Source organism: Chitinophaga sp. CF418, assembly GCF_900142925.1.
Lineage (GTDB): Bacteria > Bacteroidota > Bacteroidia > Chitinophagales > Chitinophagaceae > Chitinophaga.
The window spans coordinates 1-115,343 of the sequence record NZ_FRCN01000014.1 but is presented as its reverse complement, the minus strand read 5'-3'; the positions used below and the strand labels follow the sequence as shown (position 1 = coordinate 115,343).

At 44.3% G+C, this 115,343-nt stretch carries 88 protein-coding genes and 1 tRNA gene (1 of these 89 running past the window's edge); 36 read left to right on the top strand and 53 right to left on the bottom strand.

Going from position 1 to position 115,343, the window contains the following annotated elements; translation table 11 throughout:
• On the bottom strand, positions 1-631 hold the 5' portion of the coding sequence (locus F3I09_RS26840) for a hypothetical protein (protein ID WP_149698141.1). The gene continues 314 nt to the left of window position 1, outside the view; 631 of the gene's 945 nt are visible here — the first part of the coding sequence; its start codon is at positions 629-631; its stop codon lies beyond the left edge, outside the window.
• A 172-nt stretch (positions 632-803) separates the two neighbouring features.
• Between F3I09_RS26840 and F3I09_RS26835 the strand changes: the two genes are divergently transcribed.
• From F3I09_RS26835 to F3I09_RS26810, 6 genes are all read left to right on the top strand, one after another.
• Positions 804-1,484 (top strand): porin family protein, encoded by a 681-nt coding sequence (locus F3I09_RS26835; RefSeq protein ID WP_149698140.1) that lies wholly within the window; start codon positions 804-806, stop codon positions 1,482-1,484.
• A gap of 13 nt (positions 1,485-1,497) precedes the next feature.
• Complete coding sequence (locus F3I09_RS26830; RefSeq protein ID WP_149698139.1) at positions 1,498-3,162, top strand: NAD+ synthase; 1,665 nt, start codon at positions 1,498-1,500, stop codon at positions 3,160-3,162.
• Between the two features lie 120 nt (positions 3,163-3,282).
• Positions 3,283-4,557: a serine--tRNA ligase gene (gene serS / locus F3I09_RS26825; protein WP_149698138.1), complete on the top strand. Its 1,275-nt coding sequence runs from the start codon at positions 3,283-3,285 to the stop codon at positions 4,555-4,557.
• 73 nt (positions 4,558-4,630) lie between these two features.
• Entirely contained in the window at positions 4,631-5,176 is a 546-nt protein-coding gene (locus tag F3I09_RS26820) for a GNAT family N-acetyltransferase (RefSeq protein ID WP_149698137.1), read from the top strand.
• The gene (locus F3I09_RS26815; protein WP_149698136.1) at positions 5,173-6,258 is read left to right on the top strand and encodes a ThiF family adenylyltransferase; all 1,086 of its coding nucleotides are present in this window, start codon (positions 5,173-5,175) and stop codon (positions 6,256-6,258) included. Before F3I09_RS26820 ends, F3I09_RS26815 begins: the two co-directional genes overlap by 4 nt.
• 8 nt (positions 6,259-6,266) lie before the next feature.
• Positions 6,267-7,010, top strand: a complete 744-nt coding sequence (locus F3I09_RS26810; RefSeq protein WP_149698135.1) for a sulfite exporter TauE/SafE family protein — start codon at positions 6,267-6,269, stop codon at positions 7,008-7,010.
• Here F3I09_RS26810 and F3I09_RS26805 read toward each other — a convergent pair.
• The 3 genes from F3I09_RS26805 to F3I09_RS26795 all read right to left on the bottom strand — a co-directional run bounded on the left by F3I09_RS26805 (position 6,966) and on the right by F3I09_RS26795 (position 11,227).
• Positions 6,966-8,147 carry a PepSY domain-containing protein gene (locus F3I09_RS26805; protein WP_149698134.1) on the bottom strand — a complete coding sequence of 394 codons (1,182 nt, stop codon included), beginning with the start codon at positions 8,145-8,147 and terminating at the stop codon, positions 6,966-6,968. The two genes, F3I09_RS26810 and F3I09_RS26805, sit on opposite strands and share 45 nt — an antisense overlap.
• A gap of 2 nt (positions 8,148-8,149) precedes the next feature.
• Positions 8,150-10,627, bottom strand: coding sequence for a TonB-dependent siderophore receptor (locus F3I09_RS26800; RefSeq protein WP_149698133.1), 2,478 nt, complete (start codon positions 10,625-10,627; stop codon positions 8,150-8,152).
• 231 nt (positions 10,628-10,858) lie between these two features.
• A complete protein-coding gene (locus F3I09_RS26795; protein ID WP_149698132.1) occupies positions 10,859-11,227 on the bottom strand; it encodes a hypothetical protein in 369 nt (122 codons plus the stop codon).
• Between the two features lie 76 nt (positions 11,228-11,303).
• Between F3I09_RS26795 and F3I09_RS26790 the strand changes: the two genes are divergently transcribed.
• Positions 11,304-11,534, top strand: a complete 231-nt coding sequence (locus F3I09_RS26790) for a MoaD/ThiS family protein (protein ID WP_089828829.1) — start codon at positions 11,304-11,306, stop codon at positions 11,532-11,534.
• A gap of 2 nt (positions 11,535-11,536) precedes the next feature.
• Here F3I09_RS26790 and F3I09_RS26785 read toward each other — a convergent pair whose 3' ends face one another.
• Positions 11,537-11,920: a hypothetical protein gene (locus F3I09_RS26785; protein ID WP_149698131.1), complete on the bottom strand. Its 384-nt coding sequence runs from the start codon at positions 11,918-11,920 to the stop codon at positions 11,537-11,539.
• Positions 11,921-12,278: 358 nt separating this feature from the next.
• Here F3I09_RS26785 and F3I09_RS26780 point away from each other — a divergent pair, with 358 nt between their 5' ends.
• On the top strand, positions 12,279-12,695 hold the full coding sequence (locus F3I09_RS26780) for a molybdenum cofactor biosynthesis protein MoaE (RefSeq protein WP_149698130.1): 417 nt from the start codon (positions 12,279-12,281) through the stop codon (positions 12,693-12,695).
• Positions 12,696-12,764: 69 nt separating this feature from the next.
• On the opposite strand, the gene F3I09_RS26775 is transcribed toward F3I09_RS26780, so the two are convergent.
• Both F3I09_RS26775 and moaC read right to left on the bottom strand, forming a co-directional pair.
• Positions 12,765-13,349, bottom strand: coding sequence for a molybdenum cofactor guanylyltransferase (locus F3I09_RS26775; protein ID WP_149698129.1), 585 nt, complete (start codon positions 13,347-13,349; stop codon positions 12,765-12,767).
• Between the two features lie 10 nt (positions 13,350-13,359).
• On the bottom strand, positions 13,360-13,842 hold the full coding sequence (gene moaC / locus F3I09_RS26770; RefSeq protein ID WP_149698128.1) for a cyclic pyranopterin monophosphate synthase MoaC: 483 nt from the start codon (positions 13,840-13,842) through the stop codon (positions 13,360-13,362).
• Positions 13,843-13,885: 43 nt separating this feature from the next.
• Here moaC and F3I09_RS26765 point away from each other — a divergent pair, with 43 nt between their 5' ends.
• From F3I09_RS26765 to F3I09_RS26755, 3 genes are all read left to right on the top strand, one after another.
• Positions 13,886-15,091 carry a molybdopterin molybdotransferase MoeA gene (locus F3I09_RS26765; RefSeq protein ID WP_149698127.1) on the top strand — a complete coding sequence of 402 codons (1,206 nt, stop codon included), beginning with the start codon at positions 13,886-13,888 and terminating at the stop codon, positions 15,089-15,091.
• 370 nt (positions 15,092-15,461) lie between these two features.
• On the top strand, positions 15,462-16,901 hold the full coding sequence (locus tag F3I09_RS26760) for a DUF1800 family protein (protein ID WP_223233396.1): 1,440 nt from the start codon (positions 15,462-15,464) through the stop codon (positions 16,899-16,901).
• 25 nt (positions 16,902-16,926) lie between these two features.
• Entirely contained in the window at positions 16,927-18,135 is a 1,209-nt protein-coding gene (locus F3I09_RS26755; protein WP_149698126.1) for a DUF1501 domain-containing protein, read from the top strand.
• On the opposite strand, the gene F3I09_RS26750 is transcribed toward F3I09_RS26755, so the two are convergent.
• The 3 genes from F3I09_RS26750 to F3I09_RS26740 form a co-directional block, all read right to left on the bottom strand.
• Positions 18,132-18,629, bottom strand: coding sequence for a hypothetical protein (locus tag F3I09_RS26750; protein ID WP_149698125.1), 498 nt, complete (start codon positions 18,627-18,629; stop codon positions 18,132-18,134). The genes F3I09_RS26755 and F3I09_RS26750 overlap by 4 nt on opposite strands.
• A gap of 126 nt (positions 18,630-18,755) precedes the next feature.
• A complete protein-coding gene (locus F3I09_RS26745) occupies positions 18,756-20,801 on the bottom strand; it encodes an OPT family oligopeptide transporter (protein WP_149698124.1) in 2,046 nt (681 codons plus the stop codon).
• Positions 20,802-21,251: 450 nt separating this feature from the next.
• A complete protein-coding gene (locus F3I09_RS26740) occupies positions 21,252-22,961 on the bottom strand; it encodes a peptide MFS transporter (RefSeq protein WP_149698123.1) in 1,710 nt (569 codons plus the stop codon).
• A 207-nt stretch (positions 22,962-23,168) separates the two neighbouring features.
• On the opposite strand from F3I09_RS26740, the gene purD reads away from it, so the two are divergent.
• The 7 genes from purD to F3I09_RS26705 all read left to right on the top strand — a co-directional run bounded on the left by purD (position 23,169) and on the right by F3I09_RS26705 (position 31,508).
• The gene (gene purD, locus F3I09_RS26735) at positions 23,169-24,446 is read left to right on the top strand and encodes a phosphoribosylamine--glycine ligase (RefSeq protein ID WP_149698122.1); all 1,278 of its coding nucleotides are present in this window, start codon (positions 23,169-23,171) and stop codon (positions 24,444-24,446) included.
• A 364-nt stretch (positions 24,447-24,810) separates the two neighbouring features.
• Positions 24,811-25,833, top strand: coding sequence for a rod shape-determining protein (locus F3I09_RS26730; RefSeq protein WP_012787871.1), 1,023 nt, complete (start codon positions 24,811-24,813; stop codon positions 25,831-25,833).
• Between the two features lie 66 nt (positions 25,834-25,899).
• On the top strand, positions 25,900-26,787 hold the full coding sequence (gene mreC / locus F3I09_RS26725) for a rod shape-determining protein MreC (protein WP_188133971.1): 888 nt from the start codon (positions 25,900-25,902) through the stop codon (positions 26,785-26,787).
• Positions 26,784-27,293: a rod shape-determining protein MreD gene (locus F3I09_RS26720; RefSeq protein WP_149698120.1), complete on the top strand. Its 510-nt coding sequence runs from the start codon at positions 26,784-26,786 to the stop codon at positions 27,291-27,293. Before mreC ends, F3I09_RS26720 begins: the two co-directional genes overlap by 4 nt.
• A 199-nt stretch (positions 27,294-27,492) precedes the next feature.
• Positions 27,493-29,448, top strand: a complete 1,956-nt coding sequence (mrdA, locus tag F3I09_RS26715) for a penicillin-binding protein 2 (protein ID WP_149698119.1) — start codon at positions 27,493-27,495, stop codon at positions 29,446-29,448.
• Between the two features lie 6 nt (positions 29,449-29,454).
• Positions 29,455-30,744 (top strand): rod shape-determining protein RodA, encoded by a 1,290-nt coding sequence (gene rodA / locus F3I09_RS26710; protein ID WP_149698118.1) that lies wholly within the window; start codon positions 29,455-29,457, stop codon positions 30,742-30,744.
• A 17-nt stretch (positions 30,745-30,761) separates the two neighbouring features.
• Positions 30,762-31,508 (top strand): MBL fold metallo-hydrolase, encoded by a 747-nt coding sequence (locus tag F3I09_RS26705; RefSeq protein WP_223233395.1) that lies wholly within the window; start codon positions 30,762-30,764, stop codon positions 31,506-31,508.
• A gap of 69 nt (positions 31,509-31,577) precedes the next feature.
• Here the strand turns inward: F3I09_RS26705 and F3I09_RS26700 are convergent, their stop codons facing one another.
• From F3I09_RS26700 to F3I09_RS26665, 8 genes are all read right to left on the bottom strand, one after another.
• Entirely contained in the window at positions 31,578-32,057 is a 480-nt protein-coding gene (locus F3I09_RS26700) for a hypothetical protein (RefSeq protein WP_149698117.1), read from the bottom strand.
• Position 32,058: 1 nt separating this feature from the next.
• On the bottom strand, positions 32,059-32,982 hold the full coding sequence (locus tag F3I09_RS26695; RefSeq protein ID WP_149698116.1) for a hypothetical protein: 924 nt from the start codon (positions 32,980-32,982) through the stop codon (positions 32,059-32,061).
• A gap of 102 nt (positions 32,983-33,084) precedes the next feature.
• The gene (locus F3I09_RS26690) at positions 33,085-33,636 is read right to left on the bottom strand and encodes an RNA polymerase sigma factor (RefSeq protein ID WP_149698115.1); all 552 of its coding nucleotides are present in this window, start codon (positions 33,634-33,636) and stop codon (positions 33,085-33,087) included.
• 78 nt (positions 33,637-33,714) lie between these two features.
• Positions 33,715-34,677, bottom strand: a complete 963-nt coding sequence (locus tag F3I09_RS26685) for a transketolase family protein (RefSeq protein ID WP_149698114.1) — start codon at positions 34,675-34,677, stop codon at positions 33,715-33,717.
• A gap of 53 nt (positions 34,678-34,730) precedes the next feature.
• Complete coding sequence (galE, locus tag F3I09_RS26680) at positions 34,731-35,759, bottom strand: UDP-glucose 4-epimerase GalE (protein WP_149698113.1); 1,029 nt, start codon at positions 35,757-35,759, stop codon at positions 34,731-34,733.
• A gap of 156 nt (positions 35,760-35,915) precedes the next feature.
• Positions 35,916-36,785 carry a glucose-1-phosphate thymidylyltransferase RfbA gene (rfbA, locus tag F3I09_RS26675; protein WP_149698112.1) on the bottom strand — a complete coding sequence of 290 codons (870 nt, stop codon included), beginning with the start codon at positions 36,783-36,785 and terminating at the stop codon, positions 35,916-35,918.
• A 187-nt stretch (positions 36,786-36,972) separates the two neighbouring features.
• Entirely contained in the window at positions 36,973-37,977 is a 1,005-nt protein-coding gene (locus F3I09_RS26670; RefSeq protein WP_149698111.1) for an inorganic phosphate transporter, read from the bottom strand.
• A 51-nt stretch (positions 37,978-38,028) separates the two neighbouring features.
• Positions 38,029-38,682, bottom strand: coding sequence for a DUF47 domain-containing protein (locus tag F3I09_RS26665; protein ID WP_149698110.1), 654 nt, complete (start codon positions 38,680-38,682; stop codon positions 38,029-38,031).
• A gap of 247 nt (positions 38,683-38,929) precedes the next feature.
• On the opposite strand from F3I09_RS26665, the gene F3I09_RS26660 reads away from it, so the two are divergent.
• The 5 genes from F3I09_RS26660 to F3I09_RS26640 all read left to right on the top strand — a co-directional run bounded on the left by F3I09_RS26660 (position 38,930) and on the right by F3I09_RS26640 (position 46,152).
• The gene (locus F3I09_RS26660) at positions 38,930-39,766 is read left to right on the top strand and encodes a UDP-2,3-diacylglucosamine diphosphatase (protein WP_149698109.1); all 837 of its coding nucleotides are present in this window, start codon (positions 38,930-38,932) and stop codon (positions 39,764-39,766) included.
• A gap of 228 nt (positions 39,767-39,994) precedes the next feature.
• Entirely contained in the window at positions 39,995-40,315 is a 321-nt protein-coding gene (locus tag F3I09_RS26655) for a hypothetical protein (RefSeq protein ID WP_149698108.1), read from the top strand.
• A gap of 200 nt (positions 40,316-40,515) precedes the next feature.
• Positions 40,516-43,305 carry a TonB-dependent receptor gene (locus tag F3I09_RS26650; protein ID WP_149698107.1) on the top strand — a complete coding sequence of 930 codons (2,790 nt, stop codon included), beginning with the start codon at positions 40,516-40,518 and terminating at the stop codon, positions 43,303-43,305.
• Between the two features lie 82 nt (positions 43,306-43,387).
• Positions 43,388-44,863 (top strand): T9SS C-terminal target domain-containing protein, encoded by a 1,476-nt coding sequence (locus F3I09_RS26645; protein WP_188133970.1) that lies wholly within the window; start codon positions 43,388-43,390, stop codon positions 44,861-44,863.
• Between the two features lie 191 nt (positions 44,864-45,054).
• Entirely contained in the window at positions 45,055-46,152 is a 1,098-nt protein-coding gene (locus F3I09_RS26640) for a M57 family metalloprotease (RefSeq protein ID WP_149698105.1), read from the top strand.
• A gap of 51 nt (positions 46,153-46,203) precedes the next feature.
• Here the strand turns inward: F3I09_RS26640 and ppsA are convergent, their stop codons facing one another.
• Positions 46,204-48,639 (bottom strand): phosphoenolpyruvate synthase, encoded by a 2,436-nt coding sequence (gene ppsA / locus F3I09_RS26635; protein ID WP_149698104.1) that lies wholly within the window; start codon positions 48,637-48,639, stop codon positions 46,204-46,206.
• Positions 48,640-48,817: 178 nt separating this feature from the next.
• Between ppsA and F3I09_RS26630 the strand changes: the two genes are divergently transcribed.
• Entirely contained in the window at positions 48,818-49,342 is a 525-nt protein-coding gene (locus F3I09_RS26630; protein WP_149698103.1) for an Lrp/AsnC family transcriptional regulator, read from the top strand.
• Between the two features lie 468 nt (positions 49,343-49,810).
• The gene (locus F3I09_RS26625) at positions 49,811-53,047 is read left to right on the top strand and encodes a carboxypeptidase regulatory-like domain-containing protein (RefSeq protein WP_149698308.1); all 3,237 of its coding nucleotides are present in this window, start codon (positions 49,811-49,813) and stop codon (positions 53,045-53,047) included.
• A 341-nt stretch (positions 53,048-53,388) separates the two neighbouring features.
• Here the strand turns inward: F3I09_RS26625 and F3I09_RS26620 are convergent, their stop codons facing one another.
• From F3I09_RS26620 to F3I09_RS26605, 4 genes are all read right to left on the bottom strand, one after another.
• Positions 53,389-53,796, bottom strand: coding sequence for a hypothetical protein (locus F3I09_RS26620; RefSeq protein ID WP_149698102.1), 408 nt, complete (start codon positions 53,794-53,796; stop codon positions 53,389-53,391).
• Positions 53,797-53,875: 79 nt separating this feature from the next.
• The gene (locus F3I09_RS26615; protein ID WP_149698101.1) at positions 53,876-54,187 is read right to left on the bottom strand and encodes a YHS domain-containing protein; all 312 of its coding nucleotides are present in this window, start codon (positions 54,185-54,187) and stop codon (positions 53,876-53,878) included.
• A 21-nt stretch (positions 54,188-54,208) separates the two neighbouring features.
• Positions 54,209-54,442 (bottom strand): hypothetical protein, encoded by a 234-nt coding sequence (locus tag F3I09_RS26610; RefSeq protein WP_149698100.1) that lies wholly within the window; start codon positions 54,440-54,442, stop codon positions 54,209-54,211.
• A gap of 174 nt (positions 54,443-54,616) precedes the next feature.
• On the bottom strand, positions 54,617-56,677 hold the full coding sequence (locus F3I09_RS26605) for a M13 family metallopeptidase (protein WP_149698099.1): 2,061 nt from the start codon (positions 56,675-56,677) through the stop codon (positions 54,617-54,619).
• Positions 56,678-56,819: 142 nt separating this feature from the next.
• Between F3I09_RS26605 and F3I09_RS26600 the strand changes: the two genes are divergently transcribed.
• The gene (locus F3I09_RS26600; protein WP_149698098.1) at positions 56,820-57,350 is read left to right on the top strand and encodes a hypothetical protein; all 531 of its coding nucleotides are present in this window, start codon (positions 56,820-56,822) and stop codon (positions 57,348-57,350) included.
• Between the two features lie 37 nt (positions 57,351-57,387).
• Positions 57,388-58,647 carry a replication-associated recombination protein A gene (locus tag F3I09_RS26595; RefSeq protein ID WP_149698097.1) on the top strand — a complete coding sequence of 420 codons (1,260 nt, stop codon included), beginning with the start codon at positions 57,388-57,390 and terminating at the stop codon, positions 58,645-58,647.
• Here the strand turns inward: F3I09_RS26595 and pbpC are convergent.
• The 3 genes from pbpC to F3I09_RS26580 all read right to left on the bottom strand — a co-directional run bounded on the left by pbpC (position 58,644) and on the right by F3I09_RS26580 (position 68,301).
• Complete coding sequence (gene pbpC, locus F3I09_RS26590) at positions 58,644-61,025, bottom strand: penicillin-binding protein 1C (protein ID WP_149698095.1); 2,382 nt, start codon at positions 61,023-61,025, stop codon at positions 58,644-58,646. The two genes, F3I09_RS26595 and pbpC, sit on opposite strands and share 4 nt — an antisense overlap.
• A 127-nt stretch (positions 61,026-61,152) precedes the next feature.
• The gene (locus F3I09_RS26585) at positions 61,153-66,657 is read right to left on the bottom strand and encodes an alpha-2-macroglobulin (protein ID WP_223233394.1); all 5,505 of its coding nucleotides are present in this window, start codon (positions 66,655-66,657) and stop codon (positions 61,153-61,155) included.
• A gap of 147 nt (positions 66,658-66,804) precedes the next feature.
• Positions 66,805-68,301 carry an ATP-binding cassette domain-containing protein gene (locus F3I09_RS26580; RefSeq protein WP_149698093.1) on the bottom strand — a complete coding sequence of 499 codons (1,497 nt, stop codon included), beginning with the start codon at positions 68,299-68,301 and terminating at the stop codon, positions 66,805-66,807.
• Between the two features lie 401 nt (positions 68,302-68,702).
• Here F3I09_RS26580 and F3I09_RS26575 point away from each other — a divergent pair, with 401 nt between their 5' ends.
• Positions 68,703-69,158, top strand: coding sequence for a GNAT family N-acetyltransferase (locus F3I09_RS26575; protein WP_149698092.1), 456 nt, complete (start codon positions 68,703-68,705; stop codon positions 69,156-69,158).
• On the opposite strand, the gene F3I09_RS26570 is transcribed toward F3I09_RS26575, so the two are convergent.
• The 5 genes from F3I09_RS26570 to F3I09_RS26550 all read right to left on the bottom strand — a co-directional run bounded on the left by F3I09_RS26570 (position 69,155) and on the right by F3I09_RS26550 (position 76,607).
• On the bottom strand, positions 69,155-70,036 hold the full coding sequence (locus tag F3I09_RS26570; RefSeq protein ID WP_149698091.1) for a DUF6048 family protein: 882 nt from the start codon (positions 70,034-70,036) through the stop codon (positions 69,155-69,157). The two genes, F3I09_RS26575 and F3I09_RS26570, sit on opposite strands and share 4 nt — an antisense overlap.
• Complete coding sequence (locus tag F3I09_RS26565) at positions 70,002-70,478, bottom strand: DUF6452 family protein (RefSeq protein WP_149698090.1); 477 nt, start codon at positions 70,476-70,478, stop codon at positions 70,002-70,004. The genes F3I09_RS26570 and F3I09_RS26565 overlap by 35 nt, the downstream gene beginning before the upstream one ends.
• Before the next feature lie 204 nt (positions 70,479-70,682).
• A complete protein-coding gene (gene uvrA, locus F3I09_RS26560) occupies positions 70,683-73,559 on the bottom strand; it encodes an excinuclease ABC subunit UvrA (protein WP_149698089.1) in 2,877 nt (958 codons plus the stop codon).
• A gap of 597 nt (positions 73,560-74,156) precedes the next feature.
• Positions 74,157-75,419, bottom strand: coding sequence for a beta-ketoacyl-ACP synthase II (gene fabF / locus F3I09_RS26555; RefSeq protein WP_149698088.1), 1,263 nt, complete (start codon positions 75,417-75,419; stop codon positions 74,157-74,159).
• 111 nt (positions 75,420-75,530) lie between these two features.
• Positions 75,531-76,607: a fatty acid desaturase gene (locus F3I09_RS26550; protein ID WP_149698087.1), complete on the bottom strand. Its 1,077-nt coding sequence runs from the start codon at positions 76,605-76,607 to the stop codon at positions 75,531-75,533.
• Positions 76,608-76,741: 134 nt separating this feature from the next.
• Here F3I09_RS26550 and F3I09_RS26545 point away from each other — a divergent pair.
• Positions 76,742-76,830: transfer RNA gene (locus F3I09_RS26545), tRNA-Ser, on the top strand.
• A gap of 86 nt (positions 76,831-76,916) precedes the next feature.
• Here the strand turns inward: F3I09_RS26545 and F3I09_RS26540 are convergent.
• From F3I09_RS26540 to F3I09_RS26480, 13 genes are all read right to left on the bottom strand, one after another.
• Positions 76,917-77,741, bottom strand: a complete 825-nt coding sequence (locus F3I09_RS26540) for a DJ-1/PfpI/YhbO family deglycase/protease (RefSeq protein WP_149698086.1) — start codon at positions 77,739-77,741, stop codon at positions 76,917-76,919.
• Positions 77,742-77,788: 47 nt separating this feature from the next.
• Complete coding sequence (locus F3I09_RS26535; protein WP_149698085.1) at positions 77,789-79,111, bottom strand: antibiotic biosynthesis monooxygenase; 1,323 nt, start codon at positions 79,109-79,111, stop codon at positions 77,789-77,791.
• A 241-nt stretch (positions 79,112-79,352) separates the two neighbouring features.
• Entirely contained in the window at positions 79,353-80,165 is an 813-nt protein-coding gene (locus F3I09_RS26530) for an alpha/beta fold hydrolase (protein WP_149698084.1), read from the bottom strand.
• 51 nt (positions 80,166-80,216) lie between these two features.
• Positions 80,217-82,445 (bottom strand): FAD-dependent oxidoreductase, encoded by a 2,229-nt coding sequence (locus F3I09_RS26525; RefSeq protein ID WP_188133969.1) that lies wholly within the window; start codon positions 82,443-82,445, stop codon positions 80,217-80,219.
• A gap of 36 nt (positions 82,446-82,481) precedes the next feature.
• Positions 82,482-83,051 (bottom strand): carboxymuconolactone decarboxylase family protein, encoded by a 570-nt coding sequence (locus F3I09_RS26520; protein WP_149698083.1) that lies wholly within the window; start codon positions 83,049-83,051, stop codon positions 82,482-82,484.
• Between the two features lie 17 nt (positions 83,052-83,068).
• Positions 83,069-83,638, bottom strand: a complete 570-nt coding sequence (locus F3I09_RS26515; RefSeq protein WP_149698082.1) for a cupin domain-containing protein — start codon at positions 83,636-83,638, stop codon at positions 83,069-83,071.
• 4 nt (positions 83,639-83,642) lie between these two features.
• Positions 83,643-83,849 carry a 2TM domain-containing protein gene (locus F3I09_RS26510; RefSeq protein WP_090105735.1) on the bottom strand — a complete coding sequence of 69 codons (207 nt, stop codon included), beginning with the start codon at positions 83,847-83,849 and terminating at the stop codon, positions 83,643-83,645.
• 254 nt (positions 83,850-84,103) lie between these two features.
• Entirely contained in the window at positions 84,104-84,673 is a 570-nt protein-coding gene (locus F3I09_RS26505) for a Crp/Fnr family transcriptional regulator (RefSeq protein ID WP_149698081.1), read from the bottom strand.
• 235 nt (positions 84,674-84,908) lie between these two features.
• Entirely contained in the window at positions 84,909-86,876 is a 1,968-nt protein-coding gene (locus tag F3I09_RS26500) for a sigma-54 dependent transcriptional regulator (RefSeq protein ID WP_149698080.1), read from the bottom strand.
• A gap of 19 nt (positions 86,877-86,895) precedes the next feature.
• Positions 86,896-88,938, bottom strand: a complete 2,043-nt coding sequence (locus tag F3I09_RS26495; RefSeq protein WP_188133968.1) for a histidine kinase dimerization/phosphoacceptor domain -containing protein — start codon at positions 88,936-88,938, stop codon at positions 86,896-86,898.
• A 919-nt stretch (positions 88,939-89,857) separates the two neighbouring features.
• Positions 89,858-90,517 carry a nucleotidyl transferase AbiEii/AbiGii toxin family protein gene (locus tag F3I09_RS26490; RefSeq protein ID WP_149698078.1) on the bottom strand — a complete coding sequence of 220 codons (660 nt, stop codon included), beginning with the start codon at positions 90,515-90,517 and terminating at the stop codon, positions 89,858-89,860.
• Entirely contained in the window at positions 90,507-90,986 is a 480-nt protein-coding gene (locus F3I09_RS26485) for a plasmid maintenance system antidote protein (RefSeq protein ID WP_149698077.1), read from the bottom strand. The genes F3I09_RS26490 and F3I09_RS26485 overlap by 11 nt, the downstream gene beginning before the upstream one ends.
• A gap of 460 nt (positions 90,987-91,446) precedes the next feature.
• A complete protein-coding gene (locus tag F3I09_RS26480) occupies positions 91,447-92,139 on the bottom strand; it encodes a hypothetical protein (protein ID WP_223233393.1) in 693 nt (230 codons plus the stop codon).
• Positions 92,140-92,636: 497 nt separating this feature from the next.
• Here F3I09_RS26480 and F3I09_RS26475 point away from each other — a divergent pair, with 497 nt between their 5' ends.
• Both F3I09_RS26475 and F3I09_RS26470 read left to right on the top strand, forming a co-directional pair.
• A complete protein-coding gene (locus F3I09_RS26475) occupies positions 92,637-93,227 on the top strand; it encodes a hypothetical protein (protein WP_149698075.1) in 591 nt (196 codons plus the stop codon).
• A 163-nt stretch (positions 93,228-93,390) separates the two neighbouring features.
• Positions 93,391-95,406: a M13 family metallopeptidase gene (locus tag F3I09_RS26470; RefSeq protein ID WP_149698074.1), complete on the top strand. Its 2,016-nt coding sequence runs from the start codon at positions 93,391-93,393 to the stop codon at positions 95,404-95,406.
• Positions 95,407-95,540: 134 nt separating this feature from the next.
• On the opposite strand, the gene F3I09_RS26465 is transcribed toward F3I09_RS26470, so the two are convergent.
• The 5 genes from F3I09_RS26465 to F3I09_RS26445 all read right to left on the bottom strand — a co-directional run bounded on the left by F3I09_RS26465 (position 95,541) and on the right by F3I09_RS26445 (position 99,665).
• Positions 95,541-96,278: an SDR family oxidoreductase gene (locus tag F3I09_RS26465; RefSeq protein ID WP_149698073.1), complete on the bottom strand. Its 738-nt coding sequence runs from the start codon at positions 96,276-96,278 to the stop codon at positions 95,541-95,543.
• A gap of 68 nt (positions 96,279-96,346) precedes the next feature.
• Entirely contained in the window at positions 96,347-97,228 is an 882-nt protein-coding gene (locus F3I09_RS26460) for an AraC family transcriptional regulator (RefSeq protein WP_149698072.1), read from the bottom strand.
• Between the two features lie 213 nt (positions 97,229-97,441).
• A complete protein-coding gene (locus tag F3I09_RS26455) occupies positions 97,442-98,416 on the bottom strand; it encodes an MBL fold metallo-hydrolase (RefSeq protein ID WP_149698071.1) in 975 nt (324 codons plus the stop codon).
• 87 nt (positions 98,417-98,503) lie between these two features.
• Positions 98,504-99,070: a Crp/Fnr family transcriptional regulator gene (locus F3I09_RS26450; RefSeq protein WP_149698070.1), complete on the bottom strand. Its 567-nt coding sequence runs from the start codon at positions 99,068-99,070 to the stop codon at positions 98,504-98,506.
• A 94-nt stretch (positions 99,071-99,164) separates the two neighbouring features.
• The gene (locus F3I09_RS26445; RefSeq protein WP_149698069.1) at positions 99,165-99,665 is read right to left on the bottom strand and encodes a hypothetical protein; all 501 of its coding nucleotides are present in this window, start codon (positions 99,663-99,665) and stop codon (positions 99,165-99,167) included.
• A gap of 184 nt (positions 99,666-99,849) precedes the next feature.
• On the opposite strand from F3I09_RS26445, the gene F3I09_RS26440 reads away from it, so the two are divergent.
• The gene (locus F3I09_RS26440; RefSeq protein WP_149698068.1) at positions 99,850-100,539 is read left to right on the top strand and encodes a DUF2461 domain-containing protein; all 690 of its coding nucleotides are present in this window, start codon (positions 99,850-99,852) and stop codon (positions 100,537-100,539) included.
• 60 nt (positions 100,540-100,599) lie between these two features.
• On the opposite strand, the gene F3I09_RS26435 is transcribed toward F3I09_RS26440, so the two are convergent.
• The 3 genes from F3I09_RS26435 to F3I09_RS26425 form a co-directional block, all read right to left on the bottom strand.
• Positions 100,600-101,637 (bottom strand): DUF6340 family protein, encoded by a 1,038-nt coding sequence (locus F3I09_RS26435; protein ID WP_149698067.1) that lies wholly within the window; start codon positions 101,635-101,637, stop codon positions 100,600-100,602.
• Positions 101,638-101,919: 282 nt separating this feature from the next.
• Positions 101,920-103,071: a FecR family protein gene (locus F3I09_RS26430; RefSeq protein ID WP_149698066.1), complete on the bottom strand. Its 1,152-nt coding sequence runs from the start codon at positions 103,069-103,071 to the stop codon at positions 101,920-101,922.
• Positions 103,072-103,116: 45 nt separating this feature from the next.
• A complete protein-coding gene (locus F3I09_RS26425; protein ID WP_149698065.1) occupies positions 103,117-103,671 on the bottom strand; it encodes an RNA polymerase sigma factor in 555 nt (184 codons plus the stop codon).
• A gap of 765 nt (positions 103,672-104,436) precedes the next feature.
• Here F3I09_RS26425 and F3I09_RS26420 point away from each other — a divergent pair.
• The 4 genes from F3I09_RS26420 (at position 104,437) to F3I09_RS26405 (ending at position 114,928) form a co-directional block, all read left to right on the top strand.
• On the top strand, positions 104,437-107,784 hold the full coding sequence (locus tag F3I09_RS26420) for a SusC/RagA family TonB-linked outer membrane protein (RefSeq protein ID WP_149698064.1): 3,348 nt from the start codon (positions 104,437-104,439) through the stop codon (positions 107,782-107,784).
• A 25-nt stretch (positions 107,785-107,809) separates the two neighbouring features.
• Positions 107,810-109,324, top strand: coding sequence for a RagB/SusD family nutrient uptake outer membrane protein (locus F3I09_RS26415; RefSeq protein WP_149698063.1), 1,515 nt, complete (start codon positions 107,810-107,812; stop codon positions 109,322-109,324).
• A gap of 179 nt (positions 109,325-109,503) precedes the next feature.
• Positions 109,504-112,146: a glycoside hydrolase family 2 protein gene (locus F3I09_RS26410; RefSeq protein WP_149698062.1), complete on the top strand. Its 2,643-nt coding sequence runs from the start codon at positions 109,504-109,506 to the stop codon at positions 112,144-112,146.
• Between the two features lie 133 nt (positions 112,147-112,279).
• Positions 112,280-114,928 (top strand): S9 family peptidase, encoded by a 2,649-nt coding sequence (locus tag F3I09_RS26405; RefSeq protein WP_149698061.1) that lies wholly within the window; start codon positions 112,280-112,282, stop codon positions 114,926-114,928.
• A gap of 144 nt (positions 114,929-115,072) precedes the next feature.
• On the opposite strand, the gene F3I09_RS26400 is transcribed toward F3I09_RS26405, so the two are convergent.
• Positions 115,073-115,343, bottom strand: a 271-nt coding sequence (locus F3I09_RS26400; RefSeq protein WP_149698060.1) for a transposase domain-containing protein, incomplete at its 5' end; no start/stop codon positions are given.

The window sequence follows — 115,343 nt, the reverse complement described above, 5'->3', positions numbered from 1 at the left end:
CGGTTTCCGGTAATACCTGCTCCAGGAAGTATTGTTGTTTACCTGCGCTTACCAGTTGATTGATCAGCTGTTCGCCTGCCTCCGCACCCGGGTATGCCTGTTGCGCCAGTACCTGGATACAGTTGGTAGTAATATATTCAGGAGAGAATTTGCGGACCATATACATAGGGTAGTCAGGCAGCATAGGATATATCGGGAAATCTTTGCCCAGGTACATATCCAGTCCTATACCCAGCACAGAATCAACAGTCACAGCACCGTAATTACTGATCACAGAGCTGAAAGCGACTATTTTCTGTGGAAGTGGAAATGTAGGAATGTAGTATTTGATATAGCGGAAACTCTGTGCCAGGTCTTTTTCCAATGCATCCAGCTTAGGGAAATGCGCATTGATGGAATCCTGTAACACCCGGAAATCGTTATTACCCACAAGCATACGAGTCTGCAGCAATATCATTTTGCTGGTGTCGGCATAAGGTCCGAAATTCATGATATGCTCGATATAGGCAGGCAGGAAGTTAGGGTACGCTTTTGCCAGCTGTTGGAGTCCCGGCTGAATATTATTGGTATCCAGCTTATACAATGCCTGGTCAAAACGCTCAATTTGTACGTTCACAGCAATATGGCTCACATCTGGCACGTTTTTGTGCTTACAGGCAGAGACACAACATATAAGGATAAGTGCGGACAATAGGCCCTGAGCGTTACCTGCTAATTTATTAATGTAATTTCGCATACTTAATATCTAACTACTAATAGGTAAAAATATTATATAGCTTGTATTAAAAAAAAGGTAAAATTATATGAGGAAGGGAATATTCATCATGTTTTTGTTATTAAATGCAGCCGCATTGAAGGCTCAGCGCAACTTTATGCAGGAAAACAGGGTGCGCCTGGGTTTTAAACTGGACCCCACAGTTTTCTGGCTGCAACCCCAGGAATCAGGTGTTGACCGTAATGCATCCCGCGCCGGTGTCAGCTTTGGCATTATGGCAGACTTTCTGCTGGACGAAGCAGGGCGTTATGCCATCGCTTCCGGTTTACAGGTCTCGACCACAGGGAGTACATTGAAATATGAAGCCAATAAGGGGCTGGAAGAGTATAAACAGATCCCGGCAGAATATAAACTGAAAATCACTTATGTAGAGGTCCCGTTTGCACTGAAACTAAAGACGGACGCAGACAATGGGCTGGGCCTCTGGGGACAGTTTGGTACCTATCTCAGTTTCCCGGTACGCGGCAGGGCTGATATTGTCAGCCTGCAGGCTAATGACGACAAAGTGAACGTATTACGCACTATTACACCCATCAATATGGGCATGATGATCGGCGCCGGTGTTGAATATCCATTGGGCGACAGGCTGACCGCTATGGCGGGTCTCAGCTACCGGAACGGGTTCATTGATGTAACCCGCAACGGAAAATGGGAGGATGGAAAGGTAAATATGAATAGCTTTGCATTAAATCTGGGATTATTCTTTTAAAAGACGTTTGTAGATGAAAATTATACTAGCTCAACAGAACTATCATATCGGCAATTTCGAATTAAATACACAGAAGATCCTGGAAGGAATTAAAGCAGCCGAAGCGCAGGGCGCTGACCTGGTAGTATTCTCTGAGCTTTGTGTGTGTGGTTATCCACCCAGGGACTTCCTGGAGTTTGAAGATTTTATACAGCAATCCTATGCTGCTATTGACAAGATCAAAGCCCATACTGCTAATATCGCAGTGCTGGTAGGTGGTCCCTGCCGCAACCCACAGCCGGAAGGAAAGGACCTCTTTAATGCCGCCTGGTTCCTGCACGAAGGCGAAGTGAAACAGATCATTCACAAAACATTACTGCCTACTTACGATGTATTTGATGAGTACCGCTACTTTGAGCCCAGCTACGCCTGGAATGTAGTGCCTTTCAAAGGCAAAAAGCTGGCGGTGACCATCTGCGAAGATATCTGGAACCTGGGAGATAATCCCTTGTACAGGGTCTGCCCGATGGATCAGCTGATAGACCAGCAGCCGGATGTTATGATCAACCTGTCAGCCTCTCCGTTTGACTACGATCATGCACAGAACCGTAAGGAAATCATCCGTGCCAACGTACGTAAGTATGGTATCCCCATGTACTATTGCAATGCCGTTGGTTCTCAGACGGAAATCATCTTTGACGGTGGTTCAATCATCTTTGATGCACAGGGTAACATCGCAAAGGAGCTGCCTTATTTCGAAGAGGCGATGGACGGTTATGACCTGGATATTCTGTTGCAATCCAAACAGCCACTGGTAAACATGGAGTATGCCCCGGTAGTGGAGCTATTGCCTGAATATAACATTGATCGCATTTACCAGGCTATCATACTGGGTATAAAGGATTATTTCCAGAAAATGGGCTTTAAAAAGGCCATCCTTGGTTCTTCCGGTGGTATTGATAGCGCAGTGACACTGGCATTGGCGGTAGAGGCGCTCGGAAAGGAAAATGTAAGAGCGATTCTGATGCCATCTCCCTATTCCACAGATCACTCTGTGGATGATGCAGTAGCGTTATCAAAGAACCTGGATAATCCTTACGATATCATCCGCATCAACGATATTTACGAGAGCTTCCTGGAAACCCTCAATCCATATTTTGAAGGCAGGCCTTTTAATGTGGCGGAAGAAAATACCCAATCCCGCATCAGGGGGAACCTGCTGATGGGATTAGCGAATAAATTCGGGTATATATTGCTGAACACTTCCAATAAGAGTGAATTATCTACCGGTTATGGTACACTCTACGGCGATATGGCCGGCGGACTGGCAGTACTGGGAGATGTATATAAAATGCAGGTCTATGCCCTGGCGCGGTATATCAACCGTGAAAAAGAGATCATCCCGGTAAATATCATCGATAAAGCGCCATCTGCTGAGCTGCGACCTAACCAGAAAGACAGTGACAGCCTGCCTGACTATGCCACCCTGGACAGAATATTGTACCAGTATATTGAACGCCGGCAGAGCCCTAAAGAGATTATTGCCCGGGGATTTGATGCGGCATTGGTGGCCCGTACACTCAAAATGGTGAATACCAATGAGTACAAGAGGAACCAGTTTTGCCCTATTATTCGCGTCTCATCCAAAGCCTTCGGCGTAGGAAGAAGGGTGCCGATCGTAGGAAAATACCTTTCATAATAGCATTTACGAATCAGGAATTGTGAATTAAGAATGGGACGGGGAGCGCCTTATTCCCTAATTCTTAATTCACAATTCCTGATTGACTGTTATATTTGCTGAAATTTAATAAATCTTAAAATGTTACAAGTTCCGTTCATTCGTCAAAACAAAGACCTGGTGCTGGAACGGCTCACTTTGAAAAATTTCAAAGAGCTGGAACTGGTTGATCAGGTGCTGGAGCTGGACGACAAGCGCAAGAAATTAACCCTTGAGTATGATGAGACAAAGGCCAAAGCAAATTCGCTGTCAAAAGAGATAGGTAAGCTGATGGCCCAGGGACAGAAAGATGAAGCGGAATCACGTAAATCGGAAGTAACATCTCTGAATGAAAAGCTGCATCCCATCAATGAACAGCTGGCAGCCGCTGAAAAGCTTTTACACGATACACTTGTAAAACTGCCTAACCTGCCATCTCCGCTGGTACCTCCGGGTAAAACACCTGAGGATAACGTGGAAGTGCGCAAAGGTGGAGAGATCCCCGCATTATACGAAGGGGCAGTGCCTCACTGGGATCTGGCAAAGAAATATGACCTGATCGATTTTGAACTGGGAAATAAGATCTCCGGTGCGGGTTTCCCCGTGTATAAGAACCGTGGAGCACGTTTACAGCGCGCTATGATCCAGTATTTCCTGAACTATAATACCAGCAAAGGGTATACGGAATTCCAGGTGCCACACCTGGTAAATGAGGCTTCCGGTTATGGTACCGGACAGCTGCCGGATAAGGAAGGCCAGATGTATTTTGTAGGTGAAGATGAGTTATACCTCATCCCCACTGCAGAAGTACCGCTGACCAACTTATTCAGGGATGAGATCCTGAAAGACAGCGAGCTACCTGTAAAACTGACTGGTTATACGCCTTGTTTCCGTCGTGAGGCTGGTTCTTATGGTAAGGACGTACGTGGTTTGAACCGCCTGCACCAATTCGATAAAGTAGAGATAGTACAGGTAGTACATCCGGAAAAGTCTTATGAAGTGCTGGACGAAATGGTTGCACATGTCGAAGAATTAGTGAAAGCCCTGGAGCTGCCATACCGCATCCTGCGCTTATGTGGTGGTGATATGGGTTTCGGTTCTGCATTGACCTACGATTTTGAGGTGTATAGCACCGCACAGCAAAGATGGCTGGAAGTGAGCTCAGTATCCAACTTTGAAGCCTTCCAGGCAAACCGCGCCAAGATCCGTTTTAAAGACGGTGGTGGTAAACCACAGCTGGTACATACGCTGAACGGAAGCTCCCTGGCCTTACCACGTATCCTGGCCTGCATACTGGAGAATAACCAGACCGCTGAGGGCATCAATATCCCGAAAGTGCTGCAGCCTTATTTTGGTGGAGACAAGATCGCACTATAAATAAAGAAATATTGAAATAATAGAAAAGCGTTGCATATGTTGCAGCGCTTTTTTTTGTAGTTACATTTGTAGTATGCAGCACTTTCTACCCAATGGCCAGGTATTATTGGTGCGCCCGGCCCATCTGGAAGACGCTACGGCACTGCTGGCCCTTTTCCGGCAGCTGACCGTGGAAACAGATTTTCTCCTCATGACGAGGCAGGAGGCCGCGGAACTGACCGTCGTGGACGAGCGGGCATTTATCAGCTCTCTCAGTAATGAGGCCAGACACCTTCATCTGCTGGCGGTGGTGGAAAACCGCCTCACAGGCTCTATCACCATCAAACAGTCCGAATTAAAGAAAGAAGCTCACCTGGGCCAGCTGGGAATCGCCGTCCTGCATGAGTACTGGAATATGGGCATCGGCCGCCGTCTGATGACCGCCGCCATGCGTTGGGCAGAGCAGCATAATGAGCTGGAAACCATTCAGCTTAACGTATTTGCAAATAATGAAAGAGCTATCCAGTTGTATCGTAACTTTGGTTTCCTGGAATATGGACGTTTGCTTCAGGGATTTAGGCAAACGGATGGTACATACGGTGATTCAATATTAATGTCTAAAAGGATAAAGAACGGATGATGCAACGATATGACAGACATCTGAAACTGGAAGGCTTCGGTCCCGCAAAACAACAACTGCTCAACAACGCAGCAGTGCTCGTAATAGGTGCAGGTGGATTAGGAGTGCCCGTATTGCAATATCTCACTGCAATGGGGATTGGAAAGATCGGTATCGTGGAACACGATGATATTTCTCTCACAAACCTGCAAAGACAGGTCCTTTATAATACAAATGAAGTAGGCAGCCCGAAATTGAAGGCAGCTGTACAACGCCTGCACCAACTCAATCCGGAAGTACAATTTGCCATGTATGATACCTGGATCATGCCTGACAATGCACTTGATATTATCAGACCTTATGATGTAGTGGTGGACTGTACAGATAACTTCGGTACCCGCTACCTGGTCAATGATGCCTGTGTAATACTCAACAAACCTTTTGTATATGGCGCTATCCATAAATACGAAGGACAGGTCAGCGTATTCAATTACAAGGGGAGTGCTACTTACCGCTGTCTGTTCCCGGAACAGCCGGAGCCAGGTACTATGCTGAACTGCAGTGATATTGGCGTGCTGGGTATCCTACCCGGGATCATCGGTTCTTACCAGGCCAACGAAACAGTGAAGATCATTACCGGTATTGGCGAACCACTCAGCAATCAACTACTGACCATCGATACACTCTATAACATACATCATACTTTCCAGATCAAACCTGTTCCCGGTAATCATAACATTACCACTCTGCAGGAAAGCTACGAGCAGCCCTGCGATACTGGTGGTGTGAAAAGCCTGTCGGTACATCAGTTACAGGATTGGCTGGAAACAGGGAAGCCTTTACAGCTGATAGATGTAAGAGAGACTGACGAGTGGGAAATATGCCATATTCCACAAGCCATGCATGTGCCGATGCGAATGGTAGGAAGTATTGTACCCAAACTAAGAAAAGATCAGCCGATAGCTTTACTATGTCATCATGGAATGCGTAGCCTGATGGTGGCGCAACAGCTGGATGCAGCAGGTTTCCCTGTGGTCTACAATATAGAAGGAGGCATCCATGCCTGGGCCGCCGAAATTGACGTGGAAATGAATACTTATTAAACTGGCTTATGTCTATTGAACTTTGCATATTGTTCTTTACAATAGCCCTATTGTATGCTTCTGCCGGCTTTGGTGGTGGGTCCAGCTATCTGGCTTTAATGGCATTGTGGAGTGTTGATTTCCAACTAATGAAATCTACGGCATTGCTCTGTAATGTGGTCGTGGTCATAGGTGGTGTTTATCATTTTTATCGTGCGGGCCAGTTGCCACTGAAGAGGGCTTTGCAGCTAAGTGTGATCAGCGTGCCATTTGCCTTTCTGGGTAGTTACCTGCCATTAAAACAACATACTTTTTTCCTGCTGCTGGGAATAGCTTTGACGGTAGCAGCTTTGTTGATGTGTTATAAACTGTTCCTGGAAAAAGAATATGTTCCGGATCCTAATGCACAGAAGACCTACAAATACGGTATTATTGGCGCTGCTATCGGGTTATTGTCAGGTATGACAGGAATTGGTGGAGGTATTTATTTGTCGCCGGTATTACGCCTGGGGCGTTATGATACGGCGAAGAAAATAGCGGGGATCTGCAGTGTATTTATACTTGTAAATTCTATTGGTGGGTTATTAGGACAGGCCAGCAAAGGAGAAATAGTATTTGATCTTCGCTTTGCCGGCCCGCTTTTATTGTCTGTTATTGTAGGAGGTCAGATAGGCGCCCGTTTGAGTGCGGCAGTACTGAAACCTCGGATAGTGGAAGGCGCTACCGCCTTACTGATATTGTACGCTGGTGTCCGGATGCTTATCCAGGGTTAATTCCTGCGGTTTTGTCGCTTTTACCTTTACCTCTTTTTTCTTTTTCTTCTTCCTGCCCATCCATATCAGGAACCCGGATATGGGTAGTGTAGTTGCTACCAGCGCAGCAATCAGTGCCAGTATCTGGGTTGGCCATCCATAAAGGGTACCTCTGTGCAACGGATATACCCATCTTCTGGCAATGGTACCATTACTTTCATTGTCATACAGGCGCTCCTTTACCAGTTCTCCGGTGCCGGCCTGGAAATAAAGGAAATCGCTCACATTGCCATGTCTGGCCCTGTTTTCTTTGGACGTTGTAATAGACGTGCTGTCATTTTCCGCAAGGCGGATAGTGACCGTGCCCTCGTATGACAGCCGTTCATTGGTTGTGTTTACGATCTTTTCCAGGTAGGCAATACCTGTATTCTTTACCGCAGGGCTTTCAGGAGTTACTATTTTCTGTTGTTTGGTGTTCCCGTCGAAAGCAATATATAGCAGATTGTTCATCCACTTATAACTCCATATAAGTCCTGTAAGGGCAGTGATCAGTAATATGATGTGCACATAGAATCCGAATACAGCATGCAGGTCCCAGTTAAGTCTTTTGAAAGACGCGTTCCATTTTACACTTAAACGCTGTTTACGAGCGTTCCTTTTCGGCCACCATAGTATCAGCCCCGTCAGGATCAGGATAGTGAAGATGGAACATGAAATACCGGTGATGAACTTGCCGGTTTCGCCCATGCACAGGTAGCGGTGTAACTGCAGCACGACGGAAAAGAACCGTTTATTGCCCGGAACAGATTCAATGATCTTGCCAGTATAGGGATTGACAGCCACATACAGCTGGTTCTTAAGGACCTTATTCCCTTTTCCCTTCCGTAAAAGATAGACAACGCTGCGATCAGCCTCAGGTTCTAACATGATATTGCCGACCTTGTATTTCGGATTTTCCCTTTGTACATAAGCTGTCAGGTTGTCCAGTGGTTGTCTGGAAGTGTTTGCGGGCACTTCTACATAAAAAAAAGAAGACCGGAACGTATGTTCCAGTTCTTCTTCAAATACGAGCAGGCTGCCTGTCCCCGCCACTACGAGGACCACAATGCCGGAAGCTATGCCCAGCCAGAGATGTAACCAGCCAAATATTTTTTTCATGATCAGAATGTATATGAGATTGTTGCCTGCCAGCTCCTCGGCGCGCCGGGGAAGAGGCGAATATAGTCATATCCGCCAACCCAGTAGGTTTTATTTGTAACGTTATTGAAATTCACCTGCAACCGTACTTTATTCACCTGGTAGTAAGCGGCCGCATTCACAAGTACGTAACCGGGCAAGGTCTGTTTGGTGTTTAGTGACACGTTCCTTTCTGTTACGAAGTTAGCGCCTGCACCTACACCTAAGCCTTTTACCGGACCGGAAGGGATAGTGTATTTGGTCCAGATATTACCCTGGTGTTTGGGCGCGTTTGGTTTTTGTCTGCCTACCAGTGCAGAGTCAGATTTACCTGACTTGCTGATGGTAGCGTCGTTGAAAGCATATGCCAGCGTCAGGTCCCAGTTGTCAGTGATACGTCCTGTTACATCCAGTTCTACACCTTTGGAGGTTTCTTCACCGATCTGTATCATCTTGTCAGGATTACCTGGTTCATTTGCATTATACAGTGTATTGGTCTGTACGATATGGTATACCGCTGCATTTGCAGTCACATTGCCATTGAGCCATTCTGTTTTCAGGCCACCTTCCCAGAGTTGGCTGGTGATAGGATCGAATGGTCCGCCGGAGAGCGGATTGGTCTGAACAGCAGCATCCTGAGGATTGTAACCTTTGGTGTACATACCGTATACATTGATATTGCGGTTGATGCTGTATACTACACCCAGTCTTGGCAGAAAAGTATGTTGCGTTACTTTTTTCACACTATCTGTCCTGTAATTAGGCTTGTCGGTATATGATTCGTAACGACCGCCAAGTAACAATTTCAGATTTCCGATGCTGATCTGGTCCTGCAGGTAAATGCCGCTGATGCTGCTGAAAGACGGCAATACAGCGCTGTTCTGCACAACGTAAGTGTATTTGGAAGGATCCTCCAGCTTGTTATCATTTTTAGTGATATCAAAAGAAGATACATTCGGTTTGGGTATGCTGATCACCTTTCCATCAGGAGTGGTGTAGTTGTAGAATACATAGTTAGCTGCTTTTGCAGGATTGTATGCTGCAGCGCCGCCGGCTTTCAGCTGGTAATTGCTCGCCGTTAACTGAGATGCGCCGGGAGGTAGTTTGGAAGTAGCGTAATCATAACCGCCCACCAGTTTGTGCGAGATCTTACCGGTTTCCACACTATAAGTCAGGTAAGCAGAAGCATTATCGCTGGAAGGGTTCTTTTTGCGTATGAATGACTGACGGGCTACCAGGTTAGGAATGGGAGTACCGGAAGAATCCACAGCATAGGCATTGGCGCTTCGGTGTTCCAGCAGGTCTTCTGTATAACCAGTGCGCAGGTAAGCCAGGTTAAAGGCCAGACGGCTGGAGAACTGATGATTCAGAGACGCTGTTACAGTGTATGTTTCCTCATTCAGATAGTCGTTGGTAGCGCTGAGTGAGCGGGAGATCGGTGTTGAATACAGATCGCCGTTGTACAATACTGATTGTCCGCGGTCAAGACGGCTGTTGGATTTGTTATATACCGCATCAAAGTTGATACGTGTTTTTTCTGTTGGCAGGAAAGACACAGACGGTGCAATCACCAGGTTCTTGTCGAACTGCAGGTCTCGGAAGGACTCTGTATTTTCATACCCGATGTTCAGGCGATACAGGATGGTCTTCTCATCGTTCAGCGGACCGGTAAAGTCTGCCAAAACGCGGTTGTTATTGAAGCTACCCATGGTGAAGCTGAGTGATTTACGGGCTTCTTCCAATGGCTTTTTGGTTACACGGTTGATGGTACCGCCCGGAGATGCATTACCAAACAATGCAGAGGCAGGGCCTTTGATCACTTCTACTCTTTCCAGATAGTTGACCATTGGCTGTTTCCAGAAACCGGTGAAGGTACGCAGGCCATTCAGCAGCTGTGTGGTACTGCCACCATTGATACGGAAACCACGGATAGTGATATCATCATAAAAAGTAAACTGGTTCACACCACTGAAGTTCTTCACTACGTCTCCCATTCTTACGGATGCCTGATCCTGCATCAGTTCTTTGGTAACGTAAGAGATAGACTGGGGTACGTCTTTCAGCGGAGTTGCTGTTTTGGTACCAATAAAAGAAGCGGTGTTCTTATATCCTTTTTCAGTTCTTCCGGTGATTTCTACGGTTTGCAGTTGTGAAGAAGCTGGCACTAAAGTAACATCCAGTCTGTTCCCTTTTACTTTCTGTTGTAAAGGTTCAAAACCGGTATGTGTAAAGCGGATGGTATATTCTACGCCTTCCGGCAGGTTTGAAAAGATATAATGTCCGTTTTCGTCAGTGAAAGCCGTCTGGCTTTTGTTGAGCAGGACACTCACTTTGGGTAATGGAACGTTGTTAATATCTCTGACTGTGCCCTCTATGTTCACTTTAGTTTGTGCGTTGGCAGATATGCACAGGAACAGGTATAGGAAAATGCTGATTTGTAGCTTCTGTAAATAGCCGAACATTGACTGACTGATTTTTCCACAAAGAACGATCAGTAATGTCCGCTTACTTAATCGAATCGGGAAAAAGATTTACCTAAAGCGGAAAAACCCGCCAATAATGCATTGTATGTCAGGAATATGTCATATTTTATCATCTATCGCAAAAGATAGTGTCTACCCTGAACTTTTCAAGTGTAGAAATGAGATATTCCGCTCTCCCTGTTTGAAATTAATTGCCGGATAAGTGTATGATTAACAGCTGCTTGAAGGATTGTCGAAAGCATTGCTGTCATCCTCATCACGTTCTGTCAGACATTTGAAATCTTTCTCAACGAGAATATTTAACACAGAACCGTCTGCATTAGGAATTTCGGCGGAGAAGCCCACCTGTTCGGTATCGGTCCATTCCTGCACCTGTTCTTTCGGGAACGAAAGATGTATTGCGGATGATTCTAATTTAATAAAAGGTGCATTGCTGCCGGCTTTAGCCTTAATACAGAAATGAAGGTTACCTGCGCCGATGGTAGTGCTTTCTTCCACTTTTCCATCAGCCTTCAGTACTTCTATGTCTTTTTTATCCAGCCTGTAGCGGATGCTGTTACCCCTGATCCTGATTTTCATCTTATGTTTATTTGATATGTCTCCTGTTTAAAATTACTACATTATCGTAGCTTTATCCAAATTTCATACACGGGATATGCGCATTTTACTATTCGGCATCGCGAAAGATATAGCAGGAGCGCCTGTTATTACGGCAGAGGGGATTACATCAGTAGCAGCACTCAGGACCTGGTTGTATACAAAATATCCGTCACTGGAACAGTTACGTTCCCTGATGATAGCGGTAAATAAAGTGTATGCTAATGATGAGGATGTATTACAACCAGGAGATGAAATTGCGGTGATCCCACCGGTGAGTGGTGGGTGAGATCATTTGTTTAATGAAGTGATCATTTTTTTTATTCGTTGTATCCGGGCGTCCATGAGCTGTTTGTTCAATAGATTAATATCCTTATTGGTTGCAAGTGGATATTTTTTTAAGGCGTCAATTTTTCTTATAATTTTTCTCTCTTCTCTCATATTTTTAATATTCCCGTATCGTTCTACAAAATATGTTCTTATTTCGTTTGCAACATTGGATAGATACACAGAAATGGATGGAGCTGTCATTATCAAGTAAGGTTTTAACCAGTAAGTGTCCGGAATTTCCCTGGCAATTACCAGCATCAATGTGCCGCTTCCTGCACCAACGATATTAGCATAGGTCTGAGTACCATGTTTTGATCTGGTATCTTGATCTGTTAACTGATTCAATGGATGATAACTTTAATGTTAATAGGATAGAGAAAAAAGCGCACGATTGTCCTTCGGGGAAGCATTTACAGCTTTTTGCCCTTCCAGCTCTTATAATGTTTCGGATTAGCCAGGAAGTCTTTGATCACCAGATCGACCCAGGCTTCCCACAGTTTCATTTCTTTGTGAGATCTGACAATAAACTTGAAAAGCGGAATGATTGGAGATAGTATGCTTGCTATGCACGCAATCAATATAATTCTCTCTACTATGGGATACATGACAAACAAAGTTTTAATGCACCAATATTATATCATTTCCATTGATCTATAAAAAATATTTTCCTTCAAAGTAATTAAATTCGCTTATTGATATTACGATGAACAAACTAATAAAAATAGACAGCAATGTAACTGTTCAGCAAGCGCTCGACTTCGTGGAAGGGCCTGACTGTGGAGGTGTTGTAGTGTTCTCCGGAAATGTAAGGAACATCACCAAAGAAAAAAAAGTGACCAGACTTTTTTTCGAATGTTATGAGCCGATGGCATTACTCGAAATGGAAAAGATAGCAGATTATACCATTGAAAAAATGGGTGTAAAAAGGATTGCGATCTTACACATTGTTGGTGAAAAACAACCGGGAGAAGTAGTGGTTGTTATTGCTGTTGCAGCACCACATCGCGCAGCTGCGTTTGATGCATGTGAATATGCAATTGATACATTAAAGGAAACAGTACCTATCTGGAAAAAGGAATACTTTGAAGATGGCGAAGTATGGGTTGCGGCACACCCGTAAAAATATCTGATCACGAATCATGAATGATACAACGACTTTTCTGTTTTAATTCCTGATTCGTGATCCTGGTTAATGTTTGATCTGCTCTTCCGCTTCTTTCATTTCTTCCGGCGTATTTGCATTAAACTGTTCTGCTGAAAACGGGTTTTCTATCTGCAAAATATCCGACTGCAGCAATGTCTTACGCGGACAATTCTTTCCTTCATCAAAATTATGCTGCAGCTTTTTTAAGCCGGAAGGTTCCCATATTGCAATCAATGGTTCTGGTAAATGATTGACAGGGCTGATCAGTGATGTAGCATCTTTCAATACCTGTCTTTGCGATACGAGATAATGAAGGCTCTGTTCACTGATGAGTGGAAGATCTACTGCCAGCACCAGCCATGCTGCATCCGGAAATGCGGCATGCGCACTGAGCAATCCTACAGAAGGTCCATTACCCTCGATGCTATCAAAGATCATGGGTACATCATCACTCAGTGCAGGTCTTTGTTCTTCCCTGCAGGAAAGATATACATCGGGTGTAATCTTATGTACTAACTGATAAAGATATTGCCACTGCGGCATGCCGTGATAGGCAATCAGGCTTTTATCCTGTTGCATGCGTGTACTGCGGCCGCCGCAGAGTATGAGTCCTTTTAATGGCGCTGTCATCGTACTGTTTTTAAAAATCCCTTTTGCCACCTGTTTTACTCAGCAGACGTGTCTGCCTGATCACCATCTCATGTGTAAATGCCTTACACATATCATAGATGGTCAGCGCAGCGACACTGGCTCCTGTGAGTGCTTCCATTTCTACTCCTGTTTTGCCGGTGGTTTTAATTGTGCAACGCACTACAGCCTCTTCACCTTCCAGTTCTATTTCCACCTGGCAACCATCCAGGAGTAAGGTATGACAAAGAGGTATCAGATCCGGCGTTTTTTTCGCAGCCATGATGCCAGCCAGTATAGCGGTCTGGAATACCGCACCCTTCGCGGTATGAAGATCTTTACCGCTGAATTGCTGCCTTACTATCTCCGGTAGAAATACCCTGCTTTCTGCTACTGCCACGCGCGTCGTTTCTGTCTTCCCGCTTACGTCCACCATTACCGGTTGATCAGCTGGATTAAGGTGTGAAAATCCCTGTTTAGTTGAATCATTGCTCATAATGGAATAAATTTACAACTAAAGCCACCAAACAACCAAAAGAATGCTGATAGATGTAAGCACCGCGTATGCCGCTGTAATGGATACCGTTCGGGATTTTGGAACAGAGCAACTGCCCTTTACCGCTGTTACCGGCCGTATTCTGCGGGAGCCGGTATTGTCTGATAGGGATTTTCCTCCATATGACCGGGTAATGATGGATGGCATTGCTATAGACTATGAGAGCTTTGCAAAGGGACAGACTGTCTTTGGTGTGGAAGATATGCAGGCTGCAGGTATGCCCCGTAAGCAATTATCCAATACAGCTAATTGTATAGAAGTAATGACAGGCGCTATAATGCCTGAACTGACAGATACCGTGATACAGTATGAACACCTGACTGCCACAGAGCATGAGGGCTTCAAACGTTTTACCATCAATACTGATGTTGCAAAGGGGCAACATATCCACCGGCAGGGCTCGGACGCTGCTGCCGGCCAGTTAGTGATCCCCACAGGCACCCTGTTAACTGCTGCTGAAGTTGGTGTACTGGCTTCTGTGGGTAAGGCACTGGTCAATGTAAGCCGTTTGCCCAGGGTTGCCATTATCGCTACCGGCGATGAATTGGTGCCGGTTACAGAAACACCGGAAATGCACCAGGTCAGGATCTCCAATTCCTACAGCCTCGCAGCAGCTTTAACGGAACTTGGTATTAATGCTGAATGTTATCACGTGTATGACAATGAAACTGCTATCAGGCATTTATTTGAGTCTCTGAAGGATGCAGATGCCTGGATCTGTACGGGCGCAGTATCCGCTGGAAAATTTGATCACCTGCCGCATGTCCTGGAACAAATGGGAATGCAGCAGATCTTCCATAAAATACAGCAGCGGCCAGGTAAACCCTTCCTGTTTGGTCAGTTTGAGAAGGGCCCTGTAGTATTTGCCCTGCCCGGTAATCCGGTGTCAGGCTTCATGTGTTGCTACCGCTATGTACTGCCCTGGCTACGTGCCTGTCTGCAATATACAGCTCCGCCTGTTCCTTATGCAGTATTGGGTACCGACATAAATTTCGCTGCACCGCTGACCTATTTCATGCCTGTTCGCCTGCATCCTACTGCTGACGGACAATTGGTCGCTCTGCCGCCTCCCTACCACGGCTCCGGCGATCTGGCTGCATTGCTGCAGGCGGATGGTTTCCTGGAATTACCTCCGGAAAAAAGTGTATTCGAAAAAGGTAGCAGCTATCCGGTTTGGAAATTCAGGTGAGTATCCGATGCGTTAGAACCATATCCCGGTCGTGTAATGGTGTAAATCGTGGCCACGTCGTGTTTATACCCCCGGGACAAACCTGGGAACGGGTATATATCCGCTGCATTGAGCCCCGTCAGCGTTATGTTGTAGCGCCGGGTGGTACCCCCGGGGCACCATAATACCGGGAATATGATTCCGGGAAACCATATTGGTGACCGCGTTGTCATCCCGCGTTTGTAATTGTATGTTCATATTCGGGCATTTGTGGTTGTGTGTATAATCATATACTACTTATCCCCCTCTTAACAATTTCGTCACATTAAATCTTGCATCCGTCATTAAACTTTCTCCATTCACCGATGTCAAACCCGAAATCTCATCCTATATGGCAGCTGTTCCCGAGAATCTACAAATGCAACATCTTGCGTGGAGGGCCGGTTTCGGCGCTTCACTTCCCGTTATCGAAGACTGGACCCACAAAAAACGGCGGCAGGTGATCAGCAAGATCCTGACCGGTCCTGATAAAGATATCCAGACCCCCTTGAAAGTGATGGACGAAACGGACCTCCCTGAGCGGACAAAAGAAATGTCGGCGGAGGAAAAGAAAGAACTGGCTAAAATGAACAGACAGGGGATTAAAGACCTTAACCTCTCTTGGTTATACGAAATGGTGCAAACGCAACACCCATTGCGTGAGAAGATGGCGCTGTTCTGGCACGGACATTTCGCATGCCGTACACAGAATGTTTTATTTAGTCAGCAGCTGTTGCAGGTGATACGCGAGAACGCATTGGGTAATTTTGGCACCCTGCTGACGGCAGTTTCCAGGACACCTGCCATGTTACAGTTCCTGAATAACCAGCAGAATTATAAAGCGCATCCAAATGAGAACTTCGCCCGTGAAGTGATGGAACTGTTCACCATGGGACGCGGACATTACACCGAAACAGATATAAAAGAAGCTGCCAGAGCTTTTACCGGTTGGGCATATGATAATGAAGGCAACTTTGTATTCAGGGAAAAACGGCATGATAACGGAGAGAAAACAGTACTCGGTAAAAGCGGAAATTTCACTGGTGATGATATCCTGAAAATATTACTGGAACATAAGGAAACAGCAAAGTACATCACTGCTAAAGTATACCGTTATTTCGTAGACGAAACGCCTGATGAAGCAAGAATAAACTCCCTGGCAGAAAAGTTTTATTCATCTGATTATGATATCGGTGCACTGATGCAACATATCTTCAATGCAGACTGGTTCTATGATCAACAGGTCATTGGTAAACGTATAAAATCACCGGTGGAACTGTTAGTAGGTTTACGTAGGACCGTGCCTGTTAATTTTGAAAGAGAAGAAGTGATGTTGTCGTTCCAGCAGGTATTGGGACAAGTGCTTTTTTATCCGCCAAATGTTGCCGGCTGGCCCGGTGGACGCAACTGGATAGATAGCTCCAGCCTGATGTACCGCATGCAGTTACCGAAGATGATATTGTATGAAAAGGAGTTCAACATCACACCAAAAGAGATCACTCCTGAAATGGGCATGGGCAACTATAAGGCAACCATGGAGTTGAATGAATCTGTGAAAAGGCAATACGCCAGGAAGATCAGGGGAGTGATCAACTGGGATCTTTTCTTAAAAGATTATGAGAAAGTACCGAGGGAAAAACTCGCAGATACTATCACCGGTTCTCTTTTACTGGCCAATAAAAATGTGAACAAGCAGCTGCTGGAAAATTATGCAGATGTTTCTTCCCGTGAAAATTATATCAAAACAGTTGCAATAGCAGTAATGAGCACACCCGAGTATCAGTTGTGCTAATGTATCCACTTAAAAAATTAAGTTTATGCTGATCTTAAACAGACGACGTTTCTTACAGGTAGGATCATTAGCTTCGGCTTCACTGATGATGCCGAAATTCCTGAAAGCATTGGAAAAAGATAACCTGGTGCCCGCCGGCAATAAAGTATTGGTTGTAATACAGCTCTCCGGAGGTAATGATGGGTTGAATACAGTGATACCTTATAGGAATGATATTTATTACCGCATGCGTCCTACGCTGGGTATCGGGCGTGCGAATGCCTTATCTCTCACTGATGAGATGGGGTTACATCCTGCATTGAAAGGCTTAAAGAGCCTCTATGATGAAGGATCGTTGGCTATATTGAATAGTGTTGGTTATCCCAACCCCGACAGATCACATTTCCGCTCTATGGATATTTGGCAGTCTGCCAGTTCCTCTTCTGAGAACTGGACAGATGGCTGGATAGGAAGGTTCCTCGATGCTCAATGTAAAGGCTGTGATAAACCGGTACAGGCGCTGGAAATTGACGATACCCTGAGCCTGGCTATGAAAGGTGATCTGCAGAAAGGATTGGCCGTTAAAGATCCTGATAAGCTGCAGGCAGCTGCTAATGACAGGATGTTCAGGGAATTGCTGCAAAAGGAAAAGAAGACAGTGGAAGATGATCACCAGCCTGTGGATTACCTGTATAAAACCATGAGTGCAACCGTTTCATCTGCGTCCTATATCAAAGAGCAATTCAAAGCATATAAGACAAAAGAGATCTTTCCCTCAACAGAACTGGGAAAGAACATGCAGACCATTGCAAGGCTCATCATGTCTGATATCACTACAAAAGTATACTACGTATCCCATGGCGCATTTGATACGCATGTCAATCAACTGGCGGCGCAGCAGACGCAGTTGGAGCGGCTGGATGAAGCCATTACCGCATTAACGAAAGAGCTGAAGAATAATAACCGTTTCCAGGATGTGGTAATTGTCACATTCTCTGAATTCGGTCGCCGTGTAGAACAGAATGCGGGCGGAGGTACTGACCATGGTACGGCCAATAACATGTTCATGATAAGCGGAGGACTGAAACAGCAGGGGCTATTGAATGAAGCTCCCGATCTGGAACATCTGAATGAAGGAGACCTGCAACACAAAGTAGATTTCAAGAGCGTATATGCCACATTGTTAAAGAAGTGGCTGGAGGCTGATGATGCCGCGATCCTTAAAAAGCAGTATGATCACCTGTCGTTTGTCTAATTACTTGTGACGATAGCTCTTACAAATCCGAAGCTGGCATTTCTGGGAGATAAGGTACCAGTGGTATCAATGAGTGTGCCTGTAAATGAACCTTCGATCAGGCTGTCCTTCACATTGGTAATTGAAAAGGTGAATGTGCCGAAACGTTGATTGGCTATCTGGGAAATGTTAGCCTCCGGGTAGTATACAGATATCGAGTTGCCATCCTGTGAGTAAAAGGTGCCTTTTGTCAGGCCATCTGTACTTCCGAGCAATGTGATATTAACTTGTTCATCACTGATCCCCTTGGCTGTGATCGTTAGTTTGTCAATATCATTGTTCGGGTCTGTATCAGTAAGATCTGCCACAGAAATAACCGCAGAAGGATTTTCGGCAATCACTATCAAACTATCAAGATCAAAGGAAATGAATTTGCGAGCTACTTCGTTCTGCTCATCTTTTTTGCAGGAACAGAAGATCAGTACCGCACAAAGAATGGTGAAGGTTATGCGCATAACAACAGGGGTTTTTGTTATAACGCAATAATAAGCAGTTAATTGCAAACAGGAATAAGGAAAAACAAGGATCAGGAATTAATGCGAAGCTTTGGCATTGAACTCCTGATCCCTGTTTTTTTAGAATTAATTCTTATTCGCTATCCTGTACAGCACCCAACCCATCAGGGCGAACATGGCTGTACCCAGGATGAAATAGCCACCGTGGCCAAATATGCCAGCCAGTGAATGTTCCATATTTACAGCAGCTAGTGCAGTGGATGTACTGTCAAAACCAGCCAGTATCGCAATGATCACACCAGCTACAGCGCCGCCTGCCACCAGACCGGTAGCAAACAGGTTACCTTTACCCAGCTCTTCTTCCTCAGCAGACAGATGTACATTCTGTTTCTTACGCTTCTGATCTACCAGTCCACGGATAGCACCACCAACAAAGATTGGGAGGGTGGTAGACAGTGGCAGGTAAGCACCTACTGCAAAAGACAGGGATTTGATACCGCAGAGCTCCATGGTGATAGCCAGGAAAACACCTGCCAGTACAAATTGCCAGTCAAGATTGTAAGACAGGATACCTTTAGCCAGCGTAGCCATCAGGGTACCCTGTGGTGCAGGATAATAGATACTGCCTATTGCATGGTCAGTTACACCATTAGCGATCATGGCTGCAGTAGGCTTATCCAGGAACTTCACAGTCAGACCGATCACAATAGAAGAAACGATCGCACCAATGAAGAGGGATAACTGCTGATACATTGGCGTAGCACCCACGATATAACCAGATTTCAGGTCCTGTGAAGTACCACCGGCATTCGCTGCTGCGATACAGATCATACCACCTACTACCAGGGCCATCGGCTCGTACACTTTACCGCTCCAGCCTACCGCAATAAATACCAGACAGGTACCCATCAGGGTGGCAATGGTCATACCGGAAATAGGGTTGTTGGAAGATCCGATCAGGCCCACGATACGGCTGGACACCGTTACGAAGAAGGCGCCGAAGATAACCACCAGCAGGCCTACCAGCAGCTTTTTACCGATGGAGTCACCGGGTAACTGTGGCAGGAACGCCATCAGGACGATCAGGGCAATGCTACCAAACAATACGATCTTGATATTGAGATCCCTTTCAGTACGTGGTACGCTGCCATTAGCATCTCCACTCACATCGTCTTTCTTCAGGGAACCAATGCTGCCTTTAAAAGAGGATATGATAGTAGGAATAGTTTTAATGAGTGTGATGAAACCACCTGCTGCCACTGCGCCGGCACCTATCTGACGTACATAGGCAACGTAAACTGCAGCGGAGAAATCGCCGAAGGTATGCGTGGCAGGATTCCAGTCTCCCTTACCTCCAGGTGTGCTGATATTGGCCAGGTAACCCAGTTTCACCAACTGAGCGGCAATAGCGTCAGGAGGTACCAGGAATGACAGCAATGGTATTAACACCAGCCATGATAAGACACCACCTGCTACCAGTACCCCAGCAATGCGAGGACCAATGATATAGCCCACACCCATATACTCAGGAGTGATATCTGCACTTACACGGGCAGATGAGAAATATTTATTATACTGATGGGTCATGTAAGAGGGTGTCTCCGCGATGACATGCAGTACCTTCTGCAGAAAAGCATAAGCAACGGCAAAACCAAGTCCATAGAAGGCGGTCTTAGCGAAATCGCCCCCTTTCTCACCAGCTATCAACACGTCGCCACAGGCAGTACCCTCAGGATAAGGCAGGGTTTCATGCTCCTTTACGATCAGTGACCGGCGTAGCGGGATCATCATCAGCGTACCCAGAATACCTCCGAATATAGCCAGGGTCAGAATGGTCAGATAATTGAAGTACTGTGCACCACCGCCGTCTGAAAGGAAGAGAAAACCCGGTAGGGTGAATACTACTCCGGCGGCAATGGACTCGCCGGCTGATCCGGTGGTCTGAATGATGTTGTTTTCGAGAATAGTGGTTTTAAAGAATTTCCGGCCGAGGGTAATAGCAATTACCGCAATAGGGATAGAGGCGGAAACGGTCAAGCCTGCTCTTAACGCCAGGTATACGGTGGCGGCTCCAAAAATAATCCCGAATATACAGCCCAGTACAATGGACTTCAGTGTAAACTCCTTCATATGCACCTCGGGTGCAACGAAAGGCTTGAATTTATCTGCCATAAATAGGTTTGATAAGTATAGATTTTTGTTGATTAAGAGGCAATATAAGAGAAAAATCCCTTTTAGAATCAGGACTTAGCATATTTACACAGGCGGCAGCCTGTTTTACAGCCTGTTTATAGTCTTCCGTTGCAATTCGTAAATGTTATTGATAATCATTTGTTTATAACTTATAAATTCAATTTAGATGCAAGATGGTAGGATCTTTCCTCGGTACTTCCATATCGCTTCACCGTCATTTCCATATCATTTTACCGTCATCTCTATATCGAACCGATATACATATGAGCCTAAAGTGATGATGAAATGACGGTATGGCGATATAGAGATATAGAGATCAAATCAAACCCTTATTGATGTTGAGTCCTACGGGCTTGCCTTTTTAGGCAATAAAAAACGGTGCAACCGTAGAGGCTGCACCGTTTTGCAATAAACTAATAAGAAAAATGCTTAATAAGACCCCGTTTTCTCCTTCACAACCCGGGCTATCCACTTGCTGAGTATCAGCATAACCACGCCAGCGATGCCGGCAGAGATCACAAGGATCAGGAAGTAGCTCGTCTTATTGGTGAAGTTGTCCCAGAAGGTAGCCATCAGGCCGGCTACTTTACCGGCAATGGCGTTCACCAGGTACCAGCCACCCATCATAAGGGCTGTTACACGGGGAGGAGACAGTTTAGATACCATGGATAAGCCGATCGGGCTCACCAGTATTTCACCAACCGTGAATACTGCATAGGTGCCAAAGAGCCAGGCCATGGAGCTTTTATCTATATATACATTTGTCATGGAGGCTGCAATCACCATCAGCAGGGATGAACCCGCCGCCAGGAAGATGCCGATGGCAACCTTCACCGGGGTGTTAGGTTCCTTACCGCGTTTAGCCAGCCAGCCGAATATTCCTATTACAAGGAGACTGAAGGCCACGATAAAGAATGGGTTGATAGACTGGAAGATCTCAGTGGAGATGAGTCTTAACTTGTTGCCCTCTTTAGGCCATTTTTCCTTTGGCAGGTTCTGGAAGTAGGGGTCAGCGCCCTGTACTTCGATCGTATTGCCATTGGCATCCTTGATAGCGCGGAAGTGCTCATCTATCTGGGTTACCTTATGAGGTTCGGTGGTCACGGTCTGCAGCATACCGAAAGGCTGAGCTGCGTTTTCCATGGCCGGAGACATCTGGCGGTCAGTATACTGGTCAGCCCAGATAGTAAGACCGGTACTGTTCTGGTTATAGATGACCCAGAATATGATAGCCACTGCAAAAAAGGCCAGCAGGGCGCCCAGACCGCGTTTATCTTCTTTCTGCTTTGAAGTGGTAAACAGGCGGATGTAGAAGATAATGATAGGCACGCAGGCAAACAGGAAGGCATCGTTGGATTGAGTACCGAACAGCGTGTGTCCCAGTAAGCTGGGGCTGCTGATAAAATAACCGATCGCAGCAGCGAGAATAGCCGGTAGTAATGCGCTGCCCAGAATCTTGGCGGTGGACATTTCGTCCGGAGAGGCTGGTTTCCGCACATCTCCTTCAGCGATCGTCTTCAGGTTGGAAGCGAAAATAGCCAGGCCTACCAGCATGCCTATACCCGCAGCGGCGAAGGCATGTCCCCAGCCGTAGTGGTTACGGAGGTAGGCGGCCACGAAGTTGCAGATGAAGGCGCCGATGTTCACGCCCATGTAAAAGATGTTGTAGGCCACGTCTTTTTTGGCCTTGAGGTCTTCCCGGTTGTAAATATTACCGAGGATGGTACCGATATTGGGTTTGAAAAAACCGTTACCGATAATGATCAGGCCAAGGCCTGCATACATGGCCAGGTCACCGGGGAATGCAAGGGAAAAATATCCGGCTGCCAGGAGGAAGCCCCCCAGTATCACCGCCCTTCGGTAACCCAGATAGCGGTCGGCCAGCAGGCCGCCGATGAAAGGAGATAAGTAAACTAATGCGATGTAAGAACCGACGAGGTCCGCTGCTTTGGTGGTGTCAAACCCTTTACCGCCGTTGGAAGATGGATCGACAAGGTAAAGGAAGAAAATGCCGATCATCAGGTAATAGCCGAAACGTTCCCACATTTCCGTAAAGAAGAGTACGTACAATCCTTTGTGGTGCCCCTTGCCCCTCGGGGCGGGCGTGATTACAGGCTGCTCAACAGCAGTTTGAGTCATAATAGATCTGTTTAGTTTGTTGTTTGTTTATGGTGTTAGTCAGTCCTTCGAATCCAGCAAGATAAATAAATTCAGCTTTTTATCGGGTAAAATGGTGTTTTTGGTCAAATTTTGGCCTTTCTTTGCAAAAAATTTGGAAGAACGGGCTGATTGGAAGGTGAATGTAAAATTTCTCAGGAGCGAAAAGCAGCGAATTTATTTTTTCATATGAAGATATTACTATTAGGAAGTGGTGGCAGGGAACACGCCCTGGCATGGAAAATGGCACAAAGCACTTATTGTGAACAGTTGTTTATTGCCCCGGGAAATGCCGGTACGGCCCAATATGGCCAGAACCTGGACATCGCTGTGTCGGATTTTGAAAAAATAAAGACCTTTTGTATTGAGAATGCTATCTCCCTGTTAGTACCGGGCTCGGAAGAGCCGCTGGTAAAAGGTATTTACGATTACTTTCAGCAGGATGCCGCTTTACAGCATATCCCGGTGATGGGTCCATCTGCCCTGGGCGCCCAGCTGGAAGGCAGTAAAGCATTTGCGAAGCAGTTTATGCTGCGCCATGATATCCCCACTGCTGCTTACCGCGAGTTCAGTGAGGAGAATTATGAAGAAGGCGTGGCTTATCTGCGTGCGCATTCCCTGCCGATAGTACTCAAGGCCGACGGACTGGCAGCAGGTAAGGGAGTGGTGATCCTGAACGATCATGAAGAAGCAGTGGCAGAGTTTTCACAGATGATCAAAGAAGCGAAGTTTGGCGATGCAAGCAGAAAAGTAGTAGTAGAGCAATTCCTGACGGGGATCGAATTGTCAGTATTTGTACTGACAGACGGACATTCCTACAAGATTCTGCCTACTGCAAAGGATTATAAACGGATTGGAGAAGGAGACACCGGCCTGAATACAGGCGGTATGGGCGCTGTTTCCCCTGTTCCATTTGCCGGCAAGGCTTTTATGGATGTGGTGGAAGAACGCATCATCCGCCCTACAGTAGCGGGACTTGAAAAAGAGCAGATTGCCTACAACGGGTTTATCTTCTTCGGATTGATCAATGTAGACGGGGAACCGTTTGTCATAGAGTACAACTGCCGTATGGGAGATCCCGAAACCGAGGTGGTGATGCCGAGATTACAGAACGATCTGCTGGAACTTTTCAAGGCCGTACAGGAAGGACAGCTTTCTGCACAGACAATTTATGAGGATGCCCGTGTGGCAACCACTGTTATGCTGGTGGCAAAAGGCTACCCTGAAGCATACGAAAAAGGAAAGGTAATCAGCAACATACCGGCGCCTACGCAGGATCAGTTGGTGTTTCAGGCAGGAACGAAGGCCGTTGGAGAGAATATCCTCACTAACGGAGGCCGTGTACTGACTATAACTTCCCTGGCAGCTGATCTGGGCATTGCGTTGACCCACAGCCGGCAGACTGCTGAAATTATTGATTTTGAAGGCAAATATTACAGGAGGGATATTGGTTTCGAGTTCGTGTAGCAGATGTTCATTTGCGCCTTTCACGCCTTGCCGGCGCGAAAAGTGTAGTCTGGACCAGTGTCCCGTTTAAGTATCGGGAAGGGTCGGAGGGACGACCAGAGAGAGCATAACTCATTCATAAAGAGCACACAATTAACACAGACCATTTTTCGTTTAAGCGTTTTCGAGAGTCATTACTATGCCGGCCGTGTACCTTGCCATTAAATGTTGCAACTTATTAACCGGCTCATCAGATACAACAGATACAATAAAGAAGATTTTTTAATATTTAGTTGTATTATTGAGAAAACAAACAATTTTTAGATTGTATATTCGTTGGAATTATTCATTTTTGCACACAATAATATTTTGACCATATTAAGCAATGGGGTTCTTTAATTTTTTAACACAGGAAATAGCGATTGACTTAGGTACAGCTAACACGCTGATCATACACAACGACCAGGTGGTGGTGGATGAACCTTCCATTGTAGCTATAGAGCGCGCAAGCGGTAAAATCGTGGCAGTAGGAAAGAAGGCCATGATGATGCATGAGAAGACACACGAATACCTGCGTACGATCCGCCCCCTGAAAGATGGTGTGATCGCCGACTTTAACGCAGCTGAGGGAATGCTTCGCGAGATGATCAAACTGGTGTATCCCAAAAAGCCCTTATTCTCCCCTAGCTGGCGTATGGTTATCTGCATACCCTCCAGCATCACAGAAGTAGAAAAACGCGCCGTACGCGACTCTGCTGAACAGGCAGGCGCTAAGGAAGTGTTCCTCATACATGAGCCTATGGCAGCTGCCTTAGGTATCGGCATTGACGTGGAAGAACCAGTAGGTAACATGATCATCGATATTGGGGGCGGTACCACTGGTATCTCCGTGATCGCCCTGGCTGGTATCGTTTGTGACCAGAGTATCCGTATCGCCGGTGATGAATTCACTGCCGACATCATGGAGGCTCTGCGCCGCTATCATAGCCTGTTGATCGGTGAAAGGACCGCTGAACAGATCAAGATTCAGATCGGCTCCGCATTGAAAGAACTGGATAATCCACCAGATGATGTAGCTGTGAATGGCCGTGACCTGGTAACAGGTATTCCTAAACAGATCATGGTATCCTACCAGGAAGTAGCAGAAGCCCTGGATAAATCCATCTTCAAGATCGAAGAGGCTATCCTGAAAGCACTGGAAACTACGCCGCCGGAACTGGCTGCAGATATTTACCGCAGGGGACTGTACCTGACCGGTGGTGGTGCGCTGCTCCGTGGACTGGATAAACGTCTTACTCAGAAAATCAAGTTGCCTGTACACGTTGCGGACGATCCGTTACGCGCCGTGGTAAGAGGTACCGGAATAGCACTGAAACACGTAGGTAAATATCCGTTCCTAATGCAATAATATCAGGAAATGTACAAGGCAGCCACTTAACTGCCTTGTACACTTTCTACTAAGAAAATATATCCTGTGCGTAATCTCATCATTTTCTTTAGGCGCTATTTTAATTTTTTTCTGTTTCTGCTGCTGGAAGTGATTTGCATTGTGCTGGTATTCCAGAACAACGATCTTCAGAAATCAGCCTACCTCAACTCCGCCAATAGTCTCAGCGCCAGGTTATACGAACGTTACAACAATGTGGAGTATTACTTTCACCTGAAGGCTACCAATGATAGCCTGGTGAAAGAAAATGCCCACCTCCATAATATGTTGCGCACCAGCTTTGACAGCGTTTCTGTTAACAACATCGTTAAAGTAGATACCATCCGCCATTACAGCACCGACACCACCCGTAAAGTGATCGGCACTGAAGTTCGCCGCTACCTCTACAAGGAAGCCAAAGTGGTAAACAACAGTATCAGTAATCCCATTAACTATATTACTATCAGACGGGGCCGCACAGACGGTATCAAACCCAATATGGGTGTTGTGGGGCCCAGTGGTTTAGTCGGCGTGGTACGTAGCGTTAACGATAACTATGCTGTAGTGCTTTCCCTGCTGTCAAAGGGCCGCAACTTCGGTTTCAGTGCCCGCCTGAGCTACAGCAAGGAAATGGGAACTGTACGCTGGTACGGTGGAGATGCCGGATATGCAGTGATGGAAGATGTACCTAAAAGTGTGAGGCTGATCAAAGGAGACACCGTAGTAACAAGCGGTTACTCTGCATTATTTCCGGAAAATATCCCTATTGGCTACGTGGAATCATATTCCCTGGCAGATAAATCCAGCACCGCCTATACCATCAGGATCAAACTGGCTACCAACTTTTATAATCTTCAGTATGTCTACGTCATAGACAACCTGCTGAAAGAAGAACAACAATCTTTGGAAGACTCAACCTACAGGCTTATTAAATGAGTATACTGTTAAGAAATATTATCCGTTTCGTGCTCTTACTACTTCTACAGGTATTTGTACTGCAGAAGATCCTGTTACACCAGCTGGTAGGTCTTAACCTGTACATGTTGTTCGTATTGTTGCTGCCATTTAATATGCCACGCCCTGCGCTGATGCTGCTGGCGCTGTTAATGGGCCTTAGTCTGGATATGTTCATGAACACCATGGGTATGCACGCTGCCGCCTGCGTATTCATCGCTTACCTTCGCCCGTTCATCATCAACGTACTGTCTCCGCAGGGTGGTTTTGAAACAACCCAGAAAACACCTTCCATGACCAGCATGGGAGTTTCCCAATTCCTGACCTATATCGCAATCCTGGTATTCCTGCACAATCTGGTGTATTTCCCGCTGGAAGTATTCAGCTTTGCGAGTTTCTTCTATCTGCTTTTGAAAATCCTTTTATCAACAGCGGCCAGTATCGTACTGATCGTGTTGTACGAGTTACTGTTCTTTTCCAGAAAGTAGACAGGGAATTAGTCCAGAGACCATATTTTTTAGATGATTATGTTTTGTTAAAATAAAGAACGACAACAGATAGCACAGGACGTAATATCTAACTTTAGAAAAAATTGAAAGTCATATTATAAAGCAACAGGTCGCTTGCTTCATCTTTCTGCCAGGATGGCGGGGGAGGCCGTGAAGTGGCCACATTATTTCAGCGTAAATGTCTGTCTATAATCAGCCCAGGAAAAGAGTAATACAGTTTATCATCCTTGGAATGGTAATATTGATTATTACCAGGTTGTTCTTTTTGCAGGTAGTGGAAAAGAAATATTCCAAGCTGGCGGATGCCAACGCGGTGCTCCGCAAAGTGGTGTACCCCAGCCGTGGTATTATCTTTGACCGCAAGGGCAGGAGTATCCTCAGCAACGATGCTATGTATGACCTCGTGGTAACACCGATCAATGTGAAGAACATTGATACGGCTTACATGTGTGAGATCCTCCAGATCGATAAGGAAGAATTCAGAAGACGTATCACAGGGGCTATTATTAAGAATGGCAGCCGTCGTGTATCTGTATTTGCTTCCCTGCTGCCGCCCGAAATGTTCGGTCGCCTGCAGGAAAGTATGTATATGTTCCAGCCGGGTTTCGAGCTGGTACAACGCCAGATCCGCTCCTACCCCTTCAATGCTGCTGCCAACATCCTCGGTTATATCGGAGAGGTATCTCCCCAGATGTTACAGAAGCCTGCCTACAGCGCTTATAACCAGGGGGACTACCTGGGTATGACCGGCCTGGAAAGAACATATGAAAGTGTGCTGATGGGCCAGCGTGGTATACAATATCTCGTAAAAGATAATCTGAACCGCCCGCAGGGCCCTTATGAAAAAGGCGAGTTCGATACTGCGGCTATTGCCGGTAAGAACCTCCGTCTGGCGCTTGACGTTGATCTCCAGGTACTGGGTGAACACCTGATGCGTAACAAGATCGGTAGTATCGTAGCCATCGATCCCCGCACAGGAGGTATTCTGACCATGGTGAGCGCTCCTACCTTCGACCCGAACCTGTTGACAGGCTCCTACCGTGCCCGTAACTTCAGCAGATTGTTCTCAGATACGACAAAACCATTGTTTAACCGTGCTATACAGGCAGGTTATCCACCGGGATCGTCGATGAAACCACTGACAGCCCTGATTGCGTTGGACGAAGGTGTGATTACACCCAGTTTTGGCTTCCCTTGCTTCGGCGCTTACACCTACTGTGGCCGTGCTATTGCTTGTACGCACCACAATGCGGGGCACGCAGCCAATCTGCGACTGGCTATTGCCAACTCCTGTAACGCCTACTTCGTACACCTGTACCGTATGGAGGTGGATGCCGCCAAATGGGGAGGTGTGAAGAAAGGGCACCAGAAATGGCATGACTATATTTCTTCTTTCGGCCTTGGGCACAGACTTGGAGTGGATATCCCGGGTGAATCTCCCGGTAAGGCAATTGATACAGCCGGTATGAATAAACTGTACCGCGGTCAATGGAACTCCTGTTCAGAACTGTACGTGGGTATGGGCCAGGGCCAGGTAGTAGCAACTCCGATGCAGATGGCGAACGCTATGTGTATTATCGCCAATAAAGGTTATTACTATCTGCCGCATTTCGTGGATAAGATCGATAATGACGATACTGAACTGCTGACAAAATTCAGAGAGAAACATACTGTGGCGCACGTATCCGACTCTTCCTATATGCCGGTAATATATGGTATGGAGGATGTGGTGGAAAGAGGTACCGGTGTATCCGCAAAAATAGAAGGTGAGATCGTGTGTGGTAAAACAGGTACGGCTGAGAATAACGCCATCGTGAACGGAAAGCTGGCAAAACTGAAGAACCACTCTGTATTCGTGGCATTCGCCCCCAGGGATAATCCGAAGATCGCAATTGCAGTGATCGTAGAGAACGCTGGTTTCGGTAGTACTTATGCAGCGCCTATCGCCAGTCTGATCATGGAGAAATACCTGCATGATACAATTTCTGTGAAGCGTAAGCCACAGATGAAAACATTGCTGGAATACAATACACTGGACCCTGTAGTAAGGGAAAAATCCAAGCTTGACTCATTGAATGGAGCCAGCGCTAAAATGACATCAGACGAGATACTTAAACTTTATTTCCGGGATTAATCAGTTATGAACCGTCGGCAGCAAATAAAATTGACAGAAGGTATTGACTGGCCTATCATGGGCCTTTACATGGGGATCGTATTTGTGGGGTTGTTATCTATCTTCGCGGCTGAGTACAGAGAGGGAGATAACATCTGGAATGATATCATCCACCTGAATAAAAACTATTCCCGCCAGCTGATGTGGCTGGGCGTGTCGGCCGTATTGGCTACCATCATCTGGCTGACAGACAGTAAGTTCTTCACCGCTACGGCCAACCTGCTGTATGCCGGTGGTTTACTCCTGTTGTTGCTGGTATTGGGCATCGGTAAGGATGTGAAAGGGTCACAATCCTGGCTGGTGTTGGGTGGTTTCCAGTTTCAGCCGGCGGAGCTGACAAAGCTCTGTACCAACCTGGCCCTGGCCAAGTATCTCTCCTCCATCGAAACGGATTTTACCAAACTGCGTTCCAGGCTGATAGCCGTCTCTCTGGCGCTGATACCTTGTGTTATTATCATCCTGCAGTCAGAAACAGGACTGGCGCTGGTATATTTCTCCTTCTTCCTGGTGATGTACAGGGAAGGCCTGCCAGGCGTACTGCTGGTGATCGCCTTCTCCGGGATCGTGCTGGTATTGTCAGCCCTGCTGGTAGATAAAAACATCCTCTTCATCATATTCTCAGTCATCACGGTACTGGTGATCTATTTCAGTCGCCGGGAAATAAAACGTAACCGTTCCAGGCTGGCCCTGATACTGGGTATCTGGGCATTCTGTTCTGTGTTTGTGATGTTTGTAGTGCCTTTTGCTTTCACCAAAGTGCTGAAAGACTACCAGGTACGCCGTATTGAGGTAATGCTGGGCAAGGAGAACGATCCGAAGGCAACTTACAATACCCGTCAGAGTATGATTGCCATCGGTTCCGGTGGTTTCATAGGGAAAGGGTATCTGAAGGGCACCCAGACCCGTTACGATTTCGTGCCTGAACAAAGCACTGACTTTATCTTCTGTACCATAGGTGAAGATTTTGGCTTCTTTGGTTCTGTTATATTTATAGGTCTTTATGTGGCCCTGCTCTTACGGATCATTTTTGTGGCGGAGCGACAGCGATCGACATTCAGCCGTGTGTATGCCTATGGGGTGGCCAGCATTGTCTTTTTCCACATGGCCATTAATATATCCATGACCATCGGTCTGGCGCCGGTGATCGGGATCCCGCTGCCACTGGTTAGTTATGGAGGTTCGTCCCTGATGACATTCACTATGTTAATTTTTATCATGCTACGATTGGATGCTGACAGGCAGATGGTATTACGATAGTTACATATCTTTGGGGAATGGCACGTATTATACCATTATCAGAAGGGGCTTTTACAGTAGACGGAACAAAGAAGTTTATTCCTTATAATCCGGAGACAGATTCAATGCAGCAGCGCTCCGGCGGCTCGCTGCTGGTAGAGATCCAACCATTTTTAGTGATCACAGATCAGGATTATATCCTGCTGGACGCTGGCCTGGGCTATCGTAATTCCGATGGCATTTTGCAGATACACCAGCACCTGATCGACAACGGCGTTAATCCGATGGACATCACCAAAGTGCTGATGAGCCATTTACATAAAGATCATTCCGGCGGTATCTCTATCGTAGATCCTGTCACCGGCGAGCGTAGCCTGAGTTTTCCACAAGCCACCTATTATGTGAACAGGCATGAAATGGATTACGCTTTAGAGCACGACGGGAAATCCTATCATGCAGAAGATGTCCGCATCCTGAAGGAAAAAGACAATGTCATTTTCACAGAGGGGGATGGCACTATTGATGACTACATTACTTATGAAGTGACCGGGGGACATTGCCCATATCATCAGGTCTTCCTGATAGATACCGGCGACGATAAAATATTTTTCGGAGGAGACGAAGCCCCCCAGGTTTCATATATGAAACGTCGTTTTGCAGCAAAGTATGATTATGATGGAAAGCGGAGTATGGAACTACGTGAGCAGTTTAAACAGCGTAGCGCCCTTGAAGGATGGACTTTCCTGTTTTATCATGATACGAAGCTGCCCTTTGGGAAACTCTGAGCCGTGCAGTACCTGTATCCGCCTGTGGAGCACGAACCGGTGCTCCTTTTTTATTTTTATCGTCTGATATTATTGTCTGAATCTTCTTGCTCCCGGGCCTCCCAGATTTCTGGCTTGTCTGTCTTTCATGGTCCGGATCAGTTGGTTACGGAATTCCCGTTCTGATCTGAATACCACCCCTGCTTTTGCCGCTGGCAATACTTTTTGAAATTCCTGGCTGTAATGCGTTTTGATGTCCAGCATACGGCGTTCATATCCCAATTCTTTATCATCAGCAGGCTGGATATCTGTTTGGGGAACTTTGTTCCGCTTGCGGCGTTCCGCAATGAGAATCTCAACTTCCTTGGTATATTGATTATATAGCGGCCAGAATTTCTGTGCTTCGTCGGGGGTGAGGTCCAGTTTTTGGGATAGGTACGCTATTTCCGCTGCACGGATGCGATCCCTGATCTCAGCGTCGCTACCTTGACCTTGTTGTGCCTGACTAGCAGGAGGGCGGCAAAACAATGAGAGTGTGATTAATATAACTAATGTGTAAAGTTTTTTCATCTCAGTTGTCTGTTAGGCTTTCGTTTAACAAACCGGTGTTATCTAAATAATGTTGTATGGCTTCTGCTGGTAATTCTTCTACTTCCGAAATAGCGTTACCTTCTTCTATTAAAGGCGTATAATTGGTTAATTCTTCCTTATCAAAAGCGTCCGAATGGGACTGCAGGTATTCCATGATCTCCTGATCGCTGACATTAGCCAGGGTACTTTCTATTGCATTGGTATTGTGGCGGTTACCTCTGATAAAGAACAGGGTACTTACGCTTACCAGTGCTACCAGGCAGGCGGCCACAGCCCATCCCATGTACTTGCGGACATTCATTCTACGGACAACCGGGTTATGAACAGGCGCTGATACATCAGCAATGCCAGCCATTACGCTGGTGCTCAGCTGGTCAAAATAACCGGTTGGCACCGATAAAGGCATCGTTTTGGGTATACCGGCCAGTAACGGTGATATGGCGGCCAGTTCTTCCTGTATGGCTGTTGTAGATGCGGCCGCCGCAGCACCTTCTGTTTCAGCTATGCGGGCCATTATTACCGCGTCCAGTTGGTCAAAATAACCGGCAGGCGCAGACATGGGGAATGCTTTTGGCATTCCTGCCAGGATGGAAGATACTTCTTCTGCGTCTGGCAGCGTCTGCTGCTCAGTAGTGATGTTTTGGATGATCTGTTGTGACAGGTGCTCAAAATAGCCCGGAGGAACAGATAAAGGGACAGACTTCGGTACGCCGGCCAGCAGTGGAGAGAGCATTTCCAGCTCTTCCTGTACTTCGGCAGTACGTACCTTCTGCAGGATCAGACCCGGCAGCTGTTCAAAGTAACCAGCCGGAACGCCTCCGTGGGAGGGCTTCAGCGTAGTCCATTGAGCATCAGGGATGATTTCCCGCAGTTCGTTCGCAATATCGTTGTCTCTGGATATCATACAGATTTTAGACAGTAGAAGATAGCAATAGTTTAAACAGGTCGTAGTTTCGTCTCCAAAAAAATGCAATTCACCTCATAAAAGTACGAAGATGTCGCATTTTCAGCTATTACGGATGAACTCTTCAATCTTTTTTACGGCGTGATGGTAGGAGGCTTTGAGTGCGCCTTCGGAGGTATCAAGCACACGGCTCATTTCTTCATAGGGCATCTCATCATAGTACCTCAGATTAAATACAATTCTTTGTTTTTCAGGCAGTGCCAGAATAGCCCTTTGCAGTTTCCACTCAAGTTTGTTGGGATCGAATTGAGCGTCTGCTTTCAGGGTATTGCTAAGACCTGTTTCTACGTCTGACAGTGATATTGAATTGTTTTTCTTTTGCTTTTCCAGGAAAGTGAGGCACTCATTGGTGGCTATCTTATATAACCAGGTGTATAACTGGGCATCTTCACGGAATCCTTCCAGGTTCTTCCAGACCTTTACAAACACATTCTGCAATACATCATTGGCGTCATCGTGGTCCAGCACCAGCCTTCTGATATGCCAGTAAAGCCGTTCCTGGTATTTCTGGATGATACAAGTAAAACCCTTCTCCTTAGTAGCAGGATCCCTGTACGTTGCCAATAGTGTCTTATCATCCTGATGTATGCTCATTCTTAGGTTAAATGGTTTTACATAAAAAAAACCACCTGTAAGATGGTTTTTTTTATGTAAGGTTTAATCCGGTACAGATTATTTCTTCTTTCTTGCTATTGCTTTTTCAGCAGCAGCAACGATATGATCTGTATCCAGGCCATATTTTTTCAACAGATCCAGTGGTTTACCACTTTCACCGAAAGTATCGTTGGTACCTACATATTCGATAGGAATTGGATTGTGGCGGGCCGCTACCTGTGCAATACTATCGCCCAGACCTCCCAGTACGTTATGCTCTTCAGCGGTTACAGCGCAACCGGTTTTAGAGATAGAACGGACTACAGCTTCTTCATCCAGCGGTTTGATAGTGTGAATATTGATGATCTCAACACTGTAACCTCTTTCTTCCAGGATCTTACCTGCTTCGACAGATAACCATACCATGTGGCCACAAGCGAACAGGGTGATATCTGTTCCTTCATGCAGCACCTGTGCTTTACCTACTTCAAATTTCTGATCTTCAGGAGTGAAGTTAGGCCATTTCGGACGGCCAAAACGGAGATACACTGGTCCTTCGTAGTCGGCTACGGCAATAGTAGCAGCTTTAGTCTGGTTGAAATCGCATGGAACGATCACGGTCATGCCCGGGAGCATTTTCATCATCCCGATATCTTCCAGGATCTGGTGGGTAGCACCATCTTCACCAAGTGTTAAACCGGCGTGAGATGCGCAGATCTTTACATTCTTGTTGGAATAGGCAACAGACTGACGGATCTGGTCGTATACACGGCCTGTAGAAAAGTTAGCAAATGTAGTTGTATAAGGGATCTTACCACCGATGGTCATACCGGCAGCTATGCCTATCATATTTGCTTCAGCAATACCTACCTGTACGAAGCGGTCTGGAAACTCCTTAATAAAGGCATTCAGTTTCATCGAACCCAACAGGTCAGCAGTCAGTGCTACTACATTCGGATTTTTACGCCCAGCTTCCAATATACCTTCTCCAAAGCCTGCGCGTGTCTCTTTCTCATTTAACGGTTTAATATCTTTTACCATAGCCTTATATTAAGAATTGTGTCGTAAATGTAAGAAATAAACTTTTTAATTTTTTAATTGCTAAGAACCCTGTCTCTTAAAGCAACTTCCCACTGCCAGGCAGTACGCATCATATCTTCTATACCAATATTCGGTTCCCAGCCCAGTAACTGTTTGGCTTTATTATTATTGGCATAGATAGCGATCACATCGCCCGGGCGGCGGGGGCCCAGTTCATAGTTCAGTTTTACACCGGAGATCTTTTCAAAGGCCTTGATAGCTTCCAGCACGGTTACGCCGTTGCCGGTACCCAGGTTGAAGATTTCACAGTTGTCTGTATTCTTTTGGTCCAGCAGGTACTGCAGGGCCCTTGTATGAGCATTGGCAATATCCATTACATGGATATAATCGCGGATGCAGGAGCCATCGCGGGTATCGTAGTCGTGACCAAATACTGTCAGCTTAGGGATCTTGCCGATAGCTGTCTGGGTAATAACCGGTACGAGGTTGTCCGGACGGCCCAGTGGCAGTTCTCCGATCAGTGCAGACGGGTGGGCACCTACGGGGTTAAAGTAGCGCAGCAGGATAGATTGGGTATCATTCACTCTGCTGTAGTCCTGGATCATCTGTTCGCCCATTTGTTTGGTGCGGGCGTACGGAGATTGTGCTTCTCCCAGTGGAGTGGCCTCTACTACGGGCAGCTCTTTGGTATTGCCATATACGGAGCAGGAAGAGGAGAATACCAGGTTAGGGATATTGAACTCTTTCACACACTTCAGTACATTTACCAGGGAAGAAAGGTTATTATGGAAATAAAATAACGGATCAGCTACGGATTCAGGAACTGTTTTGAGCGCTGCAAAGTGGATCACACCTACGATATCACGGTTTTCGTGGAATACAGCATGTGTATCTTCCAGGTTGCAGAGGTCTACCTTATAGTTACGGATCTTTTTGCCTGTGATCTTTTCGATACCGTCAAGCAGTTGTGTGCTGCTGCGGATGTTGCTGTCTACTGAAACTACGTCAAAGCCATTGTTAATCAGATCTACGATAGTGTGCGCGCCAATATAACCACAACCACCGGTAACAAGAACCTTCATATGTGTTTATTTTTTTTAAATGTTTTAGGATTAATTACAATCAGATGTGCAAAGAACCTGGAATTAAGGAGCCGGGATCTAAGCCCGTAAACGCTGATTTTGATAATTGAGTTACGAATGTACGGTTCCTAATCCTTAATTCTTAATTTTCATTGTTCAGATTTTATGTTCAATGATCTTTTCCAGGTATTGTCCATAGCCGCTTTTCAGCAATGGCCGGGTAAGTGTCTGCAATTGTTCCAGGGAAATAAAGCCCTGTTTATAAGCAATTTCCTCTATGCAGGCAATCTTAATACCCTGGCGTTGCTCGATGACCTGTACAAACTGTGAGGCCTGCATCAGGGAGTCAAAGGTGCCGGTGTCCAGCCAGGCCGTACCACGGGGCAGGATAGACACTTTCAGTTTGCCACGGCGCAGGTATTCCCTGTTCACATCGGTGATCTCGTATTCCCCGCGTGGGCTGGGCTTCAGATCTGCTGCTATTTTAATCACATCATTATCATAGAAGTATAATCCGGGTACTGCATAACTGCTTTTGGGCTGTTGTGGCTTTTCCTCGATGGACACCGCCTGCATCTTCTCATCAAACTCCACCACCCCATAGCGTTCCGGATCAGATACCTGGTAGGCGTACACGATGCCTCCATCGGGTTTCACGTTGTTGGCCAGCTGTGTACCCAGGCCGGCGCCGTAGAAGATATTATCACCCAGTACCAATGCTACATTATCATCTCCAATAAAGTCACGGCCTATTACAAACGCCTGCGCCAGACCATTGGGAAGCGGTTGTTCCGCGTAGGTCAGCTTCAAACCAAGTTGCTCACCGTTACCGAATAATCTTTTGAAAGCGGGCAGGTCATGTGGTGTAGAAATGATCAGGATCTCTCTTATACCAGCCAGCATCAGTGTGGAAAGTGGGTAATAAATCATTGGTTTATCATAAACCGGCATGATTTGTTTGCTGATGGCATAGGTAATGGGGTGTAAACGAGTCCCGGAACCTCCGGCCAGTATAATACCTTTCATAGCATTTGTTATAAGAATGAATAATAAAAAATAGGTTCTTCAAAAGCCCTACAAAAATAGGGGGCTCTGTGATAAAAAAAAGGAAAAACTCAAAAAGCGGATGTAGTAAAAGAGAAAGCCCTCCGGTCATTCCATTAGTAATGGGCGACGCCGGAGGGCTTATTATAATAAGTAGTGATACCTTCTATCAGAAGAAAAGATTGACTACAAGGTACACAGCAGCAGCCAGTAATGCACTGATAGGAATGGTCAATATCCAGGCCCAGAGCAGGCTTACTGTTACCCCCCAGCGTACGGCGGAGAGACGTTTCGTAGCTCCCACCCCGATAATAGAACCGGTAATGGTGTGGGTGGTACTCACAGGAATACCCAGTGTTTCTGTGAGATAAAGTGTTATCGCACCCGCAGTTTCCGCAGCCACACCTTCCAGCGGTGTTACCTTGGTGATACGGGACCCCATGGTTTTAACGATCTTCCAGCCACCGCTCATGGTACCGAGGGCTATGGCAACGAAGCAGGATAATGGCACCCAGTTCGGAACCTGGGTAACATCGTCAATAGTACCGTGGGCTACCAGTGCGGCAGCGATGATACCCATTACTTTCTGGGCATCGTTACCACCGTGAGCAAGGCTCAGTGCACCTGAAGATACCAGCTGTAAACGCTTGAACCAGTTTTCCGCCCTGAATGGATTTGCCTTACGGCAGACGTTCATAATAATAATGGTGATCACAAAAGCCACAATCATCCCGATGAAAGGAGCGAGGGCAATGAAGTAGATAATCGGCATTACCTTGGCATAGTTGATCACATCAAAAGATCCATGGGCAGCTGCTATGGCAGCACCTATAAAACCACCAATAAGGGTATGTGAAGAACTGGAAGGTATACCATACCACCAGGTCAGCAGGTTCCAGGAAATGGCCGCTATCAGGCCGCAAAGGATCACTTTCAGGGTAATGAACTGTTCAAAAACCGATTTAGCGATCGTGTTACCTACCTTGAACTCTCCGTAAACATATTTGGAAATAAAGAAAGCTGCAAAGTTAAATACCGCAGCCCACAGTACTGCCTGAAATGGAGTCAGCACCTTGGTGGATACGATGGTAGCTATAGAGTTAGCCGCATCATGAAAGCCGTTAATATAATCAAAGATGAACGCCAGTATAATGATGGAGACAAGTAAGGTCATTAGAAAGTAGTTTGCATTAAATAGGCAGGCTGGAGATGCATAATCTATTGATTATGCATATTTTATGATGATGGACTCTATCACGTTGGCACAATCTTCGCATTTATCTGTGGCGATTTCCAGGGCCTGGTACAGTTCACGCATTTTCAGCAGTTCACCTGCATTGTTGGCTTCTTTCTCGAACAGATCTGCGATAGCCATGTCATAGATGTCATCCGCATGGTTCTCCAGGCTATTGATCCTTACACAGGCATCCGTGATGTTACGCATGTTGGACATGGTACGCAGTTCAGGGATTGCTTTGTGCAATTCCAGGGTACCCTGGTAGATCAGGTCAGCCAGTTTACGAACACTTTCGTTGATTTCCATTACTTTATACAGGTCCAGTCTTTTTGCGGAGCCATGTATATAATCAGCCACGTCGTCCAGTGTAGCCGCCAGGTGGTGGATGTCTTCACGGTCAAATGGAGTAATGAAGTTCTGGCCCAGTTCCACAAAGATGCGATGAGTAAAATCGTCATTCTTGTGCTCCAATCGCTCAATCAGATGGGTTTTGTCCTTACGTACTGACATGTCTGTAGCGGAAACCAGTTCAACCAACACCTTTCCCATTTCTACCAGGTTGGCAGACACATCCTCGAATAATGAATAAAAAACCCTGTCTTTTGGTATAAATAACTTTACAAAAGAATTGAAGCCTCCCATACTCTTTGTTTGAAATTTGGCGCAAATTTAGCTTTCCGCGGGCAATACCTCCAAGAAAAAATTATCCTTAATGATTCCTTAACACTGGATTAATATAAAAGTAATATAGCAATTTTTTCTTTGTATTGTGAAAAAAGGCTGCTTGTGATGAGGTCGTCCCTACACCTGTAGCCGTTTTCAGCGGACTAAACTATTTTTCACCAAACCTAACAACTGCCCGGTTTTTTCGGTTCAATCCTCATTAAAAATGTCTGATAAGCGCCCTCTTGATATTGTTGTGATATCTGATGTACATCTCGGAATTTACGGTTGTCACGCCAAGGAATTGGTACAATACCTGGATAGTATTGATCCTAAGATATTGGTACTGAACGGGGATATCATTGATATCTGGCAGTTTAGCAAACGCTATTTCCCGAAAGCACACACAAAAGTGATCCGCAGGATACTGAAAATGACTGGCAAGGGAACTGAGGTCTACTACCTGACAGGTAACCACGATGAAGCCCTGCGCAAATTTGCCGGTTTCGGACTGGGCAACCTGGTTATTGACAATAAACTGATCCTGGAGGTGGATGGGAAAAGGCACTGGTTCTTCCATGGCGATGTTTACGACGTGACCATGAAGAACTCAAAGTGGCTGGCCAAACTGGGAGGAAAGGGCTATGACCTGTTGATAATCATCAATAGGTTGGTTAATAATGTTTTAGAGCGAATGGGGAAAGAGAAAATGAGCTTTTCCAAGAAAGTGAAACATGGTGTGAAACAGGCAGTTAAGTTTATTTCCGATTTTGAGCAGGTAGTAGCTGAAATAGCGATCGATAAAGAATTCGATGTGGTGTGTTGTGGGCATATCCACCAGCCTATCATCAAAGAAATGCAACATAACGGTAAATCCGTCACTTATCTTAATTCCGGAGACTGGGTGGAAAGCCTTACCTCTCTGGAGTATACCAATGGACAATGGACACTTTACCAATACCCCGTATCCAAAACACGTGTTGTATTACCGGAAGAGGAGGAAGATGCTTCAGGCATGCCCTGGGGAGATATTTCCAAGGTGATCAGCTTCCCACAACAATAGCTCATATATAAATCGTTGTTATTTAACATTTATTTATGATATGATAACAACTGCTTAATATTCACTTAATACTGAGCTATTAAGTTTGTGATATTATATATTCAGTGATCCGACTGGTAATGCTAACATAAATAGAAGATGAAAATATTGAAGTTACATCCGCTAATGACAGTTTCGCTGTTACAAATGCAGTTTCAGCGACTGCTTTCGTGTAACATAGCAGTTTACATGCGTAATTCACCGGCCAATGCATTTGACACATTGGGAGAAGCCGGCTTCCCTGAAGAGATGCTGATTGAATTTCCTATCGATGAAACTTTAAGCCTGAGAGAGTTTGAAGAAGAACTGGAAGACAAGTTCAATTTTACACTGGAGCTTTGTAATAAGGATAATAAGCCGTTTACAAATAAAAGCATACATCTGTTCCAGTTAATCGCTTCGTTGTCAGATGGAAGAATACATAATAATGAATACAACGCGCAGCTTGATATCACGCTTGAAAGATTATTGAACAATAATCGTCAGGGACCGCAGCAGATTGCCTGTTAGTCCGGAAGCGTTAGCATTACCGCCCCTAACTTATTTATTATTACTATCCTGTGAGCCTTAACTATCCTGATCATGTTAACTATTTTTTAATCATTCCTTAACAATTAACATTCTGGTAACCTTCCTGTAACACTTCGGTAACACACCCACGATACTTTTGCGCCAGTAATTTCTATCAACTCACAGAATCAGCTTATATCGTGAAACATTCTTTTGTGTCTGCACTGTTGTGTGTATGCCTTCTTTTGAGCTCCTTCCTTTCCGCGTTTGCTGTAGTAGATAATGGGAAAGTAACAGGTAAAGTAACTGACCAGAAAACAGGTGAAGCCCTGATAGGCGTTACCGTTATTGTACAGGGTACATCGACAGGTGCGGTTACTGACGTAGAGGGCCGTTATACCTTAAATCTCGCTCCCGGTACCTACACCCTGGAGTTTAAATACATGGGTTACCAGACCAAAGCAGTAAGCGAAGTGGTGGTAGGTCCCGGCGCTCCCACACAGTTGCCTGTGATCATGGATGAACCTAAATCAAAGGATCTGAAGGAAGTAGTGATCAGAGGTTCTTTCAAACAGGAAACCATTAATGCGTTGTATGTTGCGCAGAAGAATAACGTAGCTGTATCCAGCGGTATCTCTGCAGAACAGATCAAAGCTTCTCCTGATAAAAATACAGGCGAAGTATTAAAACGTGTGAGCGGCGCAAGTATTCAGGATAATAAATTCGTAGTAGTGCGTGGTTTAACTGATCGTTATAACAACGCTACTATGAACAACGTACTGCTGCCAAGTACAGAACCTGACAGAAAATCTTTCTCTTTCGATATCATCCCTTCCGGCTTGATCGATAACATGGTGATCAACAAAACCGCTACACCTGATAAACCAGGCGACTTTGCGGGTGGTTTGATCCAGGTAAGTACAAAAGATTTTCCAGAGGAGAAATTTGTGACTGCTTCAGTTGGTATGTCTGTGAATACACTGTCTACATTTAAAGATGCGAAGACAGGTATGAGAGGTTCTGGTGATTACTGGACATTTGGTAACAGTGAAAGAAAATTGCCTTCAGGGGTTCCTGCTACTGCTGAAGATTTTAATAATGTATCAGGAAAAGCGCAGGATGATCTGAACAGGTCCTTTAAGAACAACTGGAAAATAAACAAGACTACCGTTGCTCCTGGTACCAGTTTACAGTTGACAGCTGGTAATACAAAATATTATGGTGAGCGTAAATTTGGTTATGTATTCTCTCTCACACATAGCCATAGTGAACGTAATGAGTTTGCAGAGCGTAATGATTATGATATAGACAATCATGTTTATAAACGTCATAACATTGATACGAGCAATAAATACTCAAGTGCCTTAGGTGCTGTGGCAAACTTTGCATACAGCTACAAGAATAGCAAGATCTCTTTCAAGAATATTTATAACCGTATTCTTGATAATAATACTGTACTGCGGCAGGTGGCTACCGATCCTAATCCGCCTTTCCACTATCTGTCACAGTCATACCTGCTGAACCTGGTGCAGCGTTATATCCTTTCTTCTACTTTACAGGGTGAACATGGATTGGGCAATAACAGAAGAATAGAATGGATGGTGAACTATTCCAACACCAACCGCCAGGAACCAGACATCCGTATTTCCAACTATACAGATAGTCATGCTATCATCAATCAGCCGGTAAATGGTGGCTCTTCCCGAGGCTTCTTCAAAGTGAACGACGATATCTTTAATGCTGGAGCTTCATACCAGTTCCCATTAGTAAAGGATAACAAAGATCATTCCCTGAAGATAGGTGGATTTGAACAGTACAGAAAGCGTTTCTCCAGCTACAGACCATTATCATATCAATCCGCATCTGGATTCCCATATGATAAACTGACTGCCAGTCCTTATGAATTGTTTTCAAATGAGAACCTGGGTAGCAATGGTATTTATCTGTTAGATAATACTTCACCTTCCGGTATCTATGATGCTTCGTCCAATCTGACAGCCGGATACTTCATGTTTGATAATTTCATTACGAAGAAGCTGAGAGTAATATGGGGACTTCGTTATGAGTCTTACAGACAACAACTGAAGCCGAAAACCACTGTAGGTTCAGGATCTTATACTACAGATACTACTTACAGCAGCTTCCTGCCATCTGCTAACTTCGTATATGCACTGACTGATAAGTCAAATCTGAGGTTGTCATATTCCAACACTGTTGCAAGACCGGAATTCCGAGAAATAGCATCTTTCAGTTTCTTCGATTTCCAGAATACTGCTGCTGTTTTTGGTAATCCAAGATTGAAGCAGACACGTATCAGCAACATCGACCTGCGTTATGAGTTATATCCCGGAGCAGGAGAGACTTTTGCAGTGGCTGTGTTCTATAAGAAATTCAAGAATCCAATTTCTGAGTCCTGGTATAGTCTTGACAACAACGACCGTACTTACATCAACCTGGATGATGCAAACACTTTTGGTGCAGAACTGGAAGTTCGTAAGAACCTGGAGTTTGCCATAGGGAACTGGGGAAAGAATTCATATGTTTTCGCAAACGGAGCATATATCCATTCTTCCATCAAGAATCCTAACCAGACAGTGCGTAACATCAATGGTGAAACAAGACGTATGCCTGGTCAGTCTCCTTACCTGATCAACGCCGGCTTGCAGATCAACAATCCTAATAATGATATGGGTGTAACCATCCTGTACAACAGGATTGGCCCAAGGATCAACATTGTGGGAGATGACAGCAGCAACAAGCTGGATATCTTTGAAAATTCAAGGAACCTGCTCGACCTGCAACTTAGCAAACGGCTGTTTAAAAAGAACGCAGAAATAAAACTGAATATCTCTGATATTTTAAACAACCCATACGTGTTGTACCAGAACAAGGACAACAAGAAGAGCTATTCAAAGGGGACAGATTATGTGTTCTACACATACAAATACGGGACAAACTTCTCATTGAGTTTCTCTTATACATTCCATTAATAAGTTGATCATTTCATAACATACAGCTAATATTCCTATAACATTTAATCTATTTTTTTGGTAAAAATTAATTTCTAATTCTATGAGAAAAATGAACACATCGGTTTTGCTTATGGCTGCTGCGTTGGCTACAACTTTCGTAGCTTGTAAGGACGATGATAAAGTAGACCCAACACCGGAGAAACCGAAATCAACCGTTGAATTAAAAGGTAAAATTTCTGCGAACAGAACTCTTTCAAAAGATACTATCTACCTGATGAAGGAATATGTGTATGTTGTAAACAACTCTACACTGACTATCGAGCCAGGTACAACCATTCTCGGTGGAACTGTAACTACAACTACCGGTGGTACGCTGATCATCACTGCTGGTTCTAAGCTGATCGCTAAAGGTACTGCAGATGCTCCGATCGTATTTACTTCTTCTAAAGCTCCTGGTGCACGTAAGAAAGGTGACTGGGGTGGTATCATCCTGTTAGGTAAAGCAAGCACAAACAGAGGTGCTGATAAAAGAAACGTAGAAGGTTTACAGGAAGTTGATGCAACTGTTAGCCTGACTTATGGTAACCCTACCGGTGCTACTCAGGGTGATGACAATGACAACTCTGGTACTCTCCAGTATGTTAGGGTTGAATTTGGTGGTATCGCACTGTCCAGCACTCCGGATAGCGAAGTAAACGGTGTTACTTTCTACGCTGTTGGTGCTGGTACTACAGTTGATCACGTACAGGTTAGCTACTCTGGCGACGATGCTTTCGAGTGGTTCGGTGGTAATGTAAACTGTAAATACCTGGTTGCTTACGGCACACTGGATGATAACTTCGATATGGATAGCGGTTTCAAAGGTAAACTGCAGTTCTGCGTGGCTTTACAGGATCCAGCTGTTTCTGATGTAGTAAGTCTGTCAAATGGTCTGGAAGTTGATAACCTGAATGGTGCAAACGGTAGCACTCCTTTCACTCACCCAATCATTTCTAACCTGACTATCGTTGGTCCTGGTGCTGCTACTGGCAACGGAGATTATTTCTACGCTGGTGCAAGATGGAGAAGAGGTTCTACTTTCACTGTAGCTAACTCCGTATTCTCTGGTAATCCGGTTGCTATTGATGTTGAGAGTAAAATTGCTCAGGACTCTCTGTCTGCTGGTAACTCTAAAATTACCAACTCTGTATTCCAGGTTGGCGGCGTAAGCCCTATATCCAGCGCCCGTGGTGCAGGTGCTACTGCTATCGGACCTGTATACTTCGATGCTGATACCAAAGATGCAAGCTACCTGAATGGTGCTGCTATTCTGAACCTGATCGTGACTGTAGCTAGCAAGAACGATACTCTGAAAGGTCTGGCTGATGTATTTGCTAAAGTTCCATCTGCTGCATCATTCAAAGCTACCAACACTGAGTTCGCGCTGAAAACTGCAAAAACTGCCGTATTCACTGCAGACTTCGATGCTTTCTTTGATAAAGTTAACTACGTTGGTGCGGTAGATCCTGCTAATCCATGGACTAAACAATCCTGGATCAACTGGACTCCAAACGAAACAGTATACGTAAAAGAGTAATCTTTTTATATAACTGCTTATCAGGAGGGATAGACCTTGGGTCTGTCCCTTTTTTTTGTTATATCCTCCTTGCTTTCACTTTTTACCTGATGCCCTTAACGATTTCTTAATATTCACTTTAATAGAGAAACTCTAACTTGATCCATTGATATACCCTAATTATTTGTTAACATTTTTAATTGAGCCCTCAAATGAAAATCACTTCCTCGCTACTCATAGTAGCGCTCTTACTTTCATTTTGTTTTGTTGCCTGTAAGAAAAACGACATCTCTCAGACCGCGACGCCAAAAGAAGACCAGGAACGTATTGATGAAAAGTACCTTGCAAAGATTGCAAAGCTTGGACTTGATATATCTTCCGTAAAATGCTATGATTCTATCTTTGTCGTAGAAGGCGATATTGCATTTTCAAAAAAGTTTCTGGACACCTTCTCCGCTCCTGTTGTAAGCCCTAACGACCGTCATGCTTACACCGACCAGTTGTTATCTATAAATAATATCAGGATATATACATCACAGCCATGGTGGTCTAATAGTACTTACTATTCTGCTTTGAACAGGGCATTGTATGAATGGAATTCGGCAGGTTCCAATCTTAACTTTCATATGCTGTTCCAAACGGATCAGGGATATGACTGGAACCTTATTTTTACAACGCTCCCTTCAGGTATGCTGGCATGGGCTGATTTTCCCGGACTACCGAATATGAATGGTGTGCCAGGTTATAATATACTTGTCGACCAGAATTATATCAATTCATTGAATCTCTCCAGTAACCAGATCAGCTGGATATTGACACATGAAATAGGGCATATGTTGGGATTGCGTCATAGCGACTGGGACCTCTATGGTGAGCCTAACAGCGAGAATGGTTATTATTTCGGGGCAAATTATTTCTCTAACATCGCGGTACAGGATCCTAATTCTGTTATGAGGAAAATCTTCTCTGCCAGCATTGATGGTAATACCCTATTGAGCGCTTATGACAGGTTAGCGGTAAATACATTGTATCCGCTTAATTCCTGTAATCTGCAGACATTCATCAACCGTCCTTCTGTAGTTTCTTCGGGAGAAGCTTCCGGAACACTGTATCCTTCATACAGAGGGCCTCTTAATTTTATAGAATGGCAGATCACAAATAGTGCGACCGGTTATAACTATACTTCAACTGATTCTGATATAGAATTCCAGGTGCCCAGCCTGGCCCCTGGCACTTATGTGTTCAGGACGAGGATCACCACATCTAACTGTATAAGCAGTTGGGCAAGCAAGACAATTACTATTCAATAGGCGCAGTAACAGCGGGTACCATCACGGTACCCGCTGTCCTGCTTATATAGACTATACGTAAGGGATTTGCGCTTGTTCTTTCATTACTTCCGCTTCATGGATAGCTTTTACTGTTTTGAGCAGTGCATCAGGCGTCACTGAAATGCTGTCAATGCCTTGCTCCACGAGGAACTTTGTAAAGTCCGGGAAGTCAGACGGCCCCTGGCCGCAGATGCCCACTTTAACCTGGTGCTTTTTGGCTGCTGTAATCAGCATGCTGATCATCCTTAATACTGCAGGATTACGTTCATTGTACAAGCCCGCGATCAGAGCGGAATCACGATCCAGTCCCAGTGTGAGCTGTGTGAGATCGTTGGAACCTATGGAGAAACCATCTATATGTGCAGCAAATTCTTCGGCCATCATAATGTTGGAGGGTATTTCTGCCATGAGATATACTTCCAGTCCATTCCGGCCTCTTTCTATGCCATATTGCTTCATAGTATCCAGCACCAGCAGCAGTTCATCCACAGTTCTGCAGAAGGGGATCATCACCACAACATTCTTCAGCCCCATTTCTTCTCTCACTTTTTTGATAGCCTTACATTCCAATTCAAAGGCTGCCTTGTATTTCTCAGAGTAGTACCGTGATGCACCGCGCCAGCCGATCATCGGGTTCTCTTCTTTCGGCTCAAAATATTTTCCGCCTAAAAGATTATAGTATTCATTGCTCTTGAAATCAGAGAAGCGCACAATGACCTTACCCGGATGGAAAGCAGCAGCAATCTTTGCGATACCGTAGGCGAGTTTCTGTACGAAGTAGGATTCCTCATCTTCATAACCTCTGATCAGTTGCATGATATCCGCAGTCAGGGTCGGATCATTCAATGACCGGTGATGCAGCAATGCGAGAGGATGGACTTTTATATAATTGTTGATGATGAATTCTTCCCTGGCCAGCCCCACGCCCTTGTTAGGCAGGTGTGAAAACTGAAAGGCCATAGCGGGTGACGCCACATTCAGCATTAGTGCTGTTTTAATCTCAGGCAGTTCCCGCAGGTCGAAGGAGTTTTCTTTGAAAGGTATCAGGCCCTCATAGATAATGCCTTCATCTCCTTCAGCACAGCTGATGGTAATATCCTGTCCGGTGGAGAGTAGTTCTGTTGCATTACCACAGCCAACGATGGCGGGGATGCCCATCTCCCTGGCTACAATGGCTGCATGACAGGTTCTGCCGCCTTTGTTGGTGACAATAGCTGCCGCCATTTTCATAATAGGCTCCCAGTCAGGGTCAGTCATGTCTGTTACCAGTACGTCGCCAGCCTTGAATTCAGTTCCTTCGGTGACGCGTTTATCAAGGGAAAACAGGATGTTGACTTTTCCTGAGGCGATCTTATCTCCTACCGCTATCCCTTTCAGGAGTGGCGTAGCGCCGCCTTCAATGGTATATGAAGTAATGGTGTTATGCTCCTTTTGGGAATGGATGGTTTCGGGACGGGCCTGCACAATGAACAATTCATTGCTCAATCCATCCGTGGCCCACTCGATATCCATCGGGCACCATTTACCTTTTAATTGTGAATAATAGTCTTCTATCTTGCATACCCATTCCGCCAGTTGCATAATTTGCTTATCTCTCAGGCAAAACCGTTGCTGATTGCCTTTTTCAACGTTTATCACTTTCGTGCGCTGGTCGTTACTTTCTCCATAGATCATCATCTTATCTTTGATGCCCAGGCGTTTTTCAATGATAGGTGAGTACTTACCATTGATTGCGGGTTTGAATACGATGAACTCATCGGGGGACACTGCTCCCTGAACGACCATTTCTCCCAGGCCGAATGCACCATTGATCACCACAACGTCTTTAAACCCGGATTCCGTATCCAGGGAGAAGGCTACGCCTGCGGCGCCAAGGTCGGAGCGTACCATCTTCTGCACACAGACAGAGAGACCGATACTGAAATGATCATATCCAAAGTTCTGACGGTAACTGATGGCCCTGTCAGTGAAGAGAGAGGCAAAGCAGTTACGTACGGCATCTATAAGAGCGGCAGGACCGCGTACATTCAGATAGGTTTCCTGCTGGCCGGCAAAGGAGGCGTCCGGCAAGTCTTCGGTAGTGGCAGATGAGCGCACAGCTACGTCAGTGATATCCTGGCCGTATTCTCTCGACAGCTCCATATAAGCGCTGATGATCTCAGTACTGAGTTCATGGGGAAATTTGGTGTTGCTGATGGCCTGCCTGATACGTTGACCAGCCCGGCGTAATGTAACCAGTGAATCGAAATCGATGCCTTCGATCTGTTCGCGGATGTATTCTTCCAAACCACTCTGGCGTAAAAACTGATAGTACGCAGTTGTAGTAATAGCAAATCCGGAGGGAATATTAATACCTGCCCTGGAAAGGTTAGCAATCATTTCCCCCAGTGAGGCGCATTTCCCGCCTACGATAGGGATATCCTCCAGGCCTAATGCCTGTAGAGGAATTACAATTCTTGTTTCCATTAATGAGATAAATTTTGGTGTATGATAGTTGGCGCTTTAGGATAAAGGTCATGATTATTGTATACAGAAATGCAGATACCAGCTAAAGCCGAAAACAAATCTACAATGGGTTGTGGTTCATGATTTTTTTTCTGAGGTAGTGTCTTTATTCTACGTATTTTTAGTAAAATATTCCCCAATGCATTTCACGTTAGATGAAACCGACCTACACATACTGGATCTGTTACAGGAAGATGCACGTCTCACCAACAAAGAAATAGCGGCCAAGCTGGGAAAATCAGTAACCTCCATTTTCGAAAGAATAAAGCGGCTGGAATGTGAAGGATATATAAAAGGATATGTAGCCATCCTGGATAGGAAGAGGATGGGAAAACATGTGACAGCCTTTGCTAATATTACACTAAAGGAACATGGGCATGATATCTTCCTGCTGTTTGAAGCAAAAGTGAACGCTTTCCCGGAAGTAATGGAATGTTATAAGATCAACGGACCTTATGATTATCTACTGAAAGTAATGGTGGCAGATCTGGAAGAATACGAATTGTTCATTACAAACAAACTTTCACGGCTGGAAGCCGTTAGCAGGATCAACAGTCTTTTTGTAATAGCAGAACCCAAACACGAAACGGCCCTGTCGCTGAGTACAGGGCAGATCATCAAAACAACAAAGCCTGGGAAAAAAGATGAGGGAGCTAACAGTTGAGAATATGACACAATACAGGAATCAGGCTTTAAGAATTGATATCATATGCCCGGAATCCGGTATGTAAGACGGTGGGGCTGAAAGAAATGTTACATTATGAAAAACTTAACATACTTAATAGCGAAAGTTAATATTAGGGTAACAATCCCTTAACACACGCTGTTTATTTTTGAAATAATGCGAACAAACTGGAAACCTATATAGCGAAATACCCTTTTTTGTTTCTGCATGCTGATAAGCTTGTATGGATAAAACATTGTCTGCTTCGTAACTCATGCTCCTGTATCTATGCCTGGAAACGAGTAGAAAAAGAACAAGCCCAACAGAAATTATTGCTCACATAGTTCAATGACTTAATCCATAAGTCATTGAATATGATACGTGCGTCCGTGTGTTAACATTAATTTAATATTGTGTTAACATATGCGTAATGTACCAGGGATAGGTTTGCGTCAAAATTCAAAAGACGTGAATAAGAAATTCTATTCATTATTGCTATTTGTAGGTATCCTTGTACTGTCTGCAGCCGGCTTAAAAGCACAGATCACTACTTCCCAGCTGACTGGGAAGGTTGTCAGCAGTAAAGGTGAGGCGTTGCCAGGTGTAACAGTGCTGGCAGTAAACACATCAACCGGTACGCGTTACGGAGCACAAACCAACGCGGATGGCCGTTACCTGATCAACAACGTAAATCCAGGTGGCCCTTATGTAATAACAGTTTCCTTCATTGGTTATAAAAAAGAAGAAAGACCTGACATTAACCTGTCATTAGGTAGCAGTACTTTCAACTTCCAGCTTACAGATGCCTCTACTGCCCTGAGCGAAGTGGTGGTAAAAGGCAATACTACCGGCAAATCCGGTGGGGCCTTTAAAATAGGCCAGAACCAGTTAAAAACCCTTCCTTCCATTAACCGTAGCTTCCAGGACTTTACGCGTGCTACTCCACAGAGTAACAACAACTCCTTCCTGGGTACTAACTACCGTTACAATAACGTAACACTGGATGGTGCTATCAATAACGATGCGATCGGCTTCAGCCCTTCTCTCGGCGGACAGAGCAACAGCTCCGGCCAGCCTGGTAGCAGTACCCGTTCCAACCCGGTATCTCTGGATGCGATCCAGGATATCCAGGTTTACCTGGCTCCTTACGATGTGAAGATCGGTAACTTCCTGGGTGGTAGTATCAACGCGGTAACCCGTAGCGGTACCAACGAGTTCCATGGTTCTGTATACGGTTTCGGCCGTAACGCTGGTATGATTGGTAAGAACAATGCCGGTGACGGTTCTAAACTGCCATCCGACTTCCATGATTACCAGACTGGTGTGAGATTAGGTTTCCCTATTATCAAGGATAAATTATTCTTCTTCACCAACGAAGAAATAGCACGCCGCCGTGACCCGGTTATCCTTGGCGCTGGTTCTGCAGATATGCCACTGATCACCGTACAGGAAGCAGATCAGATCCGTCAGCACATGCTGAGCCTGGATGTGACCAAGTCCGGTAAATACGATCCGGGAACTTATGGCAACACATCTATTTATGCCAATTCCAATAAATTCTTCAACCGTCTGGACTGGAATATCAATGATAAACACCAGTTGTCAATTCGTAACAATACCATCACTTCAAAGGCCACCAACCTGGAGCGCGACCAGCAGAACTTCCGTTTCAGCGGTATCGACTACAAACAGGTGAACAACCAGTCCTCTACTGTTGCTGAACTGAAAAGCCGTTTTACCAATACTGTTTCAAACAGTTTGATCATCGGTTATTCCAATATCCACGACTATCGTAACCCGACTTCAGATCCTTCACTGCCACAGATCCAGATCAAATCCAGAGGCGGTACCATATTCCTGGGTACAGACCGTGAAGCGTCTATCTTTGATATGAAACAGAAGACCTTTGAATTCACCGATAACGTGAACATCTTCAAAGGCAAACACAATATCACTATCGGTACACACAATGAGCTGTATAATATCACTTATGGTTTCGTGAACTCCTGGAATGGTCGTGTAGATTACGATAGCATTAATGCCTTCCTGGCTGATGCTCCGAGCCGCGTACGTGCTAACTTTAATTATACAGACAATTCCCGTGATTATATCATGGCGAATCCTCCTGCTAAGTTCAAGATCGGTATGTACAGCCTGTATGCTCAGGATGAGATCCAGCTGACTGACCGTTTCAAACTGACTCCTGGTATCCGTTTCGATTATACCAGCCTGCCTAACAGACAGGCCCTGAGCGATAAAACTACAAACGCTCCGGTAGATCCTAACTTTGGTACTACCTATAGCTACACGCAGCCAAGAAATATCAACAATAAATATCTGAATAACATCCAGATCTCCCCACGTCTGGGCTTTAACTTCGACATCAATGGAGATCAGAGCCTGGTACTGCGTGGAGGAACTGGTCTGTTCACCGGTCGTATTCCGTTCGCATGGTTAGGTTATGCATACTATAACAACGGTACTACCTATGGTGCATATGACAAACGTTTCAATCCCGCCGCGCCTCCGGCAGCAAATAGCAATCCTGTGAAAGTATCTGACCAGGGTGCAGCACAGTTTGTAGCTGCGCAGGGTGTTAACGTACATGACGCAACTGGTGCTACTCAGGTGGACCTGATCGACAACAACTTCAAAATGCCGCAGATGTGGAGAAGCAGCCTGGCGCTGGATTACTCTACAGAAAACAGATGGAGGTTCACAGTTGAAGGTATCTATACCAAAACTATCTATGATCTGAAATTCCAGCAGATCAACCTGGTGGATAATCCTACTTACAATATTTACGATACTGATAAGAAACAGCCAATCTACAGCGGTAGCAAAATCAACTCTAAGTTTACCAACGCTTACCTGCTGTCAAACACACACAAAGGTTACCGTTATGCTGTAACCGGTCAGGCAAGCAAAGCATTTGATTTCGGTATGAACTTCTCAGTAGCGTATACTTATGGCCAGTCTAAAGACATTACCAACGGTATCCGTAACTCAATGGAGTCTAACTGGCAGCTGAACCAGGCGCTGAATCCAAACGATCCGCAGCTGGCTTACTCCAACTTCGACATCCGTCACCGTATCGTAGCTACTGCTAACTATAAACTGGATTGGGAACATAAAGGCCGTTTTATTTCTAACTTCTCCCTGTTCTTCAATACATCTTCCGGTTTACCGTTCTCTTATGGTTTCGTGAATGCTACCATCCAGGGTACTCCACAACAGGTTAGCTTAGTATATATCCCGAAAGATCAGGCTGAAGCACGTAAGTTCTTCGCTCCTGAAAACCAGGCGATGGCTGATGCGTTCTTCTCTTACGTAGAAAATGATAAATACCTGAGCACCCGTAAAGGACAGTTCACAGAGCGTAACGGTGGCCGTACTCCATGGAATACACAGGCTGACTTCCGTTTCACTCAGGACTTCAACTTCAAGGCAGGTAAGACCACTCATACCCTGACCCTGACTTACGATATCATCAACCTGACCAACCTGTTGAACAAGGATTGGGGAGTTCAATACTTCTCTCCAAATACATTCAACTCTACCGCAAGCGTAGGTCTGTCCAGCAAGACTGCAGGTTCTCCTTCCGCTTATCCGGTATACACCTGGTCTAATCCTGGTACTCCTTACTCCAGAGACTTCTTCTCGAGCAGGCACCAGATGCAGCTGGGCTTAAGATATAGCTTCTAAGAAATTAGGAATTAATAATTGGGACAGGGATAATGCAGCGATGCGTTATCCCTGTTTTGTTTTTGGGGGGATGGGAGGTGTTGAATTATGGGAGATTAAAACGTCCCGGATTCCCCCATTAAAATGAGGAATACGAACACGTGACCGCCTATTTGGGGCAGCATGCCAGTTAATCCCTGATTTGTTAATACGCTGATAATGTACCCGTAACACTCTCGTAATACTCGGGGGGTAACTTTATAATATAATTTGAACGTAAGCGTAGATTTTCATAAGCTGTTTTAATCGACGGTCCCGGGAATTATCCCGGGACTTTTTTTATCGTATTGCTTATGAGTGACTTACTTGTTGATGAGGATGAATTTGCGGCTGATCTGCTCTTTATTAATGCCGATTAACCAGTCATCTATGCGAATGCTGGTATCGCTCAGTTTTTCCACCTGGAGATATTGGGAAATGGAATCTTTACCGGTAACGATCAGTTTTACTTTATTGCCGGAAGGAATAACTTTATAAGTACCAGTGAAATGGTAACTCCTGGCATCAAAAACAAACTGGCCGTTGGCTCCAAAAACATAAAAAGCGGAATCTCCGGAAGAGATATTCTGCCAAACGGTGTCTGGTAGTGATAACTGTTGGGACAGTTGCCAGGCGCCGGTGACATCTACCGCAGGCGTGGGTTCCACGTCATTTTTCTCACAGCTGCAAAATAACATGAGTAGCAGCAAGCTGGTTAATAGTGATCTCATGCATAGGAGTTTGTAATTAGAACGCAAAAAACAGTACTAAGTTACATTGGGTAAGAGATAAAAAAGGGCTGGCGGTCGATTACAGTCCCAGCTTACCTGCGTACTTGTCCGGATTCTTATCAAATACACGTTTGCAGGTTGGGGAACAGAAATGAACTGTATCATTCTGATATACGCTCCATTCTTTATACATGGTATCATAAGGCATACCACATACAGGGTCCGGAAGTTTGCCGGCAATAGCCGCATTCTGGGCTGGTTCCTGTTCCGCAGGTTGGGTAGCGGCAGCACCACTGTCATTAGCTGGCTTTGTACCGGAATTACCGCAGGCAGTCATTAATGCCACCAGCAGGAGTGTATAGGAGATATTCAGTAGTTGTCTCATCGTCATAATAGGTTGCGTTTAAAGGAATCAGGCAACAGTTTTGTTGTCATTATTAATACGCATTACCAATATGCGAAAGTATATTTTCAGTGTAAAGGCCAGTACTAAACTTCCCGCCAGGCTCAGGGCAATAATGGCTCCTGTAGTGGTGGTCAGCAGGTAGGCGCCCAGTTTGGGTAAATATGGGAGAAGCATCACCACTAAGGTGAGGACCAATATATTGCGGATCTCTGTGCGATATTGTTTCAAAATGCCGGTCATTGTTACTGTTTTAATCCGGTGAATAATAAGCAAAATTAAGACATAATGAATAGAATGTATTGTATAAATCCCGGAGATTGATGATTGGTTTGCGGTAAAAGCAGTGATTTTACTTAAAATAATAAAGGGGGCCCGGTTTTACGCGAGCCCCCTTATTATTTCAAGTAAAATAGCTTACCAGATCACAACACGTTTATCGTCGGTCAGGCACATTTTGCTACCGGGAGCGCAACCCCAGGCATCAGCAAAAGCTTTCATGTGAGGCAAAGGTCCGTTGATACGATCTCTGGCAGGAGAATGCGGATCTGTCTGTATCTGGTTACGCAGGGCAGCTTCAGTGGTATTAGCATGCCATACCTGCGCCCAACCCAGGAAGAAACGCTGTTTCCAATTAAACCCGTCGATCAGGGCTGGCTCAGGTTTACCTTTCAGGGATTTTTCCAGCGCGCTGTAAGCCAGTGTCAGACCGCCCAGGTCAGCAATGTTTTCACCGATGGTCAGTGCTCCATTGATAAAGAAGCCTTTCTGCACCTCAATGCTGCTGAAATAGTTGATATAGCGTTTGGCCAAGGCCATGAAGTTCTTACGGTCGGCATCTGTCCACCAATTCTTCAGGTTACCATCTGCATCGTACTGGGAACCCTGATCGTCAAAGCCATGGGTGAACTCGTGACCGATCACCGCAATAATACCCCCGTAGTTGATGGCATCATCAGCATCTGCATTGAAGAATGGCGGCTGAAGGATACCAGCTGGAAATACCACTTCGTTGTTCAGCGGGTTGTAATATGCGTTCACCGTCTGAGGTGTCATACCCCATTCAGCTTTGTCCACTGGTTTACCGATCTTATCGAGCGCCTCTTTATGTCCGTAATGAGCGGCAGAAACGAGGTTCTCAACCAGGGAGCCTGGTTTAATATCAATGGTGGAATAATCTTTCCATTTATCAGGATAACCGATCTTATAAGTGAAGGACGCCAGTTTTTTATGCGCCATCTCTTTGGTGGTAGCGCTCATCCAGGTCAGGCTGTCGATACGCTGTCCGTATACGGCGCGTACGTTCTCGATCATTTCAGATACCTTCTGTTTGGAGCTTTCAGGGAAATATTTCTTGGCAAATACTTTTCCCAGCGGCATACCCATGATACCGTCGGTAGCGCGGATAGCGCGTTCCAGGCGGAGGCGCTGTTGTTTGGCGCCACGCATTACAGTAGCAAAGAAGTGGAAATTCTCGTCGTCTATCGGTTTTGACAGATAGCTGGCAAAATGAGATAATACCTGCCAGCGCATCCAGGTTTTGAGTGTTTCAGGAGAGGTGCCCTTTAACAGCATGGATACATATGTCAGATACTTTTTGTTCTGGAGGATCATAGTATCGGTCTTGATACCCTGTGTACCTGTAAATACATCCCAGTCAAAGTCCGGGGCCAGTTTCTTTAATTCGCTGTAATGTGCTTTATTGTAGGTTGCCACAGGGTCGCGCAGTTCCACGTTGCTGAGCTGGAGCTTCGCTACTTTGGTTTCGAAATCCAGGATGGTCTTACCTGGGTCCGCATCCTTAAAACCTGCCTGTGAGAATTGCTTGTTGATGTGGCTTACAAACTCATTACGCACCTCTGCTGTGCTGGAGTCAGGCCTTTCATAATAGCTTCTTTCACCAAGACTCAAGCCATCCTGTACCTGGTACACGGCATTCATCTTACTGTTACGGCCATCTGCATCAACACCAAAGTTCACGACGCTGGGAATACCGATCATTTCCAGTTCGCCGGATACTTTTGCAAAATCTGTAAGGTTCTTGATACCGTTAATCTTATCGAGGTAAGGCTGCAGGGGCGTTATACCCAGTTTTTCGATAGTGGCAGTATCGAGGAATGAGCGGTAAAAGTCGGAGATCTGCTGCTCTTCCGTTCCCTTTTTCAGATCTTTTTGCTCTGCCAGGGCAAGAATGATGCCTTTCAACCGTACTTCTTTATTTTCCTTATCTAGTACATTGAAGGCGCCCCAACGGCTTTCAGTTGAAGGAATAGGATTGTTTTTTTTCCAGCTGCCATTTACAAACTGGTCAAAATCATCGCAAGGCTTTGCGGTTGAATCAATTGAACGTACTTCGAAAGCGGGGACTTTGGTTGTGTCTGGTCCTGCCTGTGTCTGTTTGGTGGTGTTGTTGTTACAGGCCGCCATAAGGGATACAGCTGCCAGCAATGGAAGATGTAAAGCGTATGTGCTCTTCATATGTAAACAGGTTTAGTAACTCAATATAACTAAAACATCCCATGCAGACGCATCGCTTTTTTATAGACGGCAGCAGGTCAGGTAGTATACTGGGTGGTTTGCCGGTTGTTTAGTAGGTTTGTAATCTGTAAAAATGGAATACATGACTTTTAGATTTAAATTGTTTAAGGCACTGACAGGGATTAACTTGTTCATCACAGGATTCTTTCTGCTGCTGAATTTCACATCCATGCTGATGGGGGCATTCGGCCAGGGATTGGTCTCCATTGTTATGTTCGGCGGGGTTTTTATTCATGCCATCCTCTCGGCATACCTGCAAAGGAGCCTCCAGGAACCCGGTTTTACACTAAAAGAAAACACACCCGGCGGTATCCGTATCATGGGTGGTTACTCAATATTGGTAGGAGCTTTTATGCTGATCGGCGCCATTGCTATTTTTGCCTATAAGGACCTGTACATAAAAGAAATGAGCAGCCAGATGAATGATGAACAGCTTCACCAGCTGGAATCCATGAAGGGACTAATGGATAAAATAATAACCGGGATGCAGATCTTCCTCTTCCTGTATGGCAGCACAATCATAGTGAATGCTTTGTTATCCTTGTCCTTCCTGCAACAATGGAAGAAAAAGCAGGAAGACGACAAACATATTGATCTTGATCTGGATGCATGATGTCTGAGGCATCCCAAACACTTAATATTACTGTATAATGGAACCATTAGCCGAGCGAATAAGACCGGAGACACTGGATGAGCTGGTGGGACAGGAACACCTGACCGGCAAGGACAGTATATTACGTACTGCCCTGCGGCAGGGAAAGATCCCTTCAATGATCCTGTGGGGGCCTCCGGGCGTAGGTAAGACCACCATTGCCAATATTATTGCACATACACTGGATGTACCCTTTTATACACTCAGTGCTATTTCTGCTGGTGTAAAAGAAGTACGTGAAGTGATCGAGGTAGCCCGTAAACAGGGCTATGCCGTGCTATTCATTGATGAAATACACCGGTTCAATAAATCGCAACAGGATGCCCTGCTGGGGGCTGTTGAAAAAGGTATCATTACACTGATAGGCGCCACTACAGAGAATCCTTCCTTCGAGGTCAATTCCGCATTGTTGTCCCGCAGCCAGGTATATGTACTCAAGCCACTTAGTGAAGCCGAGTTGTTACAGCTGCTGCATCAGGCTATGAAACAGGATGAATGGCTGGGCAGTAAACAAATAGAACTGAAGGAAACCACTGCCTTGTTTAATATCTCTGGTGGGGATGCCCGTAAGCTGCTTAACCTGTTTGAACTGGTGGTAAATACCCTGCAAAATGAAATGCCCATCGTAATTACCGATCAGAAGGTGATGGACATTGCGCAGCAGCGCGTAGCGATCTATGATAAGACAGGTGAACAACACTATGACATCATCTCTGCATTTATCAAATCTGTTCGTGGAAGCGATCCCAATGCAGCTGTATACTACCTGGCGAGAATGATAGAAGGTGGTGAGGATGTGAAATTCATTGCCCGCCGCCTGGTGATACTGGCATCTGAGGATATTGGCAACGCCAATCCCAATGCTTTGCTGCTGGCTACCAGCTGCTTTCAGGCGGTAGCCATGATCGGTTATCCGGAAGCAAGGATTATCCTTTCCCAATGTACTACTTATCTGGCCTCGTCTGCGAAGAGCAATGCCGCGTATATGGCCATTAATAATGCAATGTCTGTCGTGTCACAGACCGGCGACTTGCCAGTGCCAATGAATATACGTAATGCGCCTACCAAGATGATGAAGGACATGGGATATCATAAAGGATATGAATATTCTCATGACTATGAGAACAATTTTTCTCCGCAGGAATACCTGCCGGACAGGATCAAAGGCATGAAGCTCTATGACCCCGGCAAGAATGCGAGGGAGGATGAAATGAGAAAACACCTGCGCAGCTTATGGAAGGAGAAGTACGGTTACTAATCTTCGTTCTTCTTCTCCAATGTCTCAAATGATACATGGATCTGTTCTCCCTGCTCATCAACCAGTGTGATGGTATGTTTACCCGCAGCGGGATGCAGTGCTAACTGATGGAATTCCTGTGTGGTACCAATGTAATTGTTATCCAGGTGCCAGTAGATCTTCTCCGTTGCATTACGGTGTGTTGCCGTAAATACGGCCTCTCCCGGCGTACCATCTATTTCTACAGGTACATAAATACGTGCGTTCGGTCTTGGATAAATCAGCTCCATAGGCGCCTTGTCGGCATTGAGTGTGGCCAGGCATTCCGCTTTATATGGTGGGAGTGGCAGGTAATTATGTTTCGAGCGATAGTAAAATTCCATAGCTGGCGGCAACACAAACCATGGTACATGCTGCATTTGAGATGGTGCTTCACAGTCTGCTGTGACGCGCCACTTGCCTGTATGATCAAGGTGTACCAGTTGATGATATGGGCATAAACCTGAGCGCAATCCACTGACTGGCACGGCAATAGAGTCTTTCTCCAGGCAAAGATCGCTGGCCCTGTAGCCACTTTGCCGGCAGACTTCTATCTTTTGCAATTTACTGTACGGCGTATTAAACCAGCTGCCGGTTTGTAGTAAGCGGAATACATCAAAAAGTATAGGCGCCGCTGTAGACACTCCTATCAGCCCTGGTCTGCCTTCGCCATCCGCATTGCCTACCCATACACCTACTACATATTGCGGTGTAACGCCGACAGCCCAACCATCTCTGAAACCAAAGCTGGTACCCGTTTTCCATGCAATACGCTGTGATGAAGAGAACTGCTGCCAGAGTAATTCTTCTCCCGGACGCATCACCTCTTCCATCGCCTGAAAGGTATACCAGATGGCGCCTGCATCCAGTATGCCACTGCTTGCCGGTGAATGTTTTGACACCAGTTTAGCACCCTGTATATAGTTCGGTGGATGGATATCATCTGCATCATATTTCCCGTTATACTGATCCAGGTGCAGCAGTGTACGGGCCATGCTGGCATACATGCCAGACAGTTCCCATAAATTAGACTCTCCGCCGCCGAGGATGAGTGAAAGACCGTAATGGTCAGCAGGTTGGGTCAATGTTGTCATCCCCATCTGCTTTAGCAATGCATGCAACCTTTCATAACGGTATTGCTGTAACATTCTGACTGCCGGAATATTGAGCGAACGTGCAAGGGCTTTACTGGCGGGAACTGCGCCATCGTATCCCAGGTCAAAGTTCTGCGGTGTGTAACCTGCTATCTGTGTAGGGACATCTGCTACCAGGGAATGCGGTAATATCATCCCATCATTCAGCATGGCTGCGTATAAGAAAGGTTTCAGCGTACTGCCCGGACTGCGTGGAGCCTGTATAATGTCTACATGGCTTTCCGTCTCAGGATCTTCCGGATGATACACATTGCCCACATAAGCAAGTGTATTACCTGTTTCTACATCCAGTACAATGGCGGCTGCATTGTTGATACCATTCGCTTTGTAGATACTATGATAACGCTCTACGATATTGCTGACATTCCTTTGCAATGATGCTTCCAGCGTTGTCCTGATACGTGTAACGGCTTTATTATCTTTTTGTGCCTGATAGTCTTTCCTGAACAGATCCAGTAAATGCGGTGCATCCTGTGGCAATGCTTTCGGTTGGTCGGGCAAAGGCTCCAGCTTGGCCAGCTGACAGGTCACGGTGTCAATCGTATTGTTCTGCCGCAACTTATCCAGCAGTTGATTGCGTTTTTGTAACAGGATCTGCCGGTTACGACCAGGATGTACAAGTGCAGGGCTGTTCGGCAGTACTGCCAGTGCTGCTGTTTCTCCCCAGGACAGTTGTGTTGCGCTGCGGCCATAATACCGCCAGGAAGCGGCTTCCAATCCGACCACATTTCCTCCGAAGGGAGCATTGCCAGCGTATAATGATAAAATACTTTTCTTGGAATAAGAGAACTCCAGCCGGGTTGCCATGACAGCTTCTATGAGCTTCTGCACAAGCGTACGCGGCTGATTACGCGATAGGCGGATCACCTGCATCGTAAGCGTGCTGCCTCCGCTGACAACTCTTTTTCTGCTGATGTTTTGCCTGATAGCCCGACCTAAAGCCAGCATATCTACCCCCCAATGATGATAGAAACGTTTGTCTTCATAGGCAACAATGCATTTGGCAAATTTATCGGGTACCTGTTTGTCTGCCGGGAAACGCCATTGTCCGTCGGTAGCAATAGTAGCACTTAACAGCTCTCCGTTACTGTCTTCAATCACGAATGAGGTTGGTGTGGTAAATAGACGGGAAGGTATACAGACGATGTAAAGGATAAGGAGCAGGGCTGTGGCAAGAAGCCACCATTTTCGTTTTCGGAACCACATGAGGTAAAATTAGGAATAAGAATCAGGAATAGGAATAAAATGTAGGGGCCTGTTGTAGTATAAAAAAGACTGCCGTTTAGCTAAGCTATCTGTTGCTTAACTAAACGGCAGTCAATATTCAAATTACTTATTTCGTCACTTCCACCCATTTACCCGGCAGGAACGCATGTATGGTATTGTCATACATCGCTTCGCAGGATACGGCTGGCAGATAATAACGGCCGAGGTAGGCCGCATTCAGCAGGACGTTATAAGTGCGTGTTTTGTTTTCTTCAATGTTGAAGTAAGTGTATACCCTGTCATCGCGAATATCCTTGTAGGTGAATGGCGATGAACGGAAGGTACTGTCATTGTCCATCAGACGGGTGTTGATGATCTCCCATCCACTTGGGAATATCTCTGTCAATGCCATCTGCTCATAATAGCCACGTTTACCGGGGTTGCGGATAGTGACAGTCGCCAGAAAGTCTGCTCCCTGACGCAGAGATGCCGGATCAATAGCCTTACCATCGCGGGTGCTGTATTTCACCTGGATATCCAATACATCCGGATTGTTAGGCACATTTGGCTCCTGGCCGGCATCCGGACGGCCCTGGAGAATGAGGCGGGTATACAGCACATTCTGTCCCTTGTTCTGGATACTTATGTTACCATCTGCCATGCTGGCGAAGGTAACAGGCACCTGGGCTACATAAGAGCTACCGTTTACAGTATTACTGCTGCCATTCAGTGTATAACTAAAGGTCATCTTATTGCCACTACTGTTCACACCACAATATTTGGCCACAGCAATCAGTGCATAAGCAGTGGTTTGTGTACTGTACCAGCTATCCTGTGCGAGGTTAGCGGCTATCTGTTTTAACAGCTCGTTCGCACGGGCACGTTGTCCCAGGATGGTGAGCGTTTCCAGTATCATAGCTTTATCACGCAGGTCGGAACCGAAGGTGCCACCCAGTTGATTGTATGGCTTCACCTCTGTAGGTAATGTTCTTACGAGGCTGTTGGCCAGTTCCGGCTGACCAGCCAGTTTATAGGCTGCTGCCAGTCTCCATTTAGCTTCATTAGACAGGTACTTGAATTCTTTCAGACGGTTCATTGCACCCAATTCCGGCACCTTGGCCAGCGCCAGCAGATACAGGCGGTAAGCCTGTGTCAGGTCGCCACCATAGAAATTGGTAGTGGAAGGAGCCCATGCACCGGCTTTGTTACGCTGGTATTTTTTCCATTGGTCCAGCATGCTGGCAGGCAGCTCATATCCTTTGGCCTGTGCTTCCAGCAGGAAGTGACCGGCATAGTTGGTACCCCACTCGTCCGACTGTCCTTCTCCCGGCCAATAGCTCATACCGCCGTCGGAAGCCTGGAAGCCTTTCAGGCGGTTGATACCTGCTTTGATATTACGGTCTATATTCGCCAGTTCGCCCTGTTTCAGGTCCATCAGCTGGTTCAATGCCAGCTGTGGGAATACGCTGGAGGTGGTTTGTTCCACACATCCATGCGGATACTGGATCAGGTAGTTCAGTCGTTTCGCCAGGTTCAATGCAGGAATAGTGGATACTTCCAGTACGCCGGTGTTAGTACCGGCCATGCCCGCAGGTTTATAGGCAGCGCTCCAGCTCTGACCAGCTTGCAGGGTTGTTTCCTGTACAGTAGTGATCACCGGGTTTGGATTACGTATTTCCAGCTGGGTTTCTTCCTCTGCTTTAGCTGCACCGCTGGTAGCAGTCACTTTCACTTTAGCGATACCTACCTGTGGTCTTACACGCACATCAAAGTAAACGATCTGCTCACCTGGCTGAGGGAAGGTAACAGTCTTGGTACGCTCGCCTACTACTTCCAGCAGCGGACTGGTAGCCAATGTTACTTTTGCAGAACGGATATTATTTTCCAGACCGAATACAGTTACCGGTAACTGGATCGTTTCTGACGGTCCTAATACACGTGGCAGTGTGGTCAGTAGCATGAGCGGTTTCTTCACAGCGACTACTTTTTCTGCAGAACCGTAAGCGCCGTCCTGACCTGCAACTACCATTGCTTTCACAGATCCAACATATGGCGGCAGTTTGAAGTTATGGGTCTGTTTGCCGCCTTTCAGTGTGAATGGCCCCATGTACAGTACAACAGGCTTGAAGCGGTTAGCTTTCGCATTACCTGCGTTTTTATTCAGCCCCTCGTCACCACCGATGCTCAGGATACGTTCTATATCACCTCCCCAGGCGCCGATCACATAATCAAACAGGTCCCATGTTTTTACACCCAGCGCTTCACGTGCATAGAAAGCACTGTGCGGATCAGGTGTTTTGAAACGGGTCAGGTCGAGCAGACCTTCATCCACCAGGGCGATGGTGTAGGTCATATCTTTTCCTTTCGCTTCAGATATGGTGATGCTGGCATTCTGTTCAGGTTCCAGTTTGTCAGGCATGGTGATCACCGGCTGCAATACGGTATTCGCATCATTAATAGCGATCGGGATCACGCCATACATACGGATAGGCAGGTCGTTCAGGGTATTGGCATGTTTCTGCAGCAGGCTGACGTTCACATAAATGTTTGGCGCCATCTCTTTCTCTGCCTTGAACTTGTAGACGGTCTGACCTTTCTGTGTTTCAATCCAGAAGGTTTTCAGCACCTTGCTGCCGGATTCTATGCTTACCAGTCCGCGGCCGCCTTCGGCGCTTGGAATGGTGAGTGTGATATCGTCTCCTACATTGTACTGGCTTTTATCTGATGTAAATACCAGCATAGACGCTTCGGATGGATTCTCTTTCTGTACTCTTTCTGCCCATCCCGGCCAGTCGATATATACTGCCTGACCACTGGTATGGCCGCTCTTCAGGTCTTTTACACGCACAAGGTAACGTCCCCAGTCTGGGTAAGCTATCTGCAGGTTCCAGGTACCTTTACCACCGCGCAGTGTCATTGTTTCTTTCTTCAGGAGCTGGTTGTAGCTGTCCTGCGTGAAGTTGCTGAATTCATCCTCACCGTTCTCATCCCACCACCAACGCCAGCGGATCTTGTACAGTTCTACCTGTACTTCCTGGTTTCCGCTCAGCAGGTTACCGTTTTCATCTACGTTCACGATGCTTACAGGATGAGGTTTGTCTGTGAGCAACATACCCGTCATGCGGTCGCCTTCCGGCATTTTGATACCGGTATAAGATGCAAACGGATTATATGGCATAGAGAAGTGGTCAATACTGAAATCGCCACCTGGCTCAAATACTTTGATCTCGAAGCTCGCCTTCAGCTGGCCGGGAGCTATTTTACCCAATGGCAGATCCACTTTTACAGGTGCTGTACCATTCTCGCCCAGGCTGCTTTCAAAGATGGTCTTGCTTTCAGCTTCGAAGTGGGTGATAGGATCGTCGAAATGATAATCCTTAAAGTTCTTGAAGCTGGTAGTCTGCTGTGTGAGTGACACATCCACCTTTGCCTTCAGGTTCTGTGCGGTAGCGCCGAACAGCCAGCGGGCATTCAGTGTACCCTCAGTTGGAGACGTCTTAGAGAGCGTGGTATTCCTGCCGAAGTTGAGATCTATTTTCAGCCTGTTAGGCTTAACAGTTTCTATGCGGAGGTTTTTGGTAAATACCGCACCACCTACTTTTACTTTAGCCGTCCAGTTACCGGTCAGATCATCAGGAGAAGTGGCAGTAGTAAAACGATAGAAACCATTTACAGACTGCAGTCCGTTCAGTTGTCTGTATAACTGTCCTTTAGGATTGTACAGCTCCAGTGTTACCGGGTGATTAGCAGGCAGTTTCTGTTGTTTATCTTCCAGGATGAAGGTCAGGAACAGCGTATCGCCGGGGCGCCATACCCCACGTTCGCCATACAGGAAGCCTTTGATGCCGCTCTGTACTTCTTCACCTTTCACATCAAAACGGCCCAGTGGCAGGGAGTTACCATCATCCAGTTTCAGGTAACCTCTTTCATCATCTTTTTTAGCAACGAGCAGATAAGGCTTGCGTTTCAGATCGAAAGTAGCCAGACCTTCGCCATCACTCTTAGTTTTGAAGATGACCTGGTTCTGATAGTCGAGCAACTCCAGTTCCACACCGATCATTGGTTTCGTATCGCGGATATCTGTTACGGCAATCAGCATACTGTTGTCATTTCCTCTTTTGGCGGTAAGACCGATATTGGAGGAGAAGACATTGCGGGAGGCCCATCTGTCTTTATTGTAGTAGGAGTTGGAGCATGGATTGTCACGCTCATCCCAGGAATAACCATATGGGTAGTAGTTATCATAACGGCGCCAGAAATCGTCGTCTTCATCTAATTTGTCATTGCCGTAATAACCACCATAGTATTCTTCATCGCTTTCTCCTTCATTTGTGCTCGTACCATTCTCACTTTCAGTAGAAGAGCATCCCAGGAGGGAGTAGGACTTCCGGAAACCTATGGTTACCCGGTAGATAGCACCCGGTTCGGTGCGCAGCAGTTTTTCCATATCCAGGAAGAAGCGGTTGCGCTTGTGGAGGTTGAGTGATTTATCAGCATCCAGGCGGATGGTCTTTTCTACTACCGGGCGTCCAACACGGCGTAATTCCGCGCTACCGTCGAGGCTATTCTGCTGTAAATATTGCGGGATATTGTTCTCATAGATCTTGATGATGGTCACGTCCACAGCACTGAGGTTCACCGCTTCAAAAGGCATCACCAGTTTATTGCTTTCCGGCAGTATCACACCTTTGCCGGGGATGGTCACGGAAGGTTGTGTATTTTCAAAGATGATATTCGCAGAAAAGCTTTGTTCCAGCTTACTATCAGCCACATTCAGGATACCTTCATTCACCACAACGTTATAGTTCCCTTCTAGTCTTTTAGCAGCGAAAACCTTTACCTCACTGCCTTCAATGGAGAAGCGCAGATCGCTTTCACCACTGATACCGATCAGGCCATCCAGTGTCTGAGCTACGCTAACGGGGTCAGAGAACTGTACGAGCACGTATTGTTCTGTTTCAGCCACAGCACGTACGTCCAGCACTTTGAAATCGGAGATAGCGGGTACTTCTATTGTCTTTTTGCCGGAGCGGTCCACCTTCAGTGGGTTACCGTCCCAGTTCAGTTCCAGCTTACGCGAGCCGCCGCCTTTTTCCGCACGTACCAGGTTCTCGATGGTGAAGGTGGATACTTTATCGGCCGCATTGTGTTGCCAGGTGATGGCTACTTTTTTACCGTCATAGGTAGCATTAACTACCTTTTCGATCTGTTGCGGATCTTCCGTATCGGCGGTACTGATAGCGCCGGAGAAGGTCATTTTATTCAGTACATTGCTGCCTGCCGCTTTCAGGCCATACTCTTCTATCGCATAGGATGGCTTGATAACGAGGAATTCGAAGTCGAATTCCTTCAGATCTTTTTCCACCTTCATGACCTTACCCAGCTTGAAGGTAGCTTTATAGGTCTTGCCAGGTTCGAGATTGGCATCGGGTCTGAACTCGACTGTGGTAGCGTCTACCCAATAAGCCTTTCCTTTGATGTTGGGGCTGAAATCAAAAAGTTCCTCTTCCACAGGTTCGTTCTGTGTATGAGTAACATTCACATTGCTGGTCAGTTGTACCCGGATTGTACTTTGCCTCGAAATAACCCCGGCGGTATAGGCTTCAATGTATTTGGCCAGGGCAGGGTTCATGACTGTTTTTGTGTTTTTACAGGCTGTAATGCACGTAATGAGCAGACATACAGCTAAGGCGGAGACGACCGCCAGACGTTTTTTGGGACCCATGAGGTTTAAATGCTGTTTAAGATATAAAGGTAAACTAAATGTATTATAATATTATTATATAGGTTTCCCCCTTTCCAGTTTCAAGACATTGGTAACTGCTGCCGGTATCTCTTCCTGGTAATGTGTAACGAATATAAGGGTCAGATCCATCACACCACATAGGATATCAATGACGTGTTTAAAATGTTCCTTCTGGTGCAGGTCGAGTCCCTGGCAGGGTTCGTCGAAAATGAGCAATGGGGGTTCTTTTACCAGGGCGCGGGCCAGGAGGGTCAGTCGCTGTACACTTTCGGGTACTCCTTTAAAAGCCTGGTTTGCATATGTTGCAATGTCCAGTATATCCATCCACGCAGCGGCGTGTTCCCGTTGTTCGGCAGTGCCCTGGCGGTTGCTGCCGATAATATCAAAGAAGCCTGATACAACTACCTGCAGGCAATTACTGCCGGCCTGGAAGTATTGGTGCAGTTCGGGTGATACAAAGCCTATCTTCTTTTTAATATCCCAGATGCTTTCTCCGCTGCCTCTCTTCCGGTCAAACAGGTACAGTTCCTGTGCGTAAGCCTGCGGATTATCACCATTTATCAGGCTTAACAGGGTCGATTTTCCGGCGCCGTTATGACCGAGCAAAGCCCATTTCTCGTTAGGCTTTACTATCCAGTTAACATCGTCGAGGATCAAATGTTCGCCATACTGCACTTTTATGTGTTCCATCCTGATGATGGTGTCATATGGAGACGGTGTGTTTTTCACAATCGCCCTTATCTTTTCCTCATCCACCTGCCAGCTTTGGGTGGTGACCGGCTGAGGTATCTTCAGATACTCTTCCCGTGTGTACTTCCCTGTTATATGGCCTTCCTCCAGTGTCAGAACATGGGTGATATTTTCCGGTACTTCTGTTGGGGAAGTGACCAGCACTACGGTAGTGCCTCCGGCAATGATCCTGTTTACCATATCACTGAAGTGCTTTCTTGTCTGAACGTCCAAACCACTGAAAGGATTGTCCAGCATCAGCAATACCGGCTGTTTTAACAATGATTTTGCAATCATCACACGGCGGGTTTCCCCGTTGGAAAGCTTGATCAGTTCTTTATCCATCAATGCCGGGATCTTCAGCGGTTCCAGGATAGGAGTCTGCTCTGGTGTAGCACCTGATTCTCCGTAGAGGTATTCCCGTACGGTAGGAGCATCCGAGGAATCCATGCTGTTGAACCGTTGCTGGTAGTAGAAGTCTGTGGTGGTATTAGAGCGGTTTCTGAAGGTATGATGGTGTCCCACCAGTGCCTGCAGGTCCCTGTAGCTGAAATATGGGTCGGTGATAGTATGCTGCTGGCGGTAAGTTTCGCTGAAATGATGATGAATACTGCCATTGATCACATTGAACTTTCCCGCTATCGTATTGAGCAGGGCGGATTTACCTGAGCCACTGGGACCGGTGATTGCCCATTGTTCTCCTGTATTGATATGCCAGTCCAGGCCGGTGAAGAGGGTTGTATCCAGGTAACGAACGGTGATGTGTTCCAATGAAAGGAATGGAATGGCATGGGTACTCATAATCTTGCTGTTTCTCGAAAAATTCCCGGCTAATTTATTATTTATTTTACCATTTGTTGTTGTTTGTTTCCGCTTCCGGCGGATATGGTCGAATGATTCCCATTTCGAAGGCGATTAATTCGCGATTCCCCGAATGCAATCCAATCCCCGGGGGGACGCATTGATCGACCCCTCGTGTATTGATCGACCCCGGGGTTAAAACCCCGGGCTACAAACATGGGACTCCTGACGGAGTCCTATTGTGTTTTGTTAATTACATTTGCTCTAAACACACGATTTTTGATCGAGGTGGATGGTTTGTATGCCATGCCCCGTTGGGGCGATGTGTTTGTGGCCCCGGGTTGCAAAACCGGGGGATTTATCGGGCATAACCCCGCACGAATCAAATAAATAACAATCTTATGATACATTGGATTACCAAGACATTTGAAGAGTTAACCACGCAGGAGCTATACGCATTATTGCGCCTCAGGAGCGAAGTATTTGTAGTGGAACAGAACTGTGTCTTCCAGGATATGGATAATGCGGACCAGCTGGCTGTACATATCATGGGATTTGATGATGAGCTGGACAATGAGCTGGTAGCCTACACCCGTGTATTTGGTCCGGGTATCAAGTTTGACATGTGCTCTATTGGAAGAGTGGTGACTTCTCCCCGCGCCAGAAGGACCGGTATTGGCAAAAAACTGATGGAACACTCTATTGCGGTAGTAGAAGGACGGTTCGGCAAGGTGCCTATCAAAATAGGCGCACAGCAATACCTGGAGAAGTTCTACGCTTCTTTAGGCTTTAAACAAAGCAGTGAGATGTACCTGGAAGACGACATCCCGCATATAGAGATGATCAGGGAAGCTTAGTCTTTCTTCTTTTTTGGTTCCCGGGATTCGCGGATCTTTATCTTATACAACGGAATATAATAAGATACCGTGTAAGTCATATCGAACTGCGAACTCTTGGAGCCGCTGCCAAAACCAGGAATGATAATAGGATCAAACCCTTCAGCAGCGTTGTTGGCGAGCATGATCTTTTCACGTACTGCCCATCCCAGGAATAAATTAGGGAGTGCTTCCACTCTCATACCAAATGTCAGCTCGATCCAGTGGGCGGTCATGTTTGTTTTAGGAAATGAGCCGGGTGTTTCGGAGTCCCAGTATTGATTGTGGATATTGTAGGCAGGAGCTTCGTAGCTATTGCGGGCAAAGCCATAATGGATGCCGCCGTATACCATATTCTTATCAGTAGGATCCTTCTTTTTCAGAAAGTCATAATCCACGCCGATGGTGGTATATGCACCACTGCCTTTATAGGTATAGCTGGTATCGCTGTGAGAGGTACGGTTATAACCGACTTCAAAAGCGCCATAGAGCTTCTTATTAAGGCGTACGTCTGCCTGTACCGCTACGTCAGTTCTGTAGGGCTGGAAGAAGTGCAGGGCAAAACGGCTGATATCTATACCCAGACGGAGGCCGCCAGGAACGTAATAGACAGAATCCGGTTTTTTGGCAGGAACAGCCGCTACCGGTGGATGTTGTGCAGGTTTGCGTCCGGAGGTGTCTGCTGCTTTCCTGGCGGGAGCAGCTGTTGCCGGCGGACGTTGCACGGGTTTGGGGGCGGAAGTATCCACAGCCGTTTTTTTGATACTGGTATCTCCAGCAGGTTTTACCTGAGCCTGAGTAGCTTGTGTGAGCAGGCCGGCCAGACTAATAGATAAAGAATAAAGAAATGTGCGTATCATTCGTGCTGTTTACTTCCCTGTTATTAATATGTAAAGAGTCAATGGTATGATAGGTGGTGATCACCGTATCGAGGGTGAAGAAGGTGGCAAATCCACATCCTGGCGACACAAAATTCTGTTTCCTTTTATACCGGAAGGTCAAGGTGTCTGGGATCATGGTGGAATCCAGTTTCAGGTAAAACCTGCTGCTGTCTGCCAGTGGGTCTAATGACATAAACACGCTGGATCTTGGCTGTTTTTTAACGATCGAGTCTCTTCCCAATGCATACATGGTCACCTTGGGCCAGATGGTATCTTTAACTAAAAAGCCTTGCAATGTGTCCTTCTTAAAGTTCATGCCCAGGTCACTGATCAGGGTCTGGTCACAACTTTTGGTTTCATCTTCACAGGCCGCAAATACTGACAGCAGTAGTATTGCTATAATCCCAGAAATGTATTTCATGCCTGCAAATTACGAGTTCCCTTTACAAGTTCCGCTTTCCGCAGGTGAAATTAATCACCCACGGAAAGGGCTCTATATCATTTTTGCTGAGTGCTCAAAATTGAGTATGCCTACGCAACCTTGCCGGTTGTCCGTCTACCAATGGGAGAAACAAAGCTCCCTTTGGTAAGAAGGCGGAGGTATATTAAATAGGACGTCCGGCTGTTAATTCTTCAGTTCCGGCTTCAGGAACCGGGCGGTATGGCTGTCCTTGCAGTTGGCCACTTCTTCAGGCGTACCGCTACAGAGGATAGTTCCACCGCCGGCGCCACCTTCAGGCCCCAGGTCGATAATATGATCGGCCATTTTGATAACGTCCAGGTTATGTTCAATTACCAGTACGGTGTTACCCCGGTCTACCAGTTTATTGAGAACGTTCAGGAGCAGCTGAATATCCTGGAAATGAAGACCAGTAGTAGGTTCGTCCAGGATGTAGATGGTCTTACCCGTATCTTTTTTGGAAAGCTCGGTAGCCAGTTTTACACGTTGGGCCTCCCCTCCGGAAAGCGTTACCGCCGATTGTCCCAGGGTGATGTAACCTAAGCCCACATCCTGGAGGGTTTTGATCTTGCGGTAAATGTAGTTGACAGGCTGGAAAAATTCCACGGCTTCATCTACAGTCATGTCCAGTACGTCGGAGATGGATTTCCCTTTATACCGGATTTCGAGTGTTTCCCTGTTGTAGCGGCGTCCGTTACATTTCTCACAGTGTACGTATACATCCGGGAGGAAGTTCATTTCGATAACGCGCATGCCGCCGCCTTCACAAACATCACAGCGTCCGCTTTTCACATTGAAGGAGAAACGGCCTGCATTGTAACCCCTGATTTTGGCTTCCGGCACCTGGGAGAACAGCTGGCGGATGTCGGTAAAGAATCCGCAGTAGGTAGCAGGGTTGCTCCGGGGGGTACGTCCGATCGGGGATTGGTCTATTTCTATTACCTTATCGATGTTCTCCAGCCCTTTGATGCTTTTGTAAGGCATCGGCTCCATGTTGGAGTCGTAGGCATGTTTACTGAGGATAGGGTAGAGTGTTTCGTTGATCAGGGTGGACTTGCCGCTACCAGATACGCCGGTAACGCAGATGAATATCCCAAGAGGGAATTTCACACTGACGTTCTTCAGGTTATTACCGGTGGCGCCTTTCAGTTCCAATGCCTTACCGTTGCCTTTACGGCGTTCGGCAGGTACCGGTACTACCCGTTTCCCATTCAGGTAACCGGCGGTAGGTGTGTCCAGTTTCAGGATGTGGGACGGTGCGCCCTGGGCGATGATCTGTCCGCCGTGTACACCGGCACCGGGACCAATGTCCACGAGGTAGTCGGCGTGCAGCATGATGTCTTTGTCGTGTTCTACCACGATCACTGTGTTGCCCATCTCCTTCAGGTTGCGGAGGGCGTCGATCAGCTGCATGTTATCCCGTTGGTGAAGTCCGATGCTGGGCTCATCCAGGATGTAAGTGATCCCCATCAGCTGGGAGCCTATCTGTGTGGCCAGGCGTATACGCTGGCTCTCGCCACCGCTCAGTGTACGGGTAGAGCGGTAAAGGGTGAGGTAGTTCAGTCCTACATTGAGGAGGAATCCCAGGCGCTCACGGATCTCTTTGAGGATATCTTTGGCGATGGTATTCTGCTTTTTATCCAGGCGTTTTTCAATGTCTTTGAACCAGTCCTGTAGCTTGTCGAGATCCATGCTGCCCAGTTCCGCGATATTCTTTTCATCCACTTTAAAGAAGAGGCTCTCCTTTTTCAGGCGGGTACCGTTACATTCAGGACAGGTGTGGAGCTTCATGAAGCTTTCTGCCCAGTTACGTACAGCATCGGAGGAAGTATCGTTGAAATAACGGCGCACGGTATTGATCACTCCTTCAAATTCGTTGTTGTAAGCTTCTTCTGCGCCGTCGCCAAATTCCATATCCATCTCCAGCTTACCGTTCTCGTCACCAAACAGCAGGAGGTTTAAGGTCTTCTGCGGCAGTTCGGAGATAGGAGCTGTCAGGGAGAATTTATGTTTACGGGCCAGCTGCTGTACCTGTTTGAAGGTAAAGGTATCACGGGCTTCACCGAGGGGTGCAAGGCCGCCATCATTGATAGAAATAGAATAATCAGGAATGATGGCATCCATGTCTATCTGGTAGATGGTACCCAGTCCTTTACAGCGGGGGCAGGCTCCGTAGGGGGAGTTAAAGGAGAATGTGTTGGGAGATGGCTCTTCGTAGGAAAGGCCGGTATCCTCACACATCAGTTGTTTACTGTACTGGCTGACCTTTCCGCTGTCGTTGTCCATGATGAAGAGCAGGCCTTTACCCATCTGGAGAGCTTTCTGCACGCTCTGGCTGATACGGGTACGGGCGTCATCCTGTACCTGGATGCGGTCCACTACCAGTTCAATGTCATGGATCTTGTAACGGTCCACCTGCATACGTTCTTTCAGGTCAAGGATCTCTCCGTTGACGCGTACTTTGAGGTAGCCCTGTTTACGGAGTTGTTCGAACAGCTCGCGGTAGTGTCCTTTACGGCCACGGATGAGCGGAGCTAATATTACCAGCTTCTTCTTCGGATAGTTTTTGAACACATGATCCAGGATCTCTTCTTCGGAGAAGCGGGTCATGCGTTTGCCGGTATTATATGAATAGGCAAGGCCTACACGTGCGTAAAGGAGACGGAGGAAGTCATAGATTTCTGTGATGGTACCCACCGTAGAACGGGGGTTTTTGTTGGTCGTCTTCTGTTCGATGGAGATTACCGGGGAAAGGCCGGTGATCTTATCCACGTCAGGTCTTTCCATATCACCGATAAACTGGCGGGCGTAGGCGGAGAAGCTCTCCATGTATCGCCTCTGGCCTTCGGCATAAATGGTATCGAACGCAAGGGAGGATTTTCCGCTTCCGCTGATGCCCGTAATGACTACCAGTTTATTCTTGGGTAACTGCAGGTCCAGATTTTTCAGGTTATGTGCCCTGGCGCCAAACACTGCTATATGGTCATCTGCCGTGACCGGTGCCGGGTCAGGCGTTATTACATTCTCTTTCTTCTTTGCCATATCAGTTTAAAAAGCCGTGGTCCACCGGAAAATGAACCACGGACTATTTTAGACTACTAAACTACGGCATAATTACGAGTTTACTAAAAATTTTAGTGAGGCTATTTAGTAACATGCTGATTATCATCGGGACAATGCCAAACGGTACGGGTGGCTATACGCGTATCAGCATACCATAAACTTGTCTCGTAGGCTGTAACATACCCTTTTTCGTTAATTTCCTGGTTAATGAAGGAGCGGTCATATTCCGGGTATTGATAATCATTGACAGCTCTCCCAGGCTACAAACAGACGGCAGCGACGGAGCTGTATTTTCGCGAATGATCCAATTCGGTTCCCGGAGTTGAAACCCCTGGCTACAAGCACGCGGCATCCAGGGGAGCCGAATGCTACGAATAATCCCGTTACGTGTTCCCGGGGGAGGGACTTTGGGATGTAGTTTTATCAGGGGTAGTATTCCCAAATCTTATCCGAAGGAAAGAAAATTACGCTTTATGATCCTCTTAGTATAGAAGAGGAAGGAGGGCAGTGATAATGAAAAAGCGAATTACGATCGTAATTCGCTTTTTCACTATTATTATAATACGGTTGGCCTTATTAAGCCTTGTATTTTTTGAATATTACGATCGCATTATGACCACCGAAACCGAAGGTATTGCTCATAGCAACATTTACGGTACGTTCCTGTGCCTTACCGAGGGTCAGGTTCAGGTTGGTCGGGATACCTTCACCCAGTGTAGCAGTATTGATGGTAGGAGGTATCAGGTCAAACTGAGTAGCCTTGATACAAGCAATCGCTTCAATCGCGCCGGCAGCCCCCAGGAGGTGACCGGTCATGGATTTGGTAGCGCTGATATTTACTTTGGTAATATGATCACCGAATACGCCGGTGATACCTTTCAGCTCGCTTACATCACCCAGCGGGGTAGAAGTAGCGTGTGCATTGATGTAATCAACATCTTCTGGTTTCAGTTCAGCATCTTCCAGGGCCCTTTCCATGCCTAAGCGGGCGCCGAGGCCTTCAGGATGGGTAGCGGTCAGGTGATAAGCATCAGCGGTCATAGCGCCACCTACCATTTCTGCGTAGATGGTAGCGCCTCTTTTCACTGCGTGTTCATATTCTTCCAGAATGATCGCGCCAGCGCCCTCTCCCATTACGAAACCATCACGGTCAGCGTCAAACGGGCGGGAAGCAGTAGCATGATCCTCATTGCGGGTAGACAGCGCCTTGAGAGCATTGAAACCGGCAATACCTGCGCGGGTAACAGGCGCTTCAGAACCACCAGCTACGATAGCGTTGGCCTTACCCAGGCGGATATAGTTGAAAGCATCTACCAATGCACTGCTGGATGAAGCGCAGGCAGATACAGTACAGTAGTTCACACCCATGAAACCATATTTCATGGAGATCTGACCTGCTGCGATATCGGAGATCAGCTTGGGAATAAAGAAAGGATTGAATTTAGGAACGAAGTTGCTCTGTGTAAATTCGACGATCTGGTCTTCGAAGGTCTGCATACCACCGTTACCAGACGCCCAGATCACACCGATTTGGGTTTTGTCCACACCATCCAGGTGAAGGCCTGCATGTTCAACAGCCTCCTGGGCAGCCACCATGGCATATTGCGTAAACATGTCCATTTTACGGGCTTCCTTCTTTTCCATGAATTTCTCTATATCAAAACCTTTTAGTTCGCAGGCGAACTTGGTTTTAAACTCCGTAGTGTCGAAACGGGTAATAGGACCAGCACCACCGGTACCTGATTTAAGACTATTCCAGAATGTGTTTACATCGTTTCCGATAGGCGTTAAGGCCCCCAGCCCGGTAACCACAACCCTTTTTAACGTAACAGTGCGCATAATGCTTTGACTTTAAAATCGAAAGTTAGAGCGCAAATTTAGTCACTTATTCTTATGATTACGCATATTCATAAGATTTATGTGTCATATAAATAAAAAGAGGGCAATTTATCAGGCTACGGCGCTGGTCACGGGCACTGCCGTGAGGTCTATTTTTTGAGTGCGGGTTTTCAGAAAGGCGATAATTTCTTCGTCGGTATTGAACCTGTTACCAATATTCACAAAATGCCTGGCCAGGAGATCATACCGTTTGGTCATCAGATAAAGCCAGACGTGCAGGAAGTGGATACTGTCAAATACGATGGCGTCATTGGCAATGTACTCTGGCAGTGTTTGCCGGAAATAAACCGGATGTTCCGTCCAGTGCATGGAGGGCTTTACGTGATGGCTGATGTGGTAGCCGTCATTCCAGCATTGGTGATTGTATTTGGTATTAATACAGGTAATACTGTTTTTATATGAGTTGTCGGGTTCGCTGGCGTCAATAAAGGCATGTTGTGCCCAGTTGCCTACCATCATAATGATCCTGGAAATGACAAATGGGATAATGAATACTGTCAGGGTGGCCGGGAAATTGATAAAAGACAGTCCTATACAGGCGAGATAAAAGAGCAGTTCTCCTCTGGCGGTTTTGACCATCAGTTTCTGGCGATGTTTACGGATAAAATACTGACAGAGGGTGACAACGCCCGTAAATATAAAGCTTGTCAGGTATTTGCCGAATCCCTTGAAAGAATCGCGTTGGTAAGCCATGGTACTGCTTTCATCTTCGGGCATATTGTTCTCCGGATGGTGCATGCCGATATGATGGCTGTAGTAAGTTTCCGGGGTCTGTCCAAATAGTGGTCCTAGCACCCAGGGGAGATAATGGTTCAGGATACCATATTTCTTATTGAAGAATACCCGGTGGCTGGTACAGTGCAGCATCAGTCCGAAGGAGCCTTTGTACCTGAAATTGTTCAGTACCTGATAAACAATGGCGGCTGTCCACCACAACCATCCGGGTACCGGCAGGTATAAAATGATAGCCAGCGGCAGTAATGTTAATGTCAGTTCCATTGTCAGATAAACAAATGGAAGGTCACGCTCATCGCGGATCATGGATTTGAAGAATCGCTGGAAGGCATTGTCGGGCCCCTTAGGACTAACGTATATGGGATCGGTTATTACACCTGTGAATATTTTCATTTACAGTTGTTTAGGTCAGATCGCATTGGTTATATTAAGGTAAACGAATAAATCGGATAAATCTTATTCTAAAAAACTTTTGGATACGTTAAAATAATTCCTATTTTTGCAACCCCTAACGGGGAAATTGATTCGGTGAGATGCCTGAGTGGCCGAAAGGAACGGTTTGCTAAACCGTCGTACGGGTTAAACTGTACCGAGGGTTCGAATCCCTCTCTCACCGCAGAAATTAAAAAGCCTTCAGATGTGATCTGAAGGCTTTTTTGTTTCGTTTTTATCGTAAGTCCATTTCCTAAAAAAGGAGTATACCTATTTTTTAATCAACCAATTTTCTACCGCTCTGGAAAAATCGGCTACGTCAATGGGATGTCTGCTGGTAATCAAATTGCCATCGCTAACTACCGATTGTTCCAGCACAGTGGCGCCGGCATTTTTCAGGTCACTTTGTATATTCCAGTAGCCGGTGAGTTTTTTCCCTTTGATGATATCTGCAGAAGCCAACACCACAGGTGCATGACAAATTGCTGCTATTAGTTTCCCGGATCTGTTAAATTCCTGAACAAATCTGATTACATCTTTATCAGCCCGAAGGTTATCCGGATTCCAGGCGCCGCCGGGAATGAATACAGCATCATAGTCAGTGACTTTAATTTGGTCTGCCGTACGATCAAATTTTATCCAACCTACCGGCTGCAGGTATTGTATAGCCATGATGTGGGTTTTAGACATTTCCGGATAAGCAAGCCCATATCGTTCGGGAGCCGGGTTGTACTTAGGCGCCACTATATCAACGGTTGCTCCCAACTGTCTGAAATACCATACCGGACCTGTTAATTCAATTTCCTCGAAACCGTCTGCCACAAGCACTGCTATCTTCTTGCCTTTTAATGCCGAGCTGTTTTTTACCGGGGTAAAGAAGAATGCTTTTAATGCTTCGTTGCCCGGTGCATTTAATAATTTTGATACGGGCATGTTTACAACAGCCGACTCTGTTGATAATTGATTGATGATTTCCAGTTCGTTCGCGTTTTCTATTGTATTCATATGTTCAGTTTTTACTTTTACCTGCGCATCTGCAGTTATTGCGAGTATGGTCAGTATACCTGCTACAATGAGATGATTAAATGGTTTCATTTTTTTTCAATTTAATAGTTAATGATTTCCTTTGAAGGTTCTTAATGCTATTGACGAATAAGGGGTGAAAATTCAATAAGGTTATGAAGCCCAGTCTGAAACGGTTGCTTTTTGATACTTGAATTGAGGTAATCGATCACCGGTTGAATGGGCGGAAAATTGAGATGATATTGAAAAGCTGCATTACTTCTAAACTTTTCATACGTTACAAACTGTGTATCGTCTTCTTCCAGTTGTGATAGTTGATAAGTAATGACGCCGGGTTCACTTCTGAATTGTGGCATTGCTACGTGGTAAACATCTTTAAAGCGCTGCTGTGTTCCTGCCCTTGCATCTACAAACAGCATAATGGTAAGCTGACTGTCTGCTGCATTGGCTGTTTTACGCCATTGTTGTTTTGAAAGGGGTTCCAGGTCTTTTACAGGGATGCTTTTTATCGGCTTTTGTAAAGCCATTTCTGCTAAACGACTTACTGCCTGCGATTGGGTGTTACTTTTTGCTTTCATCCATTCTTCAATACTTCCCCACCGTTCTATTATCCAAAGTATGGAAGGGTTTTCCCTTTCATAGTAGGCTTCCGCCATAATATTGCTTTCAATACCGATAGCATATATTACGTAATCTGTAATTGCTTTTTTGAATTGGTCCAGGTATTCGGGTTTTACTTCATAACGTGTAAGCCTGGCTACAGCCTGTTGCTGTTGTAATGCTGATAGTACTGCTTCTCCAACAGCCTTTGCCGATTGTGGATTCTGACCTGTTACCACGCGTTGGTCCGTTACAACATGTGATTGCCAAAGACCTGATTTTTCAAATATGGCTCCCCGTTCCATTAATTTCGACTCCAGCAGGAAGGGCACAACCTTCTCAAGTTTAACGGCCACTTCTTCTTCGTTGGTAAAGGCATTTATTTTCTTACCATCAACCAGGTATTGGCCATTGGAAAGCTTGATGTTGACAAGTCCTGCCGGGCCATGACAAACGGCGCTTACAATGCCTTCATTCTCATAGATCTTTGCAGCAATAGCAGCTAAAGTTGTATCGTCTGCAAGATCCCACATGGCGCCATGGCCACCGGCATAGTGAATGGCAACATATTGCGCAGGATTAATTTCGGAGGGCTTTTGTGTTTTTTCAATTTTCTCCCTGTATGCAGTATCGTTCCAGAATTTTTTATTGACAACATCACCAAGGTTGAAACCATCCACAGGGGCTGCCCCTCCTTTGGGACTAACAAAATCGATATCATAGCCAGCATTCGTAAGCACCTCCCAGGGATAGGCCACTTCTGATAAATAGAATCCTGTTCTTTCACCAGTATTCCCTTTTTTATCATGACTGGTTACTACAAATAGAATTTTCTTTTTCATCTTACTTACATTTTGTGCCTTTGTATATGAGGTGCATATCAGAAAAGCTGTTATCAATACAAGTACAATGTTGGTATTAGATAGCCATGCGTTTGTCCTCATTTCATTTTGTTTTAACGTGCATGAATAAATTGTCAATTCAAAATTAGCTGAGTATATATTCCTAAGGAAGTGAGCGGATCACTAATAAAGTGTGATTTGAATCACGGCCAATGATGTAAACCATTGGCCGTTACCGTTATCATTTTGCTATGCTGAGCAATAGCTTTGACACTTCATGCGGTTGAGACAGAAATGGCGAATGACTTGTATTTACTGTAAGAACGGTGGTAATGTGTGCCGCGGCAATCATGTTGTCCTGCAGGGCTGGTGAAATAACAATATCCTGCAGCGTTTTGATATATACTTTTTTAACAGATCCAAAGGCGACATCGGTTAACGTAACCTTATTGGAAAACGGAATTGCTGGCTCTGCACGATAATTATCAATTACCTGTTGTTTAACAGCGGGCGTACCATCATTGATAAAAAGCCAGGTAAGGCTATCGGCCTTTACATCGAGCGTCAAATGGTCGGAAGAGGGAATTAATGAGGCTCCCAGTTTAGAATCAGGATCAGTGGGGGCCAGATCAGCCAGCGCCTGTCCCGATGCTGGTAGAAAAGCGCCAATGTAAACCAGTTGGCTGATTTTGGAAGGGATCTTCTCTGCCACCGCAGTGATCACCATGCCCCCCATGCTGTGCCCAACCAAAATAACTTTTTCATTTACTGTAGCAATAGCTTCTGTCACTTTATCCCGGTAAACATCCAGACTCAGGGTCTGCGGTGGCGTTTTGTCGCTGCCATGCCCCGGAAGTTCTACAACAATTACTTTGTGCCCCTTATTTAGCAGATCAGTACGTACGGCATCCCAAACGTAGGGCGCCTGCCATGCGCCATGTACCAGTACATAGGTCCTGGGGGTACCGATAGCATTGTCTTCGTTTTTTTTGCAGTACGCAAATGTAGACATAGCGAATGCTGCTGCCAGCAGCAGGAAAATTGTTTTTGTCATTGTTAATAGTTTATTGTTTCCATCTCTTATTTAATTGGATAATATTGCGGGCTAGCCAAAGTCGTCCATTTTTATTTTGTCAATGGGAACCTCTTCCCGGGTCAATAACTGCTTCATAGAAGCCAGAAAGGGAGAAGTTCCTACTAAGTAATAATCGTATTGCAGCAGGTCATTCAAATGGTATTTTAGCAGATCAATATCGATCCTCTTGCTCGTTGAAGTGATGACCGGCAGATAGGTGTAATTTTCTATTTTTATATTTTCCAGTTCCCGTTGATATGCTGTAGATGCTATTGTTCTATTGGAATTGAAAAGATAGATCCTGCTTTTGAATTGTTTTTTTTCCAGTTCCTTTAGTATGGGTAGAACGGGTGTGATGCCGATGCCGCAAATAAGGAATACGGTGTGCCCCATGCCTGGTTTCAACAGAAAATTACCGCAAGGCCCAAAGATGGTGGCCTCATCTCCTGCCTCCATTTGTAAACAGGAGTATTTAAAGCTGCTATCGCTCACTCTCATGGCAAAACGAAGGATTGGCTCGTCGGGATGAGAGACAATGGAAAGTGAACGAAAGGGTAGGTCCAGTTCGATTTTCTTTGGTTTATTCAGGCGAAGAATGGCGTACTGTCCTGGCTTATGGTAAAATCCTGGTGGTTTCTCAAAGGTCAGCTCTATGGTGTTTTCCGCGATTACCTGGGTTGTCAGTAGTTTGACGATCCTGCCATCTTCCAGTAATTGTTTGTTATAGGTTTGCCATTTGATCGCTTTATTCATAGACATGGCAGCCCAATAGCCGCCGGAGATCGACCCGGTAAATCCGCCGCCGGGAAAAGACCATGCCGAGGCGAAATACATATTTCTAAGAGGAGATCTTGCCGGAATTCTTTTCACACCCGATTGTGAGGGGCTCTGTGCATAGCCATAAGGCGTGCCTTTGGGGTTAAGTGTATACCGTTGAATAGTTTTAGCAGTCCCGACTTCATAAAAAATGATATGCTGAAGAATGCCGGGGTAATGCGTTTCCAGTCTTTTTAAAAAGAGCTGCGCAATCTGTTCCTTTTTGTTTTTATAGGCCGGTTCATCCAATCCCTCCCACTCCGATAAATAATCGGCTGCGCAGATCACACCAAAGCTTTTCCCCGCAGGTGTAATTCCGGAGTCGAGCTGGCTGTAATCGACAAATACAAAAGATTTATTACCCCAGTCTCCAATGTTGTTAGCTTTGATGTCTTTCAGCTGGTTGATACCTTTGCCCTGAATGAAGGTGGAGTAATGTTGTACGCCAAATTGCTTCAGGTCAATATCGAAACCCATGTAAATTGAAATCAGCGAACAGGATGTTTCCAGGTTTTTCGTTTTTTCTTTCAACGATTGTCTGTAAGGTTCGGGTAGCATCTTTATAGCATGTGGTATGGCCGCGTTCAATACAATGGCATCTGCATAAATGGTTACAGGTTCCAGTGAATCATTGAAAGCATCGCGGTACTGCACACCAGTAGCCCTGTCATTTTCAACCAGAATATTTTCTGCTTTCTTACCTGCCATTACCTGTCCGCCATTTTTTTCAATAAAGGAAGTAAGGTAATCGGAAAGCTTTTGTGAGCCGCCTTTTATATAATAGCCGCCACCGGTTATATATCCAGCTTGTGCAATAGCAAAATGCAGCAACGATAAATTGTACGGATCATCGCCATAATACAAAACGTTGGTAGTAAGCACCAGTTTAAGCTGTTCATCGGTGATGTGTTTATCGAGCCAGTCGCCGCAGCTTAGCTTTAGTGACTTAAAAATATTTGAGTACAAAACAGGTATGAAGGGATAGATCAGTGTCATCTTCCACTTTTCTTTTGGCATCCGGTAAATTTCATCCAGGACATTGTTCATTAGCCTGAAAAAAGCCTGAATGCCTTTTGCTTCGTGTGGAAATTTTTCGATCAGTGCCTGTTGTGCACGTGCTGTGCCGTGTGGAAAGGTGAATGTGGTAGCTGCAGAGGTTACATGAAAGAGCTCAGGCGCCGGAACGAATTGTATAAACTTATTTACGTCAAGCAGCTCGAACACTTCAGCTTTGATATCTCTGTCATGAAAGCCATTCATTTCGTGTAACCCTACTTCCATGATAAAACCCTTGCGCTTGAAGTTGGTGGCGCATCCCCCAGGTATATAGTGCTGCTCAAGGACCAGCACCTTCTTTCCCAATTTGGCTAGTGTGGCACCGGCTGTTAGGCCACCTAGCCCGCTTCCTATAATTACCGCATTGAATTTATTGATTGCAGTCATATTTTGGCTATTGTTATAGTGGGAGCATTCTTTATCTTATCCATTATTTTCAGGCGCAGGCATATCAAATCCATTTAATACTGTTGCAATGAGGCAATAGCCGCTGATGAGAAAGATGAGCTCTCCGGTTTCATTTTGCCCAAGCACATTGACAGCCTGATGATAGGTGGAAGCTGGAACAACATGGCCTTTAACCAATGCCGATGCTACGTCATGAGCGATCGCCTCCTGCTCGTTTAGACCTTCCGGGCGGCCACCAGCTGCCAATGATGCGATAATACCGGCTGAAAGCCCAAAGGCCGCCGCCATGATCTCATGCGCATATAGCTCAAAGCGGGAACCAAAGGCACCGCCTACCGTAAGGATGGCCACTTCACGCACTGTTTTCGGAAGTGTTGCATGGTTATCTAACGACTTCAAAAATGTTAGCGCAGGTATACCAAATTGTGGAAAATGTAACATGGGCGGAAACGGCCCTAATAGCGCCCCTTCGGCATTCATCATCACTACCGGGCCCTGGCTGCTGGTTATTACGTTAGCGATTTCATCGTGTACATAGCGAAGTTCGGGACTAAGGGTATGGGGTGGCAACGGTTGTAAGCGCATGATGTTGTTTTTATGTTTTAAAGAAGTTCATTGGTGAATTCACCATCGATAAGGATAAAAGCCATACGGCAGGGTTTCCCCGACCGGTTTGCCCAGGCATGGTTGGTGCCACGTTGAACGATAATGTCGCCGGCTTTGATCGTTACTTCGCCTTGATCAACTATCAATGTTATTTCTCCCTCCAGCACAATACCGTAATCAATCGTCGCCGTGCGGTGCATCAAAGGATGTGGTGCATCCTGGCCTGCTTTCGAAGCTGCTTCTCCGCCCATAGCTTTAAAGTGCGTACCCGCTTCTTCTTTGGTAAGATTTCTGATCTCCTCCCCTTCTGGCGGAAAATCAATCACCCTGATACGTGTGCCATTTTTAGGAGGCCCCAGTACCAGGCTGGTTTCTTCCAACTCGCCGGAAACAGGATCAATCAGCGCTGGCGACTGCCGTGTATTCCATACTTCATGAAATCTGGCGCCGTTTGGCCCGCCAATCATATACGTCTGGCCGGGTGAAGCGTCTGACACGATAATTGCTTTTCCATCTGCGTTATGACCTGTTACGATACGTCTTACTGTTTTTTGTTGCTGATCCATGATATTAGTTTTTAGATGTTTTTTGATTTTTAAAAACAAAAACGCCCAGGTAGTGAAACAGGACGCCTATTGCCCATGCTGGTGTTGACCATAAAGGCCATGGATAAGTTCTGTCGGTCAGATACCACAAGATCCAGATGGCCGGCGTGGTCAAAAAGAAAACGATCAGATGGATCCTGAAACCTTTTTGGGGAGATGTTAGATGTGACATACACTTTAAATTTTTCTGATGTGATAGTATAGGATGGTTACGTATTGTTTGTTTAACAACCGTTGTGAGATAAAATTACTATCATAACAGGGAGCCATAAAGACGTCTACTCACTTTTTGGGAGTGATTAGACTCACTATTGCAGCGTGATTCCAGTCACTCATTGGCAGGGATACAGTAGAAGTTGATTGAAACAAAAGAGGGTATATCAGCATTGATACACCCTCTTAATATTATAGTCTATCCTAACGCCCTTATTTATGGTTAGTATATAACCGGCTTAGTGTTTCGCGACGCAAGCCGAGAAACTCTGCGATCATTTTTTTAGGTATTTGTTGTATTAAGACGGGATATAATTTTGCAAATTCTTCATATCGTTTTTGTGGTGCATTGCAAAGCAATATTTTGATCCTTAGCTGTAGGGCAATAAACCCTCTGGTCATTTTCATCCTGAAAAAATGTTCCATTTTGTGCAGCTCAGCAGCCAGTTTTTCCCTGCCATAAAGGCTGAGGCATAATACTTCACCAGGCACTAAACATTCCAGGTACATGCTTGCCGGCTTCTGGTTAAAATAGGAATTATAGTCAGACATCCACCAGTTCTCCTGAGCAAACATGCAAACATATTCCTTTCCCAGATCGTCGGAATAAAATACTCTATATATGCCAGAGAGTACCAGGTACTCGTATTTAACATCTTCTCCTTCCTGTATCAGGTATTGATTCTTGCGTACTTTTTTTAATGTAAAGAACGATTTGATGAATTCAAATTCTTCATCGTTAACTGGCGTTATGTCTTCAATGTGTAACCTCAATCTGTTCATGTTATCAGGTCTATAGAATTACGTTTAATTTTTTAAAGCAACAACCAATCTCAGGTGACACCATTTGTATGCCATATAATATAGATCCTAAGAATAGGATTGTCCTTCTTTACAAGGCAATGAAAATGAGTTTTTAGTACTCTTATAATGAGGGGTACTTACAACCATGACAATCAGCCAACTCCAATTTTTTTGGAGTTGGCTGCATGAAGTCTAAAAATATTGGAGTAGATGTTTACTGGTTTCCTGTGGTTTGGATAAAATCCTGTCTCTTAATGTTCAGCTTAGCCATTTTTGCTTCCAGCGTGGTTGGTTTGACATTCAACATTTTCGCAGCGCCATTTGTGCCGCGTATACGGCCATTCGTTCTTTTTAAGACCGAAATAAGATAAGCTCTTTCTGTTTCCTGCTGAACGTGTTTTACATCCTGCAGTGTTTCGATATTTATTTCACCGGTTAACGCAGGAGCCGCCATGGTCAGGCGTCGCCTTAATTCCAGTTTTGATTTTCCATCGTTAAGGATAACTGACTGCTCCATAATATTCTCCAACTCCCGAATATTCCCCGGCCAGTTGTAGGCACGCATTTCTTCTATCATGGAAGGTGCAATACCCTGGAATGGCTTATTGAATTCCTGGCAAAACCTGTTTGCAAAAAAAAGTGCCAGCGTTTCAATATCTGTTTTCCGTTCCCGTAGAGGCGGCAATGTTATGGGAAATACATTGAGCCGATAATAGAGATCAAGCCGGAAATTTCCTTCTGCTACTTCTTTTTCCAGGTTTCGGTTAGTAGCGGACACAATTCTAACATTCACTTTTACGGAGGAACTTCCGCCTACAGATGAAATTTCTTTTTCCTGTAAAACACGGAGTAATTTAACCTGCATATCCAGCGGCAATTCTCCAATTTCATCTAAAAAAATAGTGCCTCCATCGGCTTGTTCAAATCTTCCTTTTCTTTTTTCTATGGCGCCGGTAAATGCTCCCTTCTCATGGCCAAATAGCTCCGATTCTATCAATGTGGTTGGAATGGCAGCACAGTTTACTTTTACGAATGGCCCCTTTGCTCTTTGTGACAGCGCGTGAATATAATGGGCTACTTTTTCTTTTCCGGTTCCGCTTTCACCAAGTATCAAGACCGACGTATTATAGGGCGCGATCTGCGTGGTAAGATCCAAAGCAGCCAGTAAAAGCGGGTGGTTGCCAATAATACCCTGAAATTCGGGACGATTCGCAGCTTCACTATAGTCTTTGTTAGTAGAAAAGGGTTGATCGGTTGCACGCGCTGCATGCGTCATTTTCTCTGCCAGTTCTGTCAAATACGTTTTAAAACGATCCAGTAAAGCAATGTGCTTCTCCGTGTAAATAGCGCGCTGGCGACTGTAAAAGAAGTAGTGAACCGCCGAACCGTTCTTTAAATCCACCGGGAAAACCAGGAAAGCCTGACAATTAAGGAAATCAAACCATGTTTTTTGTAGCGAAGGATCATTCAATTCCTGTTTTGTTATTTCATCACTGTAAATGATTGCGTCTGCATCTGTATGGCTGTTCTTAATGATGTTGGAAAGCTCGTCTTTAGTTAAACCGGTAATGGTTGTTAATTCTTTTTCACGAATAAACTGGTATTCATCAAACCCTATTCGTAAATAGGCTGTGTCATTGAATTGCGCAGCATCAAAAGGCCTGGGTCCTACGGATATAAGATCAAAAGGGATATATGATTGTAACAAACGGGCAATCTTCAGTAGCTGTTGTTCAGCCGTTGCAGTTTCATTGCTTATTGTGGCTAACTGCTTTTGCAAAAAATCTTCTTGCCTGAGTTGGGCTTCCAGGCTATGGCGATGACGATATAGGGCTATTTCCAACGCTACCAGCAGGTCATTTTCCCTGAATGGCTTTACAAGAAATCCATAAGGCTCGGTTGTCTTTGCTTCTTCCAGTATTTTCTGGCTTGAATGTGCAGACAAATAAATGAAAGGAATATTTTCCGCCCTCAGTTTCCTGGCCAGGTCTATACCTGAACTTTCTCCTTCTAATCGAATGTCGAGCAGTACAAGGTCCGGCTGTTGGTTCCGTATATTTTCTTCAGCCTCTTCAACCGAAGCCACCATACCTGTTACACGATAACCAGCTGTCTCCACTGCTAAGCGGAGCGCATTTCCCACAATAAATTCATCTTCTACAATCAATATTTTGATATTCATATTTATATTGTTGCTGAGTTCATTTAATTAAGATTGGAAACCTCACCGTTATGTGTACGCCTTTATTGCTTTCAATATAAAAGCTGCCCTTTAGCTGTTTGGTAAGCCCCTGCATCAGATCCAGTCCGAGTGAATGGTTTTTACCGGTGTCAAGTCCTGCAGGTAAACCAATACCATTGTCCGATATTTTCAACAATAGTTGATCGGTGCCCTCATATTGTAAATGAATGCTTACGACCCCTTTCTGCTCAGTCAGGAAGGCATACTTGATAGCATTGACAATGCTTTCCGTAATGATCAATCCCAATGGGATTGCCTGCGAAATATCAAGATCTACCGACTCGATCGTTTGATCAAAAGTTATCTGATTGTTAGCATCAAAACTTTCATGCAGGTAACGCACCAGGTCTTTGATATAAACGGGCATCGAAATGGTTGACATATTTTCATCCTTGTAAAGCTTCTGGTGAATCATTGACATTGCCTGCATCCGCCGCAGACTGTCATTCACAGCAAGCCGGGCTGTATTATCCTCAAGATACCTGGATTGCGCATATAGTAAGCCGGTTACCATCTGAAGGTTGTTCTTAACCCGGTGATGTACCTCTTTGATTAACCATTCTTTTTCTTTGAGTAATTTATCCTGCTCTGTAATCAGTTCTTCTAAGAATAAATTTTTCTGATCCAGTTCCTTCTGATTAGCACTGAGCTTGCGATTGTTTCTTTGTTTTATCAGATAGCGGTTAAATAGCAGGCCCACAATGACCAGCAGCAGTACTACATAGGCCAGGATTATGTTCTTTGTTTTATTAGTCTGCTCAATACTGATACGCTGCAGTTGGTTTTGGTTGTTAAGCAGTTTAATATCCTTTTCCTTTTTAGCGGTTTCAAATTGAATCTGTAATTCTTCTATTTGCCAGTGCTTGGTTTCATTGAAAAGGGAGTCGCTCAATTGCTTGTGCCTGAGTAAATGTTGTATAGCGGAAGTGTAATTTCCTACGCCGGAATCACCTTTGAAGAGCATCAGCTGAATGTCTTTCATCATTGCAAGTGAATTCCTGATTTCCGCAGCGCCAAGTGCCTTTTGCAAATATGTAATCGCGTTCCTGTATTGCTGCTTATTGATAAAATACTGCCCTATCTCGTAATAGACATCAGTGGTTATTTCATTGTTTTCCTGCAGCTGCCCTGCCAGTTTTATTAATTCAAGATAATACTTTTCGGCCTGTTGATCCTGCTTCACAGCCTGGTAACAGTATGCCAATGAACCTAACAGACATATTTTTGCGTCAACTCCGATAGGTTTGTTTTTGGCGTTGATGTCAAGAATATAGGCGAGTGCTTCCTTCTCCCTTTTTATTTTTATTAGTTCCCTTGCAAAGAAGCTTGCATCCCTGAATTTATAAAAATTGTCGCTATCATTAAATACCCGATTATTGAGTGTTTTCGAATACCACTCCACACTTTTGTCTGGTTGCCCTATTTCCCTGTACATATTGGCAAGGCGACTGTAAAAAGTAAGGGATGAAGTGGAATCATTTGTGGCTTCGATACTTTCTATTGCCTTTAACCCATAAAAAATACACTTATTGAAATCGCCTTTATAGCGATAGGTAAAAGCCAGCAGATCATAAATATAATGCAGATCCCGATAACCGATCGCTTTGTAAAGATCCAGTGAATTCAATAACGCAGTTTCTGCCAGATTTACCCTGCCATTCACCAAATGTATATCAGCAATCGTCTTTAAAACAAATGCTTCTCTTTCCTGATTACCACTTTTTTTATAAAGCGAGCGCATTTGCTCAAAACAATGCAACCTGGTTATTCCAGTATTCTCACGCAACGGAATCAGCATTGCCAGCTCGTACCACAAAAGGGCTTCCCGTTCTTCATTACCTGGCATGCTTATTTGAGCTATCGTTTCCTGATATAGCTTTTTACTTGGCTGCAGGCCTTCGGTAATAAAGCTAACCATTGCCTTGATATGCGTGCGTTCAGGTTGCCATTTTGCAGACAAATGAACCGGTGCTATTTTACTTGCCTGCTCTAGGAAAATCATAGAGCTGTCTAAATTCTGTTTGAATCCGGATTTATGAAACAGATAATGGCGGCCTAATATGATCAATAAACGAAAACGGGTTGAATCGTGTAGTGGGCCTAACAGGTCAAGCGCAGATTTTATTTCATTTTTTCTAATAAAGGCATCTCCTTTTAATAAAATAGCTTCATTTTTTCCATTTTCATATTTTAATGACTCACTAAGATGAAGAGCCTGGGCTGCAAACAAGGAAGCGCTATCAAGCTGTGTCCATGGATTTCCAATTCTGTACACGTAATATTCCCTGAGCAAATAATATTGGCCCAGTTTTAGCAAAATATGCACCCGACCTGTATCTGCTTTGCTTTTCCTGAGTTGTAAAAACAATTCCGATTGATGATCCCATATCCTTTGAGCAAAAGAAAATGGTGGGCTAACCAGCAAGATCACAATAGTGGAAATAAGGAAAATAAGTCTTTTATTATAGTGTTTCATGTATGAAAAGAAAATATTATATAATTAGACAGGGCGGTCCAACGTGTCTTAAAATTATGACAATAATTATCAAATTTGAACTGGGGTTTAATAACGCGCCAGCTTATCCGGAAAATTGCGACAACCGAATATGCAATTACCAGGATTGGAGCTGTTAGAAAAGAATATAACGGGTACCTGAAATTGACAAAACTGAGATACATGGTATTAGGTATTAGGATTAAATGGATTCGAAAGATGTCATGATTTGTTTCAAACTCTCATTATAAAGGTTCGAAAGTTGTCCCGGATAGCCCGCAAGCTTTAAAGCCTTCAAGTCGAAAGATTTGAGGGCTTTATTAGTTTGAATCCCCATCTCTGGAAATGAATATAGGTGTAATAGTAAGATCAAGGGGCTGAATATCTGCAAAGGAAAACTTCATTGTTTCTGGCTTTTATATTTGAGTTATCTGGCCCCCTTATTATTTATATACTCTGTAATTTCAAGTTTTATTAATTCCCAATGTTTCCCTTTCATACAGATAGGTTCAAAGTCATCGTCAGCATTTGAGAAGTCCACAAAATTCGACCAGATAGCAGCTTCATCATGGCTATAGGGATAACGCTGGTGATGAAGGTCTATCATTTGTTCAGGAGAATATATTTCTATTACTTCATGTAAATCCCAAAAATCTTTTTTACGACCTCCACGTTGTACTACATCTATCTTCATTGCAATAATCTCTTCCATAGTAGCCATTCGAATATTCTCCATTATTAATTCAGGTTGAATAAACGGATCTGTATAATAAAGATCAAGTTTTATGGCTTCTTCCTCACTGGTTCCAATAAAGTAGGATCTTCCCATGGCGACTGGCCCGGGACTCGGATCAGTAACATATGGGAATGCCTCACGTAGATAATTATCTATCGCATTGAAATCTATAGAGTCATATGCAGCATCGGTAAATAAATCTATATCTACTGATAAGCGATGTCCCATTTGAAGACTTAACGAAGTTCCGCCTACAAGCCGGAATTGTTTTAACAATTCACAATGCATTAATTGAAGAAGAATTGATTTTAACAATGGACTAACTGTATTCCAGTATAATTTAGCGGGCATCCTTTTTTTGGGTTTTATTTTTCAGTACCTGATCAACTTCGGCCTTTCCATAAAAACGATTGACTTCCTCCTTCTCCTGCTCATTCCCACGTTCAAATACCCGTTGAATAACAGCTCGCTTCTGTTGTTGCCAATCGATTTTATCCATTTGGGTATCCCAAAATAATATAGCCCTTAGTTTAGAAAGATCTGGATGCTGATTAATGTATTGTTTTCGTTTTTCTTCTTTGATTTCGTAAAATATCTGCAAGATCATAAAAAAACCTTCTTCTATATCAAGAGCATGTTCAATCTTTAGGGCAAGAGCAGTATTCATATTCCTTTTCCCTTTGGTAATAGCACCAAGGGTTTGAGGGAATTCATTAATTGAAAGAGCAAAGGGTCCCTTCGCAAGCCCCCTTTTTTTAAGCTCCCTCTCCAGGACAATTCCTGGATGTAATCCCTTTAATATGGATATATCTTCCTGCATGAAACAAAAATAAGCAATTTTGTTTACTTTGGACCGTTTGAATTAGGGGGGATTACTGGTAAAATCTTATATCTGTAGGGGGAATTATATAGCGGTTACATAACTAATTGACTGATTTGCAAAGTATTATATTATTTCTAGATGCTCTTTACAAGAGCCAATTACATAAAATAAAGGCAATAGTTATATATAATTTTTTTAATTAAAAGTATTTTCAGGAGGTAATGATCTATTAAATAAGCGTACTCATAAGCTACCATCAAATTGGCAAATTTGTTCAAAATTCGTCTTAAACAGGTTCGAAACTTGGCCCTCTTCGCCCGCCCAAAAACTAACGCATAGCGTAAAAACTTTAAAGCCTCCTGATGATCTCAGAAGGCTTTTTTATTGCAACTGTCTCCTATTAAATGATTTTGACCTTAACAGGTCCGGGGCGAATTCCCTTTTCTTCACAATAAAATTACTTCGTCCTGGCAAAGTCCTGGTACCTGTTTAATAAAAAGGTTTTCAGTTCAACCAGGTTATCTGTATTAATCAGGTCTACCCCGCAATTCAATAGCTCTTTCCAGACTGCAGCATCTTCAGGGGAGGCCCACAATCTTACTTTCTTGCCATTTTGATGAGCTATCTGCACATATCTGCAAAGCGCATCTCTTTCCTTTTTTGTTATAGTTTCCCGGCCATTCCGGCCTAATATCCGATTATAGTGACAACTGGCTATCGGGTACAGATCTGCAGGATTCTTTTCCCTGGCCATTTGTATGAGGTTTTCATCAATAAATACATATCTGCAATACTGATGCGCTATCGTACAGACAGGTTTCTTGCCGGTTATCACAATAGTAATAGCTCGTTTATATAGCGTTCCATTCTCATAATAGGATAATAGCGGTTTGTATTTTTGTAGCAAAAGAGCCAGTGAGCGATAGCTTTTTTCCGGACTACTTTTTATATCTATCATCAAGGTAATAGGCGGATGAGTAGCCCCCATCGTATCATTTTCAAAAAAAGACCTTAACGGATCAAGATATAATTTATCAATTGTCCTGGACGGCTGTAAAGAAGGTAAAATATGCGCTACTACAAGTTGTCCTTTTCTAAGATATACATCTGCTTCCATGTAAGTGAATCCATTGTCCAATGCATCGAACACAGGGCGCTTGTGCCAATAGTCATTATGAGCGTATGCATTTTGAAGGAACGTTACATTTTGTGATAGGGATACTTGGGGCCAAAACATTGACATCCACAGCATAAATATGCGGAATGGCCCCATTTTTTTGAATGCAGTCATTGTAAGTTGTAGGTTTAATATTACACAAACTTACCTTTTGAATGCATGCAACTACCTGATCGTTTATGAAATTATAGTTATGGAAATCTTAACTTAATGTTAGCAGCATATTTAGCCCTATTGAGCTCCTGATCGGGACATCGCAGCTGGAAGGTAAATATCACTCTCTACAGGCATTGGCAGTATAATGCTATATGCAACGTAGATAAATTATAATCTAAAGCGTCTCATAAGCCGGTTTAGATTTTGTTGTAACCTTCAGCCGTCCTGGTTTTTACCCGACCTTTTGTTTATGCTAATATGAAACTTTCGTTTTTAGATATATCTTTACAGAAGATTCATTCCCTATATTCATTATGAGAATACTTCTATTATCCCTGTTAGCCGGGATGTTCCTGCTGCCTGTCTATGCCCAGAAAAAGTTTATTCGATTACAAACCTCAGAAATAAACGTGGATAGTATCAAGCACTATCATCGAATCCTGATAGTATCGGAAGGAGGAATGCAGGCTTACAATTACATGAATAACCTCTCTGTTGAACTTATAAAAGGGCTAAAAGAGCTGAATATTGAATGTAGATACCATTATCTGGGAGATCCTCTGAGGGTAAATACAGATGATTCGCTGAAGCAGGCGAGGAGTTGGGAACATGATGCCGTGTTACGTTTTCTCCCACTGGCCAATAACGAAAGGACGCGCCAGCATGATCTCTCGTATTTTACTACTCCGGCGGGATCCAATAGGTCAGTATACCGGCAGCGTCCAATAGTTACAGAATATATTATGGAAAACTCCTTTGAGCTATCGCTTGAAGAAAATAATAAGAATATATGGACAGCCAGGCTGGAGTCATTGTCTCACCCAGATAAGTTGACGATGTACGAGAAGGTGCGTGCCGTAATCCTGAAAGAAATGAGGCGGTTTTATCTGATACCACGTGAGTAGAAGCCTTTACCTGCATTTGTCCTGCTTTATGGATATAATTGTTGGAGTCATCCCCAATTTTATAACGAATCATTTTCAGGTATGACGTATTTGATAAAGTATTAGATAGAAACGATATCTTTATTAAGCATTCAACATCATTTCGCCACCCAAATTAATCTATATGAAAAACTGGTTCTTACTATCCGTTTTCCTAGGTTCTTTTATTGCCTGCCGGCCAGGAATAAACGAAAAACCCTTTATTGCTATTGAGGGACTCGATTCAACCATCCAGCCAGGTGATAATTTTTATAATTATGTAAATTTAAAATGGTATGATACCGCACAAATACCACCCAGTCAATCGGGCGTAGGTGCATACCGATTTATGAACTATCAGCAACGTCTTAAGTTACAAGGTATTCTTGATAGCGTATCAAAAAGTGAAAATCCCCCTGGGAGCCTTGAACAAAAAATCGGTGATTTTTTTGCTTCTGGAATGGATACCAATATCATCAACCAGCGTGGCTTTGAGCCACTCAAAACCGGCTTGTATCGGATCAATGCCATCACCAGCATTCCTGATATGCTTACATTCATAGCGGAAGAGATCAAATTGTCAAACTTATCCCTTATTGATTTTCAAGTTTCGCCCGATCAGGAAAACAGTAGCATGAATATGGGGCATATTTATCAAACTGGTATCGGCATGCCTGACAGGGATTATTACTTCAAGACTGACACAGCCACGGTTGCTATACAGCAAGCATATAAAAAATATCTCGCAGATCTTTTTTCGTTGACTGGAAGCGATTCTGCCTTAGCGCAAAAAAATGCAGCACTTGTTTACGATATCCAAAAGCAATTGGCGACATCACATAAAACCAATGTTGAGTTGCGGGATATAAAAGGCAATTTCCATAAAGTAGCACTGGCGGATTTAAATAAGCAACAACCCAATATAGGTTGGACGACTTTCTTCCAACATCTAGGTGCCACAATGGATTCACTGGATGTAGCCCAACCAGGTTATTATAATAAATTGAACACACTCTTCAAATCGATCCCGATCGAGGATTGGAAAATATACCTGAGAGTGAATTATATTAGTAGTTATGCAGATTATCTCAGCAAGCCCTTTGTAAATTCATCCTTTGAATATAATAAGGCCCTTACGGGACAGGCCATGCAAAAAACACGCGGCGAGATCATGTCAGGCGTGGTAGATACCTATCTTGGCCAGGCATTGGGACAATTATATACGAAGCTATATTTCCCAGAGTCGGCGAAAGCGCGGATGCTGGAGCTTGTGAACAACCTGCAGAAGGCGTTCTCCAATAGGGTGGACCTGCTGGACTGGATGAGTGACAGCACCAAGCAAAAAGCCAAGGAGAAATTATTTGCCATCACCAAAAAGATCGGATATCCCGATAAGTGGCGCGAATACAACAATGTAAAAGTTGTGAGGAATAAATATTTTGAAAATGTGGTATCGGCGGCCGCGAACAACTTCCAATATAACCTGGCCAAACTTGGGAAGCCAGTTGATAAGACCGAGTGGTTCACTACACCGTCCACAGTTACTGCTTATAACAATCCTTACGCCAACGAGATTGTATTCCCCGCCGGAATTCTGCAACCTCCTTACTTTGACAATAATGCTGATGACGCGATTAACTATGGTGGTATTGGCATGGTGATCGGGCATGAAATGACGCATACGTTTGATGACCAGGGGGCCCAGTTTGATAAAAACGGTAACGTAAAAAGCTGGTGGACACCTGAAGACTATGAGAAATTTAAGGCCAAAACACAACAGGTCATCGACCTGTACAGCAAGTTCACCGTACTAGATAGCATTCATATAAAAGGTGCGCTTACAGTAGGAGAAAACACAGCGGATATCAGCGGGGTTGCCGTAGCATATGATGCTTTTAAAATGACCAAACAAGGTCAGGATACAACGAGGATCGGCGGCTTTACACCCGATCAGCGGTTTTTCTTTTCAATAGCCAGGATCTGGCGGGTGAAAATGAAAGACGAATACCTACGCTACTGGGTCAATAACGATCCCCATTCTCCACCCATGTGGCGTGTAAATGGCCCACTGATGAACATCCCGGCTTTTTACTCAGCTTTTAATGTACAACCTGGAGAGAGGATGTACCTGGACGAAAATAAGCGGATCAAGATCTGGTAAGGTGTCCCTACCACCCCACAAATAGTTTAAAAGCCTGCGCCAAGCGCGGGCTTTTAATTTTCTGTTGGGGGAATAAAGACATGATACCATATTGTCGGCGATCTAAGCCTTCCTGTTTATGAATCGTTTTCAGTTTACCAGGGACAATTCGCCGGTTCCGCAAAATACTCCTCACTAAAATACTTACCTGTTGGCCCATCCTGGCCGATTAGCGCATATTTAGCAATGCGTTGCCCTGCTTCTGCAGGAGTGCTGGTACCCTGATGGTTGGTAAAATCCGTTTGTGTCCAGCCCGGACAAACCGCATTCACCTTGAATGAGGTGTTGCGAAGCTCATAAGCCAGATTGACTGTGTACATATTTAGCGCTGACTTGGAGGATTGGTAAACGACGTATCTTTTAGGGTAGTTGTCACTGTAAATATCGGCCGCCAGGGTAAGCGATCCCATGCTGGTGCTTACGTTTACAATTCGTGGTTCCGGTGATTTTTTGAGCAAATCTATAAATGCCTGTGTAACCCGTACCACGCCGAAAACATTTGTGTCATAAACCGCCTGGTATTGGTCGGCTCCGGATTCGAGCGCAGATTGCTCAAACCCGCCGGCGATGCCTGCATTGTTTACCAACACATCTAAAACCCCGTTTTTTTCGCCTATAGTTTTTCTTGCGGCATCAACAGATTTTTGATCTGTTACATCCAGTTGAACTGCCTCAATATTGCTAAGCCCTTCAGCTTTCAATTTTTCCACAGCAGTTGAACCGTTTGCAGGATTACGGCTGCCTAAATAAACAAAGAATCCTTGTTGGGCGAGTATTTTTGCTACTTCAAAGCCAATGCCCTTGTTAGCTCCTGTTACTAATGCTGACTTCATATATCTTTCATTTTAGTTAATGAAGCAAAGCTAACCAGCTAACAAGCGGGCAATAGGGATAAATCTTTCTAATTGTGGGACAAATCACGTAATTCAGCTATGTAGCGGCTCACGCTCTTTCCGGTGCTTTTTTTGAAGAGGCGTGAGAAATAGCCTGGGTCATTAAAGCCCAGATCATAAGCTAGTTCCTTCACTGATATTGAAGAATATTGCAGCTTTCGCTGCGCTTCCAGCATGAGCCGGTTGATGATCCATTCTTTGGGAGAAACGCCGGCAAATTCCTTTACAATGTTATACAGCGTACTGGCGTTCAAAGCCAGTTTTTCAGCTATGCTATGTACATCGTGTTGCTCGGTGAGGTTCGTTTCTACGGCCAGCTTAAATGCAATGTATTTTGATAATTTGGAACTGGCGATAATCTCCTGACTTTGATATTGCTCGAAGTAGGCTGTGTTAAATTCGGTCAGCAGCGTGTGTAAATGCGCCAGAATAACCTCTGCTTTTTTTTGTTTTCCGGGAGAATGAAGCAGCTGAAACAGTCCGGAAAGAAGGTTTTTTACCCGTTGTTGGGCAGCTATATCGAAAGAGATGGAATTTACATTAAATGGATTAACAAGGAATGGATAGGAGCCAGGCAGCAACGTTAATGTGTTGTCATCAAATGAAAGTGCATAATGTCGTATGTTTTTGTCGTAGGGCAGCTTGGTGAAAATCTGATTAGGTAACCCAAAGGCTAGCTGACCATCGTTGATGATATACTCCTGCAAGTCAGTCTTAAAGGTTGCCGGACCTTTCTCTATATATTGGAAATAGTAATATGAAAGCCGGTGCGGTTTAACTAATATCTGCATCACATCATCCGGTAACGGGATTGCACAATGCTCATTCAGTGCGATACACACTTTATCATGATGCCTGATTTTGTCCAGTAAGCCCTTAGTTTCTTCCATTATTGAACGTTTACTGCTAACAAAGATATTACAGAAGTATAAAGGTTGGGGCGAATAGTTGTCCTGCGATTGTTTGAACTACGGCATAAGCTCCTATTAGCACAGGGGTAGAGGTGGAGTTGATCTGGTGTTGAGCTCCGGTTGTATAATCGCAATAAAATTTGTATTATAGAAAAGGATGCACTTCGTTACCTGAAGTGCACCCTTTTCTTTTTACTTATCCGTAAATATCGTTGTATAATTCGCTGGTACCCACTCATACTGTTTTCCGCTCACTTTTAAATGCCCTATGCCGGGAAAGGAAAGATGTGGCGCAGCAATCCAATAACCATCTTTAACTGCCTCATTGAAGGTATTACTACGGGCCGCAGCTGCTGCAGCCAGGTCTACATCAAAGTCAATTGTTACTGAAGGATCGGTGAATTGAACGGCTCCTGCATGGATCACATCTCCCCAGAATACAAGTTTTTGCCCTTTGCTCTCTACCATATAAAAACTATGACCTGGCGTATGACCAAAGGCGTTGATCGATGAGATGCCTGGGAATAGTTGCGCTCCCGGATCATAAGTCTTTACTTTACCAGCTTTCTGATAAGGCATGATCGCAGCCTGAGCAGGATCGAAGAAAGGTTGCGCCCTTTTGTTAGCCTTTTCCTTGTTGCCAGTTGTTAACCAGAACTCAGCTTCTTTTTTGTTGATGTAAATAGTCGCATTGGGGAATGTCATTTTATCGCCTTCTACAAGCCCGCCCACGTGATCAGCATGCAGATGTGTTAGTAGTACAGCATTGATGTTTTCGGGATGAAAACCCGCGTCAATGAGGTGTTTCTTTAATTTACCCAGGGTTGGTCCAAAGAAGCTGCCACAGCCGGCGTCAATCAGGATCTGCTGATTGTTTGCCAGAACGAGGTAAGCGCTTATAGTGGTTTCGGCGATGGTATCAAGAAAGTTGTTCCGCAGTAAGTCTTGTATTTCTCCGGGCTTCGTCTCGTGTAGCAGTGTTTTTAGATTTAAGGGAATGGTGCCGTCAGAAAGAGCAATCACCTGGTAGTTGCCGAGCTGCATCCGGTAAAAGCCTGGTTGGTCAGGAAGTTGGGCGCTTGTCGTTTGGGCTTTGGCAGCAAACATTCCGCTCAGTAATAATAACATTAATATTCCTTTGAAGGAAAATGCACTTGGAAATTTCATTGGTTTAAAAATTAGAACACAAATTTCCTGTGGTGATTTCCCTGGTGAAAGGACATTTGTCACTTAAAAATTGTGACAAATGTGTCGTTATTTCCGGTATAAACGGCTTATGGTTTCTCTTGAAACGCCAAGATAAGAGGCTATATGCGTCTTAGGGATCCGGTTGTATAGATGTGGATATTGGTGGACGAAATTTTCAAAGCGCTCCTTTGCACTTCCCATGATCATTAGTTGCAATCTTTTTTGCAATGCAACATATCCCATATTGGATTTTACTGCCAGATAGTGTTCGTATTTCCAGATCTCCCTGCCCAGCTTTGCACGGTCTTCATAAGATAGCGCTAACAACTGGCAGTCTTCCAGGCATTCAATAGCGGTAGAGGCAGGAATGTGCTTCATGAAAGCCTCTCTTTCTGAAATCCACCAGGTCTCCGCCGCAAACTGATAGGTGAATTCCTTTCCGGTATTATCCGTTACATATGATCTGAGACAGCCTTTCAGTACGAAATATTCATGTTTTACCAGGTCGCCTTCCCTTACCAATGAACTGTGCTTTTTGAGCTTTACAGTTGTAAAGTGAGACAAAATATAGTCAAATTCTTCATCTGTCAGTTTGCTGACAGATTCTATATGTGTTCTTAAAGGGTGCGACATCATACAAATTTAAAGAATACCTGCATAATGTCGCGTTGGGTTGGCCATCATGGTGGGAAGCAGCAGGCAGATAGCCTGCTACTTCCATGAATTGTTATGCTGATTGGAGTTTCTTGTTCTGTCCTCTCAGCTTGTATAGTTGATAGCATATACCCACGACAAAGACGAGGGCCAGTACTCCCATAACAGGTTGAAGTGCCGGGTCTTCCTGTCCAGATGCAAATGGATGTCCTAATGGTACGCGGATAAGGGTTTCTGTGAATGCAGGTACCAGTGAGAAAAATAATGTGAGCGACATTAACGTCACCTGGATGTACTGCCATTTCTGGCCGAATAATTTTATAGAAGGCGCATAATACGCCAGCGGAAGCATTACCAGTATCGTAATGGCCAGGAAATGTCCGGGCGATAGATGGCCGCTCTTCATGATAGGGAAAGAGGTCAAACAGGCTAATGCAGTCAGAATGATATAGATCTTGCCGGTTCTTTTCTGAGGGGCGATCACGCCAAAAGTAAATAGTGATACAAATGCCGGAATGAGGGCCAACACGCCGATTATGGTGTGGATGAGGCCCAATGTTGTGAGGTGAATCATAGTTGTAAGTATTAGAGTTGGGACTGGAAGGGCAAGGGGTATGCCATTCCTTAAATGATTGTCAAACATTAAGATAATGTTTTTTGGGCAGAATTTTTTTAGTGATATATCGCAATTGGCTGTTGATTCGCGAAATATCGTTTTTCGTGTTAGTATCTTTGCCGGGTCATTTAAACCGGATCTTATGGCCAAGCAGGCATTATTACTTCCATCAGGCTTTGATTTCTTGAATAAATTAAGAAGCAACAATAACAGGGAATGGTTCAACGCGCATAAGGATACTTTCCTGAATGAGTTGACCATTGTAGAGAACTTTGCCGAAGCATTACTGCAGGCGCTTAATGCACATGATGAAATAGAAACGCCTTCCGGCAAGAAGAGCCTGTATCGTATTTATAGAGACACCCGTTTTTCTGCAGATAAAACGCCTTATAAGACTCACTGGAGCGGTAGCTTCAAGCGTGCAACCAAATATCGCCGCGGAGGGTATTATTTCCATATTGAGCCTGGCAATAGCTTTATTGCAGGTGGATTCTTTGGTCCCAGTACAGAGGACCTTAAACGGATGAGGGAAGATATTGCATTTGACCCGGCACCGCTGCGGAAAATTCTAAAAGCTAAGTCCTTTGTTTCGACATTTGGTGAGCTGAAAGGTGAGCAGCTGAAAACTGCTCCGAAGGGTTTTGATGCGGACCATGAGGCGATTGATCTGCTGCGTTATAAGCAATTTCTTTTAGTCAGGAATTTTCCGGATGAAGTGGTATTGAGTGGTGAGTTTCTTAAAGAGGCGAATCAGACATTCAAGAATATGCGTCCGTTTTTCGATTATATGAGTGATGTGCTGACGACAGATATTAACGGGGAGGCATTGTGATGGATCTGTATTAAAAAGACAGGTCTATGGGGCAGTTAATTTCCCCATAGACCTGAAACTTTAGCTTTGCTGTTGATAGTTCAGCACATTATTGCTTGCTTTCCTGTTTTTAAGGATGTTGACATATTTCAGTGCCAGGCGGTTGTTATAGTTCTCATAAGCCTTTTGTGCCCATTCTATTGCCTTATCCAGCTGCCCGTTTATTTCACAGATGATCGCCATATTGTAGCATGCCCTGCCAGCAATCTTAGCGCTGGAGGAGGTCGTTTCTTTCTTCCATAATTCGGCAGCGCCATCCCAGTTACCTGTTCGCGCTTTACGCGTAGCGATACTGAAGTTATCGGTTCCTTTCACATAATAATCCCGGGTTACTCTTATCCAGTAGGGGATCAATCTAGAGGCATAGGCCTGCCCCGTTTTTCTGCTGACGTCAAGTATGGCTTCTTTCCGGTTGATGATAGCGCCGGCGGCAGCTACGGGGTTAATACCTTTTCCGGTGAAGGTGATGTCTCTGGTGAGCGCGTATTCGTCCAGTACCAACTTTTCCACAGGATCATAGATTCTCCAGCCGGTTTTCACGGTTGTGAGCATATTAGCGTGGTGCTCGATGCCTGGAATATTGCCTAATGGTGTTTTCATTGATATGGGAACGGCAGCGTAGCTTACTTTTGAATCTGTGTCAAACAGCTCCAGTGAGAACAGCGCGTCTACGTGTTTTTCCCGGCAGATCTTCTCAATCACGTCCCATGTAAGTGGGGCGGGGAATTGTCCGGGCACGTTTGTCCTCAGGTCAATACTATTGAAAGCGGTGACATTGGTGAACCTGTTGTTTTTGATCAGTTCATCGGCAAGTCCGATAACGCCTGCCTGGGCGGCTTGTCTGTCAAGGCTATCGCCTTCCACGGTAAGTACCTTGTCAATGATGTCCAGGGCTTTGTTTTTGTCTGCAACGGTACTTCTGTTCACGATCCCCACGTTTTTTATATCAGGGGATATGGTCACAGGCGCCGGTTGTTGGACGCTGATGTAGACAAGATTTGTAGAGCTACAGGAATAAAGTGCGACCGAAGTCACAACAATAGAGAACAGCTTTTTCATAGGTAAGTGATTTCTCCCGAACTTTAATTAATTGATAGTGAAATGTTTAATTGCCCCGTTTACGATATCTGATATGGCATTGCTGACAAGATAGTAATAAATATTAGAATATGTATATATGGGATGGCTTATGAGCTGGCCAGAGGGGGATTCCGGAAATGGGGATACAATGGATGAAGGTGAATTCACATTGTTGGGGAACGAAAAGGGAATCTTTAAATGGTTAACCTGATAACGTTGGATGAGGTGATAGGAATGGCGATAAACAAGATTAATGGTTGATTATTTGATATGGAATACTCCATTTTTATCTGTATAGTAGTCTATACCGTTAGTAGCTTTTAGTGCCTTCAATACATTTTCTATTGGCTGGTGTCTATCTATTACACCTGTAAAACGTTTTCCGGCCACTTCTTTGTTATCCAGTTCCAGGGAGATGCCATAGAGGCGGGGGATGACCCGGCAAACCTCGTCTAACCTGGCATTGCTGAACAGGAATTTACCCAGTCTCCAGCTCAGTACGTCTGTTTCGTCAAAAGGCCCTGTACTGATCTTATTGGAAGCATAGACAGCTTCCTGTCCCGGTGTGAGTTGAAGGCTATCTGTTTTGCTGATTACCTTAACAGCGCCCTGTACTAACGCTATCCGTGCTACGCCGCTGTCGTAGGTATTGACATTGAATTCAGTGCCAAGAACGCGGACGGTGGAATTCGGAAGATGTACAATAAACGGCTGGCTGGCATTTTTGGCTATCATCAGGTAGGCCTCTCCGTTAATATATACTTCCCTGTTTCCTGCTTTAAATGCCAGCGGGAAACGGATAGAAGTAGCTGCATTCAGCTGTACCAGTGTGCCGTCGGATAAGTGTATGGTATAGTCTTTTCCGGCAGGAACGGTAAGCGTAGCAAATTCAGCGCCGCTGGTAGCGGAAGTGGTGGTATATGTAAGTGTTTTATTGTGTGTTTTCAGCACGGCATTGCCGGCAACCACCTGGCTGGTATCGGTATCCAGGGTGATGACCTGGCCGTTTGCCATTTTTAACTGGATCTGCTGTTTGTTAGTGGCTGTTTGAGCTGTTTTAAAATCGTTACCGGTTTTTCCTGAGAACTCTGATTTAAAAAGAGTTGGAATAGTTAGTAATGCGATCACAGCAGCAGCAGCGGCAGCTGTCAATGTACTTATTGCAACAATTTTTCGGCGTTTCTGGTGGTGTATACGGTTAAGGATCTTATCTGCAGGATCCTCGAATGGTTGGCGTTTCAGATAATCCTGTACCTCAGGTGTATTTAATACGTTTAACATGTCATCCCGCATCGCCCTGGCATCCTCGTTCACTGATATTTCCTGGAATAGCGTCTCTCGTCCGGCTTCAGAAAGGTTTCCGGATATTTCATCTAAGACCAAAATTCTAATATCTTCGAGATTCGTCTTCATTTCCAATATATAAAGTAATTATTAGCTAATAGGTAACGTCCGTTCCTACAATAATTTTACAGTATGCAGCTTTTCACGCAGTATTTTTAGTGCCTTGCTGATATTATTTTTTACCACCTGGAGGCTGATATTCTGTTCTGCAGCAATTGTTTTCTGGCTTTTATCTTCCAGGTAGAGTTTGACAAAAGATTTACGGGCGGCAGGTGGAATATATTCCATTGCATTCTTTAGCTGTTTTGCGAGTTCCGCGCTTTCAAACGGCTTCATCTGAGTAATGGATTCCTGGAAGTAGTTGTATAGGTCCTGTCTTTTGCCCCTGGTTTTATCTTTTCTGAGCTTTATGAGACTCTCATTGCGGGTAGCCCTTAGCAGATATGCCATAAGGGATGGCTTTAGCTCCACCTTCTCTTTTACATTCCAGAAACGAATGAAGACCTCCTGAACGATATCTTCGGCCTCATCCATATCCCGGATGACATAATATGCTTCCATGAGCATTTGTGGCCGGTATAAGTCCACAAGTTCTCTCAGGGCAGATTCCTCTCCCCTTTTCAGACGTTGTAGGATGTCGGCTTCCTTATTTAGACTTTCCCCTTTCATATTCCGTCCCGGCAGTTATTCAACTGCCGTTATTCATTGGTTTAGGTACGTATTACAAATAGTTTACCAGGCCGGTTATCAAAGTAGGATAACAAACCTGGCATATTATCACCATAATGGCTTTTAGTGGAAAAGAGATTGAGGGAATATTGACGATCACTTGGCATCCTTTGTAACTCCAGAACGTGTCAGTTCCGGCTGAAGTTAATTAAAAGGTAATACATTTTTATGCGTGCAACAACATTATTTTTTGAGAACAATTGAAAATAATATCGTGTTATAATAAATAAAATAATCAGAATACGTCACTAGAGTTTGGGTAGGCAAATACCCAATGACTCATTTTTATCTTTTTGAAAAACCAATCTCTAGACAGGACGAAATAGATAAGGACTAGCACTGCGAAAATTTCTCAAAAAAAAGTTTGCTTATGGACGTTACCTTACTGTTAAATTTTACTTTTTAATATTGGGAACTATATCAAAATACTGAATGTTCGAAGTTTTACTATGCCTTTGAAATTAACTAAGAAAATTCGTTGGGGGTACCTACAACGCGCGTAATGCTTTTATCGCCAAGGATTTCCCAGTAACCATAGATATCCTCGCTGTCGCACTCAAGACAGAGCAATATACCAGACTTATCTGTGTCCTGCTCTTACTGTGCATAGGATGTTTATTCCGTTTCTGTAATGTAAGGGCATTATACCTAGCTAAATTTGATATCGCGACCAACCAATTAACTAACCAAAATCGTTGTGTGACTATGCAAAAGATTGTCAAACTCAACCGAGCATTCCTATACTGCTGTATGGTTGTAATGTTTTGCCTGCATTCTAATGGCTATGCCGCTCCGACACAGGGGAAACCTGTGAGTCTTACCATTAAGAATTCTACACTGGCTCAGGTGCTACGGGAGGTCTCGAAAAAGAGCGGCCTGTATATTTATTTCCAGGATGCTGATCTGGCTGCGCATAAGAACGTAACCATTGACGTTAGGGAGAAGCCGGTGGAGAGCGTATTGCATGAGTTGCTGGATGGTAGAGGGTTTTCGTGGGTGGAAGTAGGAGAGAATACGATAGCGGTTAAAAAAAAGCCCGTTATAGAAGAGCGGGTTGAGGGGGATACGGTTGCGACGATAACGGTGACGGGTAAGGTGGTGGATGAGAAGGGGACGCCGGTGATTGGGGCGACGGTTGTGGTGAAGGGGGGAACTACGGGAACAACAACCAATGTTGCTGGAAATTTCATTTTGAAAGGGGTGACAAGTAATGCATCGCTTGTAATCTCAAATGTATCTTTTTTGACTCAGGAAATCGCAGTAAAGGGTAGAAGAATCGTTGGCGATGTGCGCTTGAAACAATTCGTTAAATCCTTAGATGAGGTTCAAATTCAAGCGTACGGTACAACTACTCGTAGGGTTAGTACAAGCAATATAAGCACAGTCAAAGCAGCTGATATTGAAAGACAGCCTGTAAGTAACCCTCTACTTGCAATTCAAGGAAGAGTTCCAGGGGTTTTTATAGAACAGTTTTCCGGTATAGCTGGCTCAGGAGTATCAGTTCGTATACAGGGACTTAATAGTATCGGCAAGGGCAACGACCCATTATATGTCATTGACGGGGTGCCATATTTGTCGCAACTTCTTTCAACTAATGCGAATAATATTTTGGGTACTTCTGGAGTAGGTGTGGGGTCTTACGGAGCTCAGAATGGGAATCCTCTTAGTTTCATCAATCCAAGTGATATAGAATCAATAGACATACTTAAGGACGCTGATGCGACGGCGATCTATGGATCTCGAGCTGCCAATGGTGCCGTGCTGATTACAACAAAACGAGGGAAGGCAGGAGAGACAAAAGTTGACGTAACAGTACAATCTGGTTTCGGAAAAATAAATCGATCAATTAATTTATTAAACACGCAAGAATATCTTCAGTTAAGACGAGAGGCATTAAAGAATAACAATAACTCAGTTCCATCTGCATTTGACTATGATCTTAATGGTACCTGGAATCAAAGCAGATACACAAATTGGCAGAAGGCTCTAATTGGAGGGACTAGCACATACAATGATGCTAAGGCTTCAATCTCAGGGGGAAACAGCTCTACCCAATTCTTAATGGGGGCCGCATATCACAGGGAAACGACGGTTTTTCCTGGAGACTTTAATGATAAGAAGGGGGCCGCGCACTTCAGTATTACAAACATTTCTCCAAATGAAGATTTCCACATCCAATTTTCGGGAAGTTATTTAATAGATGAAAATCGCCTTCCAGGAAATGATCTCACTGGAGATGCATTAAGACTTCCCCCCAATGCTCCTGCCCTTTATAATTCTGATGGATCCTTAAACTGGGCACCACTTCCAAACGGTACATCTACATGGACCAATCCATTAGCCTCATTTTTATATGGTACACAGAAGATTAAAACCAATAATTTGATTAGTAGCGCCACTATAAGCTATCGAATTATTCCTGGGCTTGATATAAAAAGTAACATAGGATACAATAATTTAACATCAAATGGAACTAATGTTACTCCCTTAACTGTTTATCTTCCCGAGTATAGATCATTTTTTCAACGCAGCGCTATCTATAGCAACAATCAGGTGAATTCATGGATAGTGGAACCGCAAGTAACATATAATACTCAAATTAAGAGTGGGAGACTGGATCTACTTGTTGGAACAACTATACAGGAAAGCAATAGTAATGGTACTTTAACGAGGGCGAGTGGATTCAGCAGTGACTTAATATTAGAAGATATAGGATCCGCGGCAACGATAAGTGTACCTACTACCGTAAGAGCGAAATATAGATATAATGCCTTATTTGGACGATTGAATTATAATTGGCATGATAAGTACATCGTTAATATCACGGCTAGAAGAGATGGCAGTAGTCGGTTTGGGTCAGAAAATGTATTTCATAATTTTGCGTCAATTGGTACTGCATGGGTATTTTCCAATGAACCATTTATAAAAGATAATTTTTCATTTCTAAGTTTTGGAAAAATTAGAGGTAGCTATGGGACAACGGGGAATGATCAGGTGGGGGACTATGGTTTTTTGAATCTATATCGCAACTCTAACAATTGGGGAGTGCCATATCAAGGCGTAGGTGGTCTTGAGCCGTTTGGTTTACCGAATCCGTATTTGCAATGGGAGAAAACACGCAAGCTACAGCTAGGGGTGGATTTAGGTTTATGGAATGAAAGTGTATTGTTTAATGTAAATTATTTTAGGAACAGGTCTTCTAATCAAATATTGGATTATTCATTATCTATAGTAACTGGTGTAGATGCTATCTCCTCTAATTTTCCGGCAAAAGTTCAAAATTCTGGGTGGGAATTTTCAATAAATACAATCAATATTAAAAGGACGAAAATTAGCTGGAGTTCCAGTATTAATTTGACAATACCCCAAAATAAGCTTCTAGCTTTTCCTAATTTAGAACAATCGTCATATTGGTCTTCTACTTTAGTAATTGGTGAGCCCCTTACTCTTACTAAGGTCTATCATTACAATGGTGTTGATCCTGTAACTGGGCTATATCAATTTTCTGACAAGGATGGAAAGCTGACCTCAAATCCCAATCCACTAACTGATCAATATGTGTATATAAACACAACGCCAAGCCTCTATGGAGGAATACATAATAGTTTTACTTTCAATGGATTCGATTTTCAGTTTTTATTTCAATTCGTAAAACAAAAAGCTCCAAGTAATTATTTTGGCAATTTCCCACCTGGATTTGCTGTAAATCAGCCAGATAATATATTGAATAGATGGCAGAGTAACGGCGATATTCGTTCTATCCAAAAGGTAAGTACCGATTTTGGAGTATTTACGCCCTTGAGCGCGGCTAATAATAGCGATAAAGCATACTCAGATGCATCATATATACGATTGAAAAATGTGTCTTTATCTTGGCAAATTCCAGAAGTGTTGAAAAAGAAATCTCATCTTAAAAACTGTAGATTATTTGTTCAGGGACAGAATTTATTTACAATTACAAAATATGCTGGATTGGATCCGGAGACAAAAATTATATATAATTCTCTTCCTCCTTTGCGGACAATTGTTTTTGGGGTACAGCTATCGTTGTAGCATTTGCAATTTAAAAATGTAAATTATGCAGTTATATAATATTATTAGGTGTCTTAAGACAGAAAAAAGGGTTAGATTTTTCTCAATAAATACGTTAAACTCCCTTTTCTTTTTTCTAAGTTTAACAAGTTTAAGTTGTTCAAAATTAGTTGAAGTTCCGCCGCCTATAACTTTAACTGATGCTTCACAGGTTTATTCCGATGATAGTAAGGCTGCAGCTGTACTAACTAGTATTTACAATAATATTAGCCAAAACACAATTACAGCGGGGGGGATAACGAGTCTATCTTTTTATACTGCGTTATCCTCAGACGAGTTAGCTTTGTTCAATCCGTCAAGTCAAATTGATAAACTAAAAGTTGCTTTCTATAGTAATTCTCTTTCTAGTACTATGAATGTCGATTATTGGACTGCCTGTTATCCATTAATTTTTACGGCCAATTCGGCAATCGAGGGTTTGATGAGAGCGTCATTTCTTACCGCTGAGGTAAAGCAGCAATTAATAGGTGAAGCTAAATTTATACGCGCTTTTTGCTTTTTCTACTTGACAAATTTATATGGTGCTGTACCATTGCCTTTAACCACAAACTATAAGATTAATGGCTTACTCCCGCGTACGCCCTCTGAGGAAGTGTATAAACAAATCATTTCGGATTTAAAAGACGCGGAATTGCTTTTAAAATCTGATTACGTGGATGCAAGTACTAAAAGCTCAACTAATGAGAGAGTACGTCCAAATAAGTGGGCGACTAAGGCTCTACTGGCAAGAGCTTATTTATATATGCAAGATTATAAAAATGCTGAAGCGAAGGCAACAGAAGTAATCGAACAGTCAACACTGTATGGTTTAGCTCCCCTGGCTAATGTTTTTCAGAAAAATAGTATTGAAGCTATTTGGCAGCTTCAACCTGTTCGTGCGGGCCAAAATACTTCGGAGGCGACATTATATATATTGCCTCCAACTGGCCCCGATGTTAATGATACACATCCAGTATATCTTAGCAATGGACTTGCAAATAGTTTTGAAAGTGGAGATAATCGGGAAAATATATGGATAGGCAGTATAGCGGCAGGAGGAATAGTCTTCCATTTCCCATATAAATATAAGATTAATGTACCTAATGCGCCAGTTAGTGAATACTTAATGGTTCTAAGGCTAGGGGAGCAATATCTTATTAGAGCGGAGGCCAGGGCTCACGAAGACAATATTGTTGGCGCTATTAACGATTTGAATGTTTTGAGAAGTAGAGCTCGTGGAGATCAAAATCCGTCAAATCAAAATCCCCTTCCTGACCTATCTAGCTCCTTGTCTAAGGATGCTGCTTTAAATGCGGTTTATCAAGAAAGGCGAGTTGAATTGTTTGCTGAATGGGGACATCGCTGGTTTGATCTTAAACGTACAGGTAGAGTAAATGAGGTAATGAAAACAGTAACAGACCTTAAGGGCGGTTCTTGGAACAGTAATTTGCAATGGTATCCAGTTCCCTTGAAACAACTGCAGCTAAATCCAAATGTAATCCAAAATGACGGTTACAATTAAAGGTGCTAAATACTTATTTAATAAGCTTGAGTTACAAAGTGAAAGTATCATGCGGGATGACTATGTGTCAGAAATTTGATTCTTTCAACGTAGTCCTGTAATAATTTTTACAATATGTTTTGCCAGGTGGCGAGACAATACATTTGTTATTTAGTAAGCTATTATTTAATAATATTATTATGAAGATATGTAAGTTTTTAGTGGTTGGTTTACTGACTATGAGTATTCAAGGAAAGGGTGTCTCTCAGGATATTCATGGTTGGAAGATGAAGCCATTGCCAATTAGTACACGTTGGGCGAAAGAGATATCTCCAAAGACTGTTTTGCCTGAATACCCAAGACCGCAAATGGAAAGAAAGAATGACTGGAGCGTGTTGAACGGGCTTTGGGATTATACTATCACTGGTAGTAATGATACTGTTATTCCGATGGCATACACTGGAAAAATATTAGTGCCATATCCTTTAGAGTCCGCTTTGTCAGGGGTGAAGAGAACACTAAAGCCAAATGAATTGCTTTGGTATAAATGCACATTTAACTATGAAAATAATAAGTCTAAACGAGTTCTTTTGCATTTTGGAGCTGTAGATTGGAAGGCGACTGTATATCTTAACAATGTGGAAATAGGATTTCATCTTGGTGGTTATACGGCATTTTCATTTGATATAACTGATAAATTAAAGAAGGGAAGTAATGACTTAGTTATAAAGGTTTACGATCCAACAGATAGAGGTGTCGGTCCCCATGGGAAGCAAGTACTTAATCCGCAAAATATCTATTATACTTCTAGTTCCGGTATTTGGCAAACTGTATGGCTTGAACAAGTACCTGGCGAGTATGTATCCGATATAAAACTGATACCTGACATAGATAAAGGAATACTACATGTTACAACTAATACTTTAGGTGGAGATAGCGTTGAGCTAATTGCTAAGGATGGTGGAAAGATTGTATGCGTTAAGAAAGGTAAAGCAGGCGTAGTAATCGATTTGCCGATAAGTAATATGAAATTATGGTCTCCAGAAATTCCCTTTCTTTATGACTTAGTAATACGGATAGTGAAAGATGATAAAATTGTTGACGAAGTGAATAGTTATTTTGGGATGAGAAAGATTTCAGTCTCAAAGGATAAGATGGGTATAGATAGAATATTCCTAAATAATAGACCATATTTTAACCTTGGTACGTTAGATCAAGGTTTTTGGCCCGAAGGGTTATACACTCAGCCAACAGATGAGGCTATAAAATTCGATATTGGATTGATTCGCGCTATGGGCTTTAATACTATACGTAAACATATTAAAATTGAATCTTCACGTTGGTATTATTATGCTGACAAATTAGGAATGTTGGTTTGGCAGGATTTTGTTAATCCTAACCAAGGGTTGCCTAAAGGGGCGAGAGAGGCATTTGAAGAAGACTGTAAGGAAACAATTAATCAGTTATACAATAATCCTTGCATTGTTACTTGGGTGATCTTTAATGAGAAATGGGGCCAGTACGACCAAAAACGAATTACAGATTGGGTTAGATCTCTTGACACCTCAAGATTGATAAATGGACATTCGGGGGAACTACTTTATGTAAATAACAATTTGAGAACTCCATCTCTTGATCCCTGGATACATTCTGACATGACAGATATTCATTCATATCCTTTTCCAAGAAACGCGCCACAACATGATGGTAAAGTTCGTGTATTGGGCGAGTATGGAGGAATAGGAGTACCAGTAGAATCTCATTTATGGGATGATTTAGAAGCTGGATGGGGGTATGATGGCATTGTAACACCAATGGATTTAAAAAGACAATATAGGCAAATGATTGATTCACTTAAAATACTAAAAGAGGATGGCTTAAGTGCATCTATATATACTCAGCCGTTTGATGTTGAATATGAACAGAATGGATTGTCGACATATGATCGTGAGATTATTAAAATTCCTATTGATACATTGAGGAAGATTAACGGAGATTTGCTTGACGATAGAAACAATGCCTTAGACCATAAATTTACTTCTATAAAGGTAGTTGATGAGAATATTGAGAGCTATAAAGAGAGAGTGGATAATTATAATAATGGAAAAAGAGATTCGGCATTCCTGCGTAATTTTTCTTTGATGGCCATTCAAAAAAGGGATGACCTGATTGCTTCGAAGGCGAGTAACGACTATATTAGAAGATTAAAAGACCCGTTTTCAGAAGTGAATCTTCGTTTCATTAAGCGATTTACTCGAAATGCTAAAGATATTGGATTCGCATTCCTTAATAATAATATGTCTCAGGCTAATCAGATTTTGGGAGAAAATCAAGTTGAAAATCTTATACGGGGGATTATTGGAAGAGAGGAAATCGTACCGTATACAAAAGACACAAGTAGTATTCCCAACTGGGAGGAAATTGAAAGGCGAGTTATTAGCAAATATGGTATTCTAGGAGCAGAAAAGGTCTATGGAGCGGAAATGGTTTACTATTTAAATAAACGAGAATGGGAGAAGTTTGGAAAGTATTATGCTCTCTATTACAAAACGGCAATTACAAGAAGTGAATATCATATTAATAATTTGTCTTGGCCCATTTTTGAGCATATTAGGGATTCGTCGATTTTAGATGTAGCTATAAGAGCTTCAAAATATAGCATAGAAAATTTTGCCACAAATGACCCTGCAGAGATTGATACGTATGCGAATTTGCTTTACAAAGCGGGAAAGAAAGAGGAGGCAATTAACTGGGAACAAAAGGCGGTTAACCTGTCAAATAGTGAAGAAGTTTTCGTTGAAACATTAGAGAAAATGAAAAATAATGTTCCCACTTGGAATTGAGTACTAAAATGAGTTTTTCGAATGGCTATCTAATAGAGAGTATTAGCTACGGTTGACTGCAATGATTCTTCTAGTAAGAGTTAATACCTTTCGTTTGTATGTTTCTTGAATTTGCATTTCTAATTGATAGTGTATGAAGATTGTTTATTTTCTTATTTGCTTTATAGTTGCTACTGTAAATAAATCTCCTGGCCAAAAGCTTCCTATAGATTCCAGCGTGTATAAAGATTGGACATCGGTAAATTCCCATCAAATTTCAAATGATGGGAAATATGTTGCATATACAATAGAGAATCAACCTGAGGGGCAGATAACAAAAGTTATATTATCGTCTCGGAAAGATTGGAAAAAAATAATAATAGGTTGTCATGATATCAAGATTACAGAAGATAGTAAGTACGCCATATATGAAAAAAATGGCATACTTTATATTTTAATGCTCGGGACGGATAAGATACTTAAAATTGAGAATATAATATCATACAAGATTTCTGCCCCCAATTTTAAGAGAAAACAATGGTTGGCTTATAAAGTGAAAGGCGATGGCGATTTATTTGTTAGAGATTTGTCCAACGGGGAGGAGCGGCAGATGCAGGATATAAGAGAGTATGAGTTTAATAAGGATGCAACTATGTTGCTTATTCAGAAGATAAAAAGCCCCAAAGATGTTGTGTTGCAATTGGTAGATCTAAAAGATTGGGAAATTGCTTCAATATGGACAGGGCATAGTATAGACAATCTTGTTTTTAGTAGTGACTGTTCTCAATTGGCATTTATTGCAAGGAATGAAAATCAGGATGATGAATTTAGTTCAATTTATTATTATAAAAATGGGATGAGGACGGCTTCTGTTTTATTTACGAATAATGAGGATTCAGTTCCAATGAATATGAGGATTTTGAGTCTTTATAAGTTTAGTGAAGACAACAGCAGGTTGTTTATTTATTCGGCCGAGAGGCCAAAATCTGATTCGGCAAAAAAAAATGATCCTATTCAGCTGAATATCTGGAGTTATAAGGATTCGGAATTACAAACACTGCAGCAGAAAAAAATAGCTCCCAAGGGATATCTAGCCGCTCTCTGGATAGAGTCTCGTAAAATAGTAAATTTAGAAACTGAAGAATATCAGATATATTTACCTTATTTTGTTATAGATGACGATTGGGTGGAAGGATCAAAAGCGGAATTTTTGCCAGGGAGATTGACTTATCGGCGATATTACCTTACTTCAACAAGAGATAACCAAAGAATTGAGTTCCCGACTGTTTTTACTATTTCTCCTGATGGTAAATTTGTTGTTTATTATAATTCTAAGGCTAGAAATTATTGTAGTTACGAAATAAGAACCAGGGTTACCCGAGATATTTCGAAATCCTTGGTGATAAAAAATTTCGATGAAGTTTATGATCTCTCGCCCGGAAGAGACATCTCGAGTTTTAACGTTGCTGGATGGACTGATAATAATGAGGTCATTTTTCGGGATAAATATGACATATGGAAGATGGATCTTTTAGGGGGAAGTTCTCCGTATTGCATGACCAATAAACTAGGAGAGAGGAATAAAACAGTTTTTTGTCTTTCTTCAGATGATAAACGAAAAGTATACAATTCGAAAGAGAGGCCTATATTAATAGCCTTTGATACGAGAACTAAACAAAATGGATTTTATAGAGCTTCATTTAAGAAGGATGAGAGAGTTCAGTTATTATCCATGGGGCCATATTCATATTTTGTCCCTATTCCCGAAGCCGGTATTGACGCGGGGAACATGCCTATTAAGGCTAAAGATGTAGATGAATACATATTATCACGAGGGACTGCATATGAATCTGTGAATTATTATCTAACATCTGATTTTAAATCATTTAAGAAGCTATCTGATATTCATCCGGAAAGCAAATATAATTGGTTAACAACCGAACTGCATAGTTGGAAAACTCTTGATAGTAGTTATTCCCAAGGAGTATTATTTAAACCTGAAAATTTCGACAAAGGAAAAAAATATCCAATCATCTTTTATTATTATGAAAAATTGTCAGAGGGGTTAAACGTTTTTAGAAAGCCTGAGCCCTCTGATGGACGACTTAATATTCCTTGGTTTGTTAGTAATGGATATTTAGTATTTACACCAGATATTTATTATAAGCAGGGCGAGCCGGGGAAGAGTGCATACGATTATGTCGTATCTGCGGCGAAATACATGGCGAAATTTCCGTTTGTAGATTCAAGTAGGATGGGAATACAAGGAATTAGCCATGGAGGATTTGAAACCAATTATCTTGTTACTCACTCAAGTATTTTTAAGGCAGCATGTTCTGCATCAGGGACTACGGATTTAATTTCAATGTATGGTGGTTTAAATGCTCAAGGAGAATCCCTGCAGGAGTACTATGAGAATGGGCAAGGTCGTCTGGGACAGACTTTATGGAAAAATAAAGATTCCTATATAAGGAATTCTCCAATATTTGAAGCTGATAAGGTAAATACTCCGCTATTATTATTTCACACAAGTTTTGATGGGGTTGTTCCGTTTACACAAGCCGTAAGTTTTTATTTGGCACTTCGACGTTTAGGTAAAAAAGTTTGGTTGTTGGAGTATGGCGATGGTAATCATGGTGTGTGGGGACGGTCTGCGATGGATTTTGATTTAAGAATGCAACAGTTTTTTAATCACTATTTGAAAAATGAGCTGCCTCCAAAATGGATGACGAAAGGAAGACCTGCTCAGCTTCGGGGAGTTAATGATATGTTAGAGCTAGACACATCGGGCGATACGCCTTAATGAAGCCTGTTTTTTAGGGTATAAAATACAAGGGGGCGTCTCATAAGTTTGAGACGTCCCCTTTTCAATTTTATACTGGTATGCACTCGAGATAGAGCGTCTTGGAGGTAAACCAATAAAACTATAGTGCTTGCAAAATTGATGTCATGATTTCCAGTTGTGTGGCAGGAGTTCATTAAGCCTATTAACTGGATGATTATTTATTCTATCGAAGACATCTTTTAGCCATTCAAAAGGATTTACATTGTTCATAGCGCACGTTCCAATGAGGCTGTATAACATCGCAAGGCGTTGTGCTCCCTTCTCGCTTCCAGCGAACAAAAAATTTTTACGCCCCAGGGCCACTGGACGGATATTCCTCTCGCACGGATTATTATCCGGATGTAGCATACCATCGTTGACATAATAGGACAAT

Bases quoted from the DNA above. Each gene is read 5' to 3' on its own strand.
- F3I09_RS26550 (WP_149698087.1), bottom strand. From the start codon at position 76,607: ATGAAAATATTCACAGGTGTAATAACCGATCCCATATACGTTAGTCCT.
- F3I09_RS26815 (WP_149698136.1), top strand. From the start codon at position 5,173: ATGATGCAACGATATGACAGACATCTGAAACTGGAAGGCTTCGGTCCC.
- F3I09_RS26595 (WP_149698097.1), top strand. From the start codon at position 57,388: ATGGAACCATTAGCCGAGCGAATAAGACCGGAGACACTGGATGAGCTG.
- F3I09_RS26520 (WP_149698083.1), bottom strand. From the start codon at position 83,051: ATGCGCTTACAACCGTTGCCACCCCATACCCTTAGTCCCGAACTTCGC.
- F3I09_RS26535 (WP_149698085.1), bottom strand. From the start codon at position 79,111: ATGAAAAAGAAAATTCTATTTGTAGTAACCAGTCATGATAAAAAAGGG.
- F3I09_RS26615 (WP_149698101.1), bottom strand. From the start codon at position 54,187: ATGACGATGAGACAACTACTGAATATCTCCTATACACTCCTGCTGGTG.
- F3I09_RS26810 (WP_149698135.1), top strand. From the start codon at position 6,267: ATGTCTATTGAACTTTGCATATTGTTCTTTACAATAGCCCTATTGTAT.
- F3I09_RS26645 (WP_188133970.1), top strand. From the start codon at position 43,388: ATGAGAAAAATGAACACATCGGTTTTGCTTATGGCTGCTGCGTTGGCT.
- F3I09_RS26685 (WP_149698114.1), bottom strand. From the start codon at position 34,677: ATGGTAAAAGATATTAAACCGTTAAATGAGAAAGAGACACGCGCAGGC.
- F3I09_RS26670 (WP_149698111.1), bottom strand. From the start codon at position 37,977: ATGACCTTACTTGTCTCCATCATTATACTGGCGTTCATCTTTGATTAT.
- F3I09_RS26660 (WP_149698109.1), top strand. From the start codon at position 38,930: ATGTCTGATAAGCGCCCTCTTGATATTGTTGTGATATCTGATGTACAT.
- F3I09_RS26620 (WP_149698102.1), bottom strand. From the start codon at position 53,796: ATGAGATCACTATTAACCAGCTTGCTGCTACTCATGTTATTTTGCAGC.
- F3I09_RS26465 (WP_149698073.1), bottom strand. From the start codon at position 96,278: ATGAAGTCAGCATTAGTAACAGGAGCTAACAAGGGCATTGGCTTTGAA.
- F3I09_RS26510 (WP_090105735.1), bottom strand. From the start codon at position 83,849: ATGTCACATCTAACATCTCCCCAAAAAGGTTTCAGGATCCATCTGATC.
- F3I09_RS26720 (WP_149698120.1), top strand. From the start codon at position 26,784: ATGAGTATACTGTTAAGAAATATTATCCGTTTCGTGCTCTTACTACTT.
- F3I09_RS26500 (WP_149698080.1), bottom strand. From the start codon at position 86,876: ATGAATATCAAAATATTGATTGTAGAAGATGAATTTATTGTGGGAAAT.
- F3I09_RS26435 (WP_149698067.1), bottom strand. From the start codon at position 101,637: ATGAAAAAGCTGTTCTCTATTGTTGTGACTTCGGTCGCACTTTATTCC.
- F3I09_RS26475 (WP_149698075.1), top strand. From the start codon at position 92,637: ATGAGAATACTTCTATTATCCCTGTTAGCCGGGATGTTCCTGCTGCCT.
- F3I09_RS26580 (WP_149698093.1), bottom strand. From the start codon at position 68,301: ATGAGTACCCATGCCATTCCATTCCTTTCATTGGAACACATCACCGTT.
- F3I09_RS26530 (WP_149698084.1), bottom strand. From the start codon at position 80,165: ATGACAAAAACAATTTTCCTGCTGCTGGCAGCAGCATTCGCTATGTCT.
- F3I09_RS26775 (WP_149698129.1), bottom strand. From the start codon at position 13,349: ATGACAGCGCCATTAAAAGGACTCATACTCTGCGGCGGCCGCAGTACA.
- F3I09_RS26760 (WP_223233396.1), top strand. From the start codon at position 15,462: ATGGCAGCTGTTCCCGAGAATCTACAAATGCAACATCTTGCGTGGAGG.
- F3I09_RS26460 (WP_149698072.1), bottom strand. From the start codon at position 97,228: ATGGAAGAAACTAAGGGCTTACTGGACAAAATCAGGCATCATGATAAA.
- F3I09_RS26470 (WP_149698074.1), top strand. From the start codon at position 93,391: ATGAAAAACTGGTTCTTACTATCCGTTTTCCTAGGTTCTTTTATTGCC.
- F3I09_RS26795 (WP_149698132.1), bottom strand. From the start codon at position 11,227: ATGAAAATCAGGATCAGGGGTAACAGCATCCGCTACAGGCTGGATAAA.
- F3I09_RS26655 (WP_149698108.1), top strand. From the start codon at position 39,995: ATGCGTAATTCACCGGCCAATGCATTTGACACATTGGGAGAAGCCGGC.
- F3I09_RS26405 (WP_149698061.1), top strand. From the start codon at position 112,280: ATGAAGATTGTTTATTTTCTTATTTGCTTTATAGTTGCTACTGTAAAT.
- F3I09_RS26450 (WP_149698070.1), bottom strand. From the start codon at position 99,070: ATGTCGCACCCTTTAAGAACACATATAGAATCTGTCAGCAAACTGACA.
- F3I09_RS26800 (WP_149698133.1), bottom strand. From the start codon at position 10,627: ATGTTCGGCTATTTACAGAAGCTACAAATCAGCATTTTCCTATACCTG.
- F3I09_RS26420 (WP_149698064.1), top strand. From the start codon at position 104,437: ATGCAAAAGATTGTCAAACTCAACCGAGCATTCCTATACTGCTGTATG.
- fabF (WP_149698088.1), bottom strand. From the start codon at position 75,419: ATGCGCACTGTTACGTTAAAAAGGGTTGTGGTTACCGGGCTGGGGGCC.
- F3I09_RS26540 (WP_149698086.1), bottom strand. From the start codon at position 77,741: ATGAAACCATTTAATCATCTCATTGTAGCAGGTATACTGACCATACTC.
- F3I09_RS26485 (WP_149698077.1), bottom strand. From the start codon at position 90,986: ATGCAGGAAGATATATCCATATTAAAGGGATTACATCCAGGAATTGTC.
- F3I09_RS26705 (WP_223233395.1), top strand. From the start codon at position 30,762: ATGGCACGTATTATACCATTATCAGAAGGGGCTTTTACAGTAGACGGA.
- rfbA (WP_149698112.1), bottom strand. From the start codon at position 36,785: ATGAAAGGTATTATACTGGCCGGAGGTTCCGGGACTCGTTTACACCCC.
- F3I09_RS26415 (WP_149698063.1), top strand. From the start codon at position 107,810: ATGCAGTTATATAATATTATTAGGTGTCTTAAGACAGAAAAAAGGGTT.
- ppsA (WP_149698104.1), bottom strand. From the start codon at position 48,639: ATGGAAACAAGAATTGTAATTCCTCTACAGGCATTAGGCCTGGAGGAT.
- F3I09_RS26410 (WP_149698062.1), top strand. From the start codon at position 109,504: ATGAAGATATGTAAGTTTTTAGTGGTTGGTTTACTGACTATGAGTATT.
- F3I09_RS26525 (WP_188133969.1), bottom strand. From the start codon at position 82,445: ATGACTGCAATCAATAAATTCAATGCGGTAATTATAGGAAGCGGGCTA.
- F3I09_RS26610 (WP_149698100.1), bottom strand. From the start codon at position 54,442: ATGACCGGCATTTTGAAACAATATCGCACAGAGATCCGCAATATATTG.
- F3I09_RS26730 (WP_012787871.1), top strand. From the start codon at position 24,811: ATGGGGTTCTTTAATTTTTTAACACAGGAAATAGCGATTGACTTAGGT.
- F3I09_RS26585 (WP_223233394.1), bottom strand. From the start codon at position 66,657: ATGAACCCTGCCCTGGCCAAATACATTGAAGCCTATACCGCCGGGGTT.
- F3I09_RS26750 (WP_149698125.1), bottom strand. From the start codon at position 18,629: ATGCGCATAACCTTCACCATTCTTTGTGCGGTACTGATCTTCTGTTCC.
- F3I09_RS26600 (WP_149698098.1), top strand. From the start codon at position 56,820: ATGACTTTTAGATTTAAATTGTTTAAGGCACTGACAGGGATTAACTTG.
- F3I09_RS26665 (WP_149698110.1), bottom strand. From the start codon at position 38,682: ATGGGAGGCTTCAATTCTTTTGTAAAGTTATTTATACCAAAAGACAGG.
- purD (WP_149698122.1), top strand. From the start codon at position 23,169: ATGAAGATATTACTATTAGGAAGTGGTGGCAGGGAACACGCCCTGGCA.
- uvrA (WP_149698089.1), bottom strand. From the start codon at position 73,559: ATGGCAAAGAAGAAAGAGAATGTAATAACGCCTGACCCGGCACCGGTC.
- F3I09_RS26495 (WP_188133968.1), bottom strand. From the start codon at position 88,938: ATGATTTTCCTAGAGCAGGCAAGTAAAATAGCACCGGTTCATTTGTCT.
- F3I09_RS26565 (WP_149698090.1), bottom strand. From the start codon at position 70,478: ATGAAATACATTTCTGGGATTATAGCAATACTACTGCTGTCAGTATTT.
- F3I09_RS26755 (WP_149698126.1), top strand. From the start codon at position 16,927: ATGCTGATCTTAAACAGACGACGTTTCTTACAGGTAGGATCATTAGCT.
- F3I09_RS26740 (WP_149698123.1), bottom strand. From the start codon at position 22,961: ATGACTCAAACTGCTGTTGAGCAGCCTGTAATCACGCCCGCCCCGAGG.
- F3I09_RS26455 (WP_149698071.1), bottom strand. From the start codon at position 98,416: ATGAAATTTCCAAGTGCATTTTCCTTCAAAGGAATATTAATGTTATTA.
- pbpC (WP_149698095.1), bottom strand. From the start codon at position 61,025: ATGTGGTTCCGAAAACGAAAATGGTGGCTTCTTGCCACAGCCCTGCTC.
- F3I09_RS26765 (WP_149698127.1), top strand. From the start codon at position 13,886: ATGCTGATAGATGTAAGCACCGCGTATGCCGCTGTAATGGATACCGTT.
- F3I09_RS26605 (WP_149698099.1), bottom strand. From the start codon at position 56,677: ATGAAGAGCACATACGCTTTACATCTTCCATTGCTGGCAGCTGTATCC.
- F3I09_RS26515 (WP_149698082.1), bottom strand. From the start codon at position 83,638: ATGGATCAGCAACAAAAAACAGTAAGACGTATCGTAACAGGTCATAAC.
- F3I09_RS26835 (WP_149698140.1), top strand. From the start codon at position 804: ATGAGGAAGGGAATATTCATCATGTTTTTGTTATTAAATGCAGCCGCA.
- F3I09_RS26820 (WP_149698137.1), top strand. From the start codon at position 4,631: ATGCAGCACTTTCTACCCAATGGCCAGGTATTATTGGTGCGCCCGGCC.
- F3I09_RS26630 (WP_149698103.1), top strand. From the start codon at position 48,818: ATGCATTTCACGTTAGATGAAACCGACCTACACATACTGGATCTGTTA.
- F3I09_RS26790 (WP_089828829.1), top strand. From the start codon at position 11,304: ATGCGCATTTTACTATTCGGCATCGCGAAAGATATAGCAGGAGCGCCT.
- F3I09_RS26690 (WP_149698115.1), bottom strand. From the start codon at position 33,636: ATGAGCATACATCAGGATGATAAGACACTATTGGCAACGTACAGGGAT.
- F3I09_RS26700 (WP_149698117.1), bottom strand. From the start codon at position 32,057: ATGAAAAAACTTTACACATTAGTTATATTAATCACACTCTCATTGTTT.
- F3I09_RS26425 (WP_149698065.1), bottom strand. From the start codon at position 103,671: ATGAAAGGGGAAAGTCTAAATAAGGAAGCCGACATCCTACAACGTCTG.
- serS (WP_149698138.1), top strand. From the start codon at position 3,283: ATGTTACAAGTTCCGTTCATTCGTCAAAACAAAGACCTGGTGCTGGAA.
- F3I09_RS26695 (WP_149698116.1), bottom strand. From the start codon at position 32,982: ATGATATCCAGAGACAACGATATTGCGAACGAACTGCGGGAAATCATC.
- F3I09_RS26745 (WP_149698124.1), bottom strand. From the start codon at position 20,801: ATGGCAGATAAATTCAAGCCTTTCGTTGCACCCGAGGTGCATATGAAG.
- mrdA (WP_149698119.1), top strand. From the start codon at position 27,493: ATGTCTGTCTATAATCAGCCCAGGAAAAGAGTAATACAGTTTATCATC.
- rodA (WP_149698118.1), top strand. From the start codon at position 29,455: ATGAACCGTCGGCAGCAAATAAAATTGACAGAAGGTATTGACTGGCCT.
- F3I09_RS26830 (WP_149698139.1), top strand. From the start codon at position 1,498: ATGAAAATTATACTAGCTCAACAGAACTATCATATCGGCAATTTCGAA.
- F3I09_RS26445 (WP_149698069.1), bottom strand. From the start codon at position 99,665: ATGATTCACCTCACAACATTGGGCCTCATCCACACCATAATCGGCGTG.
- F3I09_RS26430 (WP_149698066.1), bottom strand. From the start codon at position 103,071: ATGAAGACGAATCTCGAAGATATTAGAATTTTGGTCTTAGATGAAATA.
- moaC (WP_149698128.1), bottom strand. From the start codon at position 13,842: ATGAGCAATGATTCAACTAAACAGGGATTTTCACACCTTAATCCAGCT.
- F3I09_RS26780 (WP_149698130.1), top strand. From the start codon at position 12,279: ATGAACAAACTAATAAAAATAGACAGCAATGTAACTGTTCAGCAAGCG.
- F3I09_RS26640 (WP_149698105.1), top strand. From the start codon at position 45,055: ATGAAAATCACTTCCTCGCTACTCATAGTAGCGCTCTTACTTTCATTT.
- F3I09_RS26805 (WP_149698134.1), bottom strand. From the start codon at position 8,147: ATGAAAAAAATATTTGGCTGGTTACATCTCTGGCTGGGCATAGCTTCC.
- F3I09_RS26440 (WP_149698068.1), top strand. From the start codon at position 99,850: ATGGCCAAGCAGGCATTATTACTTCCATCAGGCTTTGATTTCTTGAAT.
- F3I09_RS26575 (WP_149698092.1), top strand. From the start codon at position 68,703: ATGATACATTGGATTACCAAGACATTTGAAGAGTTAACCACGCAGGAG.
- F3I09_RS26490 (WP_149698078.1), bottom strand. From the start codon at position 90,517: ATGCCCGCTAAATTATACTGGAATACAGTTAGTCCATTGTTAAAATCA.
- galE (WP_149698113.1), bottom strand. From the start codon at position 35,759: ATGAAGGTTCTTGTTACCGGTGGTTGTGGTTATATTGGCGCGCACACT.
- F3I09_RS26570 (WP_149698091.1), bottom strand. From the start codon at position 70,036: ATGATACGCACATTTCTTTATTCTTTATCTATTAGTCTGGCCGGCCTG.
- F3I09_RS26505 (WP_149698081.1), bottom strand. From the start codon at position 84,673: ATGAACAGATTGAGGTTACACATTGAAGACATAACGCCAGTTAACGAT.